The sequence below is a fragment of the Halodurantibacterium daqingense genome, assembly GCF_042666235.1.
GTDB classification, from domain to species: Bacteria; Pseudomonadota; Alphaproteobacteria; order Rhodobacterales; family Rhodobacteraceae; genus Halodurantibacterium; species Halodurantibacterium daqingensis.
Genome location: NZ_JBHTFQ010000003.1, coordinates 167,553 through 277,810, shown reverse-complemented (window position 1 = coordinate 277,810; position 110,258 = coordinate 167,553). Strand labels below are relative to the sequence as shown.

The following is a 110,258-nucleotide window of genomic DNA, read 5'->3' as shown; positions in this document are numbered from 1 at the left end:
CGTCGGGCGCAGGGCGCTGCGCAGATCCACCACCAGCACATCGCGCGACAGAAGATCGCGCGCCTGATCCAGCACGATCACCCGCTCCAGCGCGGCGACCGGGGCAGTTTCGGGCAGCAACACCCGCTGATCGCGGTCCAGAACCAGATCCCAGCGGCGTTCGCCCATCCTGACAAGCCCGCGAACCCGCTCCATGATCGGCGCCGCTGCGGCGAAAAGTGCAAGGGCCTCTTCCACATGCTCATCCGCACCGAGGCCGGCGATCAGCGGCAGATCCGCCCGCGCAGCGCGTTCATCCAGCACGCCCGCACGCACGCCTTCGGCGTCCAGCAGCGCCAGCCCTTCGGCATTGCGCCAGACGATGACCGGCACGCGTTCCGCGATCCGGATGTCCAGCGTGCCGTTGGGGCGCATGCGCAATTCGGCCCGGGCAACGGGATCCAGCGCCTCGATCCGGCGGCGCAAATCTTCAAGATCAAGCGCCCAGGAACTGACAGGGAAGGCAAGGCCAAGCGTCGCGCGCACCTCTTCCACAACCGGGTCCGAGGCGCCCGTCACGGCAAGTTCGGTCAGCATGAACTCGGGGCGTTCCTGGATGGCAAGCCGCAATGCCTCGTATTGCGCGACAAGGGCGTCCCGGCGCTCGGCGCTTGCAAGATAAAGGCCCACGATGAACGCCAGGATGAACGAGGGCACCCCCACGCGCAGCAACTTGCGGAACATCGGCGTCAGCAACAGCCGGTTCCAGCGATAGGCCCAGCGGCTGGGCGCGGGATCGCGGCGCAGCCCGCCTACCGGTTGCATGATGCATCCTCCACGATCCAGCGGCACAGGTCCGGGAAGGATATCCCGGCATGGCGCGCCTGTTCGGGCGAAAGCGAAGTGGGCGTCATGCCGGGCTGGGTATTCACCTCGAGCAGGATCAGCCCCTCCAGGCCGCGCGCCTCATCCCAGCGGAAATCGGTCCGCGAGAGGCCGCGGCACCCAAGGGCGCGGTGGGCGCGCAGGGCAAAGTCCAGACAGGCGGCCTCGATCTCGGGCGGGATCTGCGCCGGCACAACGTGATGGGACCCGCCGGGCTTGTATTTCGCGTCATAGTCATACCAGCCGCTGGTCACGATATCCGTCACCATCAGCGCCCGGTCACCCATGACGGTCGTGGTCAACTCGCGCCCGGGCGCATAGCTTTCGACCATGACCGTGGCGGGCATTTCCGCGCCGAGTTGCGGAGGGCCGTTCGCAGCCTCGTGCACGAGATAGACGCCGACCGAGGAACCTTCGTTGTTGGGCTTGACCACATAGGGGGGCGCCAGCACATGGCCGCGGCGCACCTCTGCGGCACTGGCCAGCACACTTTCGACCACCGGCAGGCCCGCAGCCCGGAAGGCCGCCTTGCTGCGCGTCTTGTCCATGGCAAGCGCCGAGGCCAGAACACCCGAATGGGTATAGGGGATGCGCAGCCATTCCAGCAGCCCCTGAACGCAGCCGTCTTCACCCCAGCGGCCATGCAGCGCGTTGAAGACCACATCGGGGGAAATTTCCTTCAGGCGCGCCGGCAGGTCCGGACCGGCGTCCAGCTCTGTCACGATATAGCCTGCGTCCCGCAGCGCGGCCGCGCATTCACGCCCCGACGACAGTGACACCTCGCGCTCGGCCGAGGGGCCACCCATCAGTACCGCCACCTTGGGGGTTGTCCTGCCCGACATACCGCCCTCGTGCCTCTGGGCCTTTTGCGGCCCGTATTGTTGTTTCTTCGGTCAGCTCCCGGCGCCTGGTTCGCCTATGCGCCTGATTTCCCACTCTAACTGAATTCCGGCGTTTTGGAACACCCTTTTTCGGACTTCCTCGCCCAGCATCTCCAGATCGGCCGCTGTGGCGGTGCCGGTGTTGATCATGAAATTGGGATGTTTTTCCGACATCTGCGCGCCACCCAGGGTGAAACCCCGCAAACCTGCGTCATCAATGACCTTCCAGGCCTTCAAGGCATGGTTTTCGCCCTCGATCCCGGTCGAGGAATGGCCCACAGGGTTGCGGAAGGTCGAACCCGCGCTGCGGTCACGGACCGGCTGGCTCGCATCGCGCCGCGCCAGCTGATCGGCCATTTTCCGCTCAAGCGCCGCGGGCTCGCCCTCTCCGGCCTCGAACGCGGCCGCCACGATCACCCAGCCCTCGGGCAGGTCGCTGTGGCGATAGGCAAGGTTCAGATCGGAGGCCGGCAGATCGCGCACCTCGCCCGCCCGGGTGATGACCCGGACCGAAACGAGATGATCGGCGACATAGCTGCCATAGCACCCCGCATTCATCCGCACCGCGCCGCCGATTGCACCGGGAATGGTGCGCAGGAAGGTCAGGTCCAGCCCGGCAGTCGCCGCACGTCGTGCGACATGGGCATCCAGCGCCGCAGCCCCCGCCGTGATGCGGTTGCCGGTGATCGAGATCTCGTTGAAACCACGTCCCAGTCGGATCACGACACCACGAATACCCCCGTCGCGCACGATCAGGTTCGATCCCACGCCCAGCGGAAACACCGGCACATCCGCCGGAAGTGCCGCAAGGAAGGCCGCCAGATCCGCCTCATCCGCAGGCTGGAACAGCCAGTCGGCGGGCCCGCCCACCCGGAGCCAGGTGAGTTCGGCCATGGGGCGGCCAGGCGTCAGCGTGCCGCGCGTCGCGGGCAGGATGTCACGCGAGAGGATCATTGCGGCCCGGAAAGCCAGCGCTGCACGCGCCGAGCAAGCGGCAGATGCGGCCAGCACAGCAAGAGCGCACCTGCAACCAGCAGCAGGCTGCCGCTGAGCGGCCCGTGTTCCCAGGTAACCAGGCCGAGGATCGGGATGCCGATCACCACCAGCAACCAGACCACGCCCGACAGACCACGCAGCGAGGAAAGCGCCAGCGCGCCCGCGCCGAGAAACCAGATCAGAACCAGCGTTATCGCAACGCTCACGCCACTGCCTCCGCCGCCCCCAGACGTGCCGGAAGCCCGTTGGCCCATGCCGAGATCGTCCCCGCCCCCAGGCAGACAACCATATCACCGGGACGGGCCTGTTCTCGCACCAGGCGCTCCAGATCATCCTCGGACACGATGGCACGGGCATGGCGATGCCCGTGGCGGATCAGCCCCGAAACAAGGTCATCCCGGCTTGCGCCGGGGATAGGATCCTCGCCAGCGGCATAGACCTCGGCGATGGCGACCACATCCGCCTCGTTGAAGCAGGTGCAGAAATCTTCGAACAGGCTTGAAAGCCGGGAAAAGCGGTGTGGCTGATGAACGGCTATGATCCGCCCCTTCGTAGCCTGCCGTGCCGCACGCAGCACCGCCGCAATCTCGACGGGATGATGGCCGTAATCGTCGATGATGGTCACGCCGTTTACCTCACCAACCTTGGTGAAACGCCGGTTGACCCCACCGAAAGCGGCGAGCGCTGCGCGAATCTCGTCCTTCTTCATTCCCAGGTGCCGCGCGACGGCAATGGCCGAAAGCGCGTTCGATACGTTATGATCCCCGGGCATCGGCAAGCTGCACCCTTCGATCACCTGATCCTCCTGCTGCAACGCCACGTCAAAGCATGCGCCGCCATTTTCATAGCGCAGATTGATCGCGCGCACATCCGCCTGGGCGTTGAAGCCGAAGGTGATGACGCGACGATCCGTCACGCGGCCCACCAGCGCCTGCACTTCGGGGTGGTCGGTGCAGCAGACCGCAACGCCATAGAAGGGAATATTCGAGACGAAATCAAGAAATCCCTTCCGCAGCGCGTCGAAGCTTCCCCAATGCTCCATGTGTTCCGGGTCGATATTGGTGACGATAGCGATTGTCGCCGGCAAACGGTTGAAGCTGCCATCGCTCTCGTCTGCTTCCACCACCATCCACTCACCTGCCCCCGCCCGCGCGTTGGAGCCATAGGCATGGATGATGCCCCCATTGATGACGGTGGGATCGAAGCCGCCCTTGTCGAGCAGCGTCGCCACCATGGTGGTGGTGGTGGTTTTGCCATGCGTGCCTGCCACCGCGATGTTCGACCGCAGCCGCATCAGCTCAGCCAGCATCTCGGCGCGTCGCACCACCGGAAGCCCGCGGCGGCGCGCCTCCTCAAGCTCCGGGTTGCCCGGTTTGATCGCGGAGGAAATGACCACGACCTCGGCCTCGGCCACATTCTCGGCCCTCTGGCCGATGAACACCGTCGCCCCCAGCTCCTCCAGGCGGCGCGTAATCGGCGTCGCCTTGAGATCCGACCCCTGGACGCGGTAGCCAAGGGTCATCAGCACCTCGGCAATGCCCGACATGCCGATGCCGCCAATACCCACGAAATGGATGGCGCCAAGTTCGCCGGGAAGTTTGGTTGCGGCATTCATTCTGTTGTTCTTTCTTTCCTTGCAAGCGCCTCGACCATCTGGACAAGGCGTTCGGTCGCATCGGGACGGCCGCAATTCAGGGCGTTGCGCGACATCTGCAGCGCCCCGTCGGGATCATTCAGCACCGCCGCCACATGCTCGGCCAGGCTGTCGGGGTCCAGAGCGGCCTCGGGTATCAGGATCGCGGCGCCCGCGTCAACCAGCGCCCGGGCGTTCACCGTCTGATGATCGCCCGCCGCTGCGGCAAACGGGACCAGAATCGCCGGGCGGCCAATTATGGAAATGTCGGCGATCGAGGATGCCCCCGAACGCGAGATCACCAGCTGCGCCTCGGACAGCCGGCGGGGAATGTCGTTGAAGAAGGTTTCGACTTCGGCATCGACGCCGGCCTCGCGATAGGCGGACCGCACCCGATCCAGATCCTCGGGACGTGCCTGATGGGCCAGCCGAAGGCGGCTGCGCAGCTCCTCGGGCAGGCGCGCCACGGCCTCGGGCACGATATCCGACAAGACCCGCGCGGCCTGGCTGCCGCCGATGACCAGAAGGCTCATGGGATAGGCGCCCGGCGGAATATAGGGTGCACCGGCGCGTTCCAGCACCGCCGCACGCACCGGATTGCCCGTATGCACTCCGTCAACGCCTTGCGGCAGGTCGGTGGGCCAGGTGCCACAGGCCACGGCATCGACCCGCGGCGCGAAACGCCGGTTCACCTGCCCCAGGATGCCGTTCTGTTCATGGATCATGCGCGGAATTCGCAAGACCCCTGCGGCGGCCAGTGCCGGAATCGTCGGATAGCCCCCAAAGCCTACCACGACATCCGGCCGGTCGCGCGAGAGCGAGGCAATGGCCCGCGCCACTCCACCCAGGATGCGCAGCGGCACCACAGCCCTGGCCAGAACGCCGCCCCGCGCAAAGGTTGCACTTGCCACCTGTTCGACACCGACGACATGGGGAAACCCACCGGCATAGCGCGCACCCCGCGCGTCGGTCGAAAGCTTCACCCGCCAGCCACGCCGCACCATTGCCTCGGCCAGGGCCTGGGCAGGAAACATGTGGCCGCCGGTTCCCCCCGCAGCGATCAGAAGAAACGGTTGCCGGGCCATCAGCGCCCCCGGCGGATCAGGATGTCACCGATTTCGCCCTGCGGACGGGTGCGCGTGAAGGCGAGGAGCATGCCCACCGCGATGCCCGCCGCGATCAGCGACGACCCGCCATAGGACACGAAGGGCAAGGTCATACCCTTCGCCGGCAGCAACCGGACGGCCACGCCCATGTTGATCATCGCCTGCACGGCGAACATGCAGGCCAGGCCGGTTCCGGCAAGGCGAATGAACGGGTCGCGTTCCCGCATCAGCCGGAACAGCGACCGGACGGTCATGGTGGCGTAAAGCAGGATGATCGCAAGGACCAGGACTAGCCCGTATTCCTCGGCAGCGACCGCGATGATGAAGTCGGTATGCGCGTCGGGCAGAGACCATTTCACCTGCCCCTCGCCCACGCCCACGCCAAAGAAACCGCCTTCCTGGATCGCATTGGTCGCATAACCGAGCTGCGTGCGCGGATCGACCTCGGGCGAGAGGAACCCATCGATGCGGCGGGCAAAGTGCTCCGAATTGTTGTAGGCGAAAAGGCCGATCAATGCCACGATCCCGCCGACCCCGGTCAAGAGAAGCATTGGCGCGCCGGCCACGAAATACATCACGCCCCAACCGAACAGCACCAGCGCCGCCTGCCCGAAATCGGGCTGCAACGCCAGAAACGCCACGATGATCATCGTGACGCAGAATGACAGCAGCTTGCCGGGCGGGCCGTTGATGTCAAAGCTCGCTGCCATGAGCCAGGCCACCAGAACCACGAAGAACGGCTTGAGGAACTCCGAGGGCTGGAACGAGGCGAAGCCAAGCGAATACCACCGGACCGCGCCCTTGCCGAAGTCGGTGCCAAGCACCGGCAGAAGCGCGAGCGCCCCGAAGGCCACGAAGAACCCCATCACCCCGATCCGGCGCAACTGGGCCGGCGACATCATCGATGTGAACAGCATGGCAAGAAGGGCCATCCCGCCGAAGAACGCCTGCCGCTGAACGTAATAGAACGGTGGAAGCCCGTTACGGGTCGCCAATGGCGGCGAGGCCGCGAGCCCCAGCAACAGCCCGGTTCCGAAGAGAAGCAGTATGCATCCCATCGTCCACTTGTCCACCGTGCGCCACCAGCGCGGTATGACCGGTTCGCCTGCCCGTACCGGCATGGCGCCATAGACCATTTCCGTCATGGTTCTGCCTTTTCTGCCCTCTGGTTCGCCCGTTTGCCGGGTCTGACGCAGAGTCTAGCCAGAAAAGCCGCGCGACGCCAGAGAGCAATCGCGCCCCGGCGCCGATCGGCAAGGATCCGGCACGGGCGGGCCTGCCGCCGCGATGGACGCTCACGTCTCTTTCACTCGACGCGGGGGGCACTACGGGACAGAGCTGAAGGCCCTCCGGTCAAGCGCCGGCACGGAGCTCGGGACAGGCGCGCGCCGAGCGAGGAGCTGTGGTGCAGGTGCCGCGGCAGAAGCCAGAAGCGGGCCGTGCCAAGCTCGGCGTGACGCTCAAAGTGCTGATCCAGCAGTTGGTGCGGCAGACGGACGCCACGAAAGCGGCCTGACAAGAACGGTTCGCCCGCAGCCCGAAGCAGATCGTCGAAAGATCCCTTCAGTCGGAGTTCAGGAAATCGCCCACGATCGGCGCCACCATCGGAAAGCTCGGATCCTGATCGGCATCTTCGTCCGAGGGCACATCAAGGTCAAAGGCCAGCGGCGGAGCGCTCGGGAGATCCGGCATGCTGGACGGCGCCGGCGCAAGGGCTTCAAGCGAGTCATCCCCGTCCGCACCGGAATCGGCTTCGCACAGGCGCAGGGCGCGCAGTCCCTTCAGGGCGCCGAGCTGCCCCTCGATCAGGGGGCGCCCGCCCTTGCCCTGCAGGATCACATGATCCAGTGCTGCGGCAGGCAGTGGCACCAGCGTTCCGGGGGCGAAACCGGCCACCGCCGAAAGCGGCAGGGTCATGCGGTGCAGCACGGCCTCGACCTCGGCGGGCGCCGCCAGAACAGCCTTGCTCAGCGCTTCGCTCCAGGCACGGCCATCCTGCTGCGTGAGCGCCGCCGCCGAGGCCCTGTCCCGCAGCGGCCTGCGCAAGACTCCGCGTCCCCGCGCGGGCACCGCAAGAAGCACCTCTCCGCGACGCAGGCCGGCCGCCAGCCTGACGTCGATCCGGAACACCCGCAGCGGCGCGTCGTCGAGGATCAGCGCAAGGGGCCGCGCCTCGGGCAGGAACGAGGCATAGCGAAAACCACCCGCCCAGATCTCGTCCGGAGTGCCCGAAAGCCCCTCTTCGAAGCCCTGCATCAGGCAATCGATGAACGTGGCCGTCATGACCGCGTCGGTCCGCGTCGGGCGGCGCGCAGGCGCCTCGGAGGCCGTGACACGGCCTGTCGTCTGCATCTCGATCAGCCCGGCCAGCACGCCGGGAGAAATCGCAAGAAGCCCAAGGGCATCGCGCGGCCCTTCAAGAACCGCGAAAAGGGACAGATCCTCGGTCAGCTCAAGAAGCTCGGCAAGGGACAGGATCTCATCCAGCACCACAGTTGCCAGCGTGTCGAGTTGCAGAACCTGACGCGATGCCTTGCCCAGCGCCAGCGTCAGCGCCCGTTCCGGCGTTACAGGCGCAGGTTCGGGCCGCTGGCGCATGCCCGCTGTCTTGCGCCGGAGAATTGACTGCACACCATGATCAAGCATGTCCCATCCGCCTTGCAGAACCGACGGCAAGATCCCGTCTGCCCCCAGCATGGCGCGACAGAGTTACCAATTCGTTGACCTTGCTGCCCGCTCAGCCCTTTGCAGGTGTCCGCGGGAAACTGACCCGGAAGGATGCGCCCCCCTGCCCGGGAATATAGGTAATCGTTCCGCCAAGTTTCTTCATGATTTCCCGGCAGATAGCCAGCCCCAGCCCCGCTCCGCCCGCCTTGGTCGTATCGGTGAGCCGTGCGAATTTCTCGAAGATCAGGCTTTGGCTTTTCTTCGGGATGCCGGATCCGTTGTCGGTGAAATCCACCCGGACGATGCCGCGCCGCTCCTTCACCCTGATGCTGAGTCGGGGCGCCTCGGCATCGCAATACTTGCGCGCATTCGAAACGATGTTGATGAACACCTGCGTGAGCCGCCCGATATCGGTGGTGACCGTCACCTGTTCGGTACTCAGGTCGCGGTCGATGGTGAACTCGCGTTCCGGGGCGATCGAGGCCGAGGCGATCACCGCCCGGTCGATCAATGTCTTGAGGCTGGCGGTTTCTTGGTCAAGCTGGACTTGTCCATGTTCAAGAACGCTCAGATCCAGAAGGTCGTCCAGCAGCCGCGTCAGCCGGATCGCTTCATCATGGATGATCCCGGAAAACCGCACGCGCGCCTCTTCATCCAGCGCCGCGCCGTCGCGCAATATCTCGGAAAAGGCCCGGATCGAGGTCATCGGCGTGCGCAGCTCATGGCTGATCTGCGACAGGAAGGCATCCTTCTGAACGGACAGCTCGGTCAGCTTTTCGTTCACCTCGCGCAGCTGGCGGGCCGTGCGCGACAGCTCTTCGGACTTGGCCTCAAGCTGGCTGGAGTATTCCATGATCTCGGCCCGCTCGTTCGCGACGGCCATCAGATCCTCGACGGAAACAAAGGCGCCACCGACGATCTGGCCGACCATCGCATGCGCCGTGGCCGAACCGACCGAGCCGGCAAGGCGCCGCTCCAGTCTTTCGATGAAATCGGGCGTGGTGTCGGGAAGCCAGCCGGCCTTGCCCTGTGTTTCGGCCTCGGACTGGAAGAAGGCCTGCGCCTCGTCGGGGCCCAGGATACGCTGCGCCATGACCAGCAGGTCTTCCGCCTCGGCCGAGCTTTGGCTCCAGCTCCGCGTGCCGGTGTTCAGGTCAAAGACATTGACGAATTGCGCGCCCTGCACGCGTTCGATCGGGCTGGGGAACGTCGCGATCGAAAAGATGAAGAAGGACACGACATTCAGCAGCAGACTCCAGACGATCGAGTGCAGAAGCGGGTCCATCCCGTTGAGCCCCATGAGCGCCCAAGGCCGCAACCAGCCGATCCCCCACGGCCCCTCGGCCAGAAGCGCCGCGGAAAAGACCACATCCGGGCCGAAGGACGGCAGGAACAGGGTATAAAGCCATATCGCAAAGCCCACCAGCAGCCCCGCCGCTGCCCCGATCCGCGTCGCCCCCCGCCAGAAGATGCCCCCCAGAAGCGCGGGCAGAACCTGCGCCAGGCCCAGGAAGGCGATAAGCCCGATCGAGGCCAGCGCCTCGGACCCGCCGGTGATGCGGAAATAGGCATAGCCCAGGGCCAGCACACCGGCGATGGAAAAGCGCCGCGCCCGCAGCACCACCCGGCGCACATCCCCCTGGCCACTGCCGCCGCGCGCCGCGAGCGAGAGCCAGAGCGGCATGACCACATGGTTCGAGACCATCGTCGCAAGCGCAATCGCAGCGACAATCACCATCGAGGTCGCCGAGGAAAAGCCCCCGAGGAAGGCGAGCATCGCCAACCCGCCGCGATCAAGCGCCAGCGGCAATGTCAGCACGAAGAGATCGGGATTGGCATCGGCGGGCAGAACCTCGAGCCCGATCACCGCGATCGGCACCACAAAGAGGCTCATCAGAAACAGATAAAGCGGAAAGGCCCAGCTTGCCGTGGCCAGATGGCGCTCCTCGGAGTTCTCGACCACCATCACCTGAAACATCCGTGGCAGGGTCAGGATCGCGGCTGCGGACAGGAAGATCAGCCCGGCCCAGCGCCCCGGATGCGGCTGCCATTCGGCAAGCGGCGATGCGGCAATGCGCTGTGCCATGTCGCCCAGACCATCCGCCACTACCCAGACAACAAAGACGCCGACCGCCACCAGTGCCACCAGCTTGACGACGGCCTCGACCGCGATGGCGATCACCACACCATGATGCTGTTCGTTGGCGTCGAGATTGCGGGTGCCAAAGAGGATCGTGAACAGGGCAAGCCCCGCCGCCACCCAGATCGCGGTCAGGTTCAGATCGGCCGGCGCCCAGCCTGGCGTGTCGGCGGCAAAAACCGCGAAGGACAATGTCACCGACTGCAGTTGCAGTGCGATATAGGGGGTAATTCCCACAACGGCGAGCACCGTCACGATCACACCCAGCAGGTTCGATTTGCCATAGCGGGCCGAAACCAGATCGGCGACCGAGGTGACGCGGTGGATCTGGCCGATGCGCACCAGCTTGCGCAACACCCACCACCAGCCCACGAACACAAGCGTCGGGCCCAGGTAGATCGTCACGAATTCAAGCCCGGACCGCACGGCATAGCCCACGGCGCCATAGAAGGTCCAGGCGGTGCAGTAGATCGACAACGACAGTGTATAGATGACTGATGAGCGCAGCCAGCGCAGCCGTGCCCCTGCGGCGCGCCGTTCGACCAGAAAGGCTACAAGGAACAGCATCGCCACATAGGCGAGGCAAACGACGACCAGGATATTGAAGGGAACCATCAGCCGGGACCGGACTCGTCGCCCGGCGGGCGGGCGTCAGGTTCGTCATCCTCGCTGCGGATCAGGGGGTGCGACAGAAGGGCGGCAACGATGATCAGCAGCAGCCATAAGGCGAAAAGGTAAAACTTGGTCCGGGCGGTATCCAGAGCGCCGCCCGACGGCATCCACAGCAGCGGCATCAGCATCAGCACCGCGCCCAGCACCGGCAGCAGCCGCGCCGCATCCATCATCCGCCGCCGCCGATAGCTTTGCCGGGCAAGATAGAGCGGCCGACGCGGGTTCGGCGCGGCGGCCATCTCAGGCCCCCTGCCCCAGCAGCTGGCGCACGGCCTCAAGCATCTCGGCGTTCGAGAAAGGCTTGGTCATGAACCGGCTCGCGCCATAGCGCTCGGCCAGATCACGGTCACGCGGCTGGCCCTTGGCGGTCAGCATCAGCACGGGCAGCGCCGCGAGCCCCGCATCGCTGCGCAGATCGTGCAGGATGTCGAAGCCACTTTGCCCCGGCAGCATCACGTCCAGGATGATGAGATCGGGCGCGGCATCGCGGATCCGGGCAAGCGCCGTTGTGCCGTCGGCATGGCTGCTGACCTGCCAGCCTTCGCGCGACAGGATGAAGCGGATCGCCTCGATGATGTTCGGCTCATCCTCGATCAGAAGGACATGCTTGTCCATTTTCCCCCTTCGACCGTCTCCTCCCGGCCCTGGTAACTATCGACAGTTTCTGCAGCGGTGTCAAAACCCCAGTGGCCTATCCTTCTGCAACAAGCGAGGGCTCGCGGCGGGCCGGGCATCCGATCCTGGGGCAGATCCTGCAACTGCTGCCCACCGCCTGCGCCGGGGCAGCCTCGGTGCCCGGAGCCGGCAGGATCAGCATCAGTGCCTGCAGGACCTGCGGCCCGTCGAAGCCACCCGGATGCGACGGTTGGCAGAATGCGAAGGTCAGAAAGCGGCGAGGAACCCGCCCGGCCATTTCCACGGTCGCCCGGATCGGCGTCATGGGGCGCGACAGCGCCTGATACAGCGGCCAGAGAGGACAGGCTGCGCCGAAGCGGGGCAGTGGAAAGCCCTCGATCGCCTTGCGGAACGTCAACGTCCCCGAGGCATCGCAGCTTACCAGGCCCATGGCGCCATCTTCGTTCGGAAGGCTCGCAAGCCGACGGAAGACCGCAGGCAGATCGGTGCCGAACCGCAGGGCAAGCCGCCCCGGATCGGGGCCTTCCTGCACCAGCGCCGCCCGGAACGCCGCCAACGGCATCGCGCGCGCATCCGCCAGATACCGATGCAGGTGATCACGTGCCAGCGCTCGTGCCGAGGTGCTCGCCAGTTCCCCCGCCGCGGCGATCAGCGCGTCGGGCGCCGGCGGCTGCGCGCGCTCCAACGCCGCGATGTGATAGCCTTGGGCCGCAAGCCATTGTTCAAGCTCTTCCTGCGGGGCAGCAAGGCCGGTCTCTTCCTCGGCCGATGCATCGAGATACGCCACAAGAGCCTCGGCCCCTGCGGCCAGCCGTTCGGTATCCGCCTGCAGGTTCCGGTGGAAGCGCGCACGCCAGTCGGGATCTATATCCTCGGTTTCGGCCAGGATGGCCGCGGTCGAGCGCACCGACGTCACCGCCGAAAGCACCTCGTGCAGCGAGGAGGACAGATGCGGGTCATGGGTCATGCGGTCGGTCAGCCGCTCGACCGTCTGTTCAAGCGCGATCATGCGCGCATATTGCGCCGCCAGAAGCGCCGACCAGCCCGGAAAGCGGCCGACGAACTCCTCGATCCGGTCAAGCTCGGGGAACGGGGCGCGGTTGGCCGAGGCCGCCGCCCCGCGCAGCCCCTCCAGCAGCGCGGCCTCGGCCCCTTCAATCAGCGCCGCCGGTTCGACCCCCAGCGCATGTGCAAGGGCCGCCAGATGCGCCTCGCCCACCCGGCGGCGGTTATGCTCGATGAGGTTGAGATAGGATGCGGATATACCGGCGGCGCGGGCCAGTTCGGCCTGGCGCATGCCGATCAGCACCCGCCGTTCGCGGATCCGCGTTCCCGTCAGCGCATTGCGCGGCATCGTCCCCCCCGGCGCGCGTCATACGCGCCAGGGCAGTTTACAGGCTTTTCACGCCACGCCAAGGGTTTGCGGCCGACGGCGTGGCAGGACAGGTCCTCTAGTCTGCAAGGGCCGCGTCGGTGATGGCAAGGGTGTAGGCGCCTTCGGGTTCCGCCGAGATCACCGGATCGGACCCGCCGCCCAGCAGGGTTGCCACGGTCCGTTCGTAATCCTCCACGTCGAGGGCACCGTTCGATCCGGCGGTCAGCTTGGCAACCTCCGTCATCATGCGGATCTGATGGCCTTCGGTCTGCGCGCCGGTATCATCATAGTCCAAGACGATCATCGCGGCCTCTTCGGGGTTTTCCTCGGCCCATTTCCAGCCGCGCATGCTGGCGCGGACAAAGCGGACCAGACGGTCCTCGAATTCCGCGTCGCCCAGACGATCCTCAAGAACGTAGAGCCCGTCCTCCAGCGTCGCCACCCCCTGATCCTCGTACTTGAAGGTAATCAGATCGTCCTCCGAGATGCCCGCGTCGATGACCTGCCAGTACTCATTATAGGTCATCGTCGAGATGCAGTCGGCCTGACGCTGCAGAAGCGGATCGACGTTGAACCCCTGCTTGAGCACGGTGACACCGCCCTCGCTGCCGTCCGTGGGAATGCCGAGCGTGCTCATCCAGCTCAGGAACGGGTATTCGTTGCCGAAGAACCAGACGCCGAGGGTGCGGCCAGGAAAATCATCCGGGCTGGTGATGCCGCTTTCACGCAGGCAGGTCAGCATCATCCCCGATGACTTGAAGGGCTGCGCAACGTTGACCAGCGGCAGCCCCGCTTCGCGCGCGGCAAGTGCCGCCGGCATCCATTCCACGATGGCGTCAGCACCACCACCGGCAATCACCTGCGGCGGCGCGATATCCGGGCCGCCCGGCTTGATCGTGACGTTCAGGTCCTCTTCTTCGTAGAACCCGTTCTCAAGCGCCACGTAATAGCCCGCGAACTGGGCCTGCGTGACCCATTTGAGCTGCAGCGTGAAGTCATCCGCCGCCTGCGCCGCACCTGCAAGGCCGGTCAGGGCCAGCGCGCTCGTCATCAGCTTCTTCATTCTTCTTACCTCCGTGTTGTTATCCTTATCCACGGCCCCGCTGAGACGGGTGCCAGAATGTCACCCGCCGTTCGATCACCGAGACAAGCCCGTAGAAGGCCGAGCCCGCTAGGGCCGCGACCGTTATCTCTGCCCAGACCATATCAAGCCCCAGCCGCCCCACCTCGGTCGAGATGCGAAAACCCATGCCGCGGATCGGGCTGCCGAAAAATTCGGCAACAATCGCCCCGATCAGCGCCAGCGTCGTCGAAATCTTCAGCCCGTTGAAGATGAAGGGCATCGCGGCCGGCAGACGCAGCTTGATCAGGGCCTGCCAGTAGCTGGCGGAATAGGTATGCATCAGGTCGCGCTGCATCGCATCGGCGGCCCGCAACCCCTCGACCGTGTTCACAAGCACGGGGAAGAACACCATCACCACAACCACGGCCGCCTTCGACTGCCAGTCAAAGCCGAACCACATCACAAGGATCGGGGCGATGCCGATGATGGGCAGGGCCGCGACGAAGTTGCCCACCGGCAGCAGCCCGCGCGTGAGGAAGGGCGAACGGTCGATCAACACGGCGGTGATGATGGCAGCCCCGCAGCCGATGGCATAGCCGCTCAGCGCGCCCTTGACAAAGGTCTGGACAAAATCCACCCAGAGGATGCTGGTGCTGGTGGCAAAGCGCGCGGCAATCGCCGACGGCGCGGGCAGGATCACGCGCGGCACGCCGGCGCCGGTCACCGCCGCCTCCCACAGCCACAAGAGCGTCAGGCCGAAGATCACCGGCGCGGCCAGGCGCAGCGCCCTCCCCGCGGTCGAACGTTCGGCGATCCATGACACCAGCATCCATGCGCCCAGCCAGACCCCGGCGACCGCAGCCCAGTATCCGGAACCCGCCGAACCGTCGGCCGCCGCCAGAACCCACATTGCCGCCAGAACCAGCAGCACCCCGGCAATGGGTGCCCGCCACGCGAATTGAAGCCAGTCGCGGGCAAGGCCCAACGCCGCAAGCAGCGCCAGTGCCAGCGCCGCCGCAACGGGCGCATCCAGCGCCAGCGCCAGAACCACGGCGATCACCAGGCCCAGCGCCTGAGCGTTTCCTGCCGCGCTCATCGTGCCATTCCCATGCGGCGCAGGGTCAGACGTTGCAACCAGCCGATTGCACCAACCATCAGCCCGGCCAGAACCGCAGCCCCGATCAACGCCGCCCAGATCTGCACCGTCTGCCCGTAATAGCTGCCGGCCAGAAGCCGCGCCCCCAGCCCAGCCACCGCGCCGGTCGGCAATTCGCCCACGATCGCCCCGACAAGCGACGCCGCGATCCCGACCTTGAGCGAGGCAAACAGGTAAGGCATCGACGACGGCAGCCGCAGCTTCCAGAACACCTGCGGCTGACTGGCGCTGTAGGTCTTCATCAGATCAAGCTGCATGTGGTCCGGCGCACGCAGCCCCTTCACCATGCCCACCACCACCGGGAAGAACGACAGATAGGCCGAGATGATCGCCTTGGGCAGCAGCCCGGAAATCCCCACCGAATTCAGCACCACGATGATCATCGGCGCAATGGCAAGGATGGGGATCGTCTGACTGGCAATGGCCCAGGGCATGACCGAAAGGTCCATCGCACGATTGTGCACGATCCCCACCGCGAGAAGAATTCCCAGCCCGGACCCGATTGCAAAGCCAAGCAGCGTCGCCGAAAGCGTAATCCAACCGTGATAGATCAGGCTGCGGTTCGACAGTGTCCCCGACTGCACGATGCCGCGCCGAGAGGTAAGTTCCTCGACCACGGTCGAGTTCCAGAGCTCGACCACCACCTGATGCGGCGCGGGCAGCACCGGACGATCCTGGGCAAGTGTATCGCGCAGGATGTCGGAGAACGTGACCTCCTGCCCCGCCCGCGCAGCCTGATCCCGCGTCCATTGCGCGTTCATCCACACCGCGCCCGCATACCAGATCACGATGATGGCCATGACGACAGTCAGAACCGGCAGGGTGTTACGCATGGGCATGCCTCCGCCCCGGACCTGCAACCGGAAGGTCGGAATGCCATGCAGCGCGGCCGCAGAACCAGACCCCCGTGCAGAGAGGCAATCCCGGCGCAGGTGCATCCGGGGCGCGTCCCGTCCAATGACGCACATCCCGAATTGGCCTGAGGCGGCTGCCCAGCCCCTGCTCCCGCTTTGGGGCATCGGCACGGATCTCTGCAATCGGCCCTTCGCAAGTGATCCTGACGGAACCCCCTGTCCCTGCATCCTTGGCCATGAAGCCCCGGCCGGCTCTCGGCCGGTGGAGGCCGCGCGTCGTTTCGGAACCCGTCGGCTTGTTGAGCCGAGCCAGCCAGCCGGCCGCGTCGATCCATCGATGGGCAGTCCCGGCCTTGCACGGCGGGACCGCGACAGGACCATGGCTGGCCTTCGGAGTTCGCCCCTCAGTCATGACCATGCCCCGCACGCAGCCCTTCGCGGACCCGGTGCGCCACCTCGATGAATTCCGGCGTGTCGCGGATGTCGAGCGGGCGTTCGCGCGGCAGTGGGCTTTCGATCACATCGGTGATGCGGCCGGGGCGGGGCGACATGACGACGATCTTCGTGCTCAGATACACCGCCTCGGGGATCGAATGGGTCACAAAGCCGATCGTCTTGCCGGTGCGCGCCCAAAGCGCCAGAAGCTGTTCATTCAGATGGTCGCGCACGATTTCGTCCAGCGCACCAAAGGGTTCGTCCATCAGCAGGATGTCGGCATCGAAGGCCAGCGCGCGGGCGATGCTGGCGCGCTGCTGCATCCCGCCCGAGAGCTGCCACGGGAACTTGTTGCCAAAGCCCTTCAGTTCCACCAGTTCGAGAACCCGTTCCACCCGCGCCGCCTGTTCGGCGCGGTCAAAGCCCATGATCTCCAGCGGCAGCCTGATGTTGCCCGCGATGGTCCGCCACGGATAAAGCCCCGCCGCCTGAAACACATAGCCATAGGCGCGGGCCTGGCGGGCCGCATCGGGGGTCATGCCGTTGACGGTCAGGCTGCCTTCGGTCGGGTGTTCCAGCGCCGCCACGGCGCGCAGGAAGGTCGTCTTGCCACAGCCCGACGGACCGATGAAGCTCACGAACTCGCCCTTGCCGATCGTCAGGTTCACGTCCTTGAGCGCGTGGACCGGCCCATCATTGGTCTGGAAGGTCAGCCCGAGGCCGCGCGCCTCGATCACTGCATCTGACATCAGACACCGCTCGCCGGGATGCCGCTGCGTTCCACGGGACGCGGCGCCGTCAGTTCCTTCCACTGGCTGAGCGCCCGGTTGACCGGGCCGTTCGGCTCGCGGGCGATGAACTCGCCGTGGCCTTCCTTGCTGCTCATCGCGCCCTCGGTCACGGCGACATGGCCACGGGTCAGGGTGAAGCGGGGCAGGCCCTTGACCTTCTGCCCCTCGAACACGTTGTAGTCGATGGCGGATTGCTGGCGGCTGGCGCTGATTGTCTTTTCCGCCTGCGGGTCCCAGACGACCAGATCGGCATCGGCCCCTTCCAGCACCGCCCCCTTGCGCGGATACATCCCCATGATCTTGGCGACATTGGTAGAGGTCACGGCTACGAATTCGTTCATCGTGATCCGTCCCGTATTCACCCCGTGGGTCCAGAGCATCGGCAGCCGATCCTCCAGCCCGCCGGTGCCGTTCGGGATCTTTGTGAAATCCCCCTTGCCGAACCGTTTCTGATCGGTGGTGAAGGCGCAATGATCCGTCGCGACCACCTGAAGCGAGCCTGCCGAAAGCCCGGCCCAAAGGCTGTCCTGGTGCTGCTTGCTACGGAAGGGCGGCGACATCACGCGGCGGGCGGCATGGTCCCAGTCAGCGTTGAAATACTCGGATTCGTCCAGCGTGAGGTGCTGGATCAGCGGCTCTCCATAGACCCGTTTGCCCTGCATCCGGGCGCGGCGGATCGCTTCGTGGCTTTCCTCGCAGCTTGTATGGACGACGTAAAGCGGCACGCCCGCCATATCGGCAATCATGATGGCGCGGTTCGTCGCCTCGCCTTCGACCTGCGGCGGACGGGAATAGGCATGGGCCTCTGGCCCGCGGTTGCCCTCGGCCAGAAGGCGGGCGGAAAGCTCGGCCACCACGTCACCGTTTTCCGCATGGACCATCGGCAGCGCGCCCAGTTCGGCGCAGCGGCGGAAGCTCGCGAACAGCTCATCGTCATTGACCATGAGCGCGCCCTTGTAGGCCATGAAATGCTTGAAGCTGGTGATGCCCCGATCCACCACCTCCTTCATCTCGTCAAAGACCTGCTCCGACCACCAGGTGATCGCCATGTGATAGGAATAATCGCAATGCGCACGAGTGGACTTGTTGTGCCACATCGAAAGCGCGTCCAGAAGGCCCTGCCCAGGAGCGGGCAAGGCAAAGTCGATCACCATCGTCGTGCCGCCGGCCAGCGCCGCCCGGGTGCCGCTGTCGAAATCATCGGCGGAATAGGTCCCCATGAAGGGCATTTCCAGATGGGTATGCGGGTCGATCCCGCCGGGCATCACATAGCAACCGGTGGCGTCCAGCACCTTGTCGCCGGAAAGCCCCTGCCCGATCTTCGCGATCCTGCCCCCCTCGACCAGCACATCCGCCTTGTAGGTCAGATCGGCGGTGACGATGGTCCCGTTCTTGATGACAGTCGTCATCTGCAAGCTCCCTGTTTGACACTGCAGGCGGGTTGATCCCGCCTTGCCTCATTCGACGATTTCGGCCGTCTCCAGCACGGCATGTAGCAGGACATTGGCGCCGGCGGCGGCCCAGTCCTTCGTGATCTCTTCCGCCTCGTTATGGCTGAGCCCGTCGACGCAGGGGCACATGACCATGGCGGTCGGCGCCACCCGGTTGATCCAGCAGGCATCGTGCCCGGCCCCTGAAACGATGTCGCGGTGGCTGTAGCCAAAGCGTTCGGCCGCGCGGCGCAGGGCATCGACACAGGCATCATCGAAGGTGACCGGATCGAAATGGCCCGTCACCTGCATGTCGAAGCCAAGGCCCATGTCCTCGGCGATCTTGCGGGCCTCGGTTTCCAGCCGGGCTTTCATGCCGTCCAGCTTCGCCTGATCGGGCGAACGGAAGTCCACGGTGAACACCGCCCGGCCCGGGATCACGTTGCGGCTGTTGGGATAGACATTGGCCTGCCCCACCGCGCCTACCGCATCGGGCTGGTGATCCATCGCGATCTTGTGCACAAGCTCGGTGATCCGCGCCATGCCCAGCCCCGCGTTGACGCGCATGTTCATCGGGGTCGAGCCGGTATGGGCGTCCTTGCCCGTGAGGGTGATTTCAAGCCACCAGAGCCCCTGCCCGTGGGTGACGATGCCGATATCCTTGCCCTCGGCTTCCAGGATCGGGCCCTGTTCGATATGCAGCTCGAAAAAGGCCTTCATCTTGCGGGCACCGACGGCCTCGTCGCCCTTCCAGCCGATGCGGGCCAGTTCGTCGCCAAAGCGTTTACCCTCGGCATCGACACGATCATAGGCCCAGTCGAGGTCATGCAGCCCCACGAATACCCCTGAGGCCAGCATGGCCGGCGCGAAGCGGGTGCCCTCCTCGTTGGTCCAGTTGGTGACGACGATGGGGTGCCGGGTGCGAATACCCATGTCGTTGAGGCTGCGGATCAGTTCCAACCCGCCAAGAACCCCCAGAACCCCGTCATACTTGCCGCCCGTGGGCTGGGTATCCAGATGACTGCCGACATAGACCGGCAGCGCGTCAGGATCGGTGCCGGCGCGGGTGGCGAACATTGTTCCCATCTGATCGACGCCCATGGTGCAGCCCGCATCCTCGCACCACCGCTGGAACAGCGCCCGCCCCTCGGCATCGGCATCGGTCAGGGTCTGGCGGTTGTTGCCGCCGGCAAGGCCGGGGCCGATCTTGGCCATCTCCATCAGGCTGTCCCACAGCCGGTCAGCATTGATCTTCATGTTCTCAGCGGGTGCTGGCATGGTCACTCTCTCTGTTGGTCGTTCGGGGGGCGGTCTTGGTGCCGCCCTTCCGGGCCTTGTCAGGCCAGTTTCCTGAGCACGTCGCCCAAGGTGCCGATGAGCTGGTCGATATGCTCCTTCTCGATGATCAGCGGTGGCGACATGGCGATGATGTCCCCGGTGGTGCGGATCAGCACCCCCTTGTCATAGCAGTCGAGGAAGGCCTGGAAGGCGCGCTTGGTCGGCTCGCCTGCGATGGGTTGCAGTTCCACCGCGCCGATCAGGCCTTCGTTGCGGATGTCGATCACATGCGGCAGGCCCTTCAGGCTGTGGATCGCCTCTTGCCAATAGGGGGCGAGTTCGGCCGCGCGTTCAAACAACCCTTCCTCGCGGTAGGTTTCCAGCGTGGCGATGCCGCAGGCCGCCGCAATCGGGTTGCCGGAATAGGTGTAGCCGTGGAACAGCTCGATCATGTGTTCAGGGCCTTGCATGAAAGCATCATGCACCTCGGCCGTGGTCAGAACCGCCCCCATCGGGATGACGCCATTCGTGAGGCCCTTCGCTGTCGTCATCATGTCGGGCAGCACGTCGTAATGCTGCGCGGCAAAGGCACTGCCCAACCGGCCGAAACCGGTGATGACCTCGTCAAAAATCAGCAGGATGCCGTGCTTTTTCGTGATGGCGCGCAGCTTTTCAAGATACCCCTTGGGCGGCAGCAGCACGCCGGTCGATCCGGCCATCGGCTCAACAATCACAGCGGCGACCGTTTCCGGGCCGTGCAGCGCGATGATCCGCTCCAGATCGTCGGCCAGATGCGCGCCGTGTTCGGGCTGGCCCTTGGTGAAGGCGTTTTCCGGCAGATGCGTATGCGGCAGATGATCGACACCGGCCAGAAGCGTGCCGAAGAACTTGCGGTTGTTGACGATCCCGCCGACGGAAATGCCGCCGAAGTTCACCCCGTGATAGCCGCGTTCGCGCCCGATCAGCCGCGTGCGCGTTCCCTCGCCCCGCGCCCGGTGGTAGGCGATGGCCAGTTTCAGTGCGGTTTCCACCGACTCCGACCCCGAGTTGGTGTAGAACACATGCTCGATCCCCTTGGGCGCGATGTCGATGATGCGGTTTGCCAGCTCGAACGCCTTGGGATGGCCCATCTGGAAGGCCGGGGCATAATCCAGCTCGGCCGCCTGTTTCTGGATCGCCTCGACGATCCGGGGCCGTTTGTGCCCGGCATTGCAGCACCAGAGACCGGCGGTCCCGTCCAGCACCTGCCGCCCGTCGGCGGTTGTATAGTGCATGCCTTCCGCCGCCACGAACATCCGCGGCGCCTTCTTGAACTGACGATTGGCGGTAAAGGGCATCCAGAACGCATTCAGATCGTTCGGGACTGCATTGCGATCGAGCGCCATCTGGCGATCCCCCATGTTCCGCTGCCGTGCGCCGGCGGCGCGGGTTGCTTACATATTTGACCAAATGGTCAATCTCAGGCTAACAGAGCGCGATACCCAGTCAAGGCGAGAGATCCGCGCTTTGCAATGGGCATTCGGCACCTGCCCGTTTTTCAGGCGATGAACGAACAGGCGCTGCACCGACCGGGGCGGGGCTTGAACTTTGCCGCCAAAGCGGGCGGGATACGCGACCAAGAACGACAGGAATGCCATGCCTCCCTCGCAACCCACAAGCGCCACCACCCCAGCCCCGAGAAGCCGCACGCGCATCCAGCGCAAGAACCGCAAGGCGATCCTGGATGCGGCGCTCGATGTGTTCTCGCAGCACGGATTCCGCGGCGCGACGCTTGACCAGATCGCCGAGGGTGCGGGCCTGTCCAAGCCGAACCTGCTTTACTACTTCCCCTCGAAAGAGGCGATCCATGTCGCGCTTCTGACCGGTTTGATGGACACCTGGCTTGACCCGCTGCGCGATCTTGATCCCGATGGCGACCCGGTCACCGAGCTTCTGGCCTATGTGCGGCGCAAACTGGGCATGAGCCGGGACTTTCCGCGCGAAAGCAGACTGTTCGCGAACGAGATCCTTCAGGGTGCCCCGCGAATGCACGAGGCGATCCTTGCCGAACTCAAGCCCCTTGTGGACGAAAAGGCGAAGATCATCGCCAACTGGGTCGCCGCGGGACGGATCGCGCCGGTGGATCCGCATCATCTTGTCTTCACCATCTGGGCCACAACCCAGCATTACGCCGATTTCGACATTCAGGTGCGGCTGATCCTTGGCGACACGACAGATCCGATCGCCGGGGCCGAGGCCCATCTGCAGACCTTGTTCCGCCGTCTTCTTGCCCCCGCCCAGTCGCCGCGGTGAATCCGGCGGCGGCCAGAACCGCCGCCAGAATGCCGACTATTCCGCAGCACGGGCCATGGGGTTGTTGGGGTGCATCGTCCAGTCCTGCGGCCGCGCTTCGACCACGCGACCGGTGCGCGGATCGGCGGTGCCGGGCAGAAGCTGCTCCATCGTGATGCAGTTCTCCACCGGACAGACATTGACGCAGAGGTTGCAGGCGACGCATTCGTCGTCCTTCACCTCGAACACCCGGCCGGGGTTGATGGCAATGGCCTGATGGCTCGTATCCTCGCAGGCGGCATAGCAGCGGCCGCATTTGATACACAGGTCCTGATCGATCCGCGCCTTGGTCACATAGTTCAGGTTCAGATACTGCCAGTCAGTCACATTCGGCACCGCCCGGCCGACGACCTCCTGAACCGAGGTGATGCCCTTTTCGTCCATCCACTGCGACAGGCCCGAGATCATTTCCTGCACCACCTTGAAGCCATAGGTCATGGCGGCGGTGCAGACCTGCACGTTGCCGGCGCCCAGCGCCATGAACTCGGCCGCGTCGCGCCAGGTGGTGACACCACCGATGCCGGAAATGGGGATGCCGCGCGTCTCGGCGCTGCGGGCGATCTCGGCCACCATGTTCAGCGCAATCGGCTTGACCGCCGGCCCGCAATAGCCGCCATGGGTGCCCTTGCCGTCGATCATCGGCTCGGGGCTGAAACTGTCGAGGTTCACGCCGGTGATCGAGTTGATCGTGTTGATCAGGCTCACCGCATCGGCACCGCCCCGCTTTGCGGCCTCGGCCGGTTTGCGAATATCGGTGATGTTGGGGGTCAGCTTGACGATGCAGGGCATGCGGCTGTGCTGCTTGACCCAGCGCGTCACCATCTCGATGTATTCCGGCACCTGCCCCACGGCGCTGCCCATGCCGCGTTCGGCCATGCCATGCGGGCACCCGAAGTTAAGCTCGACCCCGTCCGCGCCGGTATCTTCGACATGTTTCAGGATCGCCTTCCAGCTTTCCTCGTCGCAGGGCACCATGAGGCTGACGATCAGCGCCCGGTCCGGATAGTCGCGCTTGACCGACTTGATCTCGCGCAGGTTCACCTCCAGCGGGCGGTCGGTGATCAGTTCGATGTTGTTGAGGCCCAGAAGCCGCCGGTCCGCGCCCCAGACCGCGCCGTAACGGGGACCATTGACGTTGACGACGGGGGGCCCTTCGGCGCCCAGCGTTTTCCAGACGACGCCGCCCCAGCCGGCCTCATAGGCGCGGCGGACATTGTATTCCTTGTCCGTCGGCGGGGCCGAGGCCAGCCAGAACGGGTTCGGTGACTTGATGCCGATGAAATCGGTCGCGAGATTGGCCATGATGCTGGTCTCCCTGATGTCGGATGCGCCCCCGGTTGGCCCGGAGACCTTTGTGTCAGGCGGTAAGCGCGGCGTGGATGTCCTCGGCGGCGTCGCGGCCCTCGGCCACGGCAGTCACGGTCAGGTCGTCGCCGCCCCGCGCGCAGTCGCCCCCCGCCCAGACGCCCGGCAGGGTGGTGCGGCCGGCGCCGGTGACGGCGATCTTGCCACCCTCGATCGCAAGCCCCTCGGCCCCGCCCTCCAGCGTCTGGCCGATGGCCTTGAAGAGCTGATCGGCCTTCAGGCGGAACGTCTCGTTCCCGATGGTCAGCCCCGCGCCGCTGTCATGGGTATAGGCGAATTCGACCTCGCGCACTGCGCCGTTGCCGATCACGCGCAGCGGCACCGCGTTGCAGATGATCCGCACGCCGGTCACCTGCGCATGTTCCTGTTCATGACGCGAGGCGCTCATCCGGTCCTGACTGCGCCGATAGACGATGGTGACATTCTCGGCGCCCAGAAGCCTGGACTGCACCGCCGCATCAATGGCCGTCATGCCCCCCCCGATCACCACCACATCGCGGCCCACAGGCAACAGTGTCTTGTCCTCGGCCTGCCGAAGATCGGCGATGAAATCGACGGCGCTGCGCACCTCGCCCTTGTCTTCACCCTCGACCCCCAATGCGTTCACACCAGCCAGCCCGACAGCGAGAAAAACCGCGTCATGTTCGGCCCGCAGCGTCTCGAGGCTGATGTCACGGCCAAGGGCCATGCCGTTGCGCAGCACGATGCCACCGATCGACAGAAGCCACGCCACTTCCTCCTGGGCAAAACGCCCGGCAGCCTTGTAGGCCGCGATTCCGTATTCGTTCAGCCCCCCGGCCTTGGGGCGGGCGTCATAGATGGTGACGTCATGGCCCTTCATGGCCAGCCGATGCGCGCAGGCAAGGCCCGCAGGCCCCGCGCCCACGACCGCGACATGCCGCCCCGTCGGCTCGGCCCGCACATAGGGATGCACGCCGCGCGCCATCAGCGTGTCGGTCGCAAAACGTTGCAGGCGCCCGATTTCAACCGGCTTGCCTTCGGCGGCCTCGCGCACACAGGCCTCCTCGCACAACTGTTCGGTCGGGCAGACCCGGGCGCACATGCCGCCCAGGATGTTCTGGTCAAAGATCGTGCGCGCCGCCGCTTCGGGCGTGCCCGTGGCAATCTGGCGAATGAACAGCGGGATGTCGATCGTGGTAGGGCAGGCTGTCATGCAGGGCGCATCGTGACAGAAATAGCACCGATCGGCTGCCACCCGCGCCTCGTGCGGATCAAGCCGAGGCTCCAGATCCGAGAAATTGCGGGCGATGGTTTCGGCTGGCAGGCGACCCGGCACCACGCCGGGGGTCAGCTGGCTGTTGGTCAAGGTCGGTTTCTCCCGTTGGTTGGTTGTTCCTTTTTTGAAAACGCTGCCACAGGGCCATTTTTTTATCAAACGGTAAATTTCTACTCCGGATGAATTCCGGAAGCTGCGCGCAAATCCGGCTCTCTCGCAGGGCAGATGCCCGAAAAATGACCGCAGCGGCCCTGGCGGGTGGCCTGCCTTGCCCAGGAGGCGCTGAAAGGGCGCTTTTCACCTCTGCCCTGCTGACGTATAAGCGGCAGAGCTTTGGTCCGGCTGCCCGGCAGTCCGGCCATCAGACCATTCGAGGACGGCATGACAAAAGACCGCAACACCGAAGACGTCGCCTTCATTCAGGCCCTGGCGGAACTTCTCAACAAGAACGATCTCACCGAGCTTTCCGTCAAACGTGAATACGGCGAAAACGACAGCCTGAACGTCCGGGTCTCCAAGCAGACGAATGTTGTCACCACATCGGTCAGCGCCTCTCCTGCCGTCGCCGCACCGGCTTCGGCGCCTGCCGCAGCCAGCGGGGCAAGCGCACCGGCCGCCGACAGTGATCCGGCGCAACACCCGGGCGCGGTGACCTCGCCCATGGTAGGCACGGCCTATCTGGCGCCCGAACCCGGCGCGGATGCCTTTGTCAGCGTCGGCGCCACGGTCCGGGAAGGTCAGACGCTGATGATCATCGAGGCCATGAAGACGATGAACCACATCCCGGCCCCCCGCGCCGGCACCGTGCGCCGGATCCTCGTCGCCGATGGCAGCGCCGTGGAATATGGCGCGCCCCTGATGATCATCGAGTAAGGCACCAGAATGTTTGACAAGATCCTGATCGCCAACCGCGGCGAGATCGCGCTTCGCGTCATCCGGGCCTGCCGCGAGATGGGGATCAAATCGGTCGCCGTCCATTCCACCGCCGATAGCGACGCAATGCATGTGCGCATGGCAGATGAGGCGATCTGTATCGGCCCGCCGGCCTCGTCCGACAGCTACCTGTCCGTCCCGGCCATCATCTCGGCCTGCGAGATCACCGGCGCCGAAGCCATCCACCCCGGCTATGGCTTCCTGTCGGAGAACGCCAATTTCGTTCAGATTGTCGAGGATCACGACATCACCTTCATCGGCCCCTCGGCCGAGCATATCCGGATGATGGGCGACAAGATCACCGCCAAGGAAACGATGAAGGCACTTGGGGTGCCCTGCGTTCCCGGCTCCGATGGCGGCGTGCCGGACATGGACAGCGCCCGTCGTGTGGCGGAAGAAATCGGCTATCCCGTCATCATCAAGGCAACGGCCGGCGGCGGTGGACGCGGCATGAAGCTGGCCCGCACCGCCGAGGATCTGGAAAATGCCTTCCGCACCGCCCGTGCCGAAGCAAAGGCTGCCTTCGGCAATGACGAGGTCTATATCGAGAAATACCTCGGCCGGCCGCGCCATATCGAGATCCAGGTGTTCGGAGATGGCAAGGGCAGCGCCGTTCACCTGGGTGAGCGGGATTGTTCGTTGCAGCGCCGCCACCAGAAGGTGTTCGAAGAGGCCCCCGGCCCCGCCATCGACGCCGAGACCCGCGCCCGCATCGGCAAGACCTGCGCCGACGCCGTCGCGCGCATCGGCTACCGCGGCGCCGGCACCATCGAGTTCCTGTTCGAGGACGGCGAGTTCTACTTCATCGAGATGAACACCCGCCTGCAGGTGGAACACCCGGTGACCGAGGCGATCTTCGGTGTCGATCTGGTGCGCGAACAGATCCGGGTGGCCTGTGGCCTGCCGATGTCCTTCGGTCAGGATGATCTGGTTCTGAACGGCCACGCGATCGAAGTCCGGATCAACGCCGAAAAGCTGCCAAACTTCGCGCCCTGCCCGGGGATGGTTAACGTGTTCCACGCCCCCGGAGGGCTGGGCGTCCGGATGGATTCGGCGCTTTATGGCGGCTATCGCATCCCGCCCTATTACGACAGCCTCATCGGCAAGCTGATCGTGCATGGCCGCGACCGGCCCGAGGCGCTTGCCCGGTTGAAACGTGCCCTGGGCGAACTGATCGTCGATGGTGTCGAGACAACGGTGCCGCTTTTCCATGCGCTGCTGGAAGAGCCCGACATCCTGAACGGCGATTACAACATCCACTGGCTGGAAAAGTGGCTGTCCGAGAATCTTGGCTGATGCCTTTGGGGGGCCCGGTGCGCCGGGCTCCGCCCCGCGGCCTGCACGAGACGCCTTGATGGTGCCGCTGCTGATCACTCCCGACATGCTGCTTGGGGCCTATGCCTCGGGCATCTTTCCGATGGCCGAATCGCGCACCTCGGACGAGGTGTTCTGGATGGATCCCCATCATCGCGGCATCTTTCCCCTGGACGGCTTTCATATCTCGCGGTCACTGCGGCGCCGGATGCTGCGTGGTGCCCATGAGATCCGGATCAACGGCGACTTTGGCGCTGTAATCGACGCCTGCGCGGAACGTCCGGAGACATGGATCAACCGCCCGATCCGCGACATGTATCTGGCGCTCCACCGCACAGGGCACGCGCATTCTCTGGAGGTCTGGGAGGACGGGATGCTGGCGGGTGGCGTCTATGGCGTCACGCTCGGAACGGCGTTTTTCGGAGAAAGCATGTTCTCGCGCCAGCGGGATGCATCGAAGATCGCGCTGGCCTATCTGGTGGACCGGTTGCGAACAGCAGGATTCACGCTCTTCGACACCCAGTTCCTGACCCCGCATCTCGCAAGCCTTGGGGCAATCGAGATTCCACGCGCCGCCTATCGCCGCCGCCTTGCGCGGGCCTTGCAGCGCGAGGCCGACTTCGTCACGGGCGAAATCCCCGCGGCTCAGGATGTGATACAGCGCAACAGCCAGAGGTCGTAGCGCGAATGATCCATCGCATTGAGCGCCGGGCTGTCCGCGATCATCCAGCCCTCGAAAACTGCCGCATCGGGATAGAGCTGATCATAGACCGTCAGATAGGCGAAGGCATTCGAGGAAGGATCCTCGGCCGGATAGCGGCATTCGGTCAGAAGGATGATGAGACGGCCCTGCGTCGCCTCGATTCCGGGTTGCAGTTCAACATCGACCGCCGCACCCGAGACCTTGTCAAGCCAGCGGACAACCGCCCCCTGGCCCGGCAGGACCTCTTGTGCAGCCGCGCCGCTGCTGGCACAGAGCGCCAGGCTCAGCGCAATGGCGCGGGCAAGACGGGCACGGGTCATTCCTCTACTCCGGCTGCCAGGCCTCGTAATCCCGGCGCGGTTCCGGCGCAGCGCGGCGGATCGAGCCCGAGGGCGCATAGGCATCGGCCGATCCGGTCAGGTTTTCCTGATGCGGCTTCTGCCAGGGCTTGTGGACCAGTGGCGCCTCGGTCGGCGGCTCATCCCAGGTGTGATGCAGCCATCCGTGCCAGTCGGGCGACACCCGGCTTGCCTCGGATTCGCCGTTGTAGATCACCCAGCGCTTGGTGCCATCGGCATTACGATAGAAGATATTGCCCTGCTCATCCTCGCCCACGCGGATACCGTTGCGCCAGGTGAAGATCTGTGTCCCCAGCGTCTGGCTGTTCCACCACGTGAGGAGTCGCTTGAGAAACTGCATGAAAGCCTCCGGATAACGCGCGGCCGCGCCGCTTTCATATGACCGAGGAGCGAAGCGAGGTCCAGCGAATTGCGGAAAGACAAAGGGCGGCAGATCTTGTCTGCCGCCCGAAATCTCAGCCCGCCGTTGCAGGCTCACCCTTGCGCTCGGCATAGATCAGAAGCGGCTTGACCTCGGAGTTCACGGCCTCCTCGTTCACGACAACTTCTTCGACGCTGTCCATGCCGGGCAGCTCGAACATGGTGTCCAGCAGGATGTCCTCCATGATTGACCGCAGCCCCCGCGCGCCAGTCTTGCGCTTGATCGCGCGCTTGGCGATTGCGCGTAGCGCGTCATCGGTGAAGGTGAGCTTTACCCCTTCGATATCGAACAGGCGCTGATACTGCTTGACCAGCGCATTCTTCGGCTCGGTCAGGATGGTGACGAGCGCATCCTCATCAAGGTCGGTCAGCGTCGCGATCACCGGCAGACGTCCGACGAATTCCGGGATCAGGCCGAACTTGAGCAGATCCTCGGGCTCCAGTTCCTTGAAAAGCTCGCCCACGCCGCGGCTGTCCTTGTCCTTGACGTCCGCGCCAAAGCCCATGGCCGAGCCCTTGTTGCGCTGGCCGATGATCCGCTCGAGCCCCGCGAAGGCGCCGCCGCAGATGAAAAGGATATTCGTCGTATCGACCTGCAGGAACTCCTGCTGCGGATGCTTGCGCCCGCCCTGCGGTGGCACCGAGGCAACCGTGCCCTCCATGATCTTCAGAAGCGCCTGCTGCACGCCCTCGCCCGACACGTCGCGGGTGATCGACGGATTGTCGGACTTGCGAGTGATCTTGTCGACCTCGTCGATATAGACGATGCCGCGCTGCGCACGTTCGACGTTGTATTCGCTGGCCTGAAGCAGCTTGAGGATGATGTTTTCCACATCCTCGCCCACATACCCGGCCTCGGTCAGCGTTGTTGCGTCGGCCATCGTGAAGGGCACGTCAAGGATCCGTGCCAGCGTCTGCGCGAGCAGCGTCTTGCCGCAGCCGGTGGGCCCGATCAGCAGGATGTTCGACTTGGAAAGCTCGATATCGCCGGACTTGCCGGAGTGATTGAGCCGCTTGTAGTGGTTGTGGACCGCAACCGACAGCACCCGCTTGGCGTGGGCCTGACCGATCACATAGTCATCAAGAACCTTGCAGATGTCACGCGGGGTCGGAACTCCGTCGGTCGCCTTCAGGCCAGAGGTCTTGGTCTCCTCCCGAATGATGTCCATGCACAGTTCGACGCATTCATCACAGATGAACACGGTCGGCCCCGCGATCAGCTTGCGCACCTCATGCTGGCTTTTGCCGCAGAAGGAGCAGTAGAGGGTATTCTTGCTGTCGCTGCCGGAATTGTTCGCCATGTGTTACCTCTGCGGCTCGTCTTTCGCCGTCGGGGGCCCGGAGGCCGTCTTCGGACTGCCCTTCCCTAAAGACTAGGGCAGCCCCCCGTTGTTCACAACGCCAAATTGGTCTCTGCGGCACATCCGCCACAGTCGCCGCTATCACTTTGACGTGTCGTCCATTTTGCCCCGGCTCTCGACGATCTCGTCGATCAGGCCCCATTCCTTGGCCTTTTCCGCGGTCATGAAGTTGTCCCGTTCCAGCGCGTCCTCGACCTTTTCCAGCGGCTGACCGGTGTGCTTCACGTAGATCCTGTTCAGCCGCTCCTTGAGCTCGAGAATCTCCTTGGCATGCAGCGCGATGTCGGTCGCCTGGCCCTGGAAACCGCCCGAGGGCTGGTGCACCATGATCCGGCTGTTGGGCAGCGAAAAGCGCATGCCCTTTTCACCTGCCGCCAGCAGAAGCGAACCCATCGACGCCGCCTGCCCGACCACGAGGGTCGAAACCTTCGGGCGGATATACTGCATCGTGTCATAGATCGACAGGCCCGAGGTCACGACACCGCCGGGGCTGTTGATATACATCGAGATCTCCTTGGACGGATTCTCGGCCTCGAGGTGCAGAAGCTGCGCCACGATCAGTGACGACATCCCGTCATGCACCGGGCCCGACAGGAAAATGATCCGCTCCTTCAGAAGGCGCGAGAAGATGTCATAGGCGCGCTCGCCGCGGCTCGTCTGCTCGACCACCATGGGGACGAGCGTGTTCATGTAGGTGTCGATCGGGTCTCTCATGGAATGCGCCTGCCTGATGTTGGTTCGTCTGTCTAACGCCTGAATACTTACCAGAGTCTTAGTTGTGCCCGGAGACCCCTGCAAGGGGCCGGCGGGATATTCCTGTGTGGCGCCCGGCCACCGTCCGGTGCGGGATCTCTAGAGGATCTCGTCCACACGCACCGCGCGTTTCTCGGCTACGGACCGCAGCGCCGCCTCGGCAAGCGCAAGCGCGGCCAGCCCTTCCTCGCCTCCCGGCTTCGGATCCTCTCCGGCACGCAATGCAGCAATGAAGGCGGCAATCTCGGCCGCATAGGCCGCGGTGTAACGGGTCATGAAGAAATCGTGCAGCGGCGGACGCGTGAATCCGTCGCCATTGGCAAGCTCGATCGAAACCGGCCGCTGGTTTTCGGCGGCGATCATGCCCGCTGCGCCGTGCACCTCGATCCGCTGGTCATAGCCATAGGTCGCCCGACGAGAGTTCGAGATGAGGCATTGGCGTCCCGTCGCCGTGGTCAGGATCAGGCTGGCGCTGTCATGATCGCCCAGCGCAGCAATCGCCGGATCGATCAGAACCGAAGCCGTTGCAAAGACCGTCTCGATGTCTTCACCCAGAAGAAAGCGCGCCATGTCGAAATCATGGATCGTCATGTCGCGGAATATGCCGCCCGACGCCCGAATGTAATCCGCCGGCGGTGGCCCGGGATCGCGCGAGGTGATGCTGACCATCTCGACCGCGCCAATACGGCCTGCATCGATGGCGGCGCGCACCGCCTGAAAATGCGGATCGAAGCGGCGGTTGAAGCCCACCATCAGCCGGGCCCCCGTTGCGCGCACCACCTCAAGACAGGCCCGCACCCGATCAAGGCTCAGATCCACCGGTTTCTCGCAGAAGATGGCCTTGCCGGCGCGGGCGAAGAACTCGATCTGGTCGGCATGTGTGTCGGTAGGCGTGCACAGGACCACCGCATCGATATCATCGGCAGCGGCGATCTCCTCAAGGCTGCGGATCTCGGCACCGTGACGGTCACGGATGCCTTCTGCCAGCGGAAGATGCGGCTCGGCCACGGCCACGAGGCTTGCGCCGGCGGTGCCGGTGATTGCCTTCGCATGAACCTGACCGATGCGGCCCGCCCCAAGAAGTGCAAATCGGATCGTCATGGCCCCCCCTTGTCCTCGCGGCATTTCCGCGCCACGCCGGCCAGATAGCGTGCCGCAACGCGGACGTCAAAGAACCCCGGCCCTCTCCCGCACCGGACCTGCCCTTCTTTCACCCGGCGGGCAGATATGCTAGGGCCGCACAGGCGCCATGGGCGCAGCAGTAACCCGCCGGACCCGCCGCCATGCCCGAACACGATCTCCCTGTCTCCCGCCCCCGGGCCGCTTCGGCTGCGCGGCTTTCGGTGGCCCCCATGATGGACTGGACCGACCGCCACTGCCGTTATCTGCACCGCCTTCTGTCACGGCAGGCGCTGCTTTACACCGAAATGGTGACGGCACCCGCCATTCTGCACGGCGACCGCAGCAAGCTGCTGGATCACGATGCGGCCGAGCATCCTGTGGCACTTCAACTTGGAGGGTCAGACCCGGACGAGCTGCTTCGCGCGGTGCAGATCGCGCGCGACTGGGGCTATGACGAATACAATCTCAATGTCGGATGCCCCTCGGATCGCGTGCAATCGGGCTGCTTCGGTGCGGTTCTGATGGAACGCCCCGCCCTCGTTGCGGACTGCGTCCGTGCCATGCAGGAAGCGGCGGGCGAGGCCGAGGTCACTGTCAAATGCCGGATCGGCGTCGATGATCAGAGGCCCGAGGAGGCATTGCCCACCTTCCTCGACACTGTGCGTGCCGCAGGCGTGCGCAGAGTCATCATTCACGCCCGCAAGGCCTGGCTGCAAGGGCTGAGCCCCAAGGAAAACCGCGATATCCCGCCGCTTGACTACCCGCTGGTGATCGCGATGAAGCGCGCCTTCCCGGATCTGCATATCTCGATCAACGGCGGCGTCGCCACGCTTGAAAGCGCCGAGGCGCTGCTGGCCGAGGGACTTGACGGCGTGATGATCGGGCGCGCCGCCTATCACGCCCCCGCCTCTGTCCTGGCCGAGGCCGACGAGCGGATCTTCGGCGCTGCCCCTGGGCCGGGCGCCTTTGCCGCACTTGAAGCGATGCGGCCCTATATTGCCGACCACCTTGCCAGGGGCGGCCGCCTTCATGCCGTCACGCGCCACATGCTTGGCCTTTTCGCAGGGCGTCCCGGCGCACGCAGCTGGCGCCGCATTCTGTCGGAAGGCGCACATCGTCCAGGTGCCGGGCTTGACCTGATCGACCGCGCCCTTACGGAAGTGAGGGTGCCACCCTCGACAGAGGATTGATCCTGTCGCGGTTGCGAAGGGGACCGGGGTGCAGAAGCTGCGCGAAGGCGGGCACCACGCGCCCTCCAAGCCGAGAAAAGGGGCGCGCACCAAGCCCGTGCGGCATGCCGGCGATAGCACCGATCTTCCCTCGCGAACGCGCCAGCGCCGGCGTCGGGCCCCGTACGGCATGTGCTGGATCGATGAAATCCCCTGTGCGCTTCGATGCGGTCGAGAGGACAGGTTTCATCAGCGGCGAGGCTGACCTCAGCGTAAGCGGTCGCTGGCCCCCACTGTCGGCTTAGCTTGACGGCTTGAAGTTCCAGGGCAGCAGGTCGTCGAGGCGGCCTTGTGGATGGCCGGCGGCGATCGCCGTGAGGGTAGCCTTCAGATAGGCGAAGGGCTCTATGCCGTTAGTCTTGCAGGTCTCGATGAGCGATGCGATGCGACTCCAGCCGCCCTTTCCGCGCCAGCGTGCGCCAGACCGAAACGTGGTTCGCCGGAACACCATGACGCCCGACAGCATTCACCGTCAAACCCGGCGTCAGCGTCTCCGCCACGATCCGGGCCTTCACCTCATCAGGTCACTTCCGGTTACGACGGCCGCGACCGCCAACCGGGAGAACCTCCAATGTAGTCTCCGTGGAGAAAATCCATTCCAACAATCACCAAGGTTCAAAAAACCCGATCAGGATGAGAGCCGGAAGGTAGGAGGCAGGAAACGCTTACACCTCAGCATGATGCGAAGCTGATCAACGTGGAGAGTTTCGCGCTTCACGATGCCGGCCGATATCGGCGGCCATGTCACGGAGGATTATGACATCCGCAGCGAATGACGGCGGTGCCTGCACTCGGTGACGACGATCCTCGGTGCCCCTCCTCCGCAGACTCCGGCGAACTCCGCCTGGTCGATCTGAAAAACGCGCGCGCAGGTAGGGGAGGAATCGCGACGTAGAAGACTTGCACGCGCGGGGCGAGAAAGTCAGCACGGGCCGACTTCATGGTACCGCCTCCCCGGCTCGAACGGGGGACCCCCAGATCCACAATCTGGTGCTCTAACCTACTGAGCTAAGGCGGCACTGGCCGTCATTTACCGCCCGCTGAATCGGATTGCAAGAGGCCCGCGCTTGAAAACGCGCCGAAAGCGGCGTAAGCCTCGCCCCCGTCAAGGAGAGATCACATGGGCATCGACAAGCAAAGCGACACGGCCGCAAATCTTCAGATCGGCCCCACCACATTGGGCATGGTCCGCATCTATGTCGAGGGTGACGGCATCGATCTTCCGCTGGATTTCAGCCCCGACGAGGCCGAGGAAATTGCGGAAGAGCTTCGCGCCGCCGCCAGCCGCGCCCGGGCCATCGACCCCTCGGCGGACGGGGTCAGGAAGAAAAAACGCTGAACTGCGGATCGCGCAGCAGCAACAGGCGGCGCGCGGCCTGTCGGGCAAAAAGCTGTGTAAGCACCCGCCTGCGCGCCGGCGCAAGTCGGCTTTCGGTCGGCATCCTCTGGATCTCGGCGCTATAGGGATCGGCAAGAATCATGCCCGTCTCAAGCGGAAGCAGTTCGGACGGGAAATCGGCATCGACGGCCCAGAAAAACCGGTCGCACCACTCCAGATAGCCCGTCCACTTGCGGTCCGAGGTGAAATCGGCGCGGCTTGACTTGCACTCGATGACCCAGATTTCGCCCTTCGGCCCCAAGGCCATGACATCGACCCTCAGGCCCGGTGCTGGCGCTACCTCGGTCAGCGACGCGAAATCATGGCTTGCAAGCAGCCGGCAAACCCCCCGCGCCAGCAACTGGCCGGGGGCAAGGGGCGCCGCAACGTCGGGCGGGGCATGCAGGGTTGACACCATGCCTTACTATGAACGAAAGGCGAACACTCCGCAACCCCCAGCATCACCGGCCTTGCTCCTTGAAGCCGGGGCGGCGTGGCACTATGTCGGACTCGACGGGTTCTGCTCTTCTCGTGCGGGGCACTTTTCCAGTGGCCGATAAGCATTTCCGAGGGGGCTGGCTCTGCCAGGGTCCTGGCCTTGGTATCTGGCGCCCACCTGATTAGTCAGGCTCTCGGGAAAATACACGCACCCACGGTCGCTGCGGGCCCGTCACCCTTCCTTCTCATTGCAAAGGGCGCGACCCACGGCCGCGCCCAGTTATCCGGCGCATGCGCGCCCTATGCCGCCCCGGCCCTAGCGGAAGCTGTAGACCAGCGAGACACCGATCGTGTTGTCGGTATTGCGACGATCGGGTGCCGGATCGGTGTTGTAGTCGGTGCGCAGGCTGATCCGGGTGGCAAGGCCCTCGGTCATCGCGACGTTGAGGCCGAGGTCATTGGTGGTGAGCGTGTTCACATCCGAATGCAGCACATCGGTGTCGTTGGTGATGAACACTCCCTCATTGACCCGGAAGAACAGCCGCGAAGAGGCGATCAATGCAACCTCATCCGTGCGTGCATCGCCCGTGCGGTTCGACCGCCAGCCGGGGCCAGCCTGGACCCGCCAGGCAACATCCGGCGTGTTGATGATCCGGTAGCCGGGGCCAATCCCCACGAAGGCGTCGCGGGTGTCGGCGAAGTTGTCGCGTTCCCAGCGGCCGAGGCCGAAGACATAGAACTCGGGCGTCAGCGAATAGTTGCTGTCGATGATCGCAAAGGCCTTCTCCTTGGTGGTCGAGTTGTTGTCCTCGCCGTATTCAAGGCCAAAGCCGAAAGTGTGGCTCCAGGGGCCATCGACCAGCCCGAACCGTCCGGCAAGCGCCAGATCCTGGGTTTCGGTATTCCCGGTATTGCCCGAGAATGTCAGCGCCACCGAGCCGGTCCAGCCATCAGCGCCGACCCCCGGCTGGCCAAAGCGCGCGCGGTCGCCGGCCCGCTCCAGGTCGCGCTGCGCCTGGATCTGCACGTCGTCGATCTGGTCATCCAGCTGCTGGATCCCGGTGATCGTGGTTTGCGCCATGGCCGACGTGCCGGCAAGCGCCAGCGTCAGGGCGGAAGCTGCGGCAAGTTTCACGGATTGCTTCATGGCTTGTCCTTTCAAGCGTAGATCTCTTCGGCAAAATGCCGAGTGCTGATCCATCTAACCGCGGTGCAGAACAACCTGAAATTGGGAATGCTCAACCGTGACATGAGTATTACTCGAGCCGGGATTCCCTTGACGGAGGCGCATGGCGCCCCATGCACGACCGGACGCGGAACGCGTTTCGTTACAGAGACTTGGAGGAGGTCGTTTCTGCTGCCCGGAGCAGCAGGAGAGGAGTGTTGCCGCAACGCCGCATCAGATCTGCTCGATCGTCTCGCTGATCTCCTGCGAGAGCGCCCGGGAAAGGGACAGGAGTATCTTTTCTGCAACATCAGCCAGGGCCGGATCAAGATCCTCGCGCCACACATACCAGACGGGATAGGGAAAGGTCGGCGCGTCGGGCACAAGATGCAGAACCCCCTCGGCCAGCCGGGGTGCCACGGTGCGCGCTGGCAGATACGCCGCAACGCCTGCCTGCGTCACGAAACGCTCGGACAGAATGCCCAGATCGAGCGTCAGGCCCCGATGTGTAAGCTCGGGCAGGTTCTGGCCATGGAAATGAAGGAAGTCGCTGCCCCAGTCGATATAGGCATAGCGGTCGGCCAGCGTTTCGCGCCGTGCTTCGGACCAGGGCGCGACCAGAACCAGTTCTTCATCCAGGATCTTGCGGGCGCCAAGCCCCGGCCGCAGGGTCGGCGTCGACATGAGCGCGACCTGCATCACACCTTCGGCCATGGCGCGGCTCAACTGATCTGCGGTTCCGATCTCGGCGCGCAGCGAAAGATCGCCCAGGGCCGCGCGCAATCGTGTCATCCAGCCAAACCCGAGCCGCGGCCAAAGCGAGAGCTCGCCCCCCATCACCAGGCTACGGCTGAATCCTTCCGGCACGGCGATCTGCTGGCGCGCTTCTTCCCAGGCGCGCAGAAGGGCAACGGCGTGGCCCTCGAAATCCCGCCCGGCAGCCGTAAGTTCAACCCCTGATTTGGAACGCAAGAACAGCGGACGGCCAAGCTGGTCCTCCAGCCTCTGCACCCGCAGGCTCACGGCCGATTGAGTAACGAAAAGCCGGTCCGAAGCGGCCGCGAAAGAGCCGGTCGCGGCGACCTCTAGGAAGGTTCGGATAAGCGAGAAGTCCATGCTTCTGGTTACAACCCGCTGCGACAGCGGGCCGCAGGCTGGCGTTTCGGATCAGGGCGCTTCACCTAGCGGCGCAGCGCACGATCGTCGCGGCCGGCACGCACGGGAATTGCAATCCACTGCCGCAGCCGGTGTCCCGATCCGCCATCTGCCGGCGGTTCGGCCAGCCGCATGACAGCGATACCGAACTGAACGCCGGAAAAGACAACGGCATTGGCGAAAACCAGCAGTCCCAGTCCCAGCCAGCCATCGGTGCTGCTGAACACGAGATGACGCAGATTGCCGACGTTGACCACCAGCAGCAGCGCCACAAAGCAGATGGCAAGCCAGGTGCCGATGATGATCTGGGTGATATAGAGCCTTATGAGCGGGGGCATGGCCGCACCTCCTGAAGATGTTTCAAGGGTAGTCCGGCCAGAACCCTGCACAAGCCCGAATGTGCCCGGCCCCGCGCGATGCCCGGCTGTCGTGGGCGAAATCCCGCCGACCTTCAGAAGGACTCGGGCCGTGCTTCACGGGCCATGTGGTCAAGCACTGCATTCACGAACCGCGCCTCCCGCCCCTCGGGGAAGAAAGCTTTGGCAATATCAACGAATTCGTTGATTACGACCTTGGGCGGGGTGGACCGGTCGACCAGTTCGGCGCCGGCGGCGCGGAACAGGGCACGCAACGTCGGATCTATCCGGTCGATCGGCCATTTGGCCACCAAGGCCCGATCGGTCATCTGGTCGATGCGCGCCTGATGGTTGACGGCATCCTCGACGATGCGGCGAAACAGGGGGACGTCGCCCTCGGCCATTTCCTCGCCGTCATAGACCGTGCCCATGCGCCAGCTCTCGAACTCGCGCCGGACCAGATCGACGGTCTGACCGGACGCCTCCATCTGGAACAGCGCCTGCACCGCATAAAGCCGCGCCGCCGAGCGCATCTGTCGTTTGTCTTGGGTGGTGGTCATCGGCCTGCTATCCCTTGTCGCCTGTCTTTGCGCCCAGAAAGCCGATTCCCTTGGTCGCGCGGCCCCATTTGCGCGACAGCGCGACCAGATGCAAGGCCGCCGCGGCCGCGCCGCCGCCCTTGTTCTGCCCCTGCGGATCGGCACGGACCACCGCCTGATCCCGGTTTTCAACCGTCAGAATTCCATTGCCGATGCAGGCGCCGTCAAGGCCCAGCAGCGTCAGCGCGCGGCTGCTGTCATTGCAGACGGTATCGTAATGCGTCGTCTCGCCACGGATCACGCAGCCCAGCGCGACGTAGCCGTGGTAATCAGCCATGCCATGCGCAAGGCGCACCGCGGTCGGGATTTCCAGCGCCCCGGGAACCTCGACGATATCCAGTTCGGCACCCGCAGCCTCGGCCGTGGCGCGTGCCCCCGCAACCAGCGCATCGGCGATGTCCTTGTAGTAGGGCGCCACGACCGCAAGCAGGCGCACCGGCGCATCGAAGCCGGGCAGCGGCAAGGTATGGTGGGTTTCACTGGCGGCCATTGCTTCAGCCTTTCGTTATGGGGCGTGTGCCCTCGATGGACAGGCCATAAGCCTCAAGCCCGACAATCCTGGGTGTGGGTGAATTGGTCACAAGCGTCAGACGGTGAAGCCCAAGCGCCGCAAGGATCTGCGCGCCCAGCCCGTATTGCCGCAGCGTCTGTGGCGAGGCCGCACCATCCACCACAAGCTTCATCGTCGTGTCACGCAGCAGCACGACCACGCCGCGCCCCTCCTCCGCGATCAGGCGCATCGCGCCCTGCACCTCGTTCAGCTCCTGCCCAAGTCCCAGCCCCAGGACATCCTCAAGCGGGTTGAGCGCGTGCATCCGCACCAGAACCGGTTCGGGCGAAGTGATGTCGCCCTTGGTCAGGACGATATGTTCGGCGCCCTGCGTCTCATCGGTAAAGATCCGCATCAGCCAGTCGCCGCCGTGAACCGAGCGGACCGGCCGCACGGCGCTTTCATGCACCAGATTGTCATGCCGCCTGCGATAGGCGATCAGGTCCGAGATCGTGCCGATCCGCAGGTTGTGACGCTGGGCAAAGGCCACAAGATCAGGCAGGCGTGCCATGGTGCCGTCGTCATTCATGATCTCGCAGATCACGCCAGCAGGGTTCAGCCCGGCAAGGCGGGAGATATCGACGGCGGCCTCGGTATGACCGGCCCGCACCAGAACGCCGCCGTCACGGGCACGCAAGGGAAAGATATGGCCGGGGGTCGCAATATCGGCCGCACCCTTCGAGGCGTCGATGGCCACGGCCACGGTGCGGGCGCGGTCATGGGCGGAAATCCCGGTGGTGACGCCTTCGCGCGCCTCGATCGACACGGTAAAGGCCGTTTCGTGGCGCGACGAATTCTGCGACGCCATCAGCGGCAGCCCCAGCGCATCAATACGGCTGCCTGGCAACGACAGGCAGATCAGCCCGCGCCCATGGGTGGCCATGAAATTGATCGCCTCGGGCGTGGCCATCTGCGCCGGGATCACCAGATCGCCTTCGTTTTCACGATCTTCATGATCCACGAGAATGAACATGCGGCCGTTGCGCGCATCGTCGATAATCTCTTCGATCGAAGAGATCGCGTCGTGATAGTCGTTCATTCCCGTCCCCATTCGCGCAAGCGGGCGACATAGCGCGCCAGCGTGTCTATCTCAAGATTGAAGCGATCACCCACACGGGCGTCGCCCCAGGTTGTGACCGCCTTGGTATGGGGGATGACATTGATCCCGAACGTGTCGCGCGTGACCTCGTTCACCGTCAGCGAGGTGCCGTTCAGCGCAACCGAGCCTTTCGAGGCGATGAAGGGCGCCAGATCCGGCGGAACCCGGAAGGTCATGCGCGTGCTATCGCCTTCGTCCTCGGCTGCGATCAGTTCAGCCACCCCATCGACATGGCCCGAAACGATGTGCCCACCAAGCTCGTCCCCCACCCGCAGCGCCCGCTCCAGATTGATGCGCTTACCCACGCGCCAGTCGCTGCGCTGCTGCAGGTGAAGATTGGTGCGGGCGACGGTTTCGGCCGAGATCTGAACGTCGAACCAGCCCTGCCCGCCCTCGGTGCCGGTGGCAACAACCGTCAGGCACACGCCGTCACAGGCGATCGAGGCACCGATGTCGATGGATTCAATCGCATAGGACGTCGCGATCCGCGCCCGCAGATCACCCTCCTGGGCAAGATGCAGCACGCGACCGACGTCAGTGATTATCCCTGTGAACATTGCAGCATCCTTTCGCCTTCCAGTTAACTTGCGCACCCGGCATCCGCAAGCCCGGCCGTGCACCGCCTTGTTTCCATGCAGATCCTCGACAAATCGATGAAAGGCAGGCATATTTCTGCCTGATCGGCAGGCAGTTACCATCCGGGCCTCCCAGAGAGTGACTTTATCCGCACTTTGAGGCAAGAAGGTCAGCGTAATGAGTGCCGTTTTGGAAGTCGGGGTGCAGCATGCGTGAAGGAAATGATGGCCGCGGGCCAGGGCCCGTGAAAGGTTCTGGGCGCGTCTTCCTCTTTCTGCAGGGCCCGCATGGGCCGTTCTTTCACGAACTGGGCCGGATGATACGCCGCGCCGGCGCCAATGTCTGGCGGGTAGGCTTCAACAGCGGCGACAGCGCCTTCTGGCCCGATCGGGACAGCTTCATTCCCTTCACCGCCCCGCAGGAGGACTGGCCCGAAACCTTCCGCGAAATCGTGCGGGACAAATGCGTCACCGACATCGTTCTTTACGGCGACACCCGCGCGATTCATGCCAATGCGGTCGCCGTTGCCCGCGACCTGGGCCTGGGCATTCACGTGTTCGAGGAAGGCTACCTGCGGCCCTACTGGGTGACCTATGAACGCGGCGGGTCGAACGGCAATTCCCGGCTGATGGACATGGGCCTGCCCGAAATGCAGGCGGCGCTCGCACAGCTTGACATGGATCTGCCCGACGCCCCGGCCCGCTGGGGCGACATGCGTCACCACGTCTTCTATGGTGCGCTTTATCATTTCTTCGTCATGACGCGGGGTCGGCGCTTCCGCAACTTCCGCCCCCACCGCGCCATTCCGATCCACAAGGAATTCCGGCTTTATCTGCGCCGGCTGGTCGCGATACCGCTGCACGCGACCGAACGCTTTGTGGCCACCCGGCGCATCCGCCATGGTGGCTTTCCGTATCATCTGGCGCTGCTGCAACTGGAACATGACAGCAGCTTCCAGATGCACAGCCCCTTCAGCACGATGACCGAGTTTCTGGAGCTTTGCATCGACGGGTTTGCCAAGGGCGCACCACAGCATCACCATCTTGTCTTCAAAGCCCACCCGCTTGAGGACGGGCGCGTGCCGCTGTCGCGGGAGATTGCCCGACTCGCCCGCGCGCGCGGGATCGAGGATCGCGTGCATTTCGTGCGCGGCGGCAAGCTTGCGGTGCTGCTCAACCATGCACGCAGCGCCGTTACCGTGAACTCCACCGCCGCGCAGCAGGTGCTGTGGCGTGGCCTCCCGCTCAAGGTCTTCGGCAGCGCCGTCTATGCGAAACCGGAATTCGTCTCGACCCAGCCACTGGCCGAGTTCTTCGCACAGCCGACGCGGCCCGACAGCCGCGCCTACCGCGATTACCGCCACTACCTTCTGGAGACCTCGCAGGTGGCCGGCGGATTCTATTCGGCCGGGGGGCGGCGGAGCCTGCTTCGGCAGGTCGTCGACATGATGCTGGCTGCCGAAGATCCCTATGATGCGCTGCGCTCGGGAAATGCGACCCCACGGCAACAACTCCGGCTCGTGAAATAAGACCGTGAATGTGTGCTGGCATTTTGGCTCGGGCTCGGCTACCCATTCCGCAACCAGAACAAGAAGAGACAGTCAAGGAGCCGTGGCAGTGAAACAGTCGGCATCACGCGGGGTCAAGCTTGTTGCGCTTCTCGCCACCACCGCGATCGTCGCGGGGTGCGCGCTTCCTCGGTCCGGCCCGACCCGATCCGAGATCCTGGCCGGGGCCGAACAGACCGTGGGCGCGCCCTTCATCGTCGCCGTGGATGATCGGATCGCGCGGACGACCAGCGTTGAACCCAAGCTGACCTTCCCCGCCGCCTTCCGCAACATCGGCCTTCTTGGCCCCGACACGATCAATGCCGGCGACACCTTGGGCCTGACCATCTATGAAAACGTCAACGACGGGCTGCTGGCCGGCACGGGGCAGAACATGGCTGTGCTTGAAACCGTGCAGGTGGATGGCCAGGGTTTCATCTTCGTGCCCTATGCGGGGCGGATCCGCGCGGCCGGCAACACGCCCGAAGCGCTGCGCCAGCTAATCACCGCCCAGCTTGAAACCCAGACCCCGGATCCGCAGGTTCAGGTGCGCCGGATCGCCGGCGACGGCGCGGCGGTGGCGATCATGGGCGACGTGGGCGGGCAAGGTGTCTATCCGATCGAACGGCCGACGCGGACGCTTGCAGGTATGCTCGCGCGCGCCGGCGGCATATCGACCGAGCCCGAAACCGCCCTTGTCACCGTCATCCGCGGCGCGACCGAGGGCACGGCCTGGCTGAACGATCTCTACACCGATCCCTCGCTGGATATTCCCCTACGCGACGGAGACCGGATTGTCGTCAAGCAGGACGAACGCACCTTCGTGGCCCTTGGCGCAACCGGAGGTCAGGCGCGCGTACCCTTCGGCAAGCCGGAAGTCACGGCCCTGGATGCCATCGCGCAGGCAGGCGGGCTGAACACGAATCTCGCCGACCCGAAGGGCATTTTCGTGATGCGAAACGAGCGCGCCGAAATCGCCAACGCCGTGCTGGGGCGCAGCGATCTGGTCGGCGATCAGCGGATGGTCTATGTCCTTGACCTTACGCAACCCAATGGCATGTTCTTCGCACGCGAATTCCTGATCCGTGACCGCGATACAGTCTATGTGACGCAAGCGCCCTATGTTCAGTGGCAAAAGACGCTTTCGGCGCTGACCGGGCCGCTCAGCACCGCCAACACGGTCAACAACACCCTGAACTGAGGTGGTTGACGCGCTTTCAGACCGCGCCGGGGCCAGCTCTCGGCGCGTTTTCGCCTTTACTGGCGGTCTGCTTCGGCCAGGCAGGATCCGCAGAATCATGACATTGGCGGGTCTCCGACCCCGCTGCGGCCTTCCGGGATCTCGCGATCTTGTCGCCGTCTGGGGCAATGGCCCCCGGTCGTGGCGGGGGGAAGCCGCGGCCCGGCGCAGCGGCGCCGGCCTTCTGCGGATTGAGGATGCGTTCCTGCGCTCGGTCCGGCCGGGCCGGGCCGGAGATCCACCACTGGGGCTGCTGATCGACAGCCGCGGTGCCTATTATGACGCGCGCCAACCCAGCGACCTCGAACATCTCCTCGCGCATGCCCCGCTGGATGATCCGGATCTTCTTGCCCGGGCCGATCGCGGCATTGCGCGGATCAGGGATGCCGATCTGTCGAAATACAACACTCACGATCCAGCACTGGACCCGCCTGAGTCGGATTATGTGCTTATCGTCGATCAGGTGCGGGGTGACGCCTCGATCCGCCTTGGCGGGGCCGACGCGGACAGCTTCACCCGGATGCTGGACGCGGCACGGGCGGAGCATCCCGGGGCACGCATCGTGATCAAGACCCATCCGGAAACGATCGACGGGTATCGAGCGGGCCATTTTCAGCCCTCGGACGGGGTTCTGCTTGACTCACCGGTATCTCCCTGGCGGCTGCTTGCGGGCGCGCGCGCCGTCTATACCGTCAGCTCGCAACTGGGCTTCGAGGCGATCCTCGCCGGGCACCGGCCTTGCGTCTTTGGCCAGCCGTTCTACGCCGGCTGGGGGCTGAGCGACGATCGCCAGCCCCTGCCCCGCCGCAGCCGGAACCTTGCACCCGCCCAGCTTTTTGCTGCGGCGATGATCCTTTATCCGCGCTGGTATGATCCCTGCCGCGACCGGCTGTGCAGCTTTGAGGACGCGCTGAACCAGCTGGAGGCCGAGGTCCGCGCCTTCCGTGAAGACCGGCGCGGGCATGTGGCGCTGGGCATGCGGCTCTGGAAACGCGCCGGTTTGCAGCGGGCCTTCGGGCAGGAAAAGCGGCTGCTGTTCGAAAACGATCCCGCCCGCGCCGTGGCCCGGGCCGTCCAGACAGGCCGGGATCTTCTTGTCTGGGCGGGGCGCGAGCCCGAAGCGTTTGCCGCACCGGTGACGATCCGGCGGGTCGAGGACGGCTTTCTCCGCTCTCGCGGGTTGGGTGCGGCGTTGGTTCCGGCGTTGTCGCTGGTGACTGACGATCTCGGTATCTATTATGATCCCAGCCGCGAAAGCCGGTTGGAGCGGCTGATTGCAGCGCCCCCGCCTCCGGGCGGGGAGGCACGTGCAAAGGCGCTGGTTGCCGCGATCGTGGCGGCCAGACTGTCGAAATACAATCTTGCCGGCGCGGCCTTGCCCCCCCTGCCCGAGGGCTATCGGATCCTTGTGCCCGGGCAGGTCGAGGATGATGCGTCGATCCTCCGGGGCGGCGGCGAGGTTCGGGGAAATCTCGCGCTGTTGGAACGGGTGCGGCGTGCGAACCCGGGCGCCGTGATCCTCTACAAGCCTCATCCCGATGTCGAGGCCGGGTTGCGGCCGGGTGCGGTTCCGCTGCACGAGGCGTTGCTCCATGCGGATGCGGTTCTGCCCAATGCCGACCCGATTGCGCTGATCGACGCGGTTGCCGAGATCTGGACCATCACCTCCACCCTCGGGTTCGAGGCCCTGTTGCGCGGGAAGCCGGTCACCTGCCTCGGCGCACCTTTCTATGCCGGTTGGGGGCTGACCCGGGATCTTGGACCGGTGCCCGCACGCCGCACCGCCCGCCCCAGTCTGGACGCCTTGGCGCATGCGACGCTGATTGCCTATCCGCGCTGCTTCGACCCGGTGACGGGCTTGCCTTGCCCGCCCGAGGTTCTGGCCGAACGGCTTGCCACCGGCACCATCGCCCGGCCCGGAGGCGGGCTGCGGATCCTGTCGAAACTGCAGGGGCTGGCTGCGAGCTATGCCCATCTCTGGCGTTAAAGCGCCACCCAGCGATGCATGATGTCCGGGCCGACGGCCTGTGCCTCGGCCAGACGAAAGCGCGGCGCCTCGGCCAGCGCGCCGATGCCAAGCGCGCCGATGGACGGCTGTCCCTCGGCCCCCAGGGCGAGGCCCGCGGTAAAGCCGACCAGCTCATCCACCAGCCCCTGCGCCAGAAGCGAGGCCGCCAACTGCCCGCCCCCTTCGCAGAACACCCGCGTCAGCCCCTCGGCGCCCAACACCTCGAGCATGCCTTTCGGATCGAGCTGCCGCCCCGGACCCAGCGGCACCGGCACCAGCCGCGCGCCCAGATCCTGCCAGCGCTCGCATAGCGCTGCGGGCACACTGCCGCCTTCATGCAGCAGCCAAAGCGGCACATCTCCGGCCGAACGCGCAAGCGCGCCGTCAACGGGCAGCGCAAGGTGCCGGCTCGCCACCAGCCGCAGCGGCTGATGCCGGGCGCCAAGGCCACGGACGGTCAGCATCGGATCATCCGCGCGCGCAGTGCCGCCGCCCACCAGCACGGCATCGTGCCGGGCACGCTGGGCATGAACCAGCCGGCGCGCCGGCGCGCCAGTGATCCACTGGCTTTCCCCGCTGGCGGTGGCGATGCGGCCGTCAAAACTGCTGGCCAGCTTCAACGTTACCATCGGACGGCCGCGCTGCACGCGCGACAGAAACCCGCAATGATCCCGCCGCGCGGCTTCCGCCTCGACGCCGGTGGTGATCGCGATACCGCAGCGACGCAGCATGTCGTGCCCGCGCCCCGCGACTCTGGGATCGGGATCCTCAAGCGCGGTCACAACACGCGCGACGCCGGCCGCAGCCAGCGCGTCGCAGCAGGGCGGCGTGCGGCCATGGTGGGCGCAGGGTTCAAGGCTCACATAGGCTGTTGCGCCCCGCGCCGCGGCGCCGGCAGCAGCCAGGGCGATGACCTCGGCATGGGGGCGGCCGCCCGGCTGCGTCCAGCCCCGTCCGACGATACGGCCCTCACGCACGATCACACAGCCCACGGCCGGATTGGGCCAGACATTGCCCATGCCGCGCGCGCCCAGCGTCAGCGCAAGCCGCATGAAGCGACGATCCGCCTCGGCCGTCACTCGTCGGCGGGCGGATTGGGGCGCAGTTCCGACACGAAACGGTCAAAGTCACCTGCGGCCTGGAAGTTCTTGTAAACGCTCGCAAAGCGCACATAGGCGACGGTATCAAGCCGGGCCAGCGTCTCCATCACGATCTCGCCTATGGTCTTGGACGGCACGTCGGTATCGCCAAGGCTTTCCAGGCGCCGCACGATGCCCGAGATCATCTGATCGATGCGCTCCGGCTCGATCGGCCGTTTCTGCAGCGCGATGCGGATCGACCGTTCCAGCTTGCCACGATCGAAATCCTCGCGCTTGCCGCTGGACTTGACGACCACGAGGTCGCGCAACTGCACCCGTTCATATGTGGTGAAGCGCCCCCCACAGGCCGGGCAGAAGCGGCGGCGGCGAATGGCCACATGATCCTCGGCCGGGCGCGAATCCTTGACCTGGGTGTCTATGTTTCCGCAGAACGGGCAGCGCATGGCCTCAACCTCGGTGCATCGTGGCAGTTATCCACAGCGACTATAGGCGAGCCGCAATGGCTTGGGTAGAGGCGATTTGCCGATCAAGATATGGGGATCAGGCCAGGTGGGCGACAATCTCGCGCCGATGGGGGGCGCGGCGATGTTCCACCACATAGATGCCTTGCCAGGTGCCCAGCAGCATCCTGCCCTCGGCCACCGGGATCTGCAACGAAACCGGCAGCACCGCCGCCTTGAGATGCGCCGGCATGTCATCCGGACCCTCGGCACGATGGGTGAGATAGTGCATGCGCGGATCATCGGCCTGCGGCGCGATCCGGTCCAGCCAGGCCATCAGATCGACCTGCACATCGGGATCGGCGTTTTCCTGGATCAGAAGCGAGGCCGATGTGTGCCGGATGAACAGCGTCAGAAGCTGCAGCCCTTCCCCGTTGTCCCGCAGCCAGCGCGCAACGGTGTCGGTGATGTCATAACAGCCCGGTCCCTGCGTCGGAATCGCGAAACGGGTCTGCATCAGACCGGCCGTGGCAGCGCGTCACCGCGGGCATCCGGCGCAGGCAGTGTCGGCTCGTCCTCATCCTCGTCGAAGGGGACAGGCAGGGTCTTCGATGTGCGGGCGCCGAGTTTGCGCAGCTTTTCCACCTGCCCCAGCACGTTGCCACTGCCGCGCGACAGCCGGTCGAACGCCGTCCCGTGCGCCTCCTGGGCGCGGCGCAGACAATCGCCCACCTTCTCCATTTCCGTGACAAACCCGTGGACCTTGTCGAACAGCTTTCCGGCCCGGTCGGCAATCTCTTCGGCATTGCTTTCGCGCCGCTCGACCGCCCAGATATGCTCCACCGTCTTGAGCGCGACCATCAGCGTCGTGGGCGTCATGATCCCCACCCCCTTCTGCAAGGCGTAGGAGGTCAGATCCCCGCGCAGCCGAAGCGCCTCGGAGAGGGCGCCCTCGATCGGCACGAACATGAGCACATAATCCACCGAACTGCCGTCCAGCGCGTGATACCCCTTGGCGGCAAGGGTATCGATATGCCGCACGAGCGAGCGGACATGTTCCGCCATCTGGACGGCACGTTCGTCCTCGTTGTCGCTGCTCAGCGCGGCTTCATAGGCGACAAGGGAAACCTTGGAATCAATTACCAGCGTCTTGGACTTGGGCAGCTTGACCACCACGTCGGGCCGCCAGGCCTTGCCGGTTTCGTCCCGGCGATGGGTCTGGGTTTCGTAATGCAGCCCCGCCTCGAGCCCGGAATCCTCGAGGATGCGCTCCAGGATCATTTCGCCCCAGGCGCCTTGCCGCCGCACGTCGCCCTTGAGCGCGCGGGTCAGGTTCACAGCCTCCTGGCTGATTTCCTCCGAGCGGCGGTGCAACTGCGCGATCTGTTCCTTCAGACGGGCGCGTTCTTCGTCGGCGGACTTGTGGACCGTGCGCAGTTCCTCCTGAAACCGGCCGACATGGTCCTTGAACGGCGCAAGCAGGGCCGTCAGCCGCTCCTGGTTGGCGCGCGAGAAGTCCTCGCCCTGGGCGCGCAGGGTTTCGGCGGCAAGTTCGCGGAACTGGCGTGACATTTCCTCGCGCAATTCGCGCAGCGTGACGATCTCGCGCTCGGCGGCCGCGCGGTCCTTCTGCATTGCGATGCGCAGAGACTGCAACTCGGCGCGCAGGTCATGGGCTTCCCCCTCGGCGCTGCGCAGATGGCTGACCAGGCCGTCGCGTTCGGTGCGGATCTCGGCCAGAGCTGTTTCAAGGGCGGTCCGCGCCTCTTGCAGACGTTCGGCCCGGGCGAATTCCGCCGTCACCCGCGCCTCGCGTTCCGCGGCTGCGGTTTCAAGCGCCACAAGGCGGGCCTGCTGTTCGGACAGCCGCGCTTCGCTGTCCTGCAGCCGTTGTCCGCGGATATCGCAGGCGGCCCGCCACTGCGCAAGGCTGCGGCCCTGCATCAGCAGCAGGATCAGCAACACGGCCGCGGCCGCGCCAAAGACGAATGCGAGTGTCGCGGGATCGGCCAGAGAGGTCATCGGAACGTCCTGAGGTGATGTTGGCCGTGCCATTGCGTCAGACGGTGACGCCGAACGCAAGGCGAAAGCGCCACCGTCTCGGAAAGGCATGATGCCATCCCTTTCCGGTGCGGCACGTCCCTTACCAGGAACATGGAACCGGCGTTGCCAGACTACCTGCACCGCCCTTTCGGGAAAACCACTTAAAGATGAAGCAAGGCCAAACCCACACGTGAAACGTGATATGCTGCAACTTCCGCCACGGCAAGCCGGCGAGTCAGATCTCGGCGGGTTGTCGCCAGACGCCCGAAGCGGCGGCCTGTCTCAACGGCCAATGCGCCGGGTGATCCGGGCGGCCTGACGCGCGCGTTTGGCGGTTTGCCGGCCCTTGGCGGCCTGGCCTCCGGCCATGCGCGCGCCCTTGTTGATTCCGGTGTTGATCGCGCGGCGCATGAACATGCGCAGGATCATCGTGATAATACGGTTCATGCTCGGTTCCTTGTCATGAAGGGCGGGGTCTCCGCCATAAGCGGCCATTCTGGCCCTCATTCCTCGAACAGCTCGCTCTGGTCCAGCGGGGGCGTGTCGTCATCCTCGGGTTCTGCGTCCGGCGCTGCAAGGTTGCCGGGCAGCGGACGGTTGTCGAGAAGCCCTGCCTCGCGCAGTTCCTTGAGCCCGGGAAGGTCGCGGGCGGATTCGAGCCCGAAGTGATCCAGAAAGCCCTCGGTGACAATATAGGTCACGGGGCGGCCCGGTGTCATCCTCCGGCGACCGAATCTTACCCACTCCAGTTCAAGCAACTGATCAATTGTGCCGCGCGACACGGCGACGCCGCGGATCTCCTCAATCTCGGCGCGGGTAACGGGCTGATGATAGGCGATGATCGCCAGGGTTTCGATGGCCGCGCGGCTCAGCTTGCGCATCTCGACCCGTTCGTGCTGAAGCACCCAGCCAAGATCCGGCGCCGTGCGAAAGGCATAGCCGTCGCCCACGCGCACAAGCCGCACGCCCCGGCCTTCATAATGCCGCCGCAAAAAGGCCAGCGCCTCGGCCGGATCCGACCCATGCGGCATGCGGGCGGCCAGATCCCGCACCGACATCGGTTCCGCGCTGGCAAACAGCATCGCCTCGACCATGCGCTCCTGCTCGGCCAGCGGGGGCGGCTGGAACAGGGCCGGATCCTGTGGGGGTTTGCGGGTCGCGGTCATCGGGACTTTCGCCGTATGTGAAGAGGCGCGAAGGGATCGGCCTGTTTCAACTCTACCTGCCCGCCTTTCGCAAGTTCCAGCGTTGCGGCAAAGGTCGCCGCGGTAGCCGATCGCCGCCGGGCCGGATCATCGCCCCATCCCTCGGGCAACCAGGTGAACAGGTCCACCCAATCGCCGGCGTAGCCGATCAACCCGCGCAGGCGTTCAAGCGCCTGTTCCATCGTATAGACATTGCGCCGGTCGAACGCATAGGGCCGAAACTCATCCCGTGTCCGCAGCCGGGCATAGGCCTGCATCAGCTCCAGCAGGCTGGCGGAATAATTGACCTTGCGCACCTGCCGGATGCCCGCAGGCGCACCGCGCGCGAAAAAGTCCCGCCCCCGCTGGTCGCGGGCCATCAGCTGTGCGGCGGCCTCTCGCATCGCTTGCAGCCGTTCCAGCTGATAGGCCAGATGCGCGGCAAGCTCTTCCCCCGAGGGGCCATCCTCGCCGGGTTCGGGCGGCAGCAGAAGGCGCGACTTTAGATAGGCAAGCCAGGCCGCCATCACCAGATAATCGGCGGCCAGTTCGATGCGCAAGGCGCGCGCCTGGCTGACGAAACCCAGATATTGCTCGGCCAGCCGCAGCACCGAGATGCGGCGAAGATCCACCTTCTGGCTGCGCGACAGCGTCAGCAACAGATCAAGCGGCCCCTCATACCCCTCGACATCGACAATCAGCGCCTCGGCGGCAAGCCGCTCCTGGACGCTGGTGCCGGTCGGTTGTTCCCAATCCCGTTCAGCCATGACCCTGCTCGCCCGTGAGGGCGGCAAGTTCCCGCTCAAGGGCGATGATGTCAACAGGCTCGGGCGGGCGCCGGGCCGCAAGCGCACGATCGGCGCGCGTCGCCGCAGCCTCGGTCATGTTGCCCGAGGCCCCGGCCACCTCCTGCATCTCGGCCAGGTTGCCATTGCAATGCAGCACCACGTCACAGCCGGCGGCAAGAGCGGCACCGGAACGGGCGCCAAGCGTGCCCGACAGGGCCTGCATCGAGATGTCGTCGCTCATGATGAGGCCGTCAAAGCCGATCTCTTCGCGCAGAAGCGCCATCATGCGCGGCGAACAGGTGGCCGGCAAGTCATCAAGGGCCGCGTAGACGATATGCGCCGTCATGGCCATCGGAAGGTCGTTGAGGGCAGTAAAAGCCGCGAAATCGGTGGAACGGAGCGTGGCTGCATCTGCTGCAACCACGGGCAGGTCCAGATGGCTGTCGGCCGTGGCACGTCCGTGCCCTGGGATATGCTTGAGCACCGGCAGCACGCCCCCGGCAAGAAGGCCCTCGGCCGCCGCACGTGCCGCTGCCACCACCGCCGCCACCGTCTCGCCATAGCAGCGATCGCGCAGGAACGGATGCGTTTCCGCGCCGGCGACATCGGCCATCGGCGCACAGTTCACATCCACCCCAACCGCATGCAATTCCGCTGCAATCAGGCGGTAGCGCAGCCACATCGCCCGAGGATCGCCGCCCGCCCGCGCCAGCGCCTCGAGCGGGGGCAGCCATTGCCGCCAATGGGGCGGGCGCAACCTCTGCACGCGCCCCCCCTCCTGATCGATCAGGACAGGTGCCTCGCGCCCGACGGTGCTGCGCAGATCCGCTGTGAGACGGCGCAGTTGGTCGGGCGTCTCGATATTGCGGGCGAAAAGGATGAAGCCCCAGGGATCCGCCTCCCGGAAGAAGGCGGCCTCCTCCGGGCCGAGGGCAAGGCCGGCACAGCCCAGAATGGTCGCGCCGGGCATCTAGCGGATCTGGACCGGGATACAGGCCGCCTGCTCGGCCAGCAGCGCCGAGCAGAACCGGCGTGCGTCAGCCTCATCGGCAAAGCCGTGTGCGCGAAGACGATAGAACGTCCTGCCGCCGCTTTCAGCCGTCTGGATTACCCGCGCCTTGCCTTCAAGATAGGCCGAGAAACGGCCCGACAGGCGCTCCCATTCGCGGCGCGCGCTGTCGGCGTCATCAAATGCGCCAAGCTGAACCAGGTTGGTGCCGGGGGCGAGGCTGTCTGCACTGACGTCCCGCGCGGGGGCTGCGGCGGACGGGGCCGCCTGCACGGCAGCGACCTGAGCTACAGCCGCGCGGGCCGGACGCGGCGACGGGCGCGGAGAATAGCTGACGGCAGCGGCGGGTGCCACGGCGGGCTCGGCCTGCGTTTCGGGCGCGGCGGGAAGCTCGGCCGGCAGGTTGCGCGCAAGCTCCTGCGCGATGGCCAGGGCAAGATCCTCGGCCTCTTCCACAGCCAGTGCGGGCGCATTCGGATCCTCGAACAGCGCTTCATTGGCAATCCCGTCGGCATTGACCGCTTCGGCAAGTTGCGCAGGATCGCGGGGGGCGGCCTGCAGGATCGCCGCAGCAGCGTCCTCTTCGGCAAGTTCGAGCGGCTGAGGGGCAAGCACAAGACGTTCGGGCGGGGGCGCCGCCTCGCCATCGGCAGCCACCGCGTTCACCGCAAGCCCCTGATGGCTGGCAAGCCTGCCACCCGGATCCTCGGGCGCGACACGCATCGGCCCTTCCAGCGCGCGCACCACAGGCACGCCGGTCACATCGCGGACCGCAAGGCGATAGCCCCAGACGGCAACCCCGACGATCAGCGACACCGAGACCAATGCCCCGGCCCAGTTGGTAAGCTTCTGCACGCTGGCCCCACGCTGCGGGGCCTCGTCATCATAGACGTCGTATCCCAAAACCGCCATGCCTGCCTCACTGCCCCACCGGTCTGACGCCGGCGCTGGTCCTGCTACTCATGCCGGCTGGGCGCCTTTTCAGCGCATTTCTTCGACCGGCGTGACCCCCAAGATACCAAGACCTGCAGAAATAACAACCGCCACTGCCCGCGCGAGGGCGATTTTCGCCTGCGAGGCTGCGGGATCGTCTTCCTGAACGAAGCGCAGGCCGGGTGTATCGTTGCCACGGTTCCACAGGCCGTGGAAGTCGGAGGCCAGTTCGTACAGGTAGAAGGCGACGCGGTGCGGTTCATTGCTGCGGGCTGCGGTTTCGACCAGACGCGGCCATTCCGCGATCTTGCGGGCCAGGGCGATCTCGGCTTCATGGTCAAGGCGCGCAAGATCGGCGCCGGCAAGGGCTGCGTCATCAACGGCAACACCCGCCTCGGCCGCCTTGCGCATCACCGAGCGGACCCGGGCATGCGCATACTGAACGTAAAAGACAGGGTTGTCCTTCGACTGCTCCAGAACCTTGTCGAAGTCGAAATCAAGCGTCATGTCGTTCTTGCGGGTCAGCATGACGAAGCGCGTCACGTCCGGGCCGACCTGATCCACCACATCGCGCAGCGTGACAAAGGTGCCGGCGCGCTTGGACATCTTGAACGGTTCGCCATTCTTCCACAGCTTCACCAGCTGCATCAGCTTGATGTCAAGCGGCACCCGCCCGTCCGAAAGCGCCGAAACCGCAGCCTTCATCCGCTTGACATAGCCGCCGTGATCGGCGCCGAACACGTCGATCAGGGCGTCAAAGCCACGCGTGATCTTGTCGTAGTGATAGGCAATATCCGGAGCGAAATAGGTCCAGCTGCCATCGGATTTCTGCACGGGCCGGTCCACGTCATCGCCATGCGCAGTCGAGCGGAACAGCGTCTGTTCACGCGGCTCCCAATCCTCGGGCGTCTTGCCCTTGGGCGGCTCAAGCGTGCCATGATAGATGAGTCCCTTGGCCCGCAGCGCTTCAAGCGCGGCCTCGATCCGGCCGGTGCCGTAAAGCGACTTCTCGCTGAACCAGACATCCATATGGACGCCCAGCGCCGCCAGATCCTCGCGGATCAGGGCCATCATCCGATCAGTGGCGAAGTCACGGACCGTTTCCAGCCAGTCGGCCTCGGGCCGTTCCAGCAGGCTGTCGCCGAATTCTTGCTTCAGCGCCTCACCCACCGGGATCAGGTAATCACCCGGGTAAAGCCCCTCGCGGATTTCCGGCGAAAGGCCGTGCGCCTCGCGGTAGCGTTCGTAGGCCGACCGTGCCAGAACATCCACCTGCGCGCCGCCGTCGTTGATGTAATATTCGCGCGTCACCTCGTGGCCCGCGAAGGCCAGCAGCCGCGCCAAGGCATCGCCAAACACCGCCCCGCGCACATGGCCCACATGCATCGGCCCGGTGGGGTTGGCCGAGACGAATTCCACGTTCACCCGCTGACCCTGCCCCATGGTCGAGCGGCCAAAGCCGTCACCCGCCTGCAGCGCGGCGCGCACCAGATCCTGCCACACCCCTGGTGCAAGCCTGAGGTTGATGAACCCCGGCCCTGCAACCTCGGCCGCAAGAACCCGCGGATCCGCGGCAAGTTTCACGACAAGCGCCTCGGCCAGGTCACGGGGTTTCGCGCCGGCGGGTTTGGCAAGAACCATCGCCGCATTGGTCGCCATGTCGCCATGGGCCGCATCGCGCGGCGGCTCGACCGCAACACTGGCGAAATCGAGCCCTGCCGGCAAAGCGCCTTCTGCCACCAGCGCATCCAGTGCGCCAAGCACCAGGGTGCGAAGTTCGTTAAAAAGGTTCATGACCGTCATCCTTTGTTCGGCTGCGGTTTATCATGCCCATCCCGCACGTCAACGTTTGCCCCCAGGCGCGGCCGCCCGCCAGTTTTTCAGCCGTTTGCGATAACGCTCGCGCAACAATCTTGTGTATTTCGCAGCCGCAGCGTAACAGGATTTCAATGATCTGGAGGAGGATCCCATGTCCTACGCTGAAACCTACGCCCGCTGGAAAGCCGATCCCGAAGCCTGGTGGATGGAGCAGACCGCGGCAATCGACTGGGATCGCCCGCCCTCGCGCGCATTGTTCGCCGAGAATGCGCCCTTCTACGAATGGTTCGCCGATGCGCAGGTGAATACCTGCTGGAACGCGGTCGACCGGCATGTCGAGGCCGGCCACGGCGACAGGATCGCCATCATCCATGAAAGCCCCGTCACCCACACCGTCCGCAAGATCACCTACGCCGAATTGCGTGACCGCGTGGCAAGCCTTGCCGGGGCGTTGCGCGCCAAGGGCATCACCAAGGGCGACCGGGTCATCATCTACATGCCGATGATCCCCGAGGCGCTCGAGGCGATGCTGGCCTGTGCGCGGCTGGGCGCGATCCATTCGGTCGTCTTCGGCGGCTTTGCGGCCCCCGAACTTGCCGCCCGGATCGACGACGCAAAGCCCAAGGCGATCATCGCCGCCTCCTGCGGGATCGAGCCGGGACGGGTTGTGCATTACAAGCCACTGCTGGACGGCGCGCTTGAACTGGCCCATCACCTGCCCGACTTCTGCGTGATCCTCCAGCGCGAACAGGAAGTTGCGAAGCTGGTGCCCGGACGCGACGTGGCCTGGCACAGCTTCCAGTTCGGCGTCACGCCCGCCGAATGCGTCCCGGTCGAGGGCAATCACCCGGCCTATATCCTTTACACCTCGGGCACGACCGGGCAGCCCAAGGGTGTCGTGCGCCACACCGCCGGCCATCTGGTGGCGCTGTGCTGGACCATGAAGAACATCTATGGCGTCGAACCGGGCGAGGTGTTCTGGGCGGCTTCGGATGTGGGCTGGGTCGTGGGGCATTCCTACATCTGCTATGCGCCGCTTCTGCACGGCAACACCACGGTCGTCTTCGAAGGCAAGCCGGTCGGCACCCCGGATGCCGGCACGTTCTGGCGCGTGATCGAAGAACACCGCGTGGCAAGCTTCTTCACCGCCCCTACCGCCCTGCGGGCCATCAAGCGCGAAGATCCGCAGGCGCTGCTTGTGCGTGACTATGACCTGAGTTCCCTGCGCGCGCTGTTCCTTGCGGGGGAACGGGCCGACCCTGACACCATCCACTGGGCGCAAAGGGCGCTGGGCGTTCCGGTCATCGACCATTGGTGGCAGACAGAAACGGGCTGGGCCATCGCCGCCAACCCGCTTGGGATCGAGCATCTGCCGGTCAAGGTCGGATCACCTTCGGTGCCGATGCCGGGACATGACGTGCAGGTTCTTGACGAAGGCGGCCACCCGGTTCCCCCCGGAACGCTGGGGGCGATTGCCATCCGCCTGCCCCTGCCGCCCGGAACGCTGCCGACGCTCTGGAATGCGCCCGAGCGGTTCCGCAAAGCCTATCTCAGCCATTTCCCCGGCTTCTATGAAACCGGCGATGCCGGCTATATCGACGACGACGGCTATCTTTACATCATGGCGCGCACAGATGACGTCATCAACGTCGCAGGTCACCGCCTTTCGACCGGCGCGATGGAAGAGGTGATCGCTGCCCATCCCGATGTCGGCGAATGTGCGGTGATCGGCGTGGCAGATCCTCTCAAGGGCCAACTGCCACTGGGGGTCCTGTGCCTCAACAAGGGCTGTGACCGCGATCCGGCCGAGATCGTGCGCGAATGCGTGGCAAGGGTGCGCGACAGCATCGGGCCGGTGGCGGCCTTCAAGCAGGCCGTCGTCGTGGATCGGCTGCCGAAGACCCGTTCCGGCAAGGTGCTGCGTGCCACCATGGTCAAGATCGCGGATGGCGAGGAGTTCCGCGTTCCGGCCACGATCGATGACCCCGCCATCCTGGACGAGATCGCAAAGGCATTTGCCGCGATAGGATATCCTGCGAAATAAGCAGACCTGGCACCGGCAAAGCTGCAAACTCTACTTATGAGCAGGTTGGTGTCGCCGACAAACTGGTGTATGCGAAAAGGGCGCAACCGGGGATTGCAGGGCAATTCCGGTGATCGCAGTACCCGTTTAGGTGTTGATCATGTCTGGTTTCTTTGCTGCAGAAGCGCCCCCCGCCCTGACCGTTGCCGTTCGCGAGATGCACACCTCTGCCACGCCGCGCCGGTTTTCCTGCAACAGCGCCGCGCAGGCCGCGATGGCGGCCGCGCGTCTGGACCGCACGATCCTGGGCGCCCTGCAAGAGCTGATGGGAACTGGCTGGCCGAACGCTCTGGCACAGATCCGGTGCGATCTGGAGACGGTGCGTGTGGCGCTGGCCGCCGAGGGCGCGCTGGGCGACCGGGCGCTATTGCGGGCACAGTCACATGTGCTGATTGCAGTAGCCGGGACGCTCGGGGGGCTTCGCGTGCAGCGGCTTGCCGAGGAACTGAATCGCGCTGCGCATACCGATGGCATGCCCACCATTGCGCTGGGTCGCGCCCTTCTGCAGGAAATCGGTGCCCTGGTGGACATGATCGCAGAACCGGAACGCGTCTCATGAGTGACGCACCCCTGCTCCTGATCGAGGACATTCCCTCGCTGCAACTGGTCTATCGCGCGGTGCTTCAACGCGCCGGACTGGCGGTGGACACAGCCACAACCGCGCGCGAAGGGCTCGAGATCTTCCGCAAGGGCAAGCCCGACGTGGTTGTTCTGGACATGATGTTGCCCGATCGTGACGGGCTCGAGCTCATGCAGGAACTGCTGAAGATCCGGCCGGGCACGCGGGTGATCGTCATCACCGCCAACGGCACGATCAGCCGCGCGGTCGAGGCGATGCGTGCCGGGGCGCACGAATTCCTGGTCAAGCCGTTCGACGACCAGCGGTTCCTGCACGCGATCGAAAACGCCCGCGCGGCACTTCGCGCGCCTCTTCCGGCCGAGGATGAGGAGGTGGCAACCGCACCGACGGGGGACTTCATCGGCCAGTCTCCGGCGATGAAAGAGGTCTATTCCCGGATCAGATCGGTGGCACGGTCGATGGCCACCGTCTTCATCACCGGCGAAAGCGGCACCGGCAAGGAGCTTTGCGCACAGGCGATCCACCGGACGTCGAACCGCGCCGAGGGGCCGTTCGTCGCGCTCAACTGCGGGGCCATCCCGGCCGACCTGCTCGAGTCCGAGGTGTTCGGCCATCTCAAGGGATCGTTTTCCGGGGCGATCGCCGACAAGATCGGTGCCGCGGCGGCCGCCGATGGCGGCACGCTGTTCCTCGACGAGATCTGCGAGATGGACCTCAACCTGCAGACCAAGCTGTTGCGCTTCCTGCAAACCTCCACCATCCAGCCGGTCGGCACCTCCAAGCCGCGGAAGGTCAACGTCCGGATCCTGTGCGCGACCAACCGGGATCCGATGGAAACCGTGCGTCGGGGACAATTCCGGGAGGATCTGTATTACCGCCTGCATGTCATTCCGATCCACATGCCCCCGCTGCGCGAACGTGGCGATGATGTGATCGAGATCGCCGAGAAGCTGCTGCGCAGGTTCTCGCGCGAAGAGCAGCGCCATTTCACCGGGTTCAGTGACGAAGTGAAAGAGATTTTCCGGCGGCTGGACTGGCCCGGAAATGTGCGCCAGTTGCTCAACGTCGTTCTGAACGTGGTGGTCCTGCATGACGGCACGCTGGTCACAGCCGACATGCTGCCGCTTGACCTGCGGCGCAGTGACACCCGTCAGGCCGCACAGGCCCCGGCCCCGAAGGCTGCGCCCGATCTGAACATGCTTGCCGGCAAGACGCTTGCGCAGATCGAACGGCTGGTGATCGAGAATGCGATCGAGCGGCATAACGGGTCGGTTCCGCGTGCGGCGCGGGAACTCGATGTCTCGGCCTCGACGCTCTACCGCAAGCGCGAAGGCTGGCAGAAATCCGGCGACGCCGCAGAGTAGCTAGACGAACTGTTCCTGGATCAGCCGCTCTTCCAGGCCATGCCCGGGATCGAACAGCAGGCGATGGCGGATGGTCGGGTCGCTTCGGATTTCGACCCATTGCACATCCCGGACCGAGCTTCCATCTGCATCCGCCATGACCGGGCGCTTGCCCGGTTCCAGAACCTCGAAATGAACCGTGGCCGTGTTCGGCAGCAACGCACCCCGCCAGCGACGCGGACGAAACGCCGCCATCGCCGTCAACGCCAGAACATCGGCACGGATCGGCAGGATGGGCCCGTGGGCCGAATAGTTGTAGGCCGTCGAGCCCGCGGGCGTGCAGACCAGCGCGCCGTCGCAGACCAGTTCCTCAAGCCGCACCCGCCCATCGACCCGGATGCGTAGCTTGGCGGCTTGCGGGCCCGCGCGCAGCAGCGACACCTCGTTGATCGCCAGGGCCTGATGTTCCTGCCCCTGCATGTCCAGCGCGCGCATGCGCAACGGGTTCAGAAGCGCCTCTTCCGCGGATGCGAGGCGTAACGGCAGGTCATCCTCGGAGAAGGTGTTCATCAGGAAACCCACCGTGCCCCGGTTCATGCCGTAGACCGGCGCGGCCAGATGCTGCGTCTGGTGCAGGGTCTGAAGCATGAAACCGTCGCCGCCAAGGGCCACGATCACCTCCGCCTGCTCCAGCGGCACATCGCCATACCGCGCCACAAGACGGTCCCGCGCCGCGGCTGCGGTGGGATGGCTGCTGGCCGTGAAGGCTATACGCGTTGCCTGTGGCATGGGCCGCCTCCTGTTTCCGAAAGTCATCGCCCGCCCCGAAGGGAAACACAAGACCACGATCGGCACGCTTTCCGCGGCCGGGGAGTTTTGCCGGCGGTCCCTGCGTCGTTTTCAGGCCTTCCGATAGGGGCCGACCTGCGATAAGACGCGCGCACATGTTTCCTTCCGGAGAGTCCCATGAACGCCAGCCACCGCGACAGCGGCTTTTTCACCGAAAGCCTGACCACCCGTGACCCCGAGCTGTTCGGCGCGATCCAGAAGGAGCTGGGCCGTCAGCGTGACGAAATCGAACTGATCGCCAGCGAAAACATCGTGAGCCGCGCCGTAATGGAGGCGCAGGGCTCGGTGATGACAAACAAATATGCCGAGGGTTATCCGGGCAAGCGGTATTACGGCGGCTGCCAGTATGTGGACATCGCCGAGAACCTGGCCATCGAGCGTGCCTGCCAGCTCTTCGGCGTCAAGTTCGCCAATGTGCAGCCGAACTCGGGCAGCCAGGCGAACCAGGGCGTGTTCACCGCGCTGCTGCAGCCCGGCGACACGATCCTCGGCATGGATCTGGCCGCTGGTGGCCATCTGACCCATGGCGCGGCCCCGAACCAGTCCGGCAAGTGGTTCAACGCGATCCAGTATGGCGTGCGCCGCGACAGCAACCTGATCGACTATGACCAGGTGGAGGCCCTGGCGAAGGAACATCAGCCCAAGCTGATCATTGCCGGTGGCTCGGCCATCCCGCGTCAGATCGACTTTGCCCGCTTCCGCGCGATTGCGGATATGGTGGGGGCGTATCTGCTGGTGGACATGGCGCATTTCGCCGGGCTGGTGGCGGGCGGCGTGCACCCCTCGCCCTTCCCCCATGCGCATGTGGCCACGACGACCACGCACAAGACCCTGCGCGGCCCGCGGGGCGGGATGATCCTCACGGATGACGAGGCGCTGGCGAAGAAGTTCAACTCTGCCATCTTCCCCGGCATCCAGGGCGGGCCGCTGATGCATGTCATCGCTGGCAAGGCTGTGGCCTTCGGCGAAGCGCTGCGCCCCGAGTTCAAGAGCTATGCCGCGCAGGTGGTGAAGAACGCGCAGGCCATGGCCGACCAGCTGATGAAGGGCGGGCTTGATATCGTTACCGGCGGCACGGATACGCATGTGATGCTGGTGGACCTGCGACCGAAGGGCGTGAAGGGCAATGCGACCGAAAAGGCGCTGGGCCGGGCCCATATCACCTGCAACAAGAACGGCATCCCCTTCGATCCGGAAAAGCCGGCCGTGACATCGGGCGTGCGTCTGGGCACCCCTGCCGGCACCACCCGAGGCTTTGCCGAGGCCGAGTTCCGCCAGATCGCCGACTGGATCGTCGAGGTTGTGGACGGGCTTGCGGCAAACGGCGAGGACGGCAATGCCGAGGTCGAAGCCAAGGTCCGGGCCGAGGTTCTTGCCCTCTGCCAGCGCTTCCCGATCTACAGCGACCTGTGACGGGCCTGCCCGGGCCACAGCGCCCGGGAATCCTGCATCCGCGCCGGAAAGCCAGCCATGCTTCACTGCGACGTCCACCGCACAAGCGCCGCCGCACCGCGGCCACCGCTTCTGATCGTCCACGGCCTGTTCGGTTCGGCGCGGAACTGGGGCGTCATCGCCCGCCGGCTTGCCGACAGCCGCAATGTCATCGCCGTGGACATGCGCAACCACGGCAACAGCCCCTGGACCGAAAGCCACGGCTATGACGACATGGCCGCTGATCTGGCGGAAGTGATCGCCGCCCACGGCGGCCAGATGGACGTGGTGGGCCATTCGATGGGGGGCAAGGCGGCGATGATGCTTGCCCTGACCCGGCCCGACCTGGTGAACCGGCTTGTGGTCGCTGATATCGCCCCGGTCGCTTATGGGCACAGCCAGTCCCACCTGATCCGCGCGATGCAATCGCTTGATCTTTCCGGCCTCACCTCCCGGTCCGAAGCCGATCGCCGCCTGGCTGTCTCGGTTCCGGATGACGGCGTGCGGGCCTTCTTGCTGCAATCGCTGGATCTCAAGGCCAATCCTGCACGCTGGCGGCTGAACCTTGACCTTCTGGACCGTGACATGGGCCGCATCACCGGCTGGCCCGAGGTGGCCGGTCAGTATGATGGGCCGACGCTGTTCCTCTCGGGTGCGCAGTCGAACTATGTGATGCCCGAACACCGGCCCATCATCAAGGCGCTCTTCCCCCAGGCGCGGTTCGCAAGAATTCCGGGCGCGGGGCATTGGCTGCACGCTGAAAAACCCCGAGAATTCGAGCAGAGCCTGCGGGTCTTCCTCGACTGACCGATCCGCCAAAGGTGGCGCGACGAACTGCTTGACCTGCGTCATCTCATTCGGCGCATTTCATGTTATCGTTACATGCGATTGATGACGGGGGGAGACCGATGATCACGCTTGACGACATTCTGGACATGACATGCCTGACCCGCAGCGAAATCGCTGCGATCGCCGAACATGACGGGCTTGATGGCGTTCACGCCGCTGCCTATGGCGACTATCTGATGCACCTGCATCATGGGCCGCAACAGGTTCAACGGATGATCTGCGAAGACGTGCGTGCCGCGCTGCACGCACATGACCTGGCCCATGCCCGGATCCTGTTCCAGACGCTGCGTCAGTTCATCGCCGATCACCCCGAGGCGGCGCGCGGTGCTGACTGATCGGCTGGGCAGGCAAGCCTGGCCCGGATTTCGCCCGTATCGCCGCGGAGGGAGGACAGGCGCGGCTGGCAGCCGGTTTCCTCGGCTATCAGCCTCAGCATGAGATCGGGCAAGGACTGACGGGTGGCGCGGTCGGCATGGTCAAGGCGGATCACCTGCACGCGGTCGCCCTTCCGGAACAGCGCAAAGCGCATCCCGTCGCGTTCGATGCGCGTCTGGGGCGCTCCAAGAAACTCGGGCGCGGGCGAGGCGCAGGCACACAAAAGAACAGGCGCAAGGATGAGGGCTTTCATAGCCTCAGCCTTGCGCCACATGGTTAAGATCGGGTTAAGAAGTCTCAGCTGTCCATCTTCAGCGCGTTGATGAAGGCCTGCTGCGGGATCTCGACCTTGCCGAACTGCCGCATCTTCTTCTTGCCCGCCTTCTGCTTCTCCAGAAGCTTTTTCTTGCGCGTGACGTCACCGCCATAGCACTTGGCGGTCACATCCTTGCGCAGGGCCGCGATGGTTTCCCGCGCGATCACCCTGCCCCCGATGGCCGCCTGAATCGGGATCTTGAACATGTGCCGGGGGATCAGCTCTTTCAGCTTTTCGCACATGGCGCGTCCGCGCATCTCGGCCCGGTCGCGATGCACCATCATCGACAAGGCGTCCACCGGCTCGTCGTTGACCAGCACCTGCATCTTGACCAGGTAGTCTTCCTGATAGCCGATCATCTGGTAGTCAAAGCTGGCATAGCCCTTGGTGACCGACTTCAGCCGATCATAGAAGTCGAACACGACCTCGTTCAACGGCAGGTCATAGACCACCATCGCGCGGCTGCCGGCATAGCTGAGATCCAGCTGCACCCCGCGCCGGTCCTGGCACAGCTTGAGCACATCGCCCAGATATTCGTCCGGCACCATGATCGTGGCCTTGATGCGCGGCTCTTCGATGTGGTCCACATGAGTCAGATCGGGCATGTCGGCGGGATTGTGCAATTCCACCACCGATCCGTCGCGCATATGCACATGATAGACGACCGAGGGCGCAGTCGTGATCAGGTCGATGTCATATTCGCGCTCCAGCCGGTCACGGATGACCTCCAGATGCAGAAGGCCAAGGAAACCGCAGCGGAAGCCGAAGCCCAGCGCCGCCGAGGATTCCATCTCGAAGCTGAAGCTCGCGTCATTGAGGGCGAGCTTTTCGATCGCGTCGCGCAGCCCCTCGAAATCGGCGGCATCCACGGGAAAGAGACCGCAGAACACCACCGGCTGCGCCGGTTTGAATCCCGGCAGCGGCTTGTCGCAGCCCTTCTTCTCGGTCGTGATCGTGTCGCCCACGCGCGTGTCGCGGACCTGCTTGATCGAGGCGGTGAAGATCCCGATCTCGCCGGGCCCCAATTCGGCGATATCCACCATCTGCGGCTTGAGCACCGCAAGCTTGTCGATGCCGTAAACCGCTCCGGTCTGCATCATCCTGATGCGATCGCCCTTCTTCACGACGCCGTCCATGACGCGGATCAGGACCACGACGCCCAGATAGGGGTCGTACCAGCTGTCCACGAGCATTGCCTTCAGCGGCGCGTTCCGATCGCCCTTGGGGGGCGGCAGGCGCGTGACGATCGCCTCGAGCACTTCCGGGATGCCAAGGCCCGACTTGGCCGAAATGGGGATCGCCTCGCTGGCGTCGATGCCGATCACATCCTCGATCTGCGCCTTCACCCGGTCGGGCTCGGCTGCAGGCAGATCGATCTTGTTCAGAACCGGGACGATTTCATGGTCCGCGTCGATCGCCTGATAGACATTGGCAAGCGTCTGCGCCTCGACCCCCTGGGAGGCATCCACGACCAGAAGCGATCCTTCGACCGCGCGCATCGAACGGCTGACCTCATAGGCGAAATCCACGTGGCCGGGCGTGTCGATCAGGTTCAGGATATAGGTCTGGCCATCCTTGGCAGGATACTCGATCCGCACGGTGTTGGCCTTGATGGTGATCCCGCGCTCGCGCTCGATATCCATGCTGTCGAGCAGCTGCTCTTTCATGTCACGTTCGGCGACGGTGCCGGTCAGCTGGATCAGCCGATCGGCAAGCGTGGATTTGCCGTGGTCGATATGCGCCACGATGGAAAAATTTCGGATTTTGTCGAGCTCGGTCATGCGCCGGGATATGCGCTGGAACCCGTTCCCGGTCAATGGAAATAAAGCCCTCGCGCCCGGCAGCCACGCGGGTGCGGCGATTCGCACCCGGCCCGCTGGCATACCGCGCAGCTTACCCGTTGCTGTAGACCGACTGACAATCGCAACGACATCTTGTGATCGGCGCCCGGCGATGCTCACGTTGAAAAAACGGCCGAAATTGTCTATGAAGAAACCGAGGAAATCCGGAACCGGCGACAGGGAGAATAACTCCTGCGCCCTCAGGAACGAGGCAGTACCCATGAAGAAATACCTGATCGCGGCAACTCTGGCCGCAGTCACCCTTCCCCTTGCCCCTGCCACAGCCGTTGCAGGCCCGATCGAATCGGCCTGTCTGTCGTCGGGTCGCCAGGCCGCCAGCCGCGCGCTCTGCCGCTGTGTGCAACAGGCCGCCGATGCGACCCTGACACGCGGCGATCAGCGTCAGGCCGCGGCCTTCTTCCGTGATCCGCACAAGTCGCAGGAAATCCGCGCCTCGAAATCGGCAAGCGATAGTGCCTTCTGGGCGCGCTATCGCCAGTTCGGGGCTACCGCCGAAGCGCACTGCACGGGCAGTTGATCCTGGCTCGACAGGCGCGGGCATGATCGTCATCCTTACCGGTGCGGGCATCTCCGCCGAAAGCGGGCTGGGCACGTTTCGTGACAGGGACGGGCTCTGGACCCGCTATGACCTGAACGAGGTGGCGACTCCCGAAGGCTTTGCCCGCAATCCCGGAGTTGTGCACGCGTTCTACAACGCCCGTCGTGCCAACTGCCGGGAGGCGCAGCCCAATGCCGCGCATGTCGCGCTTGCCCGACTTGAAGCAGAGCACGCCGAAAAGGTGCTGATCGTCACGCAGAATGTCGACGACCTGCATGAACGCGCCGGCAGTCGCAACGTCTTGCACATGCATGGCTCCCTTGGCGGCGCGCTCTGCGCCCACTGTGCGCATCGCTGGCCGGCCCCAAGGGTGATGACTGCTGATGATCCCTGCCCTGCCTGCGGCAAGCGCCGCACACGGCCCGACATCGTCTGGTTCGGAGAATACCCCTACTACATGGAGCAGATCTGGGAGGCCCTGCGCAGCGCGCGGCTTTTCGTCTCGATCGGCACCAGCGGCACCGTCTATCCGGCGGCGGCCTTCGTCCAGGACGCAGCCCGCGCCGGGGCCGAAACGCTCGAGCTCAATCTCGAAGGCTCGGAGGGCGCGTCGGATTTCGATGCGTGCCGCCGCGGGCCGGCCAGCCGCATCGTTCCGGAATGGGTCAGCGAAGTTCTGGACGCCAGGCGCTGACCGCACCGCACATGCTGGCGCGGTGCGGCCGAAGCCCGCCGTCAGTGGCTGTGGACGGGGCGCTGCGCCGGCATATCCTGTCGCTCGAGATCCACGGGTATCTCTACCTCAAGTTCGCCCGATTGTTCGAAGATCAGCGTCACGCTGACCGCGTCGCCATGATCCAGCGGCGCGGTGAGGCCCAGGAACATCAGGTGATCGCCGCCCCGGGACAATGCGTGTTCCTCGCCTGCGGGGATGAGGATTCCGTCCTCGATTTCAACCATGCGCATCACGCCGGCATCATCCTGGGTGTGGGTGTGGATCTCCAGCCGTTCTGCCGCGTCCGAGCGGGCCGCGATCAAGCGGTCGTCGATGGCACGGTGGTTTTCGATCACCATGAAGGCGGCGCCCGATTTGGCACTGGGGCCGGAGACGCGCACATAGGCATCGCGCACCGCCATCCCGTCATGGGCAACCGCCGGCACGGCAAGGGCCGCCAGCGCGGCGGCAACCAGGGTTCTTGCAATAAGCATCTGTCATATCCTGTTCTCGTGTCTTGAATCGAAAGGTTCAGGACCAGACAGGAGGATCGCGGGCACGGACGGGCCCGGGAATGAGATCGTCGGGCAGGCGCGGCGCCGGAAGACGTAATTCGGCCGCCCGGGCCGCATCACTGGGCAACGGCAGCGCTGCAACAACAGGCGCCGAAGCGAGCGTTCCCATGGTGCAGTCGGGACAGATATGACCGGCCCCCGTTGGCCGCCCCCGGGCATCAAGATAGACGGTCGCCTGCCCATGTTCGGTGCAGATTACCAGTTCTTGTGCCCCGGCCATTTCGCCACGGGCAACGGCCATTGCCCCGCCGGTGCCGATCAGCACCAGGCACAGAAGAAGGGCCAGAAAGGGTCGCAGCGCAGCCATGAGCGAAAGCTGTAATCGATCGCGCCTGCCGGCAAAAGTCAAAATGCGAAAGCCCCGCCAAGGCGGGGCTGCGACACTTTCACCGGCAGTCGGGTTCAGGCTGCGGCCTGCGCCTGCGCCTTGGCGATCTCTTTCTTGATCTTCAGCGCCTTCGCCGAAAGCTCTTCGTCCTTCGCCTTGGCGAGGAAGGCGTCAAGCCCGCCACGGTGGTCGACCGAACGCAGGGCGGCGGCCGAGATCCGCAGCTTGAACGACTGGCCCAGCGCGTCGGAGATCAGCGTCACCTCGTTCAGGTTCGGCAGAAAGCGGCGACGGGTCTTGTTGTTGGCATGGCTGACATTGTTGCCAGTCATGGGGCCTTTTCCACTCAGTTCGCAAACGCGCGACATGGTCTTGATCCTTGTCCAAATTCCACAGGGGCGCGGCCGGTGGCACACCCCGAATTCCATCGGGGCCGTTTACGGGCAATCGGCGGGGGCGTCAAGCGATTCATCCCCCGGATTATCAAGCAGGGCAAGAACGCGCGCGGCCGCAGCGCCCGGCGTCGTGCGCCCCTCGGCGACACTTGCGCCGATCCGCGCCATCCGGGCACGCTGCACCGGATCCGCCGTCAGCCGCTGCAGAAGCCCCTGGCGCACCTCTTCCTCGAACCAGTGCCGCGCCTGCTCGCTGCGGCGTGCCGCCCAGAAGCCGTGATCCCTTCGCCAGTCCGCCAGAGCCTGCATCCTGCGCCAGGCCTCCTGCAGGCCCAGCGCATCAAGCGCGGAAACGGTCATTGCCAGCGGATAACCCTCTGGATCCTGCGGCCGCTTGCGCAGCAGACGCAGGGCGCCGGCATAGTCGGCGCAGGTGCGCTGCGCCGCGGCCTTCAACTCTCCATCCGCCTTGTTTACAAGGATGATGTCCGCAATCTCCATGATCCCGCGCTTCACCCCCTGCAACTCGTCTCCGCCAGCGGGCGCCAGCAACAGCACGAAGAGATCGCACATTTCGGCCACCAGCGTTTCAGACTGACCCACGCCCACCGTTTCGATCAGCACGATATCGAAGCCCGCCGCCTCGCACAGGGCCACGGCTTCGCGGGTCCGGCGCGCCACACCGCCCAGCTCGGTCTGGCTGGGCGATGGGCGGATGAAGGCGCGCGGATCGCGGCTCAGCCGTTCCATCCGCGTCTTGTCGCCCAGAATCGAGCCGCCGGAGCGGGTCGACGAGGGATCCACGGCGAGCACCGCCACACGCAGACCCTGCCCCGTCAGCATCTGGCCGAAGGTCTCGATAAAGGTGGATTTTCCGACCCCTGGCGTGCCGGAAAGACCGATACGAAGGCTTTGCCGGCCAAGCCCGGCCAGCTGTTCCAGCAACGCACGGGCCGCCTGGCGATGGTCGGGCCGGCCGCTTTCGACCAGCGTGATCGCGCGGGCAAGCGCCCGGCGGTCACCCGCAGCAACGCCCTGCGCCAGATCTGTCGTGTCCATCCGGGCCTCTCCGATTACGAAACTGTCACCAATGGTGAGCCATCGGGGGATTGATGCCCCGGGGCTGAGGTGTATGTCCAGCATGTTGGCCCGGCCCATGCCGGATGCTGCCGCTTGCGCTGGCGGGCGGATGCACGAAAGGACGGATCATGCTGAAACGCCGCATTCTTGCCCTGACCCTTGCCATTGCCGCCTCGGGCCCGGCCTTGGCCTATGAAACGCAGGCAGCGTTCGACCTCAACATCCTTGGGTTGCGCGCCGGCACCTTCGTCTATTCCGCGGTCGAGCGCGACGGCCAATACGCCGTGAACGGTCGCATGGAAAGCGCCGGCATCATCGGTGCCATGCGCAAGATCCGCTATGACGCTGCCGTCCGGGGGATTGTAAGCAACAACCGTTTCGTGCCGGTCAGCTACGAAGGGTCCAGCGACACGGGACGGCGGCAGTCGGCATCGGCCATGGAATTCCGCAACGGCGTGCCGCAGGTCATGAGCTATTCGCCGCCGCGCGAACCCGATGCGCGCGATGTCGATCCCTCTACGCAGGCCGGCACCGTCGATCCGCTGACCGCCCTCTTTGCCGCGCTGCGCGACATCCCCGAGGCACAGGCCTGCACGCATCGGATCGCGATATTCGACGGCCGCCGCCGCAGCGAAGTGGCGATCGGCAACCGCCGGGAGGCCGATGGTCGCGTCACCTGCACCGGCGAATACCGCCGCGTTGCCGGCTATTCCGAGCGCGAGATGAGCGAACGCCAGACCTTCCCCTTCCGTATCACCTATTCGCTGAGCGACGATATCGCCCGCGTGCAGGAGGTGACGATGGACTCGGTCTATGGACGGGCGGTGCTGCGCCGGCGATAAGGGGCGCGTGACCGACGCCCTGCCGATTGATTCCGTTCTGCCCGACCTGATCGACGCGCTGCGCCGATCCGGCAGGGCCGTGTTGCAGGCCCCGCCCGGCGCGGGCAAGACAACGCGCGTGCCGCTTGCGCTGTTGCACGCTGGCCTGGTGCAAGGACGGATCATCATGCTGGAACCGCGCCGGCTGGCCGCACGCGCCGCCGCTGAACGCATGGCGGAAACACTGGGTGAACCGGTCGGCGCCACGGTAGGCTACCGGATCCGCGGCGAGGCGCGGGTCAGCGCCGCCACGCGGATCGAGGTTGTCACCGAGGGCATCCTGACCCGGCAGATCCAGTCCGATCCGGGACTGGAAGGCGCGGGCGCGCTGCTGTTCGACGAATTCCACGAACGCTCTCTCAACGCCGATCTCGGGCTCGCCCTAGCCTGGGAGGTGCGCAATGCCCTGCGCGCGGATCTTCTGCTGCTTGTGATGTCGGCGACGCTGGATGCCGCACCGGTGGCGCAGCTTCTGGATGATGCGCCCATCCTGACGTCGGAAGGGCGGGCCTTTCCCGTCGAGACGCACTGGCTGCAGCGCCCCGTCCCGAAGGAACGCCGGCTGGAAAGCGCCACGGCCGATCTGATCGTCGAGGCGCTGGAAAGTACCGAAGGCGGGCTTCTGGCCTTCCTGCCCGGCGAGGGCGAGATCCGGCGCGTCGAAGCCGCACTGGCCGGAAGGGTTCCCCCGGGAACAAGCCTGCATCCGCTGTTCGGCGCCATGGACTTCGCAGCACAGCGCGCGGCGCTTGCCCCCGCGCCCACAGGTCAGCGCAAGGTGGTGCTGGCAACCTCGATCGCCGAGACCTCGCTCACCATTCCCGATGTGCGGGTTGTCGTGGACGCCGGCCGGGCACGACGGGCGCGTTTCGACCCCGGGTCAGGGATGACCCGGCTGGTGACCGAACGGGTCACGCGCGCCGAGGCCGAGCAGCGCCGGGGGCGGGCGGGCCGCGTGGCGCCGGGGGTCTGCTTCCGGCTCTGGACCCGGGGCGAGGAAGGCGCGCTGCTGCCCTACCCGCCGGCCGAAATCGAGGCCGCCGATCTGGCCGGGCTTGCGCTGGAACTGGCCTTGTGGGGCGGGGCCGAAGGGCTTGCCTTTCTCAGCCCGCCTCCTGCCCCCGCCCTCAGCGAGGCGCGAAGCCTGCTGCGGGATCTGGGCGCGCTGGACGGATCGGGCCGTATCACCGACCATGGGCGCAGGCTGGCGGCCCTCCCCCTGCACCCGCGGCTTGGTCACATGATGCTCGTCGCCGGGCGCGATGCGGCCCCGCTTGCCGCGTTGCTCGCCGATCGGGATCCGTTGCGGGGCGCACCGGCCGACCTTGCGCTGCGGCTTGAGGCGCTGCGCGATCCGCGCGCCTTTGCGCAGCGCCGCCCACATCAGATCAATCGGGCCGGCCTCGACCGCATCCGTGCCGAGGCGGGGCGGCTCGCCCGGCTTGTCGCGGCCAGAGATGGCTTTACGGCCGCCGAAATGGCGGCGCTTGCCTATCCGGACCGGATCGGCTTGCGCCGCCGGGGCGATGCGCCCCGCTACGTCCTCTCTGGCGGCAAGGGCGCCGTATTTGCGCCAGACGATCCGATGGGCCGGGCCCGGCTGATTGTCGCAACCGATCTGGACGGGGACAGCCGCGAGGCACGAATCCGTCAGGCGCTGGAGATTTCCGAACCCTCGCTGCGCAAGCTTTTCGCCAAGGAGATCCGCGGGCACGATATCTGCGAATGGTCGTCCCGCGAACGCCGGGTGCTGGCGCGGCGTCAGGAACGGCTGGGTGCTCTCGTGCTTGATGATCGGGTGTGGCCGGATGCCCCGACCGAGGCGATCGCCCGCGCGGCGCTTGCGGGGGTGCGCGACCTCGGCCTTGATCTGTGCGGCATGTCCGATGCCGCCCGTCGGTTCCGCGCAAGGGTCGATCTTCTGCGCAGCCAGGGTGCGGATCTGCCCGACATGAGCGATGCCGCCCTCCTTGCCCGCGCCGAGGACTGGCTTCTGCCCCATCTTGGCCGCTGCCGCTCGGAAGGCGATCTGCGCGCGCTCGACCTTCTGGAACCGCTGCGCCAAAGCCTGAGCTGGGATCAGATGCAGGTGCTGGACCGGCTGGCGCCCGCACATTTCGAAACCCCGCTGGGGCGCCGCGTGCCGATCGATTACGACGGCCCCGCCCCGGGGATCACGCTCCGCCTGCAAGAACTGTTCGGCGTCACCACCCACCCCACCGTGGGGCCTGCCCGGATGCCACTGCGCATCACGCTGCTGTCGCCGGGCGCAAAGCCTGTGCAGGTCACCATGGATCTGCCCGGATTCTGGAAAAGCTCGTATCTGGACGTGCGCAAGGATATGCGGGGGCGCTACCCCCGCCATCCCTGGCCCGAAGATCCGACGGTCGCAGATCCGACGCTGCGCGCCAAGCCGCGCGGCACCTGAAGCAGGCTCAGACCCCCAGGCACCAGCGCATGACCGCCTTTTGCGCGTGCAACCGGTTTTCCGCCTCGTCGAAGATTACCGAATGCGGGCCGTCCATCACGGCACTGGTGACCTCATCCTCACGATGAGCCGGCAGGCAGTGCATGAACAGCGCATCGGGCTTGGCCCGCGCCATCAGCGCCTCGTTCACCTGATAGCCGCGCAGCTGGTTGTGGCGCCGTTCACGCATCGACTGGCTGTCATGCATCGACACCCAGGTATCGGTGACCACGAGGTCGGCCCCCTCGACCGCCCGCGCCGGGTCACGCTCGATTTCGACCTGCACGCCTTGGGCGCGGGCAAGTGCGACGAACTCGGGTTCCGGGTCAAGCGTTTCGGGTCCGGTGAAGGTGAAGTCGAAGCCGAACTGCCCTGCCGCATGAAGGAACGAGGCGCAGACGTTGTTGCCATCGCCCGACCATACCACCTTGCGGCCGCGGATGGGGCCGCGGTGTTCCTCGTAAGTCAGGATGTCGGCCATGATCTGGCAGGGATGGGTGCGGTTCGTAAGGCCATTGATGACCGGCACATCGGCATATTCCGCCATTTCCTGCAGCACCGTCTCCTCGAAGGTGCGGATCATGATCATGTCGACATAGCGCGACAGCACCCGGGCGGTATCGGCGATCGTTTCGCCATGGCCAAGCTGCATCTCCTTGCCCGACAGCACCATCGTCTGGCCACCCATCTGCCGCACGCCCACATCAAAGGACACGCGCGTCCGGGTCGAGGGCTTCTCGAAGATCAGCGCCACCATCCGTCCGGCAAGTGGTTGTTCGGCATCGGGCGTGCCCTTGGGCAGGCCGTTGCGCGCCCGTTTCATTGCCGCAGCCTGGTCGATGATCGCGCGCAGGTCAGCCGCAGTCGTCGTGTGAATATCCAGGAAGTGATTCACGTCACTGCCCCCCGAAATGTGCCGCAGTGCGATCAATCCGGGCGACCGCTTCGGCCAGATCGGCTTCCGAAATATTGAGCGCGGGCAGAAGCCGGATCACGTTATCCGCCGCCGGAACCATCAGCAGGCCTTCGTCATAAGCAGCCTTGACCACATCAAGGTTCGGCACCCGGCATTTGAGGCCCAGCATCAGCCCCAGGCCGCGCACTTCCTCGAAGACGTCGGGATGCGATGCCACCAGCCCTTCAAGCCGCTGCCGGAAGAAGCCGGCCTTGCGGCTGACCTCGGCAAGAAAGGCCTCGTCCGCGACAATGTCCATGACGCGTGCGCCCACGGCGCAGGCCAGCGGATTGCCGCCATAGGTCGAGCCATGGCTGCCCACGCCCATTGCCGATGCCGCCTTTTCAGTCGCCAGCACCGCCCCCAGCGGGAAGCCGCCGCCGATGCCCTTGGCCACCATCATGATATCCGGCGTGACGCCCGACCATTCATGCGCAAAAAGGCGGCCTGTCCGGCCCATGCCGCACTGGACCTCGTCAAAGACCAGAAGGGCGCCCGTTGCATCGCAAAGCGCGCGCAGTGCCCGAAGGAACGCATCGGGCAGCACACGGATGCCGCCTTCGCCCTGCACCGGCTCGATCATCACGGCGGCGGTCCGGTCGCTGATCGCGGCCTTCAGCGCCTCCAGATCGCCATAGGGAAGCTGGCGAAACCCGGGCATGAGCGGCCCGAAGCCCTTGGTCATCTTCTCTGACCCCGCAGCCGCGATCGCCCCTGTCGAGCGGCCATGGAAGGCACCCTCGAAGGCGATGATCTCGATCCGGTCCGGCGCGCCCTGGTCATTCCAGTACTTGCGGACCATCTTGATCGCAAGCTCCGCCGCCTCGGTGCCGGAATTGGTGAAAAAGACGGTGTCGGCAAAGGTTTTCTGCACCAGCGCATCCGCCAGCGCCTGCTGCTGCGGGATCTGGTAAAGGTTCGACACATGCCAGACCTTGCCCGCCTGTTCGGTCAGCGCCTCGACCAGCGCGGGGTTTGCATGGCCCAGCACGTTGACGGCGATGCCGGCGCCAAGGTCCAGAAATCGGCGCCCGTCCTCGGTGATCAGCCAGCTGCCCTCGCCTTTTGCAAATGACAGCGGCGCGCGGTTGTAATTGGGAAGTACCGAGGGGATCATGCGATGGAATCCTGTTGTTAAGGCCCAAGACGTGCCAAAGCCACAGGCACAAGTCAACTTGGGCGGTCGGCATCAGATCAGAGAGGGGTGGGCATGCGCGCAGCGCGCGCGGGATCGGACGTCAGACGCGGGTGGTGCGTCGGCGTCGCAGCGTGCGGGAAAGGAAAACGCTGTTGATCATGCTGCTGGCCTTATCGTCCGCCTGCCGTCCCGTCCAGTGAAATCTGTCCCGGCCCGCAGGGCGCTTGCGCAGCCTGCCGCATGGATGCCACATCCGCACCGCCGCCTGCGTATTTCGGCTTTGCAAGGCCGCGAATCTGCCCTATAGGCGCAGGTTCACGCGGGCATGCACCCTTGGAGGATGTCCGCATAACCTAGGAGAACCTCTATGGCTGGTGAGATCCCTGATCTTCACGCCGAGGTACGGACGGGGACAGGCAAGGGGGCCGCTCGTCAAGCTCGTCGTGAGGGCTACGTACCCGGTATCGTTTATGGTGGCGGCGCAGACCCGCTTCCCATCAACATCAACTACAACACGCTTCTGAAGCGCCTGAAGCAAGGCCGCTTCCTTTCGACCCTGTTCAACCTCAAGGTCGAAGGTCAGGAAGACGTGCGCGTCATCTGCCGCAATGTGCAGCGCGACGTGGTGAAGGACCTGCCGACGCATCTTGATCTGATGCGCCTGCGCCGGACAAGCCGCATCAACCTGTTCATCCATGTCGATTTCATCAACCACGAACAGGCGCCCGGCCTGAAACGTGGCGGCACGCTGACCGTGGTGCGCCCGGAAGTCGAACTGGAAGTGACCGCGGGGGATATCCCCGACCACATCACCGTTGATCTGAGCGGCCGCAACATCGGCGACGTCATCCACATCAGCGACGTGGAACTGCCCGAAGGTGTGAAGCCCACGATCGACCGGAACTTCGTGATCGCCAACATCACTGCCCCGTCGGGACTGCGTTCCGCGGATGCGGAAGAAGGCGCCGAAGCGGAATAAGCGACCCGTCGCCACCCGCGGCATGGCAGAGACCCGGCGCAGCCTTGCGCCGGGTCTTTTCGTCTCTGGACAGAACCGGCCAGAGAATGGCCGTGCGTTCCTCGCCACCGCCGCTCGGCCTCAGACGCCCCTGACACGATCACGCCGCACGTCGCGCCCGCCGACCGCCTGCCACGATTCCGGGTGCAGAAAAAACACCCTCAGGGTTGTGTTGCGCCAGCGACGCGCTAATCTTTTCGCCATGACAGACAAAGATCCCCTCTTTCCCCAGACCGGCGCGGAGGGCGAGCCTTTGCTTGCCGCGCTGGCCCGTGCGCCCCATGAATGGGCGCTGTTTCTCGACATCGACGGAACGCTCCTTGATCTGGCGGAAACACCGGACGGCATTGTGGTGCCCCCGCGTCTCCCAGACGTTCTGCAGGCGCTGACCCGCCATCTTGGCGGCGCGCTGGCGCTTGTCACCGGTCGTCAGGTGGCGCTGGCGGACCGGCTTTTCACCCCGCACCGCTTTCCCATCGCCGGCCTTCACGGCGCCGAACGGCGCGGCAGTGACGGCACGCTGATCCCCGCAGACCGCCCGCCCGCCCTTGATGATATCCGCGCCGAACTTGCCCGCGCCCCCGCGGCCCTTCCCGGCGTCCTGTTCGAGGACAAGGGTGCGGCCCTCGCGCTTCATTATCGCCAGGCTCAGGGAACTCGCGACAGGGTTGCGGCGTTGATGGAGAAGCAGCTGGCCCGGATAGGTGAAGGTTGGGAGCTTTTGCACGGTAAGATGGTGGTCGAACTGCGTCCTGCAGCCAAGGACAAGGGCCGCGCGCTGCGCGCCTTCCTTGACAGCGAGCCCTTCGCGGGGCGCAAGCCGCTTGCCATCGGGGATGATGTGACTGACGAGGCGATGTTTGCTGCGGCAAACGCGCTGGGAGGAACATCCATCCGCATCGCGCCTCCAGATCAAGACACCGCCGCGCTTGCGACGCTTCCCACGCCGGAGCGGCTCCGGCAGATCCTGGAGGAGATCGCCCATGAACGCTGAGCATCGACGCAAGCACGAGGGCCGCCCATGAGCCGCCTGGTCGTCGTGTCCAACCGCGTTCCCCTGCCTGACAAGGCTGGCAATCCGCCGGCAGGCGGACTCGCGGTTGCGCTGCATGCGGCGTTGCGGGAACGGGGCGGCATCTGGATGGGCTGGTCGGGAAAATCGACCGGCGAGGATGAACCGGGGCCACTCAGCATCCGCGAGAACGGCGCAATCCAGTACGCGCTGACAGACCTGACCGATCGCGACGTGGCTGAATACTACAACGGCTTCGCCAACCGTGTGCTCTGGCCGATCTGCCACAGCCGCATCGACCTGACGGAATATGCGCGACGGGAAATGGCGGGGTACTTCCGGGTCAACCGGCTGTTCGCCGACCGGCTTGTGCCGCTGCTGCGACCCGACGACGTGATCTGGGTGCATGACTATCACCTTATCCCGCTGGCCGAGGAACTGCGCCGCCGCGGTGTGCGCAACCGGATCGGCTTTTTCCTGCACATCCCCTGGCCGCCCGCCGACATCTTCTTTTCGGTTCCGGTTTACGAGGCCATCCTGCGCGGGCTTTGCGCCTATGATGTCGTGGGCTTCCAGACCGATTACGATGTGGAGAACTTTGCCGGCTGCCTGCGCCGCGAAGGCGTGGGCGAACCCCTGGGTGGAGGCAGGTTCCGCGCCTTTGGCCGCAGCTTTGTCGCGGGGGACTTTCCGATCGGAATGGAAACCGCAGAATTTGCCGCCATCGCCGCCAAGTCCCCCGATGATCGCCGCATCCGTGAAATGGCACGGTCCCTCGGTGGGCGCGATCTTCTGATCGGGGTGGACAGGCTTGATTACTCGAAGGGCATCCCCCAGCGCATCGAGGCCTATGAACGGTTCCTGCGCAGTGCGCCGGAATACATGGGCAAGGTGATCTATCTGCAGGTCACCCCGGCCTCACGGTCGGAAGTACCGGAATACGCCTCGATGCAGGAAACCGTTGCCTCCGAGGCGGGGCGGCTGAACGGAGCGCTGGGCACAGTTGACTGGGTGCCGATGCGATACATCAACCGATCCATCCGGCGGCCGGTGCTGGCGGGTCTTTACCGGCTGGCAAAGGTGGGCCTTGTCACCCCCTTGCGGGACGGGATGAACCTTGTGGCGAAAGAGTTCGTTGCCGCGCAGGATCCCGAGGATCCGGGCGTTCTGGTCCTGTCGCGCTTCGCGGGCGCGGCGCGGGAACTGGACAGCGCCTTGCTGATCAATCCCCATGATGCCGAAGGCACCGCGAAGGCCATTCAACGCGCCCTGTCAATGCCGCTGGACGAACGCCGCGAGCGCTGGGACCACATGATGAAGCGGCTTCTGAGCCATGACGTGGTGCAGTGGTGCGCGGATTTCATGGCGCATCTGGAGCCTCCGACGCACCGTTTCCTGCCGGAACCGGCCCCCGCAGCCTGACGGCCTTGTGCTGCCCCGGCGGTCTTGCCACACTCGGCCGTGGAAACTGCCCGGAGGCTGAGGATGCGCTGGCTGCTGCGATTGGTGCTGACCCTTGTGACGGCGGTGATCCTGCTTGCCGCGCTGGCATTCCTGCTGCCGCGTGACCGCATCGCCACGGCGGTGAGCGAGCGCCTGGCAGCGGCAACCGGGCGCACGATCACCATCGAAGGCCCGTTGCAGCCCACGATCTGGCCGGTGATCGGCCTTCGCAGCGGGACTTTGCGCATCGGCAATGCCGACTGGGCCAGCCAGAGGCCGATGCTGCAGGCCGGCGCAATCGACATCGGCCTCGATCTTGCCGCGCTCTGGCGCGGGGATATCGTGATCCGCCGCCTTCGGTTGCACGACGCTGACATCCATCTGGAGCGCGACAGCACCGGGCGCGAGAATTGGCGCCTTGCGCCCCAACCGGCCGCAGCGGCCGCTATCCCTGCAACGCCCGTGCAGCCCCCCGCGCGCCCGATCACCCTCGACGAGGCACAGCTGTCGGGCAGCCGCATCACCTTCGTGGATCGCGCGTCGGATACCGTGCTGCGCGCCGACGATCTCGATCTGCGCCTCGAGATGCCTGGCACCGATGGCCCGGCGCGCCTCGAGCTCAGCGGTCGCCTTGAAGGCCAGCCCCTTGCCCTGCGCAGCGAGATCGCCGACCCCGCCGCGCTGATCCAGGGGCAGGCTTCGGCTCTTGCGCTTGACATGGCGTTTGCAGGGGGCCGGATGACCTTCCGTGGTCGCGGCGGGCTTGATCTGGCAGCCGAGGGGCAGATCGATATCGACGCCCCCGCCCCTGCACGTCTTCTCTCTGCCTTCGGACAGCCCGACGTCGCCCTGCCTGCGGCAGCGGCAGGACCGATGCGGCTGGTTGGCACTCTGAACCGGACGCGGACAGGAACGCTCGGTCTTCGGGATGCGACAGTGACTTTGAGCGCGAACCGCTTTCGGCTTGACGCACAGCTGCATCCCGGCGCGGACCGGCCGTTCCTCGACGCCACGATCAGTGCCGAGGCGCTTGATTTTTCGTCCGGTCCGGTGGCGCCGGCTCCTGGCTCGGCCGCCGGGGCGGCGCCAGCAGCGCGGGGATGGTCCACAACCCCCATCGATATCGCGCCCCTTGCCTGGCTGGATGCCGATCTGCGCCTCTCCGCGCAAAGTCTCCGGCTGGGCGAGCTGCAGGCGGGCCCGGTACAGATCCGCGCAAGGCTTGATGCGGCGCGCGCCGTTCTGGACCTGCAGGAGATTCAGCTTCTGGACGGCACTCTGGGCGGCGAGTTCGTGATCAACGGGCGCGGCGCGCTGTCGGTCGGGGGCAACCTTGTCGCATCGGAGATCGGGATGCAGCCGCTGCTTGCCACCCTCGTCGGGCAGGATCGACTGATTGCCCCGCTCAGCGGCAGGCTCCGGTTTCTTGGCTCGGGCCCTTCGGTTGCGGCGATCATGGCCAGCCTCTCGGGCGAGGGTGCGTTTGCACTGGGACAGGGTGCGATCGTCGGGCTTGATCTGGTCGGCATGCTGCGCAGGCTGGACATGTCCTATGTCGGCGAAGGGTCGCGCACGATCTTCGACAGGATCACCGGCAGCTTCACCATCGCCGAGGGCGTCTTGCGCAACGACGATCTTGCCTTCTCGGCGCCGCTGATGCAGGCGACGGGAAGCGGGCGGATCGACCTCGGGCCGCAGCAGCTTGACTACCGTCTGGTGACCACTGCGCTTGCCCGGGAAGATGGCAGCGGCGGCCTGCGTGTTCCCTTCCTGATCGACGGGCCCTGGGCCGATCCGAGGATCCGCCTTGACCTCGAGGGGATCGCCCGCGGTCGCGCCGAAGAAGAACGCCGCGCCCTTGAAGCACGCGCCGAAGCCGAGGCGCGGCGCCGATTGGAGGAGCTCGGCGTCGAGGCGCGCGAGGGCGAGCCGCTGGAAGACACCGCCCGCCGCGCTCTGGAAGAAGAGGCCCGGCGGCTGCTGGAAAACGAGGTGAGACGCGGGCTGGGGCGTCTGTTGGGCGGCAACTGACGCGGGGCCGCAGGGACCTGCACCTGCCCGCAGGCCACCGACGCCTGCGCCCCGCCGGACCTTCGCACGGGCCGGCGTCCCGAGCACTCCACATGAACCGGGCGACCGGTCGCGGAACCACGCTGATGAAGTGATCCTTCAGTGACATGACCGCACCACCACGCACGCGGATCGGAAATTTGCGGGCGCGCCCTGTTGCGCCGGGCGCGCCCCGCACGCTCTGGCACAGGCATCGGCCGCGCCAACGAGGAGGTCGGCAGCGGATGATCTTGGCCTGGCCATCCTGACCCCTGCTGTGAACGGACCGCCACTCGCAGCCGGAAAGCCGGGGTTGCGCTGCTTTCGATGCCGAACCGGCGAAGGCACGGTCACCCCGACCAGGGACCTGGCACGACCTTTGCGGCCCGGCCGCATCGCGGCTGCGCGCAGGCGGCATCCGGACTTCCCCCCGCGGCGTTGTTCCCCGCCCGCCGCGGGCACCCACGGGCCGGGCGACCCGCCAAGGCGGGCCGAGAGGAAGGAACGGATTCCGAAAACCCGGTGGTGCAACTGCTTGGGCGGCCGGCATGCCGACCTCGCCGAGAGCATGAGCCGCACCGGCTAACCCCAAGCGACGCCGATTTTCCTTTGGGCAGCTCAGCGGCGGCGGTCGCGCCGCGATGACATCGGCTGGAACGCCACCCCGACATGAGCGTCGCAATAGGGCTTGCCCGCCTGGCTTGGCAGACCGCAAAACCAGAAATCCTCGGTCGCCGGGTCGCCGATCGGCCATTTGCAGGTCCGTTCGGTCAGTTCCATGAGCGTGAGCCGGCGCGCCTTCTTCTCCACCTCGCGCACCGAAGCCAGCGCCTCGGGGCTGATTTCGTTCGCCGAGGGCTGCGGCGGCAGCGGTTGGCCTGCCGGCACGATCACGCGCCGCGCGGGTTGTGGCACCGGCGGTGCGACGCGCGGCTCTTCCCGCTCGGCGCGGACGGGTTCGGAAGCGGGCTCCACGCGCTGCGGCTGCGGCGCCGGCCGGGGCGCGGCCGCCGGACGTGGCGCTGCGGCAGGTTCAGGCTGTGCGGCGGCCGCAGCCACAGGTTCGGCCAGATCTTCGTCAGGCTTTCCGGCACCGCCAACGCGGTTCGAGAGGCCCAGCCGGTGGACCTTGCCAATGACGGCATTACGCGTCACCCCGCCAAGCTCCTTGGCGATCTGGCTGGCGCTCTGGCCTTCCGCCCACATCTTCTTGAGCGTCTCGACGCGCTCGTCGGTCCAGGACATTCATGGCCTCCGGGTTTCTGCTCATCCCGGGCGGCGACCTGCACGGCCGCATCACCTTGGAGAAATCTGTTAAGCCCCTATTTTAGTCGGGACGGTCCGAGATACAAGCACCGGACCGCGAATTCAAGACAAAGGGGCATGTGATGCAACCGAGTGGCCAGGACCTGGGACGGCAACCGATCGAGATGGGGGTACGCCGCTTTGGCCGGATCAACTGGCTGGGCATGAAAACGCTGGCGATGCGCGAGATCCTGCGCTTCCTGACCGTCTGGTCGCAGACGCTTGCGGCGCCGCTGATGACGGCCGGTCTGTTCCTTGCGGTCTTTGCGCTGGCAATCGGCCCTTCACGCGGCGAGGTGATGGGCGTGCCCTTCATCCAGTTTCTTGCCCCCGGCATCCTGATGATGACGGTGATCCAGAACGCCTTTGCCAATACATCATCCTCGATCGTCATCTCGAAGGTGCAGGGCAACATCGTCGACACGTTGATGCCGCCGCTTTCGGCTGGCGAACTCGTCGCGGGCTATGTGGCCGGCGGGATCGCGCGGGGCCTCTTCGTCGCGCTGGCAATCGGGCTGGTCATGGTGCTCGCGCTCGGGATGGGCATCGCGCATCCGCTCTGGGCCCTGGGCTTCGTGTTGCTGGGGGCCGCGATGCTGTCGGCCATCGGCATCATCGCAGGCGTCTTTGCCAACAAGTTCGACCAGATGGCCGCGATCACGAATTTCATCGTCACGCCGCTGTCGTTCCTGTCAGGCACCTTCTATTCGGTGGAGACGCTGCCCGAGCCGATGCGCACGATCACCCACTGGAACCCGATCTTCTACCTGATCGACGGGCTTCGCTATGGGGTGATCGGCCGGTCCGACAGCGCGCCGGAAATCGGCCTGGCCGTCTGCGGCGCCTTCACCACAGCCCTGCTGGCGCTGTGCTGGTACTGGTTCCGGACCGGCTATCGCCTCAAGCCCTAGTGCCACTCCCCCTCGAAATCCTTTGGCACAAGTAGATTGTGGCGCCCCAGGTCATGGACGTCACGCTCGCCGCAGAGCGCCATCGAGATATCAAGCTCGCGGTGGATCACTTCAAGCGCGCGGGTGACGCCAGCCTGGCCAAGGGCCCCCAACCCATAGACGAAGGCACGCCCGATATAGGTGCCGCGTGCCCCCATCGCGACGGCCTTGAGCACATCCTGACCCGAGCGGATTCCGCCATCAAGATGCACCTCGACCCGGTCCCCCACCGCGTCGAGGATCGAGGGCAGTACCCGGATCGACGACAGCGCCCCGTCAAGCTGCCGCCCGCCGTGGTTCGAGACGATGATCGCGTCCGCCCCCACTTCGGCGGCCATGCGGGCATCTTCGGCATCGAGGATCCCCTTGAGGATCAGCTTGCCGCCCCACTCCTCTTTCAGCCGCGCAACCTTGGACCAGTCGAGCTGCGGGTCGAACTGCTCGGCCGTCCAGCTGGACAGCGACGAGGCATCGGCCACGCCCTTGGCATGGCCAACGATATTGCCGAAGAACCGCCGTTTGGTGCCCAGCATCCCCATGCCCCAGCGCCATTTGGTCGCGAGGTTCATCATCGTGGGCAGCGTCAGCTTGGGCGGCGCAGAAAGGCCGTTCTTGAGATCACGGTGGCGCTGGCCGAGGATTTGCAGATCAAGCGTCAGCACCAGCGCGGAAACCCCCGCTGCCTTGGCCCGCGCCAGCGTCCGGCTGACAAAATCCTGATCCTTCATCACGTAAAGCTGGAACCAGAACGGCTTGGTCGTATGCGCGGCGACATCCTCGATGGAACAGATCGACATCGTCGAGAGCGTGAAGGGCACGCCAAAGGCCTCGGCCGCGCGAGCGGCAAGGATCTCGCCATCGGCATGCTGCATGCCCGTCAGCCCCACCGGCGCAAGCGCCACCGGCATCGCCACCTCTTCGCCGATCATCGTGGAGCGGGTGGACCGGTTCAGCATGTCCACAGCCACGCGTTGCCGAAGCCGGATCTTTGCAAAATCGGTGGTATTTTCCCGGAAGGTCTGTTCGGTCCAGCTGCCGGATTCAGCATAGTCATAGAACATCCGGGGGGCGCGACGCTGATAGATCTGGCGAAGGTCTTCAATGCAGGTGATGACGGGCATGGATGCTCTTTCGGTGCAACTGGTCAATTATGATTACCAATCGGTGCCTGTTCACGCAATGGGCAGCAGCATCTGGTGGTGGCCCCGTGAAAAAGGCCCGCGCAGTGGCGGGCCCTTTCGACGGATCAGCAGGCGTCAGGCGCGGTGGGCGCCCGCCGCCAGCGCCCGGACATGCGCCAGCACATCCGCGACCGACCGCCCCTCGCCGATCAGCTTGACGATGGCCGAGCCGACGACACAGCCATCGGCCACCCCGGCAATCGCCTGCGCGGATTCGGGCGTAGTGATGCCGAAGCCCACGATCACGGGAAGATCGGTCGCCGCCTTGATCCGTGCAACTTCCGGCGCGACATCGGCCGCCTGCGCCGCCGCGGCGCCGGTGATGCCGGTGATCGAGACATAGTAGACAAAGCCGCTGGTATTGCGCAGCACGGTGGGCAGGCGCTTGGCATCCGTGGTTGGCGTGGCCAGACGGATGAAGTTGAGCCCCGCCGCCTGCGCCGGCAGGCACAGTTCGTCATCCTCTTCCGGGGGCAGATCGACGATGATCAGCCCGTCGATCCCGGCCTCGCGGGCCTCGGCCAGGAAACGCTGCACGCCGCGGCTGTAGATCGGGTTGTAATAGCCCATCATCACGATCGGCGTCCGGTCATCGCCCTGGCGGAAGTCCCGCACCATCTGCAGGGTTCTCTCCAGCGTCTGCCCGCCTTCAAGCGCGCGCTGGCCGGCAAGCTGGATGGTCGAGCCATCGGCCATCGGATCGGTGAAGGGCATCCCCAGTTCGATCACATCCACCCCCGCCCCCGGCAGGCCCTTCATGATGGCAAGCGAGGTCTCCACGTCCGGATCACCTGCCATGATGTAGGAAACGAAGGCCTTCCGGCCCTCGGTCCGCAGCCTTGCGAAAGTGTCGTCGATTCTGGTCATGGCGCCCCGCCCCGTCGCTGTTTCAGCGGGTTTGCGGCATGGCGGGCCGAAAATCAATGGCAAGTCCGCAGAACCTCGGGCGCCCGCGCTTGACCTTGCCCCACCCCGCCCCCTAGATGCGCCGCAGATCCGCTGAACGGGAAAGGGTGCGTCATGGGCTTCAAGATGGGGATTGTGGGCTTGCCGAATGTGGGCAAATCGACGCTCTTCAACGCGCTGACGCGGACGGCGGCGGCACAGGCGGCGAACTTTCCGTTCTGCACGATCGAGCCGAACGTGGGCGAGGTCGCCGTTCCGGACGCGCGGCTTGACCGGCTGGCGGCGATTGCCGGCTCGCGCCAGATCATCCCGACGCGCATGACCTTCGTGGATATCGCGGGGCTTGTTCGCGGTGCATCCAAGGGCGAGGGCCTCGGCAACCAGTTTCTGGCCAATATCCGCGAATGCGATGCCATTGCCCATGTGCTGCGCTGCTTCGAGGATGGCGACATCACCCATGTCGAGGGGCGCGTCGATCCGGTGGCCGATGCCGAGACGATCGAGACCGAGCTGATGCTTGCCGATCTGGAAAGCATCGAACGCCGCCTTGCAAACCTTGCGCGCAAGCTGAAGGGCGGCGACAAGGAAGCGCTTGCCCAGGACCGCCTGCTGCGTGCCGCCCTCGCCGCGCTGGAAAACGGCAAGCCCGCGCGCACCGTTGCCATCGACGAAGAGGACCGCAAGTCCTGGTCGATGTTGCAGCTTCTGACCGCCAAGCCCGTGCTCTACGTCTGCAATGTCGAGGAAGCGAGCGCAGCCTCCGGCAATGCCCAGACCGCGCGCGTGGCCGAAATGGCCGCAGCGCAAGGTGCGGCCCATGTGGTGATCTCGGCCCGGATCGAGGAGGAGATCAGCCAGCTTGACCGCGAGGAGGCCGAGATGTTCCTTGGCGAGATGGGGCTGGAAGAGCCAGGACTCGACCGTCTGATCCGGGCGGGCTATGCGCTTCTGGGCCTGCAGACCTACTTCACCGTCGGCCCGAAAGAGGCCCGCGCCTGGACGATCCGCAAGGGAACCCTCGCCCCGCAGGCCGCCGGCGTGATCCACGGTGATTTCGAACGCGGCTTCATCCGCGCCGAGACGATCGGCTATGACGATTATGTCACGCTGAACGGCGAACAGGGCGCCAAGGAAGCCGGGAAGATGCGGGTTGAAGGCAAGGGCTATGAGGTGAAGGACGGCGATGTCCTGCACTTCCTGTTCAACGCCTGAGACACCGGCATTTCCGTAACGGCAGGCGACTGCGGGCCGTTCCTCGGGCATTTCAAGGCGGACGTGACCTTGGCGGGATTGGCGTCTCGCACCGCATTCCCGTGAGGGCGCGGTGCGCGGTAGCCGGTCCACGAGAGTCGTCCGCGTCTGGTTCGCGGCGCCTTCCCGGACCTTCACCGCGGCTCATGTCCTGCCAGCTGAACCGCAGAAGTGCCAGCCGGGCAAAAGCGCGCCGCGCCAGTTCCGACGTCTGGCACCAAGCACGGGCCGTGCCCATCGCCAGAAGCGACACGACGAAAGGCGCCAGGGCCGGGCGGGACTGCCGCCGCCCGGCGCGATCTGCATCGTCACCACAATCGCGCAGAGCTTCAACAGACGCCCACCTTCACCTCGAACCGGCGTCCACCGGCAGGCCGGCTGCCGCAATCCGGCCAACCGCACCGGACGCATCGGCAAGCGACGGATGATGCGCGGGCGGCCCGAGGGGCGCAGCGTCGTCGCTGCGGGGGCGCCCGGCACGGCTGCGCAACGAACCACCTGACGCCGGATCACCAGCGCGGGCGCCCCCAGGAACGCGGCCCCGACAGCGAAGGGGCTCCGCCCCATGCACGGCTACCGCCCCTTGCCGAACGCGATCCCGTGCGGGTCCGATCCACCTGCGGCCTTGGTCGCTTGTCGTGTCGGGATGGTCGGACCGCCGCGCAGGCATCGGGCATGGCCGCGGCTCAGCCGCCCAGCTGAAAGCTGCGAGACAGACCCAGCGTCACGCCGAACTGATCCTCGCTCCCCTGGCGGGTGATGGGCGAGCGTCGCGCATCACCCTGAAGACGGTCCCAGCTGGCCGTTCCCACCAAGGCCCATCGGTCATTGAAGGCATAGCGCATCCCCAGCTCAAGCCCCACCGAAACCACCCCGCCCGAAGGCCGGTAGGCATCGAAGGCCGAAGCGACCGCCTCGGCCTCGGACACGCCGAAATAGGTGCGGGTAAAGCGGCTGCTGGCAAGATCGACCCGCGGGCCCGCGTGAATCAGAAGGGCGTCCGAAATCCGGAAGAGCGAGTCGAAACCAAGTTCTCCAACCAGGCTTTCGTGCCCGATGACACCATAACGAAGGTTGCCGAACACCCGCCAGTCGGGACCGACATAGCCGACGCCGATGCCGATTTCGAGCGCACCATCGATATCCTCGAGCCCGAAAAGTTCGGGATGATCGTCGGCAGTGCGTTTCTTGATATAGCGGAACGATCCGCGCAGGATCCTGCCCTCGTCGAAAGGCTGCGATCCGGGCGTGCCGATGACAAGGCCGTTGGGAAGTGAAAGCGAGCCGAACGCAAAACCGATATCCGGGCCGACACCATAGCTCTCGGAGCCGAAGTAGTCGGGCGCAACCTCAACCCCCCCGCGCAGCGAAAAGGCAAAGCCGCCCGAGGTCTGAGCCGTCGCCCCGCCAGCGAGCAGCAGCACGGCCGCAATGGCACCAATGACGTGCCACGCAGTCGTTTCGATGAAGGCATTCATCCAGGGTCTCCTGATTCCGAAGGGTGACGACCGTTCCAGCAGAAGCAGATAGCTGGCGCAGACCGCTCCGCAACACGCCGCTGCGGGTTTCTTTGCTCCGTCACAGCCCCGCCACACCTCGGTGCCTGCAACCCCTGATCCTCATCGCCCTTCGCCCCCGCCGCGACACGCGCCCCCCCTGCTCTGCGACTTGCCTGCCTGCGGTCGCGGCAGGCGCTTCGGACTGCAGCAGTGAAGGGTTCGGTCGGGTGACACCACCGCCCGATACGGAAACGCGGCGATAGGTGTCGGCGCCACACCAGCGCCACCCCCACAACCATCGGAGCAACGCGGGAAAGGGTCGATCGCCTGGACTACGGGAAAGACGACCGGACGAGAGAACGGATATCGAGACTGCGCGCCGTAACGCCCCGCGAGATCGTTGAGCTTTTGCAGACCGAAAGAGTCAGGCTGCAGGGTCTTCTGGAAGCGCGGGAAAACCGTGCCCGTTTTACGACGTCACGCGCGTGGTGCGGGTGCCTCGCAGCCTCGGTGATGACAACGCGGCACGCGGCCCGGGGTTGAGCTGGATCCATTGATCGGAGCGCAAACTGCTTTGCGCACTGCACAGGGCCAGCAAGCCACTCGGCACAACCCGGATGACGGCTCGGCCGGACGATCGATCGGTTCTGCATCCGCACATTCGGGCGCCGCGGCAATGGCGCGAGTGCAGATCCGAGGCTCCGTCACGACTTAAGGATTGCGGCCCGTTACGGCGAAAACTGGCGGAAGCGGTGAGATTCGAACTCACGGACGGTTGCCCGTCGCCGGTTTTCAAGACCGGTGCAATCGACCACTCTGCCACGCTTCCGCATCAGGCCCTTGCCAATGGCACGCGACATAGCGGCCGGCATGTGATTCTGAAACCCCCCAGCGCGGGATCCGCCCAAGCCGCAGAAGGCGGGGTCTGCCGCAACAAAGAAGTGAAGGCGAAGGCGGAAGCCGCGCCGAGCATCGGCTTTTCTTGACCGCCCGGGCAGGCTATGATCCCTTCCGTCCGGAAAACCCCGGGCAACGACACTGGCCCGGGACTTGACAGAGTGAGGCGACAAAGGCGCAATCGGCTTGCGTCTGATGCGTTTTCTGCTGCCGATGGCCGGCGTGACAGTCATAGAAAGTGAACGACCACACCCATGTTCCAACGCCTTCTTCCCCTGCTTGTCCTTGCCCTCGCAGCCCTTGGCGCAGCCATCCCGGCACAGGCCGCGTTCGAAACCCGCGCAACCGCAGCCTATGTGGTGGATCAGACCACCGGCACCGTGCTTCTGGACAAGAACGCGGACGAGGCGCTACCGCCGGCTTCGATGTCCAAGTTGATGACACTCAACATGCTGTTCGAGGCATTGCGTGACGGGCGGGTCACGATGGACACGACCTTCAGCGTGTCCACCCGCGCGCGCAACATGGGCGGCTCGACCATGTTTCTCAACGAGATGGACCGGCCCACGGTGCACGAGCTGATCCTCGGGATCATCGTGAATTCCGGCAACGATGCCTGTGTGGTGGTGGCAGAAGGGCTCGCGGGCAGCGAAGAGGCCTTCGCACGGCTGATGACTGAACGCGCACAGGCGCTCGGGATGGTCAACACGACCCTGAAGAACTCCTCAGGCTGGCCGGCCGATGGGCACCGCATGTCGATGCGCGATCTCGGCATCCTGACCATGCACCTGATCAACGACTTTCCCGAGGAATACAAGTTCTTCAACGAACGGGAATATGACTACAAGGACCGCGCGCCCAGCAACCGCTTCAACCGCAACCCGCTGTTCCGGCTGGATATCGGCGCCGATGGCCTGAAGACCGGCCACACCCAGGAAGCCGGCTATGGCCTTGTGGGATCGGCGGTTCAGGGCGACCGGCGGGTGATCTTCGTGATCACCGGGCTGCAGTCGGATCAGGAACGCGCCGAAGAGGCCGAGCGGATCGTCAACTGGGCCTTCCGGCAGTTCGTGCAGAAAACGGTCGCCCGCGCCGGTGAGCAGATCGGCGAGGCCGAGGTCTGGTTGGGCGAGGAAACCCGCGTCGGCCTGACGGTGGATAGCGACCGCCAGGTGCTGGTGCCGGCGCTCGTTCAGGACGGGCTCGAGGCGCAGATCGTCTATCATGGTCCGGTTCAGGCGCCGATCGCGCAAGGGCAGCGGCTTGCGGAACTGGTGATCAGCCACCCCGAGATGAGCGAATTGCGCATCCCGCTGGTTGCAAGTCGGGCCGTCGAGCGAGGCGGCTTTGTGGCCAGGTTGCGCACTGCCTCGGGGGTGCTCTTGCGCCGCGCGGCGGGCGAGGCCGGGTTCTGACCTTGCGCACCGGCCGCTTCATCACATTCGAGGGCATCGACGGATCGGGCAAGACCACCCAGGCTCGCGCCCTGGCTGAACGCCTGCGTGCCGCGGGCCGCGACGTCCTTTTGACCCGTGAACCAGGCGGTTCGCCCGGCGCCGAGGAAATCCGCCGCCTTCTGGTGCAGGGCGATGCGAGCCGCTGGTCGGCCGAGACCGAGATCCTTCTGTTCACGGCCGCACGGCGGGATCATCTCGAAAAGACGGTTGAACCGGCGCTGATCGCCGGCAGCACCGTGATCTCGGACCGCTTTGCCGACAGCACACGGGTTTATCAGGGGGCAGCGCGCGGTGATCTGCGCGCGCTGGTTGATCGCCTCCACGACGCGATGATCGGAACCGAGCCGCATCTGACGCTTATCATCGATGTGGAACCGGGCGCGGCCCTGGCCCGGGGCTTGGCACGAAACTCGGGCGAGGACCGGTTCGAAGACCTCGGCCTCGCGTTTCAGACCCGGCTTGCAACCGGTTTTCGCGCGCTCGCGCGGGAGTTTCCCGAACGCTGTCGTCTCGTGGACGGCAATCGGGATATCGACGCGATCGCCGCCGAGGTCGCCGCGCTTGCCCAGGCGGCACTTGAATGAACGATATCCCCGAACCTGACCGCGTCGAAGGCGCCCCCCACCCGCGCGATACCGTCGGCCTTCTGGGTCAGAGGGCGGCCGAGGCAGTCTTTCTTGATGCCTGGCGGCAGGGCCGGCTCCACCACGGCTGGCTGATCACCGGTCCCCGTGGGGTGGGCAAGGCCACGCTTGCCTGGCGGATCGCGCGGTTTCTTCTGGCCGATGCGGGCGGCGACAGCCTTGATGTGGCCGCGGATCATCCCGTCAGCCGGCGCATCGCGGCCCAGTCCGAAGCGCGGCTCTTCGCGCTGCGCCGGGCGTGGGATGATGACAAGAAGCGGCTGAAGACGGTCATCACGGTGGATGAAGTGCGGCGACTCAAGGGCTTCTTCGGCCTGTCCGCCGCGGACGGCGGCCGCCGGGTGGTGATTGTCGATGCTGCCGATGACATGAACGTCAACGCCGCCAACGCGCTTCTGAAGGTTCTGGAAGAGCCGCCCGCCGGCGTGACGATGCTGCTGGTCAGCCATCAACCCTCGCGGTTGCTGCCGACGATCCGGTCGCGTTGCCGGGAATTGCGGCTTGGTGTGCTGCCCCCCGAGGACATGCGTGCGGCGCTTGCTGCAGCCGGGACCGCGACCGACGATCCTGCCGCGCTTTCGGAACTCGCTGCCGGCTCGGTGGGCGAGGCAATCCGCCTCGCGAACCTTGACGGGCTCAGGCTTTATGCGGCGCTGGTCGCACTGTTTGGCACCCTGCCCCGGCTTGACCGCACGCGCGCGCTTGCGCTGGCCGACAGTGTCACCGGGCGTGCGGCCGAGCCACGGCTTGACCTGATGCTGACGCTTTTCGACCTGTTCCTGTCCCGTCTTGCGCGGGCGGGTGTCGCCGGCCCGCCCAGGACCGAGGCCGCGTCCGGTGAGGCCGCGCTGCTTGCGCGCCTGTCTCCCGATGCGGCTGCCGCGCGCCGATGGGCGGATCTGCACCAGACGCTGGGTGCGCGGGCCCGCCATGCACGGGCGGTGAACCTTGACCCTGCCGCGCTTCTGCTTGATATGGTTTTCAAAGTTGATGAAACGGCGGCGCAGCTTGGCGCGCCGATGCGCCAAGGGGCCTGATCCGGCCGGCGCCAGTTGAAGGGCAGCGGATGACAGCCGGGAACAGAGCCGAAATCGTCGACAGCCACTGCCATCTGGACTTCCCCGAACTCATCTCGGATCTGCCGGGGGTCATCGCGCGGGCCCAGGCGGCGGGCGTGACCCGGATGGTCACGATCTGCACCCGACTCCGGCAGGAACCGCAGGTGCGGGCCATTGCCGAGGCGCATGCCGCTGTCTTCTATGCCGCCGGCACCCATCCGATGAGCGCGGCGGAAGAACCCATGGCAACGGTCGAGGCACTGGTTGCCCTTGCCGCCCATCCGAAATTCGTCGGGATCGGTGAAACCGGTCTGGATTACCATTATACCGCCGAAAGCGCTTCGGTGCAGCAGGAAAGCCTGCGCATCCACATCGAGGCCGCGCGCCAGACCGGCTTGCCCCTGATCATCCATGCGCGTGCCGCCGACGAGGACATGGCCCGGATCCTGACCGAGGAACACCGCGCCGGCGCCTATGACTGCGTGATGCATTGCTTCTCCTCCGGGGCAGAGCTGGCGCAGGCGGCGCTGGATCTCGGCTTCTACCTGTCGATGTCGGGGATCACGGCCTTTCCGCGTTCGCATGAACTGCGCGCCATCTTTGCTGCTGCACCGCCCGATCGCATCCTGCTTGAAACCGATGCCCCCTACCTCGCGCCACCGCCGCATCGCGGCAAACGCAATGAACCCGCCTTCACGGCATTCACCGCCCGCGCGGGCGCCGAGGTGTTCAACATGGATTACGACAGCTTCGCGCGCCTGACCTCGACGAATTTTGACCGGCTGTTCCGGAAAGCGACGCTGGGCGCGCCGGCGCATCCCTTGGCCGGCCAGTGATGGCGCGGCTTTCTTTCACCATCCTCGGGTGCGGATCGTCTGGCGGGGTGCCCCGCCTGGGCGGCCATTGGGGGGCCTGCGATCCGGCCAATCCCCGCAACCACCGGCGGCGCTGTTCGCTTCTGGTGTCGCGCGAAACGGCCGAGGGCGCCACGCGGGTTCTGATCGACACGACGCCCGACATGCGTTCCCAGTTGCTGGACGCGGGCGTGGGCACGCTGGATGCGGTGGTTTATACCCATTCGCATGCTGATCACATGCATGGCATCGACGATCTGCGCCAGATCGTCTTCAACATGCGCGCCCGCCTGCCCGTCTGGGCGGATGGGGCGACGCAAGAGGCGCTGCTCAACCGCTTCGGCTATGCCTTCGTGCAACCGGCCGGCTCCCCCTACCCGCCCATTCTTGACCTGCACACGATCCACGGGCCGCTGACCATAAACGGCGCAGGTGGCGCCATCACGCTGACCCCGTTCATCGCCGATCACGGATCGGTCCAGGCGCTCGGGTTCCGGATCGCCGACCTGGCCTATCTGCCCGACGCCGTGGCCATTCCCGAGGCGAGCTGGCCGGTTCTGGAAGGACTTGACTGCTGGATCGTCGATGCGTTGCGCCGGACGCCGCATCCCACCCATGCGCATCTGGACCTGACGCTGCAGTGGATCGCGCGCGCCGCCCCTCGGCGCGCGATCCTGACCAATATGCACATCGATCTTGATTACGACACGGTCGCCGCCGAAACACCCGATCACATAATCCCTGCCCACGATGGCCTGACCGTAAGCTACGACATCTGACATGCAGGCACTGATCCAGGTCATCCTGCCCGTATTCCTCCTGATCGGCTTTGGTTACCTGGCGCTGTGGCGCAAATGGTTCAGCGACGCCGGCATCGAAGGGCTGATGAAGTTCACCCAGAACTTTGCCATTCCCTGCCTGCTGTTCACGGCCATCGCCCGGCTTGATCTGGACCAGAACTTCGATCCGCGCCTATTGCTGAGCTTCTACAGCGGCGCGACCGCCGGTTTTTTCGTGGCCCTGGCCGGCGCACGCTGGATCTTCGGGCGAAGCTGGGAGGACAGCGTCGCAATCGGCTTCTGCGGGTTGTTCTCCAACTCGCTGCTGCTTGGGCTTCCCATCAGCGAAAGGGCCTATGGTCCGGATGCGCTTGCCGCGAACTATGCCATCATCGCGATCCACTCGCCCTTCTGCTATGCGCTTGGCATCACGGCGATGGAGATTGCGCGCAATCGTGGCGGCAACCTGCGTAGCCTTGCGCCCCGTGTGCTGCGATCGATGTTCAGCAATGCGCTGGTGATCGGCATCACGCTTGGCTTCATCGTCAACCTCGGTGGGGTGCCGGTGCCCGCCGCCCTGTGGGACGCTGTGGCGCTGATCGCCCGATCTGCGCTGCCGGCCGCCTTGTTCGGGCTTGGCGGAGTTCTCTATCGCTACCGCCCCGAAGGCGATCTGCGCGCCATCCTGTTCGTTGTGGCCGTGTCGCTGGTGCTGCACCCGGCCATCGCCTGGTTCATGGGTCGTGGCCTTGGGCTGAGCCTCGATCAGCTGCGTGCCGCCGTGGTCACTGCAGCCATGGCGCCGGGCGTGAATGCCTATGTCTTTGCGAACATGTATGGCGCGGCGCGGCGTGTCGCGGCCTCGGCCGTTCTGATCGGCACGGTGCTGACGATCCTGACCGCCTGGGCGTGGCTGGCGCTGCTCGGCTGAATCTGAAACACCGCAACGGGCCGATCTGCGCCTTTGGGTCGATGCCCGGATGGTCTGCACATGGCAGCCACTGATTTCGCGTGCGGCTGGTGCCGGCCCCGCGGCGTGGACGGCGACGGGATCACGCCAAGGCCGCCAGGCCATCGCGTGCAGTTTCGGCCCTTGCAGCAGCGTATTGATGACGGGAATAAGAAAAAGGCCGGGGAGGCAGCGCCTACCCCAGCCAATGGTGCGGTCGAGAGGACTCGAACCTCCACGGGAGTTACCCCACAGCGACCTCAACGCTGCGCGTCTACCAATTCCGCCACGACCGCACATCTGGCTTGGTGAAGCGGGTCTTAGCCGAGCGGTTCGCGGATGTGAAGAGGAAAAAAGCGACAAAAGACGAGAAGGCTCGCTTGCATTTGCCGAGAGGATCGCACAGGCCCGCAAAGCAACGGCCAGCAAGACGGACGGAGACAGGATCATGGTAGAATGGCGTCATTGGGAGGGCCTCGTTCCCTATGAGACCGCGCTCGCCGCGATGGAGGAACGGGTGGCTGCAATCAGCGCTGGCACGGCGCCCGAAGCCGTCTGGCTGCTGGAGCATCCGCCGATCTATACCGCCGGCACCTCGGCTGATCCTGCTGATCTGACAGATCCGGACCGCTTCCCGGTTCATTCGGCAGGGCGCGGCGGGCAGTACACCTATCACGGGCCGGGGCAGCGGATCGCCTATGTCATGCTGGACCTCAACGCGCGGGGCCGGGACGTGCGCCGGTTCGTCTGCGCGCTCGAGGGCTGGGTGATCGACACGCTGGCCGAGTTCAACGTCAAGGGAGAGCGGCGCGAGGGCCGCGTCGGCGTCTGGGTCGAGCGACCCGACCACCCCCCTGCCGCGGATGGCAGCCTGCGCGAAGACAAGATTGCCGCAATCGGGATCAAGCTGCGCCGATGGGTCAGTTTCCACGGCATCGCGATCAACCACGATCCCGATCTGTCGCATTTCGACGGCATCGTGCCCTGCGGAATCCGAGATCGCGGGGTGACGAGTCTTGTCGATCTCGGGCTGCCGGTCAGCATGGCGGATCTCGATCTTGCCCTGCGCCGGGCTTTCGATCGGCGCTTCGGCGCAGACGGCCTTTCGTCGCAGTTGCCGCCGGCGCCCCGCTCCATGTAACCTGACCCGGCGCCCACTTTCGGGACGCCATGACCTACGAGGAATCGAATGCTCAGGATAACCCTGCTTGCCGGTCTCGCTGCTCTCGCAACCCCTGTCCTTGCCGAAGGCGACCCGGCCAAGGGCGAACGCGAGTTCAACAAATGCCGCGCCTGCCACATGATCGTGGCCGATGACGGGACCGAGATTTTCAAGGGTGGCCGCACCGGCCCCAACCTCTACGGAGTGATCGGCCGCACTGCCGGCACCGAAGAGGGCTTCCGCTATTCGCCAGCGCTGGTCGCCGCAGGCGAGGCCGGGCTGGTCTGGGACGAAGAGAACATCATCCCCTATCTGGCCGATCCGACCGCCTTCATCCGCGATCACCTCGGCGATTCCGGCGCCCGCTCGAACATGACCTTCAAGCTCGCGCGCGGGGGCGAAGACATCGTGGCCTATCTGATTTCGGTTTCCGAGTAGTCTCCGGACCCGTCGTTTCCGGAAAAATGCACAGCTGCGGCATTGTCGGTCATTGCCGAGCATCGGGCGACATTCTAAAAAGAGGACGGAACAGATCCTCCGGCATCTGCATGTCGGGGGATCAAAACTCAGGGAACGGGAGTCGAGCATGGCCGACGCAGCCACACATGGCCACGATGGGCATGACAACCGCGGGTTCTTCACCCGTTGGTTCATGTCAACAAACCACAAGGATATCGGTATCCTTTATCTGTTCACCGCGGCGATCGTCGGGCTGATTTCGGTCTCGTTCACGGTCTACATGCGGCTCGAGCTGATGGAACCGGGTGTGCAGTACATGTGTCTGGAAGGTGCGCGCCTTGCCGCTGCCGCCACCGAAGACTGCACCCCGAACGGCCATCTGTGGAACGTCCTCATCACCGCCCATGGCGTGCTGATGATGTTCTTCGTGGTGATTCCGGCGCTGTTCGGCGGCTTTGGCAACTATTTCATGCCGCTGATGATCGGCGCCCCGGACATGGCCTTCCCGCGTCTCAACAACCTGTCCTACTGGCTGTTCGTGGCAGGCACCGCCCTTGCCGTCGCATCGGTCCTGAGCCCGGGTGGCAACGACCAGCTCGGCGCGGGTGTGGGCTGGGTGCTTTACCCGCCGCTCTCGACCAACGAAGGCGGCTATGCGACCGACCTCGCGATCTTCGCGGTCCACGTTTCGGGGGCCTCATCGATTCTCGGCGCGATCAACATCATCACGACTTTCCTCAACATGCGCGCCCCGGGCATGACGATGCACAAGGTGCCGCTGTTCGCCTGGTCGATCTTCGTGACCGCATGGATGATTCTCCTTGCCCTTCCCGTGCTTGCCGGCGCGATCACGATGCTCCTGACCGACCGGAACTTCGGGACGACCTTCTTCTATCCGTCGGGCGGCGGTGACCCGGTGCTTTACCAGCACATCCTGTGGTTCTTCGGCCATCCGGAAGTGTACATCATCATCATCCCCGGTTTCGGCATCATCAGCCACATCATCGCCACCTTCTCGCGCAAGCCGATCTTCGGCTACCTGCCGATGGTCTATGCGATGGTCGCCATTGCGGTGCTGGGCTTTGTTGTCTGGGCGCACCACATGTACACCGCCGGGATGAGCCTGACGCAGCAAAGCTACTTCATGCTTGCCACCATGGTGATCGCTGTGCCGACGGGGGTGAAGATCTTCAGCTGGATCGCCACTATGTGGGGCGGCTCGGTCGAACTCAAGACACCGATGCTTTTCGCCTTCGGCTTCCTGTTCCTGTTCACCGTGGGCGGCGTGACCGGCATCGTGCTGAGCCAGGCACCTGTTGACCGCGTCTATCACGATACCTATTACGTGGTCGCCCATTTCCACTACGTGATGTCGATCGGCGCCGTGTTCTGCATCTTTGCCGGGATCTACTACTGGATCGGCAAGATGTCGGGCCGTCAGTATCCGGAATGGGCGGGTCAGGTGCACTTCTGGCTGATGTTCATCGGCGCGAACGTGACCTTCTTCCCGCAGCACTTCCTGGGCCGTCAGGGGATGCCGCGCCGCTACATCGACTATCCCGAGGCCTATGCGCTCTGGAACTACGTCTCGTCGATCGGTGCCTTCATCTCCTTTGCCTCGTTCCTGTTCTTCATCGGGGTGGTGTTCTACACGCTGTTCTATGGCAAGCGCGTGACCGCCAACAACTACTGGAACGAGCATGCGGACACGCTGGAATGGACCCTGCCCTGCCCGCCGCCGGAGCATACCTTCGAAACGCTCCCCAAGCGCGAGGACTGGGACCGCAGCCACGCACATTGAGGCCGGCGATCCATGCCGATCGAATGGATCAAAGGACAGGAAAAGGCTCCGGGGCAACCCGGGGCCTTTTTCCACGACAAGGGTGCGCCAGCCTATCAGCTGCACCTCTGGCCCCACCGTTCGTTGCCGCCGCGCGGCTTCGTGGCCTTCATCGGCATCACCGCCGGGCTGTTTCTTCTGCCGCTGATCGCCCTTCTCGGCACACCGGTGCTGTGGGGAATCCTGCCGTTCCTGCTTCTGGTGCTCTCGGCGCTCTGGATGTCGCTCCGGCGCAGTTACCGCGATGGCCAGCTGATCGAGGTTCTGTCGGTCTGGCCGGATCGGATCGAACTCGTGCGTCACAATCCCGGCGGGCGCCGCCAGGAATGGTCCGCGAACCCTCACTGGACAAGCCTGCACCTGTCCGAGGGCGACGGGCCGGTTCCGAAATACCTGACGCTGCGCGGTTCGGGCCGGGAGGTGGAACTGGGCGCCTTCCTGAGCCCCGAGGAACGGGCGGCGTTGCATGACGACCTTCAACGCGCGCTGCTGCGGCTCTCGCCGTTCAAGGGCAAGCCGGAGCACTGACGAGGCGTGGTGAGGGCGAGTGCCGCTGTCCGATGAGCGCGCGATGGGTGCTTGCGTGCCAAGGCATCAACTCCATCCGCCTCAGCACGGACTGCGCCGCTGGTTACGGGGCTCCTTCGAGGCCCGCGTTCCCGGCTTCGAATCCGAGGCTGTGCCCCGTACCAGGGTGTTCTGACCCGATCAACCCCTGATCCTGGCCCCGGGAGTGCCGCCCGCAGCGCCGGGCACGATGCTTGCATCGTTCCCGTGCTAACCCTTCGGTCCCGGAAGATCCTCGTGCGGGTCACCGGCCATTTCGGCAAGTTCGCGTTCGGTCAGGTGTTCGTGCATGATGCGCGACGGTCCTTCCAGCCGCGCCGCCTCGGCCTCGCCACGCTTTACGGCCAGCGCTGCTGCTGCCGCATGGCGCTGTGCCTCAAGATCGCCTGTCATCTCTTCCCTCCATCGGTCAGAACGCCCGTCCGGGACGGGATTCCAACCGCAAAGGGAAAAAGTTGTTCCCTCAGGCGCTCAGACGGCCCTTGACCGCCGGGCCAACCGCACCGAAGTCCATCTGCCCGGTGTAGCGCTCTTTCAGAACGGCCATTACCCGGCCCATGTCGCGAATACTGCTGGCGCCTGTTTCTTCGATGGCTGCGGTCACCGCGGCATTGACCTCGGCCTCGGACAGCTGGCGCGGCAGGAATTCCTCGATGACGCGGATCTCGGCGAGCTCCTTTTCGGCGAGTTCAAGGCGGCCACCTTCCTCGTAGGCGCGGGCGCTTTCCTGTCGCTGCTTGACCATACGCCCCAGAATGGCCAGGACGTCGGCGTCTCCAAGTTCGGCTTCGCTGCCCTCGCCACGCAGGGCAATGTCGCGATCCTTGATCGCAGCATTGATCAGGCGCAGCGTTGAAAGCCTGTCAGCCTCTTTGTTCTTCATCGCATCCTTGAGCGCGGCTGCGATCCGATCGCGCATTTTCATCCGGTGGTCCGTTCAATTGTCTTCGAAGTCCGAACAATACCGCGAGAGGCCGGCGCTTACAACCAGACCGATCCCAGCCAAGCCCTTGTAAAGCAACAGGAACCTAAAAAGTCACGCCCCCTTGACCCGGACGTGCCCGGCACATAGGTTGCCCGGCGATCCGCCGCCCCCCTCGCATTGCCGGAGTCTGCCATGCCCGCCACGCCCAACCAAACGCCGACCGCCTGCCTCGCCCTTGCTGACGGCACCGTATTCTACGGTCACGGATTTGGGGCTGTGGGCGAAACGGTCGCCGAACTGTGCTTCAACACCGCGATGACCGGCTATCAGGAAATCATGACCGATCCCTCCTATGCGGGCCAGGTCGTGACCTTCACCTTCCCGCATGTCGGCAATGTGGGCGTGAACGAGGATGATGACGAAACCTCCGATCCTGTTGCGGCCGGCATGATCGTGAAGTGGGATCCGACCGAAGCGTCGAACTGGCGCGCAACGGGCGAGCTTGCAGAGTGGCTGGCCCGCAAGGGGCGCATCGGCATGGGCGGCATTGACACGCGCCGTCTGACCCGCGCCATCCGCCAGCAGGGGGCGCCGCATGTCGCGATGGTTCATAACCCGGAAGGCGTCTTCGACATCGAGGCCCTTGTCGCGAAGGCGCGAGGCTTCCGTGGGCTCGTCGGCCTCGACCTCGCGCGCGAGGTGACCTGTTCCCAAAGCTACCGCTGGAACGAAACCCGGTGGAGCTGGCCCGAGGGCTTCGGCCAAAGGGAAGGCGAGGCGCTGCGCGTGGTCGCCGTCGATTTCGGCGCCAAACGCAACATCCTGCGCTGTCTCGCCTCGGCCGGTTGCGATGTGACGGTACTGCCCGCTACGGCCACCGCCGAGGAGGTTCTCGCGCTCAATCCTGATGGGGTGTTCCTGTCGAACGGCCCCGGCGATCCGGCCGCGACCGGTGCCTATGCCGTACCGATGATCCAGGGCGTGTTGAAGCGCGACCTGCCGGTCTTCGGCATCTGCCTCGGGCATCAGATGCTTGCGCTCGCCTTGGGCGCCAAAACGGTCAAGATGAACCACGGGCATCACGGGGCGAACCACCCGGTCAAGGATAACGAGACCGGAAAGGTCGAGATCACCAGCATGAACCACGGCTTCACCGTGGACAGCCAGACCCTGCCCGAAGGGGTGCTGGAAACGCATGTGAGCCTCTTTGACGGCTCGAACTGTGGCATCCGCATGTCGGATCGTCCGGTGTTTTCGGTGCAATACCACCCCGAGGCCAGCCCCGGTCCCCAAGACAGCTATTACCTGTTCGAGCGTTTTGCCGAGGCGATGCGGCAACGGCGCACAGTCTGATATCCTTCGCTCGTCGGGGTTAACGTCCCCTTAACCATCGACCGGCAATACTGCGGCACTTCCCCCGACAGGAGCGCCGCATGGTCCTTGCCCGCCGTCTTGATCCCGCAGCCGCATCTCCGGCCTGGAACGGGGCGCCTGCGCCCGGGCAACCCGGGCTTGGGCAGATCCTGCTGAAGCAGCAGGCGCTTGACCCGTCGGATCTTGTCGAAGCCCTGTCACGGCAATCCCGACGCGGCGCACGCCTTGGCGACATCCTGCTGGGCAACGGCATGATCACCGAGCGGGCGCTGGCCGCGGCCCTGGCAACACAGCACGGGGCGGCGGTGGTTGATCCTGCGGCAGAACCTGCAGACCCTCGCCTTGTCGATATCCTTGGCGCTGCCGAATGCCTCAGAAACGGGCTGCTGCCCTGGCGTCGGGCGGGCGGCGTCACAATCATTCTGACGGCACGGCCGGACGAGTTCATCCGCCACCGGGCGCACCTCGCCCAGATTTTTGGCCCGATCTGCATGGCGGTGACAACGGCCAGCGGGATCGAGGCGGAAGTGCTGCGTCTGCGCCACGACATGCTCAATCGCCGGGCCGAGGCACGGCCGGCGCCCCGGTTCAGCTGCAGGAACTGGCCCGCGCGAAAGCTGCAGCGCGGCACCCTGTGCGTTGCGCTGGCGATGATCGGCCTTGGCATGCTTTGGCCGGCAGCGTTGTTCATGGTGCTCATGTTCTGGGCGCTCGGATCGCTGGTGCTGGTCAGCGGCATGAAGGCGGCGGCCGCGTTCATGCAGCTGCGCGGCGCGTCCAGGGCCACCCCGCCGCCCTCGATCGCGCGGATGCCCGTTGTCTCGGTGATGGTGCCGCTTTACCGGGAGCCGGACATCGCTCCGCGGCTGATCCAGCGGCTTGGCCGTCTGACCTACCCCAAGGAACTTCTGGACGTGCTGCTTGTGGTCGAAGAGGAAGACCTGCTGACGCGGGATGCGCTGGCTTGCCGCCCGCTGCCGCCCTGGGTGCGGGTGATCGTGGTTCCGAAGGGGCCGCTCAAGACCAAGCCCCGGGCGCTGAATTTCGCACTCGATTTCTGCCGCGGCTCGATCATCGGCGTCTACGATGCCGAGGACGCCCCCGAACCCGACCAGTTGCACCGTGTGGTGCGCCGCTTCCATGACCGGGGGGCGGATCTGGCCTGTGTTCAGGGGGTACTTGACTATTACAACCCCGCGACCAACTGGCTCTCGCGCTGTTTCACGATCGAATATGCCGCGTGGTTCCGCGTGGTCCTGCCCGGGATGGAGAAGCTGGGTCTCTGTCTGCCGCTTGGCGGCACGACGCTGTTCTTCCGCCGCGATGTTCTTGAAAAGATCGGCGCTTGGGACGCACATAATGTGACCGAGGATGCGGATCTGGGAATCCGGCTTGCCCGGTTTGGATACCGGACCGAAGTGCTGGCGACCGTCACCTGCGAAGAGCCCAACTGCCGCCTTGTCCCCTGGATCAAGCAGCGCTCGCGCTGGCTCAAGGGCTATGCGATGACCTACCTCGTGCACATGCGCGCCCCGCGCCAGCTGTTGCGCGACATCGGCTGGTGGCGCTTCTTCGGGCTTCAGGTGCTGTTCGCGGCCACGTTGTCGCAATTCCTGCTGGCGCCCTTTCTCTGGTCATTCTGGCTGCTGGCACTTGGATTGGCACATCCCGCCATGGGTGTCGTATCGCCCGGAACGCTTGCGGCGCTCACCGCTGCTTTTCTTCTGGCCGAAACAATCAATCTCGTGATCGGGATAATCGGAGTATCGGAGCCGCGGCACCGCTTCTTGCGCAGGTGGGTTCTGACCATGCCATTCTACTTCCCGCTGGCGACGCTTGCCGCCTACAAGGCGCTGCGCGAGATTCTGGTCAACCCCTATTACTGGGACAAGACGGCGCACGGGGTCTTCGACCTTCCCTCGGCAGGCGTCAGCCATTCGCCGACGCGCGCCGTCAGCCCAGGTGTCGCCGTCCGGCGTCCAGCTTGAGCCGGGTCTCGAAGGCCTTGGAGATGTGGTCCTTCAGCGCCTGGTAGGCCGCATCTCCATCTCCAAGTTCGATGGCGCGCACGATCGCCTCGTGCTCGGCCAAGGCGGTTTCCCCGCGCCCTTCCGCGGCGAGGGAGGTGCTCGCCAGCAGCGCCATGGACCGGTGCACGAGGTCGAGTTGCTGCACCAGATAACGGTTGTGCGAGGCCAGATGAACCTGCTTGTGAAAGCGCCTGTTGGCGCGCGCAAGCGCCGAGGGATCGCCGATCAGCTTGCGGTCCTCCTCGACCATCGAGCGCAGGACGCGCGTTTCCTCTTCGGTCGCGTGACGCGCAGCCAGCCGCGCCGCGAGCCCCTCAAGCTCGGTTCGCACCACGTAAAGCTCGGCCAGCTGGTTATGATCCAGCGACGCAACGATCAGGCTGCGCCCGTCCCGCGAAAGCATCGATTGCGTTTCCAGCCGCTGCAATGCCTCACGCACGGGCGTGCGTGACACGCCAAAGCGATCCGCAAGTTCGGATTCGACCAGCCGGTCGCCCGGCTTGTAAAGCCCCAGATCGATCGCATCGAGGATCAGGCTGTATGCGTCCTTCTGGATCGGTTTCGGCTCTTTCATGGCTCCTCCCGTCGGCGCGCATCCTAAGCTTTGCCGCTGGCAACGATCAAGCCGATTGCCGCCGTCGTGGCAAGGGCATAAGCTGACGCCATGGTTGCACAGAATTTCTCTCACGTTCGCGGCTGGGTGTTTGACCTCGATAACACGCTTTACCCGCCCGGGAGCCGGCTGTTCGATCAGATCGATCAGCGAATGACCGATTTTGTCATGCGCACCCTGAACCTGCCCCGCCCCGAGGCAAACCGGCTGCGCTTGGACTACTGGCAAAGCTATGGAACCACGCTGGCCGGGCTGATGGAGCGCCATGGCATCGATCCCGAGCCTTACCTGGTTGATGTGCACGACATCTCGTTCGATGCCCTGCTGCCGGACCCGGTGCTTGCGGCGCGGATCCGCGCGCTTCCGGGGCGGCGCATCGTCTATACCAACGGCTCGGCGCCCTATGCCGAACGGGTGCTGGCGGCGCGCGGTCTTTCAGGACTTTTTGATGCGATCTATGGCGTCGAACATGCGGGCTATCTGCCAAAACCGCAGCGCGCAGCCTTCGAGGCCATCTTTGCCGCCGACCGACTGGACCCCGCCACCGCCGCCATGTTCGAGGACGACCCTCGCAACCTCGCCGCGCCGCACGAAATGGGGATGCGCACGATTCATGTGGCGCCCCAGCCACTGCAAGCGCCGCATATCCATCATCACACGGACGACCTGCCGCATTTCCTGTCGCTTCTGACTGCGTGATCCTGTCGCACTGCGGCAAGATGCTGCCTTTTCGGACTGTCGCCCGGGGGCCATATCGGGCGCATCCAACAGGAGGCCCCCATGACCACGATGCACGCGCCCAGCCCATGGTACTATCGCATTCCGGTGTTCGGCTGGATTGCCCGCGACCTCAACCGCGAGGAAGACTCCATCTGGTATCTGCTGGTGGCGATCCTGAGCCTCTGGGCGATCGCAGTCATGACCTGGGGGCTTCCGGCGCTGTATCTGCCCGCCGTGATGGCGGCACCGGTCTGTCTGCTGCTTCTTGTGCTTGTGAGCCTGGGCTGATCAATGGCTCTTGGACGCGGGGCCGCTCGCGGCCTATCTTGATCCCCAGGAGGGAAGGCCATGCGCACCAGGACGGACATTCTGATTTCAGGCGGGGGGGTTGCCGGGCTGACAGCGGCTGCGGCTTTCGGCTCGGCGGGTTTTTCCGTGATCTGCGTCGATCCGGCCCGGCCGGTTACCGATGGCGCGGCCGACAATGCCGATCTGCGCACCACCGCCTTCCTTCAGCCCTCGGTCGCGGTGCTCGAGGCAGCGGGCCTCTGGTCGCGCCTCCTGCCTCATGCGGCGCCCTTGCAGGTGATGCGGATCGTCGATGCCGGGGGAAAGGTGCCCGAAGCTCGGATCGTCAAGGATTTCGACGCCGCAGACATTTCGGCTCAACCCTTCGGATGGAACCTGCCGAACTGGCTTCTGCGCCGCGAAATGCTGTTCCGACTGGAGGAGCTTCCCAACGTCGCGTTTCGGGCCGGAGTCGGTACCCGCACGGTGCTGACGCGGGACAGCGCGGCCATTGTGACGCTTTCGGACGACAGCCGCATCGAGGCGCGGCTGCTGATCGCCGCCGATGGCCGCGGTTCGCCGGTGCGGACAGCTCTGGGTATTCCGGTACGTACCACGCGCTATGGTCAGAAGGCACTGGCCTTCGCCGTCAGCCACCCGATCCCGCATGAGAATGTCTCGACCGAGATCCACCGCTCGGGCGGGCCGTTCACGCTGGTGCCCCTGCCCGATCGCGATGGCCGCCCCTGTTCGGCTGTGGTCTGGATGGAAAGCGGCGCCGAGGCGCAGCGCCTTGCAGCCCTGCCAACCGCGGCCTTCGAAGCCGAGATGTCGGAACGCTCTTGCCACCTGTTCGGGCCGCTGACGCTTCTGGGCCGGCGCTCGATCTGGCCGATCATCAGCCAGATTGCCGCCCGTTTTTCGGGCCAGCGCACCGCGCTGATTGCGGAAGCCGCACATGTCGTGCCGCCGATCGGCGCCCAGGGCCTGAACATGAGCCTTGCCGACACGCGGGTGCTTCTTGAGCTTGCGCAGGCGCAGCCAGAGTCGTTGGGACGTGCCGCGATGCTGGAAACCTATCATCGTCGGCGCTGGCCCGAGGTGCAGACGCGGCTGGCGGGGATCGATCTTCTGAACCGCGCCTCGATGCTGGGGCAGCCGATCATGCGTGATGCGCGGGCGGCCGCCCTCAACCTGCTGTATTCCGCGCGCCCTGTGCGACAGACCTTGATGCGCGCGGGGCTGGGAATGCGCTGATCCTCAGCCCAAAGGGCCTGGCAGCAGTTCTTCCGACAACAGCACGTTGGCATCGACCTGGCCCAACCCGGGCAGGGTCATGATCCGCCGCCGCAACACGCGCTCGAAATCGCTCAGGTCGCGCGCGATGACGCGCAGCCGGTAGTCGTAGACGCCCAGCACGTGTTGCACGGTCTGCACCTCGGGGATTGCTGACACCGCGCGTTCGAAATCCTCCAGACTCACCCGCCCCTTGGTTGCCAACTTGACGCCCAGAAACACCGTCACGCCAAATCCGAGCCGTTCGTGATCGATCTCCACACGGCGCCCGCGAAAGACGCCCGCCTCCTCCATCCGGCGGATGCGGCGCCAGGTTGCCGGCTGCGAAAGGCCAAAGCGCCGACCAAGGGCACTGGCGCTTTGGCTCGCATCTTCGACCAATGCGCGCAGGATCGCGCGGTCGGTATCATCCAGGTCGATCATAGCGGCAGCTCCACGCTGTCCTTGATCGTCGCGACATGCATCAGCGCCTCGATATCGGCGATATGCGGAAGGGTCAGGATGCGGCTGCGGTAAACCTCCTGATAATGCGCCATGTTGCGAGCCACCATGTTCAGGCGCACATCGACGCGGCCAAGGAAGGTCTGGATCTGGATCACCTCGGGCACCTTGCGCGCCGCCTCAAGGAAATCATCGAAGGCCCGGGGCGCCGTCTTGTCGAGCGTGAAGCGCAGCGACACCTCGATTTCATAGCCCAGTCGCCGCCAGTCCACGGCCATCCCCTGCCCGCGCAAGACGCCAAGGCCACGCAATCGCTCCAACCGCCGCCAGCAGGTGCCGGAGGTGACGCCGGCCCGTTCGGCCAGCACCGCTGTCGGCAGGTCAGGCTCGGCCAGCAAATGGCGCAAGATGCGGCGGTCAGTATCGTCAATGGACATGATGATTTTGCCAAAGAAGCCATAGGCGAATGATTTTCGCAGTTTATAGCCATCATTCCGGAATTTTACAACGAACCACTCCCCGGTTTGCCCTAAGGTCCGGACATCAGCATAGGGAAGGAAACGGACATGCGCGTCTATTACGATCGCGACTGCGATATCAACCTGATCAAGGACAAGAAGGTCGCCATTCTGGGCTATGGCAGCCAGGGCCACGCCCATGCGCTGAACCTGCGGGATTCGGGCGCCAAGAACATCGTCGTCGCGCTGCGCGAAGGCTCGCCCTCGGCCGCCAAGGCGCAAGGTGAAGGCCTGCAGGTGATGGGCATCGCCGAGGCTGCCGCCTGGTGCGACCTGATCATGTTCACCATGCCCGACGAACTTCAGGCCGAGACCTACAGGAAATACGTCCATGACAACCTGCGCGAAGGCGCGGCGATTGCCTTTGCCCACGGCCTGAACGTGCATTTCGGCCTGATCGAGCCGAAAAAGGGCGTCGACGTCATCATGATGGCGCCCAAGGGCCCCGGCCACACCGTGCGCGGCGAATACACCAAGGGCGGCGGCGTTCCCTGCCTCGTCGCGGTGCATCAGGACGCGACCGGCAAGGCGATGGAAATCGGCCTCTCCTACTGCTCGGCCATCGGTGGCGGGCGTTCGGGTATCATCGAGACGAACTTCCGTCAGGAATGCGAAACCGACCTCTTCGGTGAACAGGCGGTGCTGTGCGGTGGTCTGGTCGAGCTGATCCGCATGGGCTTCGAGACGCTGGTCGAGGCCGGCTATGAGCCCGAGATGGCCTATTTCGAGTGCCTGCACGAGGTGAAGCTGATCGTGGACCTGATCTACGAAGGCGGCATCGCGAACATGAACTACTCGATCTCGAACACCGCCGAATATGGCGAATATGTCAGCGGCCCGCGCATCCTGCCCTATGAGGAAACCAAGGCGCGGATGAAGGCGGTCCTGACCGACATCCAGACCGGCAAGTTCGTGCGTGACTTCATGCAGGAAAACGCCGTGGGTCAGCCCTTCTTCAAGGCCACCCGCCGCATCAACGACGAACACCAGATCGAGAAGGTGGGCGAGAAGCTGCGCGCGATGATGCCCTGGATCTCCGCCGGCAAGATGGTCGACAAGGCCCGGAACTGAGTTCGGGACCAGATCGACGAAAGGCGCCCCGTGGGGCGCCTTTTCATTTCAGGCTGCCCGTTCCACCTCGGCCACGATGCCGTTGACGACCTCGGCCAGCAGCGCCGCATCCTCGCATTCCGCCATGACGCGGATCAGGGGTTCGGTGCCCGACTTGCGGATCAGGAGCCGGCCGCAGCCGCTCAGCTGCGCCTCGGCCTCGGCGATGCGGGACTGCACACGGGTGGCGGCAAGCGGGTCGGCCCCCGCTGCATAGCGCACGTTCTTCAGAAGCTGCGGCACCGGGTCGAACTGCCGCACCAGCGCACTGGCGGGTTCGCCGGTTTCCGCCATCGCGGCCAGGAATTGCAGCCCCGCGATCAGCCCGTCGCCGGTCGTGGCATAGTCGGTCATCACGATATGGCCCGACTGTTCGCCGCCAAGGTTGAAGCCGCCCCCGCGCATCCGCTCGACGACATAGCGGTCGCCGACGGCGGTGCGTTCCAGCCGCAAGCCCCGCCCGGTCAGGAACCGTTCCAGCCCGAGGTTCGACATCACGGTGGCGACCAGCGTATCGCCGCGCAGGCGCCCTTCGGCGGCCCAGCGGGCGGCGAAAAGGCCCATGATCTGGTCGCCATCCGCCACCTGCCCGCGTTCATCGAGGATCATCACCCGGTCCGCGTCGCCGTCGAGGCAGATCCCCATGTCGGCGCCATGAGCCACCACCGTTTCAGCGGCGGCGCGTGTGTTCGTTGAACCACAACCGTCATTGATGTTGTAGCCGTTGGGCGAAACACCAACCGGGATCACCTCGGCCCCCAGTTCCCACAGCACGTCCGGCGCGGCGCGATAGGCGGCGCCGTTCGCGCAATCCACCACCACCTTGATGCCGGTCAGACGCTTGCGGCCCGGAAAGGTGGTCTTGGCATATTCCACATAGCGCCCGCGCCCGTCATCGATCCGGCGGGCCCGGCCGATATTCTGGGGCTGCGCCGGCTGGATCTCGCCTTCGAGGATCGCCTCGATCTCGGCCTCGGCCTCGTCCGAGAGCTTGAAGCCGTCGGGGCCGAAGAACTTGATGCCGTTATCCTGATGCGGGTTGTGGCTGGCCGAGATCATGATCCCGACATCCGCCCGCATCGAGCGGGTGAGAAAGCCCACCGCAGGCGTCGGCACCGGACCCAGAAGCAGCACGTTCATCCCGGTCGAGGTAAGCCCCGCCGTCAGCGCATTCTCCAGCATGTAGCCCGACAGCCGCGTGTCCTTGCCGATCACCACCCGATGCTGTTTCTGGCCGTCGCGGCGAAAGAAACGCCCGGCAGCGGCGCCGAGGCGCAGCGCGATCTCGGCGGTCATGGGAAAGCTGTTCGCCTGTCCCCGAACTCCATCGGTTCCAAAGAGCTTGCGCGTCATCGCCCCTCTCCTTCAAGTGTAACGGCTGACCACAGCCGCAGCGCCTGGTCGGTTTCCGCAACGTCATGGACGCGCAGGATCTGCGCGCCCTGCGCAACGCCGGCCAGCGCAACCGCGACCGAACCGTGCGCCCGGTCTGCGGGGTTCCCGGCCCCGCCGATCCGGCCGATGAAGCGCTTGCGCGACACCCCCAGCAGCAGCGGGCACCCAAGGGCATGAAACAGGCTCAGCCGATGCAGAAGCGCGAGGTTGTGCGCCTCGGTCTTGCCAAAGCCGATACCCGGATCGACGATGATGCGGCTGCGGGAAATGCCCCCAGCCTCGGCGGCCAGCACCCTCGCCTCCAGCCAGTCGTAAACATCCAGCAGCACATCGTCATAGCAGGGGTTGTGCTGCATGGTCTGCGGCGTGCCCTGCGCATGCATCAGGCAGACCGGAACATCCAGCTGCGCCACCAGATCCAGCAATTCCGGGTCATGGGTGAAAGCCGATACGTCATTCACCAGCGTCGCGCCCGCCACCAGCGCCGCGCGCGCCACCGAAGCCTTGCGTGTGTCGATCGAGATCGGGACCGCCACCTTTGCAGCACGCAGTGCAGAAATGACCGGCCCTGTCCGCGCGCTTTCAACCGCATCCGGCACGAGGTCGGCGCCGGGGCGGGTGCTTTCGCCGCCGACGTCGATGATGCTTGCGCCGGCACGCACCATTGCTTGCGCATGGGCCAATGCACGGTCCGGGAGATCATGGCGACCCCCGTCGGAAAAGCTGTCGGGGGTGACGTTCAGGATTCCCATGATCTGCGGGCGATCCATGGCACAGCCGGCTTGCGGCGCGCGCGCCGCGCACAGCCGCTGCAGAACCTCGCGGGGCGCCTCATGTGCAGGGATGATACGCGCCGGCCGCGTTCGTGACAGAACCTCGATCCGGTCAAACCAGCACCAGCCGCCGGCAAGGCTCAATGCCGCAGCGGGGCGTGCAGGATCGCACGATGGGATCGGTCGGAAATAGTCCATCGAGGGGATGTGCGCAAAAATTCGGCGCTTTGCAAGGCTCAGCTGTTCAGATGCTCGACCGCAATGCGGCTTCCCGCCGGTGCACGCCCCTCGCCCATCACCAGAAGCCGGTCGGCGGCCAGCGTTTCCGCCAGCCACAATGCAAGCGCGACACCATCCCGCGCCGATGCCTTGGGTCCGTCCACCGCGTCAAGCACCAGCTTGGAGGGCGCCCAGACGATCATGCGCCCGTTGCGCAAGGCCCAGTCGATCTCGGTCCGGCTGCCGACGACCAGGCACCGCCCGTCCCGCGCAGCAAGTCGCCAGGCATTCTGCTCGATCCCCAGAAGATCGATGCGTCGCTGGACCGCGCGCGGTTCCACCTGCGGCAGGGCCTCGGCCGGAAGCCCGACTGTCAGCACAAGCGGCCGGCCGCGGCCAAGAAGCGCGTCAAGGCGCTGCGACAGATCGGGGGCGGCGATGGCCGCATTGTCCAGACAGACCACGATCGGCTGCAGATCGGCGAGCGATCCATCCCCGGCTGCGGCCTGCATCGGCGCCTCGGCACGGCTGCGGACAATCTCGACCCCCAGCGCGCCGGGGCCGCGATCCAGTTTCTCGATCCGTACAAAGACCCGCATCGCCTGCGGTTCGGCGAGGATGCGTTCGGCAATCCGCGCGGCAAGGGTTTCAAGCAGGTTAAGACGTTCGGCCGCAAGCTCGGCCGCGATTGCCTCGGTGATCCTGTCATAGGAGAGGATCCGGTCAACATCATCCTCGATCGGCGCGGGATGTGGCCGAACCTCGACCACGATGTTGAAACAGACCCGCTGCGTCTTGCCCCGTTCGGTCTGGAAGGCCCCGATCTCGACCTCGACCACGTGATCGCGGAGCGAGATCCTGTCCCGCGGATCAGCCCCGGCGGTGGCCTCGGCACGTTCTTCGGGATGGGCGAAAGCGAGGCGGATGTCGGTGGTCATGCAAGGCCTGGTCTGCAGAGGTTGAGCGTGGACACTACCACATCCAGCGGCAGACAGAAGCCGCTGCGGGCAGACCGCCCCTTACGGGCGGCCCAGGGGTCAGCGCGAGGAAACCAGTTGCACGGGCTGGCGGTAGAAACGGTGCGACCCGATCGTTGCGGTGCGGGGAAACTTGCTCGCCCAACGCGGCCGCACGGCATGAGTATGGAAATGCGTCGCGCCATCGGTCAGGGCACGCGGGGCACCGTTGATCATCAGCGACGCGATCTTGCCGACCTGCTGATAGGCGGCCTGTTCGCGGATCGTTTCGGGGCGCCCGTCGCAGGTAAAGGTGAACTGGCAGGCAAACTTGCGGCCGCTTCCCTGGTGGACGACGCCGCAGATCGTGTTGGGGTATTCGCGCGCCTCGACCCGGTTGAGGATCACCTCGGCCACGGCAAACTGGCCGCGGACGGGCTCGCCGCGCGCCTCGAAGTAAAGTGCCTTCGCCAGGCACTGCCATTCTTCATCGCCCCGCTGCGCCGGCAGTTGCGCCAGCCAGCTGGGATCGTAACGCACCTCGACCACGCCCGTCTGCGCCACTGCAGTCGGAGCGGTGGTGATCTTGTCCACATGGGTCTGGTTCAGCGCACCCAGCGCCGCGTTCTCCTGGCCGAAAAGGGCGGCGATCCGTTCGTCGATCGCCTGCGCTTCGGCCACGGCGGGTGTTTCGGTTTCGTCGGTATCCACCTCAGCGGAGGCCGCCCCGGCGAGAACCAGGAGGCCGAGAAGCCCCTGAATCCCTGTCGTAAGCAATCGCATTGGTCCGTTCCCGGTACTGTTCCCCGGCCCCGATGGCACCACCGATCCGGTGGCGAATTCATCAGGACCGGGATGCGGGATACTTCAAATACGCCGGATCGTCCACCCTAGTGACTTTTTTGCAACTAGGCTGGGCAAAAAGATGCCGTAGAAGATGCTCCGACCTCTAGGGGCAAAAGGTTAATTAACCTTTAATTTGCCAAGAAATCATGGCAATTCCGCGCTGTTTTCAGGCGTCATGCGCGACA

General features: G+C 65.3%; 109 protein-coding genes, 3 tRNA genes and 1 pseudogene (2 of these 113 cut by a window edge). 41 read left to right on the top strand and 72 right to left on the bottom strand.

The genetic code is table 11. The annotated features are described in order from the left end of the window. From ACFQXB_RS07530 to ACFQXB_RS07440, 19 genes are all read right to left on the bottom strand, one after another. A protein-coding gene (locus ACFQXB_RS07530; protein ID WP_377401536.1) for a cell division protein FtsQ/DivIB crosses the window boundary here: on the bottom strand, nt 1–804 show its 5' portion. Its footprint begins 66 nt before the window's first position; 804 of the gene's 870 nt are visible here — the first part of the coding sequence; its start codon is at nt 802–804; its stop codon lies off the left edge, out of view. Further along, nucleotides 792–1,706 (bottom strand): D-alanine--D-alanine ligase, encoded by a 915-nt coding sequence (locus ACFQXB_RS07525; RefSeq protein ID WP_377401533.1) that lies wholly within the window; start codon nt 1,704–1,706, stop codon nt 792–794. Before ACFQXB_RS07525 ends, ACFQXB_RS07530 begins: the two co-directional genes overlap by 13 nt. Nucleotides 1,707–1,757: 51 nt before the next feature. Next, nucleotides 1,758–2,699: a UDP-N-acetylmuramate dehydrogenase gene (gene murB / locus ACFQXB_RS07520; protein WP_377401530.1), complete on the bottom strand. Its 942-nt coding sequence runs from the start codon at nt 2,697–2,699 to the stop codon at nt 1,758–1,760. Next, complete coding sequence (locus tag ACFQXB_RS07515; protein WP_377401527.1) at nt 2,696–2,947, bottom strand: DUF2484 family protein; 252 nt, start codon at nt 2,945–2,947, stop codon at nt 2,696–2,698. Before ACFQXB_RS07515 ends, murB begins: the two co-directional genes overlap by 4 nt. After that, entirely contained in the window at nt 2,944–4,356 is a 1,413-nt protein-coding gene (gene murC / locus ACFQXB_RS07510) for a UDP-N-acetylmuramate--L-alanine ligase (protein ID WP_377401524.1), read from the bottom strand. The genes ACFQXB_RS07515 and murC overlap by 4 nt, the downstream gene beginning before the upstream one ends. Next, nucleotides 4,353–5,459: a UDP-N-acetylglucosamine--N-acetylmuramyl-(pentapeptide) pyrophosphoryl-undecaprenol N-acetylglucosamine transferase gene (locus tag ACFQXB_RS07505; RefSeq protein WP_377401521.1), complete on the bottom strand. Its 1,107-nt coding sequence runs from the start codon at nt 5,457–5,459 to the stop codon at nt 4,353–4,355. Before ACFQXB_RS07505 ends, murC begins: the two co-directional genes overlap by 4 nt. Next, nucleotides 5,459–6,625 carry a putative lipid II flippase FtsW gene (gene ftsW, locus ACFQXB_RS07500; protein ID WP_377401518.1) on the bottom strand — a complete coding sequence of 389 codons (1,167 nt, stop codon included), beginning with the start codon at nt 6,623–6,625 and terminating at the stop codon, nt 5,459–5,461. Before ftsW ends, ACFQXB_RS07505 begins: the two co-directional genes overlap by 1 nt. Nucleotides 6,626–7,043: 418 nt before the next feature. After that, entirely contained in the window at nt 7,044–8,126 is a 1,083-nt protein-coding gene (locus ACFQXB_RS07495) for a FliM/FliN family flagellar motor switch protein (RefSeq protein ID WP_377401515.1), read from the bottom strand. Nucleotides 8,127–8,217: 91 nt separating this feature from the next. After that, a complete protein-coding gene (locus tag ACFQXB_RS07490) occupies nt 8,218–10,902 on the bottom strand; it encodes an ATP-binding protein (protein ID WP_377401512.1) in 2,685 nt (894 codons plus the stop codon). After that, nucleotides 10,902–11,198 carry a hypothetical protein gene (locus ACFQXB_RS07485; protein ID WP_377401509.1) on the bottom strand — a complete coding sequence of 99 codons (297 nt, stop codon included), beginning with the start codon at nt 11,196–11,198 and terminating at the stop codon, nt 10,902–10,904. The genes ACFQXB_RS07490 and ACFQXB_RS07485 overlap by 1 nt, the downstream gene beginning before the upstream one ends. A 1-nt stretch (nt 11,199) precedes the next feature. After that, the gene (locus ACFQXB_RS07480) at nt 11,200–11,574 is read right to left on the bottom strand and encodes a response regulator transcription factor (RefSeq protein WP_377401506.1); all 375 of its coding nucleotides are present in this window, start codon (nt 11,572–11,574) and stop codon (nt 11,200–11,202) included. Nucleotides 11,575–11,650: 76 nt separating this feature from the next. Beyond that, nucleotides 11,651–12,949 (bottom strand): short-chain fatty acyl-CoA regulator family protein, encoded by a 1,299-nt coding sequence (locus ACFQXB_RS07475; protein WP_377401503.1) that lies wholly within the window; start codon nt 12,947–12,949, stop codon nt 11,651–11,653. A gap of 97 nt (nt 12,950–13,046) precedes the next feature. Beyond that, complete coding sequence (locus ACFQXB_RS07470) at nt 13,047–14,033, bottom strand: ABC transporter substrate-binding protein (protein ID WP_377401500.1); 987 nt, start codon at nt 14,031–14,033, stop codon at nt 13,047–13,049. Nucleotides 14,034–14,058: 25 nt separating this feature from the next. After that, on the bottom strand, nt 14,059–14,862 hold the full coding sequence (locus ACFQXB_RS07465; protein ID WP_377401879.1) for an ABC transporter permease: 804 nt from the start codon (nt 14,860–14,862) through the stop codon (nt 14,059–14,061). A gap of 263 nt (nt 14,863–15,125) precedes the next feature. Then, nucleotides 15,126–16,022: an ABC transporter permease gene (locus ACFQXB_RS07460; RefSeq protein WP_377401497.1), complete on the bottom strand. Its 897-nt coding sequence runs from the start codon at nt 16,020–16,022 to the stop codon at nt 15,126–15,128. Nucleotides 16,023–16,447: 425 nt separating this feature from the next. Next, nucleotides 16,448–17,227, bottom strand: coding sequence for an ABC transporter ATP-binding protein (locus tag ACFQXB_RS07455; protein ID WP_377401494.1), 780 nt, complete (start codon nt 17,225–17,227; stop codon nt 16,448–16,450). Next, nucleotides 17,227–18,678 (bottom strand): dihydropyrimidinase, encoded by a 1,452-nt coding sequence (hydA, locus tag ACFQXB_RS07450; protein WP_377401491.1) that lies wholly within the window; start codon nt 18,676–18,678, stop codon nt 17,227–17,229. Before hydA ends, ACFQXB_RS07455 begins: the two co-directional genes overlap by 1 nt. 48 nt (nt 18,679–18,726) lie before the next feature. After that, nucleotides 18,727–19,977 (bottom strand): Zn-dependent hydrolase, encoded by a 1,251-nt coding sequence (locus tag ACFQXB_RS07445; protein WP_377401488.1) that lies wholly within the window; start codon nt 19,975–19,977, stop codon nt 18,727–18,729. Between the two features lie 59 nt (nt 19,978–20,036). Further along, complete coding sequence (locus tag ACFQXB_RS07440) at nt 20,037–21,362, bottom strand: aspartate aminotransferase family protein (RefSeq protein ID WP_377401485.1); 1,326 nt, start codon at nt 21,360–21,362, stop codon at nt 20,037–20,039. 250 nt (nt 21,363–21,612) lie between these two features. On the opposite strand from ACFQXB_RS07440, the gene ACFQXB_RS07435 reads away from it, so the two are divergent. After that, entirely contained in the window at nt 21,613–22,269 is a 657-nt protein-coding gene (locus ACFQXB_RS07435; protein WP_377401482.1) for a TetR family transcriptional regulator C-terminal domain-containing protein, read from the top strand. A 36-nt stretch (nt 22,270–22,305) separates the two neighbouring features. Here the strand turns inward: ACFQXB_RS07435 and preA are convergent, their stop codons facing one another. Both preA and ACFQXB_RS07425 read right to left on the bottom strand, forming a co-directional pair. Continuing rightward, a complete protein-coding gene (preA, locus tag ACFQXB_RS07430; RefSeq protein WP_377401479.1) occupies nt 22,306–23,610 on the bottom strand; it encodes an NAD-dependent dihydropyrimidine dehydrogenase subunit PreA in 1,305 nt (434 codons plus the stop codon). Between the two features lie 55 nt (nt 23,611–23,665). Then, nucleotides 23,666–25,000 (bottom strand): NAD(P)-dependent oxidoreductase, encoded by a 1,335-nt coding sequence (locus ACFQXB_RS07425; protein WP_377401476.1) that lies wholly within the window; start codon nt 24,998–25,000, stop codon nt 23,666–23,668. Between the two features lie 291 nt (nt 25,001–25,291). Between ACFQXB_RS07425 and accB the strand changes: the two genes are divergently transcribed. The 3 genes from accB to aat all read left to right on the top strand — a co-directional run bounded on the left by accB (nt 25,292) and on the right by aat (nt 27,839). Next, nucleotides 25,292–25,783, top strand: a complete 492-nt coding sequence (gene accB, locus ACFQXB_RS07420; RefSeq protein ID WP_377401473.1) for an acetyl-CoA carboxylase biotin carboxyl carrier protein — start codon at nt 25,292–25,294, stop codon at nt 25,781–25,783. 9 nt (nt 25,784–25,792) lie between these two features. Then, nucleotides 25,793–27,139, top strand: a complete 1,347-nt coding sequence (gene accC / locus ACFQXB_RS07415) for an acetyl-CoA carboxylase biotin carboxylase subunit (protein ID WP_377401470.1) — start codon at nt 25,793–25,795, stop codon at nt 27,137–27,139. A 67-nt stretch (nt 27,140–27,206) separates the two neighbouring features. Further along, a complete protein-coding gene (gene aat / locus ACFQXB_RS07410; RefSeq protein WP_377401876.1) occupies nt 27,207–27,839 on the top strand; it encodes a leucyl/phenylalanyl-tRNA--protein transferase in 633 nt (210 codons plus the stop codon). Here aat and ACFQXB_RS07405 read toward each other — a convergent pair. The 5 genes from ACFQXB_RS07405 to iolG all read right to left on the bottom strand — a co-directional run bounded on the left by ACFQXB_RS07405 (nt 27,803) and on the right by iolG (nt 31,854). Further along, entirely contained in the window at nt 27,803–28,180 is a 378-nt protein-coding gene (locus ACFQXB_RS07405) for a DUF2155 domain-containing protein (protein ID WP_377401467.1), read from the bottom strand. The two genes, aat and ACFQXB_RS07405, sit on opposite strands and share 37 nt — an antisense overlap. Before the next feature lie 4 nt (nt 28,181–28,184). Next, a complete protein-coding gene (locus ACFQXB_RS07400; protein ID WP_377401464.1) occupies nt 28,185–28,559 on the bottom strand; it encodes an NADH:ubiquinone oxidoreductase subunit NDUFA12 in 375 nt (124 codons plus the stop codon). Between the two features lie 115 nt (nt 28,560–28,674). After that, on the bottom strand, nt 28,675–29,940 hold the full coding sequence (gene clpX / locus ACFQXB_RS07395; protein ID WP_377401461.1) for an ATP-dependent Clp protease ATP-binding subunit ClpX: 1,266 nt from the start codon (nt 29,938–29,940) through the stop codon (nt 28,675–28,677). A gap of 141 nt (nt 29,941–30,081) precedes the next feature. After that, nucleotides 30,082–30,714 carry an ATP-dependent Clp endopeptidase proteolytic subunit ClpP gene (clpP, locus tag ACFQXB_RS07390; protein WP_377401458.1) on the bottom strand — a complete coding sequence of 211 codons (633 nt, stop codon included), beginning with the start codon at nt 30,712–30,714 and terminating at the stop codon, nt 30,082–30,084. A 138-nt stretch (nt 30,715–30,852) separates the two neighbouring features. Then, on the bottom strand, nt 30,853–31,854 hold the full coding sequence (iolG, locus tag ACFQXB_RS07385) for an inositol 2-dehydrogenase (RefSeq protein WP_377401455.1): 1,002 nt from the start codon (nt 31,852–31,854) through the stop codon (nt 30,853–30,855). Between the two features lie 251 nt (nt 31,855–32,105). Here iolG and dusA point away from each other — a divergent pair, with 251 nt between their 5' ends. Then, the gene (dusA, locus tag ACFQXB_RS07380; protein ID WP_377401452.1) at nt 32,106–33,065 is read left to right on the top strand and encodes a tRNA dihydrouridine(20/20a) synthase DusA; all 960 of its coding nucleotides are present in this window, start codon (nt 32,106–32,108) and stop codon (nt 33,063–33,065) included. 280 nt (nt 33,066–33,345) lie between these two features. Here dusA and ACFQXB_RS07375 read toward each other — a convergent pair. The 3 genes and pseudogenes from ACFQXB_RS07375 to ACFQXB_RS07365 form a co-directional block, all read right to left on the bottom strand. After that, nucleotides 33,346–33,498: pseudogene (locus ACFQXB_RS07375) on the bottom strand (transposase domain-containing protein); the annotation flags it as partial. Further along, a complete protein-coding gene (locus ACFQXB_RS07370; protein WP_377401873.1) occupies nt 33,458–33,574 on the bottom strand; it encodes a hypothetical protein in 117 nt (38 codons plus the stop codon). The gene ACFQXB_RS07370 and the pseudogene ACFQXB_RS07375, both read right to left, overlap by 41 nt. A gap of 471 nt (nt 33,575–34,045) precedes the next feature. After that, a tRNA-His gene (locus ACFQXB_RS07365) sits at nt 34,046–34,122 on the bottom strand. Nucleotides 34,123–34,224: 102 nt separating this feature from the next. Between ACFQXB_RS07365 and ACFQXB_RS07360 the strand changes: the two genes are divergently transcribed. Beyond that, nucleotides 34,225–34,443, top strand: coding sequence for a DUF6324 family protein (locus tag ACFQXB_RS07360; protein WP_377401449.1), 219 nt, complete (start codon nt 34,225–34,227; stop codon nt 34,441–34,443). Here the strand turns inward: ACFQXB_RS07360 and ACFQXB_RS07355 are convergent. The 8 genes from ACFQXB_RS07355 to ACFQXB_RS07320 form a co-directional block, all read right to left on the bottom strand. Next, complete coding sequence (locus ACFQXB_RS07355; RefSeq protein WP_377401446.1) at nt 34,424–34,900, bottom strand: MmcB family DNA repair protein; 477 nt, start codon at nt 34,898–34,900, stop codon at nt 34,424–34,426. The two genes, ACFQXB_RS07360 and ACFQXB_RS07355, sit on opposite strands and share 20 nt — an antisense overlap. A gap of 336 nt (nt 34,901–35,236) precedes the next feature. Next, complete coding sequence (locus ACFQXB_RS07350) at nt 35,237–36,067, bottom strand: DUF481 domain-containing protein (RefSeq protein WP_377401443.1); 831 nt, start codon at nt 36,065–36,067, stop codon at nt 35,237–35,239. Between the two features lie 252 nt (nt 36,068–36,319). Then, a complete protein-coding gene (locus ACFQXB_RS07345) occupies nt 36,320–37,201 on the bottom strand; it encodes a LysR family transcriptional regulator (protein ID WP_377401440.1) in 882 nt (293 codons plus the stop codon). Nucleotides 37,202–37,266: 65 nt separating this feature from the next. Beyond that, nucleotides 37,267–37,578, bottom strand: coding sequence for a hypothetical protein (locus ACFQXB_RS07340; RefSeq protein ID WP_377401438.1), 312 nt, complete (start codon nt 37,576–37,578; stop codon nt 37,267–37,269). A 113-nt stretch (nt 37,579–37,691) separates the two neighbouring features. Continuing rightward, nucleotides 37,692–38,156 (bottom strand): transcription antitermination factor NusB, encoded by a 465-nt coding sequence (gene nusB / locus ACFQXB_RS07335; protein ID WP_377401435.1) that lies wholly within the window; start codon nt 38,154–38,156, stop codon nt 37,692–37,694. A gap of 7 nt (nt 38,157–38,163) precedes the next feature. Further along, nucleotides 38,164–38,685 (bottom strand): 6,7-dimethyl-8-ribityllumazine synthase, encoded by a 522-nt coding sequence (locus tag ACFQXB_RS07330; RefSeq protein ID WP_377401432.1) that lies wholly within the window; start codon nt 38,683–38,685, stop codon nt 38,164–38,166. Between the two features lie 4 nt (nt 38,686–38,689). Next, complete coding sequence (ribB, locus tag ACFQXB_RS07325; RefSeq protein WP_377401429.1) at nt 38,690–39,784, bottom strand: 3,4-dihydroxy-2-butanone-4-phosphate synthase; 1,095 nt, start codon at nt 39,782–39,784, stop codon at nt 38,690–38,692. Further along, entirely contained in the window at nt 39,781–40,401 is a 621-nt protein-coding gene (locus ACFQXB_RS07320; RefSeq protein WP_377401426.1) for a riboflavin synthase, read from the bottom strand. Before ACFQXB_RS07320 ends, ribB begins: the two co-directional genes overlap by 4 nt. A 263-nt stretch (nt 40,402–40,664) precedes the next feature. Here ACFQXB_RS07320 and ACFQXB_RS07315 point away from each other — a divergent pair, with 263 nt between their 5' ends. The 3 genes from ACFQXB_RS07315 (at nt 40,665) to ACFQXB_RS07305 (ending at nt 45,193) form a co-directional block, all read left to right on the top strand. Continuing rightward, on the top strand, nt 40,665–41,948 hold the full coding sequence (locus ACFQXB_RS07315) for a capsule biosynthesis protein (protein ID WP_377401423.1): 1,284 nt from the start codon (nt 40,665–40,667) through the stop codon (nt 41,946–41,948). Nucleotides 41,949–42,036: 88 nt separating this feature from the next. Then, nucleotides 42,037–43,167 (top strand): polysaccharide biosynthesis/export family protein, encoded by a 1,131-nt coding sequence (locus ACFQXB_RS07310; protein WP_377401420.1) that lies wholly within the window; start codon nt 42,037–42,039, stop codon nt 43,165–43,167. 97 nt (nt 43,168–43,264) lie between these two features. Further along, a complete protein-coding gene (locus ACFQXB_RS07305; protein WP_377401417.1) occupies nt 43,265–45,193 on the top strand; it encodes a capsular polysaccharide biosynthesis protein in 1,929 nt (642 codons plus the stop codon). Here the strand turns inward: ACFQXB_RS07305 and ribD are convergent. The 10 genes from ribD to argS form a co-directional block, all read right to left on the bottom strand. After that, nucleotides 45,190–46,293 carry a bifunctional diaminohydroxyphosphoribosylaminopyrimidine deaminase/5-amino-6-(5-phosphoribosylamino)uracil reductase RibD gene (ribD, locus tag ACFQXB_RS07300; protein ID WP_377401414.1) on the bottom strand — a complete coding sequence of 368 codons (1,104 nt, stop codon included), beginning with the start codon at nt 46,291–46,293 and terminating at the stop codon, nt 45,190–45,192. The two genes, ACFQXB_RS07305 and ribD, sit on opposite strands and share 4 nt — an antisense overlap. Continuing rightward, complete coding sequence (gene nrdR, locus ACFQXB_RS07295) at nt 46,290–46,757, bottom strand: transcriptional regulator NrdR (protein ID WP_377401411.1); 468 nt, start codon at nt 46,755–46,757, stop codon at nt 46,290–46,292. The genes ribD and nrdR overlap by 4 nt, the downstream gene beginning before the upstream one ends. 97 nt (nt 46,758–46,854) lie before the next feature. Beyond that, nucleotides 46,855–47,271 carry a secondary thiamine-phosphate synthase enzyme YjbQ gene (locus ACFQXB_RS07290; protein WP_377401408.1) on the bottom strand — a complete coding sequence of 139 codons (417 nt, stop codon included), beginning with the start codon at nt 47,269–47,271 and terminating at the stop codon, nt 46,855–46,857. Then, nucleotides 47,271–48,776 (bottom strand): DNA recombination protein RmuC, encoded by a 1,506-nt coding sequence (gene rmuC, locus ACFQXB_RS07285; protein WP_377401405.1) that lies wholly within the window; start codon nt 48,774–48,776, stop codon nt 47,271–47,273. The genes ACFQXB_RS07290 and rmuC overlap by 1 nt, the downstream gene beginning before the upstream one ends. 303 nt (nt 48,777–49,079) lie before the next feature. Then, complete coding sequence (locus ACFQXB_RS07280; RefSeq protein WP_377401403.1) at nt 49,080–49,292, bottom strand: hypothetical protein; 213 nt, start codon at nt 49,290–49,292, stop codon at nt 49,080–49,082. Nucleotides 49,293–49,300: 8 nt separating this feature from the next. Continuing rightward, nucleotides 49,301–49,963, bottom strand: coding sequence for an SMC-Scp complex subunit ScpB (gene scpB / locus ACFQXB_RS07275; protein WP_377401400.1), 663 nt, complete (start codon nt 49,961–49,963; stop codon nt 49,301–49,303). Next, nucleotides 49,960–50,748 carry a segregation and condensation protein A gene (locus ACFQXB_RS07270; protein WP_377401397.1) on the bottom strand — a complete coding sequence of 263 codons (789 nt, stop codon included), beginning with the start codon at nt 50,746–50,748 and terminating at the stop codon, nt 49,960–49,962. Before ACFQXB_RS07270 ends, scpB begins: the two co-directional genes overlap by 4 nt. Then, nucleotides 50,741–51,739 carry a beta-N-acetylhexosaminidase gene (gene nagZ, locus ACFQXB_RS07265; protein WP_377401394.1) on the bottom strand — a complete coding sequence of 333 codons (999 nt, stop codon included), beginning with the start codon at nt 51,737–51,739 and terminating at the stop codon, nt 50,741–50,743. Before nagZ ends, ACFQXB_RS07270 begins: the two co-directional genes overlap by 8 nt. Continuing rightward, nucleotides 51,740–52,690, bottom strand: coding sequence for an SPOR domain-containing protein (locus ACFQXB_RS07260; protein ID WP_377401391.1), 951 nt, complete (start codon nt 52,688–52,690; stop codon nt 51,740–51,742). It abuts the gene before it with no gap. A 69-nt stretch (nt 52,691–52,759) separates the two neighbouring features. Next, the gene (argS, locus tag ACFQXB_RS07255) at nt 52,760–54,505 is read right to left on the bottom strand and encodes an arginine--tRNA ligase (protein ID WP_377401388.1); all 1,746 of its coding nucleotides are present in this window, start codon (nt 54,503–54,505) and stop codon (nt 52,760–52,762) included. Between the two features lie 175 nt (nt 54,506–54,680). Here argS and ACFQXB_RS07250 point away from each other — a divergent pair, with 175 nt between their 5' ends. The 3 genes from ACFQXB_RS07250 to ACFQXB_RS07240 all read left to right on the top strand — a co-directional run bounded on the left by ACFQXB_RS07250 (nt 54,681) and on the right by ACFQXB_RS07240 (nt 58,556). Next, complete coding sequence (locus ACFQXB_RS07250) at nt 54,681–56,573, top strand: propionyl-CoA synthetase (RefSeq protein WP_377401385.1); 1,893 nt, start codon at nt 54,681–54,683, stop codon at nt 56,571–56,573. A gap of 139 nt (nt 56,574–56,712) precedes the next feature. Further along, complete coding sequence (locus tag ACFQXB_RS07245) at nt 56,713–57,171, top strand: hypothetical protein (protein ID WP_377401382.1); 459 nt, start codon at nt 56,713–56,715, stop codon at nt 57,169–57,171. Further along, the gene (locus tag ACFQXB_RS07240) at nt 57,168–58,556 is read left to right on the top strand and encodes a sigma-54-dependent transcriptional regulator (RefSeq protein ID WP_377401379.1); all 1,389 of its coding nucleotides are present in this window, start codon (nt 57,168–57,170) and stop codon (nt 58,554–58,556) included. The genes ACFQXB_RS07245 and ACFQXB_RS07240 overlap by 4 nt, the downstream gene beginning before the upstream one ends. Here ACFQXB_RS07240 and ACFQXB_RS07235 read toward each other — a convergent pair whose 3' ends face one another. Then, nucleotides 58,557–59,324, bottom strand: a complete 768-nt coding sequence (locus ACFQXB_RS07235) for an NAD kinase (RefSeq protein ID WP_377401376.1) — start codon at nt 59,322–59,324, stop codon at nt 58,557–58,559. A 177-nt stretch (nt 59,325–59,501) separates the two neighbouring features. On the opposite strand from ACFQXB_RS07235, the gene glyA reads away from it, so the two are divergent. From glyA to ACFQXB_RS07220, 3 genes are all read left to right on the top strand, one after another. Then, on the top strand, nt 59,502–60,797 hold the full coding sequence (gene glyA, locus ACFQXB_RS07230) for a serine hydroxymethyltransferase (protein WP_377401373.1): 1,296 nt from the start codon (nt 59,502–59,504) through the stop codon (nt 60,795–60,797). Between the two features lie 57 nt (nt 60,798–60,854). Further along, the gene (locus ACFQXB_RS07225; protein WP_377401370.1) at nt 60,855–61,622 is read left to right on the top strand and encodes an alpha/beta fold hydrolase; all 768 of its coding nucleotides are present in this window, start codon (nt 60,855–60,857) and stop codon (nt 61,620–61,622) included. Nucleotides 61,623–61,723: 101 nt separating this feature from the next. After that, nucleotides 61,724–61,999 (top strand): hypothetical protein, encoded by a 276-nt coding sequence (locus tag ACFQXB_RS07220; protein WP_377401368.1) that lies wholly within the window; start codon nt 61,724–61,726, stop codon nt 61,997–61,999. On the opposite strand, the gene ACFQXB_RS07215 is transcribed toward ACFQXB_RS07220, so the two are convergent. Together ACFQXB_RS07215 and lepA are read right to left on the bottom strand one after the other, a co-directional pair. Further along, nucleotides 61,969–62,292, bottom strand: a complete 324-nt coding sequence (locus tag ACFQXB_RS07215; protein WP_377401365.1) for a hypothetical protein — start codon at nt 62,290–62,292, stop codon at nt 61,969–61,971. The genes ACFQXB_RS07220 and ACFQXB_RS07215 overlap by 31 nt on opposite strands. A 44-nt stretch (nt 62,293–62,336) precedes the next feature. Next, on the bottom strand, nt 62,337–64,136 hold the full coding sequence (lepA, locus tag ACFQXB_RS07210) for a translation elongation factor 4 (protein WP_377401362.1): 1,800 nt from the start codon (nt 64,134–64,136) through the stop codon (nt 62,337–62,339). Between lepA and ACFQXB_RS07205 the strand changes: the two genes are divergently transcribed. Then, nucleotides 64,102–64,734, top strand: a complete 633-nt coding sequence (locus ACFQXB_RS07205; protein ID WP_377401359.1) for a hypothetical protein — start codon at nt 64,102–64,104, stop codon at nt 64,732–64,734. The two genes, lepA and ACFQXB_RS07205, sit on opposite strands and share 35 nt — an antisense overlap. Before the next feature lie 22 nt (nt 64,735–64,756). Continuing rightward, nucleotides 64,757–65,449, top strand: coding sequence for an NAD-dependent deacylase (locus tag ACFQXB_RS07200; RefSeq protein ID WP_377401356.1), 693 nt, complete (start codon nt 64,757–64,759; stop codon nt 65,447–65,449). A gap of 41 nt (nt 65,450–65,490) precedes the next feature. Here ACFQXB_RS07200 and ACFQXB_RS07195 read toward each other — a convergent pair whose 3' ends face one another. The 4 genes from ACFQXB_RS07195 to meaB all read right to left on the bottom strand — a co-directional run bounded on the left by ACFQXB_RS07195 (nt 65,491) and on the right by meaB (nt 67,827). Continuing rightward, the gene (locus ACFQXB_RS07195) at nt 65,491–65,964 is read right to left on the bottom strand and encodes a copper chaperone PCu(A)C (RefSeq protein WP_377401353.1); all 474 of its coding nucleotides are present in this window, start codon (nt 65,962–65,964) and stop codon (nt 65,491–65,493) included. Nucleotides 65,965–66,001: 37 nt separating this feature from the next. Continuing rightward, complete coding sequence (locus ACFQXB_RS07190; protein WP_377401350.1) at nt 66,002–66,352, bottom strand: hypothetical protein; 351 nt, start codon at nt 66,350–66,352, stop codon at nt 66,002–66,004. Between the two features lie 95 nt (nt 66,353–66,447). Beyond that, the gene (rpmB, locus tag ACFQXB_RS07185) at nt 66,448–66,741 is read right to left on the bottom strand and encodes a 50S ribosomal protein L28 (RefSeq protein ID WP_377401347.1); all 294 of its coding nucleotides are present in this window, start codon (nt 66,739–66,741) and stop codon (nt 66,448–66,450) included. Nucleotides 66,742–66,810: 69 nt separating this feature from the next. Then, the gene (gene meaB, locus ACFQXB_RS07180) at nt 66,811–67,827 is read right to left on the bottom strand and encodes a methylmalonyl Co-A mutase-associated GTPase MeaB (RefSeq protein WP_377401344.1); all 1,017 of its coding nucleotides are present in this window, start codon (nt 67,825–67,827) and stop codon (nt 66,811–66,813) included. Nucleotides 67,828–67,976: 149 nt separating this feature from the next. On the opposite strand from meaB, the gene ACFQXB_RS07175 reads away from it, so the two are divergent. Next, nucleotides 67,977–68,690, top strand: coding sequence for a DUF3108 domain-containing protein (locus ACFQXB_RS07175; RefSeq protein ID WP_377401341.1), 714 nt, complete (start codon nt 67,977–67,979; stop codon nt 68,688–68,690). Nucleotides 68,691–68,697: 7 nt separating this feature from the next. Next, a complete protein-coding gene (gene hrpB, locus ACFQXB_RS07170; protein ID WP_377401338.1) occupies nt 68,698–71,157 on the top strand; it encodes an ATP-dependent helicase HrpB in 2,460 nt (819 codons plus the stop codon). A 7-nt stretch (nt 71,158–71,164) separates the two neighbouring features. Here the strand turns inward: hrpB and argF are convergent, their stop codons facing one another. Beyond that, nucleotides 71,165–72,091, bottom strand: coding sequence for an ornithine carbamoyltransferase (gene argF, locus ACFQXB_RS07165; RefSeq protein ID WP_377401335.1), 927 nt, complete (start codon nt 72,089–72,091; stop codon nt 71,165–71,167). Nucleotide 72,092: 1 nt separating this feature from the next. Beyond that, complete coding sequence (locus ACFQXB_RS07160) at nt 72,093–73,268, bottom strand: aspartate aminotransferase family protein (protein WP_377401332.1); 1,176 nt, start codon at nt 73,266–73,268, stop codon at nt 72,093–72,095. Between the two features lie 388 nt (nt 73,269–73,656). Here ACFQXB_RS07160 and ACFQXB_RS07155 point away from each other — a divergent pair, with 388 nt between their 5' ends. The 4 genes from ACFQXB_RS07155 (at nt 73,657) to ACFQXB_RS07140 (ending at nt 78,793) form a co-directional block, all read left to right on the top strand. After that, the gene (locus tag ACFQXB_RS07155) at nt 73,657–74,268 is read left to right on the top strand and encodes a 50S ribosomal protein L25/general stress protein Ctc (protein WP_377401329.1); all 612 of its coding nucleotides are present in this window, start codon (nt 73,657–73,659) and stop codon (nt 74,266–74,268) included. Between the two features lie 241 nt (nt 74,269–74,509). After that, the gene (gene otsB, locus ACFQXB_RS07150) at nt 74,510–75,301 is read left to right on the top strand and encodes a trehalose-phosphatase (RefSeq protein WP_377401326.1); all 792 of its coding nucleotides are present in this window, start codon (nt 74,510–74,512) and stop codon (nt 75,299–75,301) included. A 27-nt stretch (nt 75,302–75,328) separates the two neighbouring features. After that, a complete protein-coding gene (otsA, locus tag ACFQXB_RS07145) occupies nt 75,329–76,741 on the top strand; it encodes an alpha,alpha-trehalose-phosphate synthase (UDP-forming) (protein WP_377401323.1) in 1,413 nt (470 codons plus the stop codon). A 63-nt stretch (nt 76,742–76,804) separates the two neighbouring features. Continuing rightward, a complete protein-coding gene (locus ACFQXB_RS07140) occupies nt 76,805–78,793 on the top strand; it encodes an AsmA family protein (protein WP_377401320.1) in 1,989 nt (662 codons plus the stop codon). A gap of 636 nt (nt 78,794–79,429) precedes the next feature. Here the strand turns inward: ACFQXB_RS07140 and ACFQXB_RS07135 are convergent. Then, on the bottom strand, nt 79,430–80,056 hold the full coding sequence (locus tag ACFQXB_RS07135) for a GcrA family cell cycle regulator (protein ID WP_377401317.1): 627 nt from the start codon (nt 80,054–80,056) through the stop codon (nt 79,430–79,432). A gap of 143 nt (nt 80,057–80,199) precedes the next feature. On the opposite strand from ACFQXB_RS07135, the gene ACFQXB_RS07130 reads away from it, so the two are divergent. Then, complete coding sequence (locus tag ACFQXB_RS07130) at nt 80,200–81,027, top strand: ABC transporter permease (RefSeq protein ID WP_377401314.1); 828 nt, start codon at nt 80,200–80,202, stop codon at nt 81,025–81,027. On the opposite strand, the gene ACFQXB_RS07125 is transcribed toward ACFQXB_RS07130, so the two are convergent. After that, nucleotides 81,024–82,187, bottom strand: a complete 1,164-nt coding sequence (locus tag ACFQXB_RS07125) for an alpha-hydroxy acid oxidase (protein WP_377401311.1) — start codon at nt 82,185–82,187, stop codon at nt 81,024–81,026. The genes ACFQXB_RS07130 and ACFQXB_RS07125 overlap by 4 nt on opposite strands. A 135-nt stretch (nt 82,188–82,322) precedes the next feature. Beyond that, nucleotides 82,323–83,114, bottom strand: coding sequence for a tryptophan synthase subunit alpha (gene trpA / locus ACFQXB_RS07120; RefSeq protein ID WP_377401308.1), 792 nt, complete (start codon nt 83,112–83,114; stop codon nt 82,323–82,325). Between the two features lie 153 nt (nt 83,115–83,267). On the opposite strand from trpA, the gene ychF reads away from it, so the two are divergent. Next, on the top strand, nt 83,268–84,365 hold the full coding sequence (gene ychF / locus ACFQXB_RS07115) for a redox-regulated ATPase YchF (RefSeq protein WP_377401305.1): 1,098 nt from the start codon (nt 83,268–83,270) through the stop codon (nt 84,363–84,365). Between the two features lie 725 nt (nt 84,366–85,090). Here ychF and ACFQXB_RS07110 read toward each other — a convergent pair. Together ACFQXB_RS07110 and ACFQXB_RS07105 are read right to left on the bottom strand one after the other, a co-directional pair. Further along, the gene (locus ACFQXB_RS07110) at nt 85,091–85,882 is read right to left on the bottom strand and encodes a MipA/OmpV family protein (RefSeq protein WP_377401303.1); all 792 of its coding nucleotides are present in this window, start codon (nt 85,880–85,882) and stop codon (nt 85,091–85,093) included. A 762-nt stretch (nt 85,883–86,644) separates the two neighbouring features. Further along, nucleotides 86,645–86,732: transfer RNA gene (locus ACFQXB_RS07105), tRNA-Ser, on the bottom strand. Nucleotides 86,733–87,054: 322 nt separating this feature from the next. Here ACFQXB_RS07105 and ACFQXB_RS07100 point away from each other — a divergent pair. The 6 genes from ACFQXB_RS07100 to ACFQXB_RS07075 are packed head-to-tail and all read left to right on the top strand — an operon-like array spanning nt 87,055 to nt 92,523. Further along, entirely contained in the window at nt 87,055–88,215 is a 1,161-nt protein-coding gene (locus ACFQXB_RS07100) for a D-alanyl-D-alanine carboxypeptidase family protein (RefSeq protein ID WP_377401300.1), read from the top strand. A gap of 2 nt (nt 88,216–88,217) precedes the next feature. Then, a complete protein-coding gene (gene tmk / locus ACFQXB_RS07095) occupies nt 88,218–88,841 on the top strand; it encodes a dTMP kinase (protein ID WP_377401297.1) in 624 nt (207 codons plus the stop codon). Next, the gene (locus ACFQXB_RS07090) at nt 88,838–89,938 is read left to right on the top strand and encodes a DNA polymerase III subunit delta' (RefSeq protein ID WP_377401294.1); all 1,101 of its coding nucleotides are present in this window, start codon (nt 88,838–88,840) and stop codon (nt 89,936–89,938) included. Before tmk ends, ACFQXB_RS07090 begins: the two co-directional genes overlap by 4 nt. A gap of 29 nt (nt 89,939–89,967) precedes the next feature. Next, on the top strand, nt 89,968–90,795 hold the full coding sequence (locus ACFQXB_RS07085) for a TatD family hydrolase (protein WP_377401291.1): 828 nt from the start codon (nt 89,968–89,970) through the stop codon (nt 90,793–90,795). Further along, nucleotides 90,795–91,592, top strand: coding sequence for an MBL fold metallo-hydrolase (locus ACFQXB_RS07080; protein ID WP_377401288.1), 798 nt, complete (start codon nt 90,795–90,797; stop codon nt 91,590–91,592). Before ACFQXB_RS07085 ends, ACFQXB_RS07080 begins: the two co-directional genes overlap by 1 nt. A gap of 1 nt (nt 91,593) precedes the next feature. Beyond that, the gene (locus ACFQXB_RS07075; protein WP_377401285.1) at nt 91,594–92,523 is read left to right on the top strand and encodes an AEC family transporter; all 930 of its coding nucleotides are present in this window, start codon (nt 91,594–91,596) and stop codon (nt 92,521–92,523) included. Between the two features lie 227 nt (nt 92,524–92,750). Here the strand turns inward: ACFQXB_RS07075 and ACFQXB_RS07070 are convergent. Then, nucleotides 92,751–92,837, bottom strand: a tRNA-Leu gene (locus ACFQXB_RS07070). 101 nt (nt 92,838–92,938) lie between these two features. On the opposite strand from ACFQXB_RS07070, the gene lipB reads away from it, so the two are divergent. The 4 genes from lipB to ACFQXB_RS07050 all read left to right on the top strand — a co-directional run bounded on the left by lipB (nt 92,939) and on the right by ACFQXB_RS07050 (nt 96,530). Next, nucleotides 92,939–93,682 (top strand): lipoyl(octanoyl) transferase LipB, encoded by a 744-nt coding sequence (lipB, locus tag ACFQXB_RS07065; RefSeq protein WP_377401870.1) that lies wholly within the window; start codon nt 92,939–92,941, stop codon nt 93,680–93,682. A gap of 48 nt (nt 93,683–93,730) precedes the next feature. Then, nucleotides 93,731–94,141: a c-type cytochrome gene (locus ACFQXB_RS07060; protein ID WP_377401282.1), complete on the top strand. Its 411-nt coding sequence runs from the start codon at nt 93,731–93,733 to the stop codon at nt 94,139–94,141. A gap of 148 nt (nt 94,142–94,289) precedes the next feature. Further along, nucleotides 94,290–95,963, top strand: a complete 1,674-nt coding sequence (gene ctaD, locus ACFQXB_RS07055; protein WP_377401279.1) for a cytochrome c oxidase subunit I — start codon at nt 94,290–94,292, stop codon at nt 95,961–95,963. Between the two features lie 12 nt (nt 95,964–95,975). After that, nucleotides 95,976–96,530 carry a DUF2244 domain-containing protein gene (locus ACFQXB_RS07050; RefSeq protein WP_377401276.1) on the top strand — a complete coding sequence of 185 codons (555 nt, stop codon included), beginning with the start codon at nt 95,976–95,978 and terminating at the stop codon, nt 96,528–96,530. Between the two features lie 249 nt (nt 96,531–96,779). Here the strand turns inward: ACFQXB_RS07050 and ACFQXB_RS07045 are convergent, their stop codons facing one another. Both ACFQXB_RS07045 and ACFQXB_RS07040 read right to left on the bottom strand, forming a co-directional pair. Further along, entirely contained in the window at nt 96,780–96,962 is a 183-nt protein-coding gene (locus ACFQXB_RS07045; protein WP_377401273.1) for a DUF3008 family protein, read from the bottom strand. A gap of 70 nt (nt 96,963–97,032) precedes the next feature. Beyond that, nucleotides 97,033–97,494: a GatB/YqeY domain-containing protein gene (locus ACFQXB_RS07040; protein ID WP_377401270.1), complete on the bottom strand. Its 462-nt coding sequence runs from the start codon at nt 97,492–97,494 to the stop codon at nt 97,033–97,035. Between the two features lie 192 nt (nt 97,495–97,686). Here ACFQXB_RS07040 and carA point away from each other — a divergent pair, with 192 nt between their 5' ends. Both carA and ACFQXB_RS07030 read left to right on the top strand, forming a co-directional pair. Further along, nucleotides 97,687–98,847, top strand: a complete 1,161-nt coding sequence (gene carA, locus ACFQXB_RS07035) for a glutamine-hydrolyzing carbamoyl-phosphate synthase small subunit (RefSeq protein WP_377401267.1) — start codon at nt 97,687–97,689, stop codon at nt 98,845–98,847. Nucleotides 98,848–98,927: 80 nt separating this feature from the next. Beyond that, nucleotides 98,928–100,856 (top strand): glycosyltransferase family 2 protein, encoded by a 1,929-nt coding sequence (locus tag ACFQXB_RS07030; protein WP_377401264.1) that lies wholly within the window; start codon nt 98,928–98,930, stop codon nt 100,854–100,856. Here ACFQXB_RS07030 and ACFQXB_RS07025 read toward each other — a convergent pair. After that, on the bottom strand, nt 100,822–101,472 hold the full coding sequence (locus tag ACFQXB_RS07025) for a GntR family transcriptional regulator (RefSeq protein ID WP_377401261.1): 651 nt from the start codon (nt 101,470–101,472) through the stop codon (nt 100,822–100,824). The genes ACFQXB_RS07030 and ACFQXB_RS07025 overlap by 35 nt on opposite strands. Nucleotides 101,473–101,562: 90 nt before the next feature. Here ACFQXB_RS07025 and ACFQXB_RS07020 point away from each other — a divergent pair, with 90 nt between their 5' ends. From ACFQXB_RS07020 to ACFQXB_RS07010, 3 genes are all read left to right on the top strand, one after another. Further along, nucleotides 101,563–102,210 (top strand): pyrimidine 5'-nucleotidase, encoded by a 648-nt coding sequence (locus ACFQXB_RS07020; protein WP_377401258.1) that lies wholly within the window; start codon nt 101,563–101,565, stop codon nt 102,208–102,210. 81 nt (nt 102,211–102,291) lie between these two features. After that, the gene (locus ACFQXB_RS07015) at nt 102,292–102,519 is read left to right on the top strand and encodes a hypothetical protein (RefSeq protein ID WP_377401255.1); all 228 of its coding nucleotides are present in this window, start codon (nt 102,292–102,294) and stop codon (nt 102,517–102,519) included. Nucleotides 102,520–102,579: 60 nt separating this feature from the next. After that, entirely contained in the window at nt 102,580–103,776 is a 1,197-nt protein-coding gene (locus ACFQXB_RS07010) for a UbiH/UbiF family hydroxylase (RefSeq protein ID WP_377401252.1), read from the top strand. Nucleotides 103,777–103,779: 3 nt separating this feature from the next. Here the strand turns inward: ACFQXB_RS07010 and ACFQXB_RS07005 are convergent, their stop codons facing one another. Continuing rightward, nucleotides 103,780–104,238 (bottom strand): Lrp/AsnC family transcriptional regulator, encoded by a 459-nt coding sequence (locus tag ACFQXB_RS07005; protein WP_377401249.1) that lies wholly within the window; start codon nt 104,236–104,238, stop codon nt 103,780–103,782. After that, on the bottom strand, nt 104,235–104,693 hold the full coding sequence (locus ACFQXB_RS07000; RefSeq protein ID WP_377401246.1) for an Lrp/AsnC family transcriptional regulator: 459 nt from the start codon (nt 104,691–104,693) through the stop codon (nt 104,235–104,237). Before ACFQXB_RS07000 ends, ACFQXB_RS07005 begins: the two co-directional genes overlap by 4 nt. Nucleotides 104,694–104,822: 129 nt before the next feature. Between ACFQXB_RS07000 and ilvC the strand changes: the two genes are divergently transcribed. After that, nucleotides 104,823–105,845 (top strand): ketol-acid reductoisomerase, encoded by a 1,023-nt coding sequence (gene ilvC, locus ACFQXB_RS06995; RefSeq protein ID WP_377401243.1) that lies wholly within the window; start codon nt 104,823–104,825, stop codon nt 105,843–105,845. 48 nt (nt 105,846–105,893) lie between these two features. Here the strand turns inward: ilvC and glmM are convergent, their stop codons facing one another. The 5 genes from glmM to ACFQXB_RS06970 form a co-directional block, all read right to left on the bottom strand. Further along, nucleotides 105,894–107,237 carry a phosphoglucosamine mutase gene (gene glmM, locus ACFQXB_RS06990; protein WP_377401240.1) on the bottom strand — a complete coding sequence of 448 codons (1,344 nt, stop codon included), beginning with the start codon at nt 107,235–107,237 and terminating at the stop codon, nt 105,894–105,896. Beyond that, nucleotides 107,234–108,250 (bottom strand): dihydropteroate synthase, encoded by a 1,017-nt coding sequence (folP, locus tag ACFQXB_RS06985; RefSeq protein ID WP_377401237.1) that lies wholly within the window; start codon nt 108,248–108,250, stop codon nt 107,234–107,236. The genes glmM and folP overlap by 4 nt, the downstream gene beginning before the upstream one ends. Nucleotides 108,251–108,288: 38 nt before the next feature. After that, complete coding sequence (locus tag ACFQXB_RS06980; RefSeq protein WP_377401233.1) at nt 108,289–109,209, bottom strand: dihydroneopterin aldolase; 921 nt, start codon at nt 109,207–109,209, stop codon at nt 108,289–108,291. A 99-nt stretch (nt 109,210–109,308) separates the two neighbouring features. After that, the gene (locus ACFQXB_RS06975) at nt 109,309–110,010 is read right to left on the bottom strand and encodes a cell wall hydrolase (RefSeq protein ID WP_377401230.1); all 702 of its coding nucleotides are present in this window, start codon (nt 110,008–110,010) and stop codon (nt 109,309–109,311) included. A 207-nt stretch (nt 110,011–110,217) separates the two neighbouring features. After that, nucleotides 110,218–110,258, bottom strand: partial view of a putative PEP-binding protein gene (locus ACFQXB_RS06970; protein WP_377401227.1) — the end only. Its footprint extends 2,554 nt past the window's final position; 41 of the gene's 2,595 nt are visible here — the last part of the coding sequence; its start codon lies off the right edge, out of view — the gene reads right to left on this strand; it ends in the stop codon at nt 110,218–110,220.

What these genes read in the sequence shown, in the direction of transcription:
- ACFQXB_RS07525 (WP_377401533.1), bottom strand. Translation starts at nt 1,706, where the DNA reads ATGTCGGGCAGGACAACCCCCAAGGTGGCGGTACTGATGGGTGGCCCC.
- murB (WP_377401530.1), bottom strand. Translation starts at nt 2,699, where the DNA reads ATGATCCTCTCGCGTGACATCCTGCCCGCGACGCGCGGCACGCTGACG.
- murC (WP_377401524.1), bottom strand. Translation starts at nt 4,356, where the DNA reads ATGAATGCCGCAACCAAACTTCCCGGCGAACTTGGCGCCATCCATTTC.
- ACFQXB_RS07505 (WP_377401521.1), bottom strand. Translation starts at nt 5,459, where the DNA reads ATGGCCCGGCAACCGTTTCTTCTGATCGCTGCGGGGGGAACCGGCGGC.
- ftsW (WP_377401518.1), bottom strand. Translation starts at nt 6,625, where the DNA reads ATGACGGAAATGGTCTATGGCGCCATGCCGGTACGGGCAGGCGAACCG.
- ACFQXB_RS07495 (WP_377401515.1), bottom strand. Translation starts at nt 8,126, where the DNA reads ATGCTTGATCATGGTGTGCAGTCAATTCTCCGGCGCAAGACAGCGGGC.
- ACFQXB_RS07490 (WP_377401512.1), bottom strand. Translation starts at nt 10,902, where the DNA reads ATGGTTCCCTTCAATATCCTGGTCGTCGTTTGCCTCGCCTATGTGGCG.
- ACFQXB_RS07485 (WP_377401509.1), bottom strand. Translation starts at nt 11,198, where the DNA reads ATGGCCGCCGCGCCGAACCCGCGTCGGCCGCTCTATCTTGCCCGGCAA.
- ACFQXB_RS07480 (WP_377401506.1), bottom strand. Translation starts at nt 11,574, where the DNA reads ATGGACAAGCATGTCCTTCTGATCGAGGATGAGCCGAACATCATCGAG.
- ACFQXB_RS07475 (WP_377401503.1), bottom strand. Translation starts at nt 12,949, where the DNA reads ATGCCGCGCAATGCGCTGACGGGAACGCGGATCCGCGAACGGCGGGTG.
- ACFQXB_RS07470 (WP_377401500.1), bottom strand. Translation starts at nt 14,033, where the DNA reads ATGAAGAAGCTGATGACGAGCGCGCTGGCCCTGACCGGCCTTGCAGGT.
- ACFQXB_RS07465 (WP_377401879.1), bottom strand. Translation starts at nt 14,862, where the DNA reads ATGCTGGTGTCATGGATCGCCGAACGTTCGACCGCGGGGAGGGCGCTG.
- ACFQXB_RS07460 (WP_377401497.1), bottom strand. Translation starts at nt 16,022, where the DNA reads ATGCGTAACACCCTGCCGGTTCTGACTGTCGTCATGGCCATCATCGTG.
- ACFQXB_RS07455 (WP_377401494.1), bottom strand. Translation starts at nt 17,227, where the DNA reads ATGTCAGATGCAGTGATCGAGGCGCGCGGCCTCGGGCTGACCTTCCAG.
- hydA (WP_377401491.1), bottom strand. Translation starts at nt 18,678, where the DNA reads ATGACGACTGTCATCAAGAACGGGACCATCGTCACCGCCGATCTGACC.
- ACFQXB_RS07445 (WP_377401488.1), bottom strand. Translation starts at nt 19,977, where the DNA reads ATGCCAGCACCCGCTGAGAACATGAAGATCAATGCTGACCGGCTGTGG.
- ACFQXB_RS07440 (WP_377401485.1), bottom strand. Translation starts at nt 21,362, where the DNA reads ATGGCGCTCGATCGCAATGCAGTCCCGAACGATCTGAATGCGTTCTGG.
- ACFQXB_RS07435 (WP_377401482.1), top strand. Translation starts at nt 21,613, where the DNA reads ATGCCTCCCTCGCAACCCACAAGCGCCACCACCCCAGCCCCGAGAAGC.
- preA (WP_377401479.1), bottom strand. Translation starts at nt 23,610, where the DNA reads ATGGCCAATCTCGCGACCGATTTCATCGGCATCAAGTCACCGAACCCG.
- accB (WP_377401473.1), top strand. Translation starts at nt 25,292, where the DNA reads ATGACAAAAGACCGCAACACCGAAGACGTCGCCTTCATTCAGGCCCTG.
- accC (WP_377401470.1), top strand. Translation starts at nt 25,793, where the DNA reads ATGTTTGACAAGATCCTGATCGCCAACCGCGGCGAGATCGCGCTTCGC.
- ACFQXB_RS07405 (WP_377401467.1), bottom strand. Translation starts at nt 28,180, where the DNA reads ATGACCCGTGCCCGTCTTGCCCGCGCCATTGCGCTGAGCCTGGCGCTC.
- ACFQXB_RS07400 (WP_377401464.1), bottom strand. Translation starts at nt 28,559, where the DNA reads ATGCAGTTTCTCAAGCGACTCCTCACGTGGTGGAACAGCCAGACGCTG.
- clpX (WP_377401461.1), bottom strand. Translation starts at nt 29,940, where the DNA reads ATGGCGAACAATTCCGGCAGCGACAGCAAGAATACCCTCTACTGCTCC.
- clpP (WP_377401458.1), bottom strand. Translation starts at nt 30,714, where the DNA reads ATGAGAGACCCGATCGACACCTACATGAACACGCTCGTCCCCATGGTG.
- iolG (WP_377401455.1), bottom strand. Translation starts at nt 31,854, where the DNA reads ATGACGATCCGATTTGCACTTCTTGGGGCGGGCCGCATCGGTCAGGTT.
- dusA (WP_377401452.1), top strand. Translation starts at nt 32,106, where the DNA reads ATGATGGACTGGACCGACCGCCACTGCCGTTATCTGCACCGCCTTCTG.
- ACFQXB_RS07360 (WP_377401449.1), top strand. Translation starts at nt 34,225, where the DNA reads ATGGGCATCGACAAGCAAAGCGACACGGCCGCAAATCTTCAGATCGGC.
- ACFQXB_RS07355 (WP_377401446.1), bottom strand. Translation starts at nt 34,900, where the DNA reads ATGGTGTCAACCCTGCATGCCCCGCCCGACGTTGCGGCGCCCCTTGCC.
- ACFQXB_RS07350 (WP_377401443.1), bottom strand. Translation starts at nt 36,067, where the DNA reads ATGAAGCAATCCGTGAAACTTGCCGCAGCTTCCGCCCTGACGCTGGCG.
- ACFQXB_RS07345 (WP_377401440.1), bottom strand. Translation starts at nt 37,201, where the DNA reads ATGGACTTCTCGCTTATCCGAACCTTCCTAGAGGTCGCCGCGACCGGC.
- ACFQXB_RS07340 (WP_377401438.1), bottom strand. Translation starts at nt 37,578, where the DNA reads ATGCCCCCGCTCATAAGGCTCTATATCACCCAGATCATCATCGGCACC.
- nusB (WP_377401435.1), bottom strand. Translation starts at nt 38,156, where the DNA reads ATGACCACCACCCAAGACAAACGACAGATGCGCTCGGCGGCGCGGCTT.
- ACFQXB_RS07330 (WP_377401432.1), bottom strand. Translation starts at nt 38,685, where the DNA reads ATGGCCGCCAGTGAAACCCACCATACCTTGCCGCTGCCCGGCTTCGAT.
- ribB (WP_377401429.1), bottom strand. Translation starts at nt 39,784, where the DNA reads ATGAACGACTATCACGACGCGATCTCTTCGATCGAAGAGATTATCGAC.
- ACFQXB_RS07320 (WP_377401426.1), bottom strand. Translation starts at nt 40,401, where the DNA reads ATGTTCACAGGGATAATCACTGACGTCGGTCGCGTGCTGCATCTTGCC.
- ACFQXB_RS07305 (WP_377401417.1), top strand. Translation starts at nt 43,265, where the DNA reads ATGACATTGGCGGGTCTCCGACCCCGCTGCGGCCTTCCGGGATCTCGC.
- nrdR (WP_377401411.1), bottom strand. Translation starts at nt 46,757, where the DNA reads ATGCGCTGCCCGTTCTGCGGAAACATAGACACCCAGGTCAAGGATTCG.
- ACFQXB_RS07290 (WP_377401408.1), bottom strand. Translation starts at nt 47,271, where the DNA reads ATGCAGACCCGTTTCGCGATTCCGACGCAGGGACCGGGCTGTTATGAC.
- rmuC (WP_377401405.1), bottom strand. Translation starts at nt 48,776, where the DNA reads ATGACCTCTCTGGCCGATCCCGCGACACTCGCATTCGTCTTTGGCGCG.
- ACFQXB_RS07280 (WP_377401403.1), bottom strand. Translation starts at nt 49,292, where the DNA reads ATGGCCGCTTATGGCGGAGACCCCGCCCTTCATGACAAGGAACCGAGC.
- scpB (WP_377401400.1), bottom strand. Translation starts at nt 49,963, where the DNA reads ATGACCGCGACCCGCAAACCCCCACAGGATCCGGCCCTGTTCCAGCCG.
- ACFQXB_RS07270 (WP_377401397.1), bottom strand. Translation starts at nt 50,748, where the DNA reads ATGGCTGAACGGGATTGGGAACAACCGACCGGCACCAGCGTCCAGGAG.
- nagZ (WP_377401394.1), bottom strand. Translation starts at nt 51,739, where the DNA reads ATGCCCGGCGCGACCATTCTGGGCTGTGCCGGCCTTGCCCTCGGCCCG.
- ACFQXB_RS07260 (WP_377401391.1), bottom strand. Translation starts at nt 52,690, where the DNA reads ATGGCGGTTTTGGGATACGACGTCTATGATGACGAGGCCCCGCAGCGT.
- argS (WP_377401388.1), bottom strand. Translation starts at nt 54,505, where the DNA reads ATGAACCTTTTTAACGAACTTCGCACCCTGGTGCTTGGCGCACTGGAT.
- ACFQXB_RS07250 (WP_377401385.1), top strand. Translation starts at nt 54,681, where the DNA reads ATGTCCTACGCTGAAACCTACGCCCGCTGGAAAGCCGATCCCGAAGCC.
- ACFQXB_RS07245 (WP_377401382.1), top strand. Translation starts at nt 56,713, where the DNA reads ATGTCTGGTTTCTTTGCTGCAGAAGCGCCCCCCGCCCTGACCGTTGCC.
- ACFQXB_RS07240 (WP_377401379.1), top strand. Translation starts at nt 57,168, where the DNA reads ATGAGTGACGCACCCCTGCTCCTGATCGAGGACATTCCCTCGCTGCAA.
- ACFQXB_RS07235 (WP_377401376.1), bottom strand. Translation starts at nt 59,324, where the DNA reads ATGCCACAGGCAACGCGTATAGCCTTCACGGCCAGCAGCCATCCCACC.
- glyA (WP_377401373.1), top strand. Translation starts at nt 59,502, where the DNA reads ATGAACGCCAGCCACCGCGACAGCGGCTTTTTCACCGAAAGCCTGACC.
- ACFQXB_RS07225 (WP_377401370.1), top strand. Translation starts at nt 60,855, where the DNA reads ATGCTTCACTGCGACGTCCACCGCACAAGCGCCGCCGCACCGCGGCCA.
- ACFQXB_RS07220 (WP_377401368.1), top strand. Translation starts at nt 61,724, where the DNA reads ATGATCACGCTTGACGACATTCTGGACATGACATGCCTGACCCGCAGC.
- ACFQXB_RS07215 (WP_377401365.1), bottom strand. Translation starts at nt 62,292, where the DNA reads ATGAAAGCCCTCATCCTTGCGCCTGTTCTTTTGTGTGCCTGCGCCTCG.
- ACFQXB_RS07205 (WP_377401359.1), top strand. Translation starts at nt 64,102, where the DNA reads ATGGAAAAATTTCGGATTTTGTCGAGCTCGGTCATGCGCCGGGATATG.
- lepA (WP_377401362.1), bottom strand. Translation starts at nt 64,136, where the DNA reads ATGACCGAGCTCGACAAAATCCGAAATTTTTCCATCGTGGCGCATATC.
- ACFQXB_RS07200 (WP_377401356.1), top strand. Translation starts at nt 64,757, where the DNA reads ATGATCGTCATCCTTACCGGTGCGGGCATCTCCGCCGAAAGCGGGCTG.
- ACFQXB_RS07195 (WP_377401353.1), bottom strand. Translation starts at nt 65,964, where the DNA reads ATGCTTATTGCAAGAACCCTGGTTGCCGCCGCGCTGGCGGCCCTTGCC.
- ACFQXB_RS07190 (WP_377401350.1), bottom strand. Translation starts at nt 66,352, where the DNA reads ATGGCTGCGCTGCGACCCTTTCTGGCCCTTCTTCTGTGCCTGGTGCTG.
- rpmB (WP_377401347.1), bottom strand. Translation starts at nt 66,741, where the DNA reads ATGTCGCGCGTTTGCGAACTGAGTGGAAAAGGCCCCATGACTGGCAAC.
- meaB (WP_377401344.1), bottom strand. Translation starts at nt 67,827, where the DNA reads ATGGACACGACAGATCTGGCGCAGGGCGTTGCTGCGGGTGACCGCCGG.
- ACFQXB_RS07175 (WP_377401341.1), top strand. Translation starts at nt 67,977, where the DNA reads ATGCTGAAACGCCGCATTCTTGCCCTGACCCTTGCCATTGCCGCCTCG.
- ACFQXB_RS07160 (WP_377401332.1), bottom strand. Translation starts at nt 73,268, where the DNA reads ATGATCCCCTCGGTACTTCCCAATTACAACCGCGCGCCGCTGTCATTT.
- ACFQXB_RS07155 (WP_377401329.1), top strand. Translation starts at nt 73,657, where the DNA reads ATGGCTGGTGAGATCCCTGATCTTCACGCCGAGGTACGGACGGGGACA.
- otsB (WP_377401326.1), top strand. Translation starts at nt 74,510, where the DNA reads ATGACAGACAAAGATCCCCTCTTTCCCCAGACCGGCGCGGAGGGCGAG.
- otsA (WP_377401323.1), top strand. Translation starts at nt 75,329, where the DNA reads ATGAGCCGCCTGGTCGTCGTGTCCAACCGCGTTCCCCTGCCTGACAAG.
- ACFQXB_RS07140 (WP_377401320.1), top strand. Translation starts at nt 76,805, where the DNA reads ATGCGCTGGCTGCTGCGATTGGTGCTGACCCTTGTGACGGCGGTGATC.
- ACFQXB_RS07135 (WP_377401317.1), bottom strand. Translation starts at nt 80,056, where the DNA reads ATGTCCTGGACCGACGAGCGCGTCGAGACGCTCAAGAAGATGTGGGCG.
- ACFQXB_RS07130 (WP_377401314.1), top strand. Translation starts at nt 80,200, where the DNA reads ATGCAACCGAGTGGCCAGGACCTGGGACGGCAACCGATCGAGATGGGG.
- ACFQXB_RS07125 (WP_377401311.1), bottom strand. Translation starts at nt 82,187, where the DNA reads ATGCCCGTCATCACCTGCATTGAAGACCTTCGCCAGATCTATCAGCGT.
- trpA (WP_377401308.1), bottom strand. Translation starts at nt 83,114, where the DNA reads ATGACCAGAATCGACGACACTTTCGCAAGGCTGCGGACCGAGGGCCGG.
- ychF (WP_377401305.1), top strand. Translation starts at nt 83,268, where the DNA reads ATGGGCTTCAAGATGGGGATTGTGGGCTTGCCGAATGTGGGCAAATCG.
- ACFQXB_RS07110 (WP_377401303.1), bottom strand. Translation starts at nt 85,882, where the DNA reads ATGAATGCCTTCATCGAAACGACTGCGTGGCACGTCATTGGTGCCATT.
- ACFQXB_RS07100 (WP_377401300.1), top strand. Translation starts at nt 87,055, where the DNA reads ATGTTCCAACGCCTTCTTCCCCTGCTTGTCCTTGCCCTCGCAGCCCTT.
- ACFQXB_RS07090 (WP_377401294.1), top strand. Translation starts at nt 88,838, where the DNA reads ATGAACGATATCCCCGAACCTGACCGCGTCGAAGGCGCCCCCCACCCG.
- ACFQXB_RS07085 (WP_377401291.1), top strand. Translation starts at nt 89,968, where the DNA reads ATGACAGCCGGGAACAGAGCCGAAATCGTCGACAGCCACTGCCATCTG.
- ACFQXB_RS07080 (WP_377401288.1), top strand. Translation starts at nt 90,795, where the DNA reads ATGGCGCGGCTTTCTTTCACCATCCTCGGGTGCGGATCGTCTGGCGGG.
- ACFQXB_RS07075 (WP_377401285.1), top strand. Translation starts at nt 91,594, where the DNA reads ATGCAGGCACTGATCCAGGTCATCCTGCCCGTATTCCTCCTGATCGGC.
- ACFQXB_RS07060 (WP_377401282.1), top strand. Translation starts at nt 93,731, where the DNA reads ATGCTCAGGATAACCCTGCTTGCCGGTCTCGCTGCTCTCGCAACCCCT.
- ctaD (WP_377401279.1), top strand. Translation starts at nt 94,290, where the DNA reads ATGGCCGACGCAGCCACACATGGCCACGATGGGCATGACAACCGCGGG.
- ACFQXB_RS07050 (WP_377401276.1), top strand. Translation starts at nt 95,976, where the DNA reads ATGCCGATCGAATGGATCAAAGGACAGGAAAAGGCTCCGGGGCAACCC.
- ACFQXB_RS07045 (WP_377401273.1), bottom strand. Translation starts at nt 96,962, where the DNA reads ATGACAGGCGATCTTGAGGCACAGCGCCATGCGGCAGCAGCAGCGCTG.
- ACFQXB_RS07040 (WP_377401270.1), bottom strand. Translation starts at nt 97,494, where the DNA reads ATGAAAATGCGCGATCGGATCGCAGCCGCGCTCAAGGATGCGATGAAG.
- carA (WP_377401267.1), top strand. Translation starts at nt 97,687, where the DNA reads ATGCCCGCCACGCCCAACCAAACGCCGACCGCCTGCCTCGCCCTTGCT.
- ACFQXB_RS07030 (WP_377401264.1), top strand. Translation starts at nt 98,928, where the DNA reads ATGGTCCTTGCCCGCCGTCTTGATCCCGCAGCCGCATCTCCGGCCTGG.
- ACFQXB_RS07025 (WP_377401261.1), bottom strand. Translation starts at nt 101,472, where the DNA reads ATGAAAGAGCCGAAACCGATCCAGAAGGACGCATACAGCCTGATCCTC.
- ACFQXB_RS07020 (WP_377401258.1), top strand. Translation starts at nt 101,563, where the DNA reads ATGGTTGCACAGAATTTCTCTCACGTTCGCGGCTGGGTGTTTGACCTC.
- ACFQXB_RS07015 (WP_377401255.1), top strand. Translation starts at nt 102,292, where the DNA reads ATGACCACGATGCACGCGCCCAGCCCATGGTACTATCGCATTCCGGTG.
- ACFQXB_RS07010 (WP_377401252.1), top strand. Translation starts at nt 102,580, where the DNA reads ATGCGCACCAGGACGGACATTCTGATTTCAGGCGGGGGGGTTGCCGGG.
- ACFQXB_RS07005 (WP_377401249.1), bottom strand. Translation starts at nt 104,238, where the DNA reads ATGATCGACCTGGATGATACCGACCGCGCGATCCTGCGCGCATTGGTC.
- ACFQXB_RS07000 (WP_377401246.1), bottom strand. Translation starts at nt 104,693, where the DNA reads ATGTCCATTGACGATACTGACCGCCGCATCTTGCGCCATTTGCTGGCC.
- ilvC (WP_377401243.1), top strand. Translation starts at nt 104,823, where the DNA reads ATGCGCGTCTATTACGATCGCGACTGCGATATCAACCTGATCAAGGAC.
- glmM (WP_377401240.1), bottom strand. Translation starts at nt 107,237, where the DNA reads ATGACGCGCAAGCTCTTTGGAACCGATGGAGTTCGGGGACAGGCGAAC.
- folP (WP_377401237.1), bottom strand. Translation starts at nt 108,250, where the DNA reads ATGGACTATTTCCGACCGATCCCATCGTGCGATCCTGCACGCCCCGCT.
- ACFQXB_RS06980 (WP_377401233.1), bottom strand. Translation starts at nt 109,209, where the DNA reads ATGACCACCGACATCCGCCTCGCTTTCGCCCATCCCGAAGAACGTGCC.
- ACFQXB_RS06975 (WP_377401230.1), bottom strand. Translation starts at nt 110,010, where the DNA reads ATGCGATTGCTTACGACAGGGATTCAGGGGCTTCTCGGCCTCCTGGTT.